This window comes from Pseudocitrobacter cyperus, assembly GCF_039889165.1.
Lineage (GTDB): Bacteria > Pseudomonadota > Gammaproteobacteria > Enterobacterales > Enterobacteriaceae > Pseudocitrobacter > Pseudocitrobacter cyperus.
Window position 1 is genome coordinate 1,603,843 of sequence record NZ_JAYMYY010000001.1, and the last position, 115,343, is coordinate 1,719,185.

Genomic DNA, 115,343 nt, shown 5'->3' on the forward strand with positions numbered 1-115,343 from the left:
ATTTATTCACTGTTCTCTTCCTCTCTTTATTATTTATATCGCACCGGAATCCTTCATGGTGCAACGCGCAGCAGTTATATCAGGACTGCCATGCCCTTACAACAGGAGTTGTACTAACAGTCCTGCAGCGTCCTAAATTAACGAGACAAAAAAAGGCTGGCAAGTCCGTTTTTACCTGCCAGCCCTGTTTTTATTGACGCTCTTTGCGCGAGGTCACTATTTTGCGGTCACAACCTGCATGCCAAACGGTTCATTTTGCAGCGCGAGCGTTAAAACTTCGTCGATGCGTTTGACCGGATGGATGTCCAGATCGGCCAGAACGTTATCAGGAATCTCTTCCAGATCGCGTTTGTTTTCGTCAGGGATCAACACGGTCTTGATTCCACCGCGATGCGCCGCCAGCAGTTTTTCTTTCAAACCACCAATCGGAAGAACCTGACCACGCAGCGTGATTTCACCCGTCATCGCCACATCGGCGCGCACCGGGTTGCCCGTCAGACAGGAAACCAGCGCGGTACACATGGCGATACCTGCACTTGGGCCATCTTTCGGCGTCGCCCCTTCCGGCACGTGAACGTGAATATCGCGTTTTTCGTAGAAATCCGGGTTGATACCCAGTTTTTCTGCGCGCGCACCACGGTCAACGCCGCCTGAATAGACTCCTGCATCACTTCGCCAAGCGATCCGGTATAGGTCAGCTTGCCTTTGCCAGGTACACAGGCGGTTTCAATGGTCAGCAGATCGCCGCCCACCTCCGTCCATGCCAGGCCAGTCACCTGACCGACGCGGTTTTCGTCATCGGCACGACCATAGTCGAAGCGTTGAACGCCCAGGTAATCGTGCAAATTGTCGCCGTTAATTTCGATGTGCTTGAGGGTTTTATCCAACAGCAACTGTTTAACCGCCTTACGGCACAGTTTCGAAATTTCACGCTCAAGGCTACGCACGCCCGCTTCACGGGTGTAGTAACGAATGATGCCGACAATCGCGCTGTCATCCACCGTCAGCTCGCCTTTTTTCAGGGCGTTGCGTTCGATTTGCTTCGGCAACAGATGCTGTTTGGCAATGTTCAGTTTTTCATCTTCGGTATAACCGGAGAGACGAATCACTTCCATACGATCCAGTAACGGCGCCGGAATGTTCATGGAGTTCGAGGTCGCGACAAACATCACGTCGCTGAGATCGTAATCCACTTCCAGGTAGTGATCGCTGAACGCCACGTTCTGTTCTGGATCCAGCACTTCTAACAAGGCAGAAGCGGGATCGCCGCGCATATCGGACGACATTTTGTCGATTTCATCGAGCAGGAACAGCGGGTTTTTAACGCCCACTTTCGCCATTTTCTGGATCAATTTACCCGGCATAGAGCCGATATAGGTACGACGGTGACCACGGATTTCCGCTTCATCACGCACGCCGCCCAGCGCCATACGAATGTACTTACGTCCCGTCGCTTTAGCGATAGATTGACCCAGAGAGGTTTTACCCACCCCCGGCGGCCCTACCAGGCACAGAATCGGGCCCTTGATTTTGTTCACACGGCTTTGAACCGCAAGATACTCAAGGATGCGGTCTTTCACACGTTCAAGGCCGTAATGGTCGGTATCGAGGATTTCCTGCGCCTGACGAAGGTCTTTTTTGACCTTGCTGCGCGCATTCCACGGCACCTGTACCATCCAGTCGATATAACCGCGAACTACGGTCGCTTCGGCTGACATCGGGGACATCATTTTCAGCTTCTGCAGTTCGGCTTCGGTTTTCTCTTTCGCCTCTTTCGGCATTTTCGCCGCGTCGATCTTACGCTTCAGCGCTTCGTTTTCGTCCGGCGCGTCGTCCATCTCGCCCAGTTCTTTCTGAATAGCTTTCATTTGCTCATTCAGATAGTACTCACGCTGAGACTTCTCCATCTGCTTTTTCACACGGCTGCGAATACGTTTCTCAACCTGCAGCAGATCGATTTCCGACTCCATCATCGCCATCAGATATTCGAGGCGTTCGTTGATGTCAGACATTTCGAGCACAGACTGTTTGTCCGCCAGTTTCAGCGGCATGTGCGCAGCAATGGTGTCAGCCAGACGTGCAGGATCGTCGATGCTGTTCAGCGACGTCAGCACTTCTGGCGGGATTTTTTTATTTAGCTTGATGTAGCCTTCGAACTGGCTAATCGCGGTACGCACCAGCACTTCCTGCTCGCGCTCTTCGATATCCGGAGATTCCAGATATTCCGCTTTCGCCGAAAAGTGTTCACCGTTATCCGACAACGTGGTGATACGCGCACGCTGTAAGCCTTCAACCAGCACTTTTACAGTGCCATCTGGCAGCTTCAGCATTTGCAAAATAGAGGCCACGGTCCCGACGGTGAAAAGATCGTTTACACCCGGCTCATCCGTTGATGCTTCTTTCTGCGCAACCAACATGATTTTTTTATCATGATCCATGGCGGCTTCAAGGCAACGGATAGATTTTTCCCGCCCTACAAACAAGGGTATGACCATGTGCGGATAAACCACCACATCGCGCAACGGCAATACGGGGATTTCAATGCGTTCAGAACGCTCAGGATTCATAGAGCTCTCTCTTAGTTTAATGTCCGCCAGGTAATCAGATGACATAAGTGTGCGTCATGTCATCATTAACATGTATGTCAGTATATGGGGATGTATTCCACACATTCAACGGCATGTTTACGGAAAAATAAAAGGGGAGATAAAATCCCCCCTTTTTGATTAACTGATTGTATGAATTGGCGAATTATTCACCAGATGCTTGCTGCGCTTCCGGCTTGCCGTAAATCAGCAGCGGCTTGCTCTGGCCGCCAATCACTGACTCATCGATAACCACTTTTTCGACGTCTTCCATGGAAGGCAGATCGTACATGGTATCGAGCAGCGCAGCTTCGACGATAGAGCGCAGACCACGCGCACCGGTTTTACGAATCATCGCTTTCTTGGCAATCGCGTCCAGCGCTTCATCGCGGAACTCCAGATCGACACCTTCCAGATTGAACAGCGCCTGATACTGTTTAGTCAGGGCGTTTTTCGGCTCTTTCAGGATCTGAATCAGCGCGTCTTCGCTCAGTTCATTCAGCGTCGCAACCACCGGCAGACGACCAATAAATTCCGGGATCAGACCAAACTTGATCAAATCTTCCGGTTCAACCTGCGTCAGCAGTTCACCTTCGCTGGCTTTATCAGTTTTCGATTTCACGGTCGCGCCGAAGCCGATGCCGGAACCGGTTTCTACACGGTTAGCGATAACTTTATCGAGGCCCGCAAACGCGCCGCCGCAGATAAACAGAATCCTGGAGGTATCAACCTGCAAGAACTCCTGCTGCGGATGTTTGCGCCCGCCCTGCGGCGGAACGGCAGCTACAGTGCCTTCAATCAGTTTCAGCAGAGCCTGCTGTACGCCTTCGCCCGACACGTCACGGGTGATGGACGGGTTATCAGATTTGCGTGAAATCTTGTCGATTTCATCGATGTAGACAATGCCGCGCTGGGCTTTCTGGACATCGTAATCGCATTTCTGCAGCAGTTTCTGAATGATGTTCTCAACGTCTTCACCAACGTAACCCGCTTCGGTCAACGTGGTGGCATCGGCCATGGTGAACGGAACGTCCAGCAGGCGCGCCAGCGTTTCCGCCAGCAGCGTTTTACCGGAACCGGTTGGGCCGATCAGCAGAATGTTACTTTTGCCCAGCTCAACACCGTTACTGGTATCGCCGTTGCGCAGACGTTTGTAGTGGTTATAAACCGCTACAGCCAGAACCTTTTTCGCCTGTTCCTGCCCAATGACGTAGTCATCCAGGTGATGGCGAATTTCATGTGGCGTCGGCAATGCACTACGTTCACGATGCGGCGCCACTTCTTTAATCTCTTCGCGAATGATGTCGTTACACAAATCAACACATTCGTCGCAGATATACACTGACGGCCCGGCGATCAGCTTACGCACTTCGTGCTGGCTTTTGCCGCAAAAAGAGCAATACAACAGTTTGCCCGAACCATCTTTGCGTTTATCTGTCATGAGTCAAAACCTCTTTTTAAGTTCTTTGTGCCGCATATGACGACGCAAATGCCATTCTCAAGCGCAAGCCGCTACGCAAGCGTTGTGCCGCCCATACATAGTATAGCGGCACACCCGCGCTCTGGGCATCAATTACGATGGGTCAAAATTGAGTCGACCAGGCCGTACTCTACTGCCTCAGAGGCAGAGAGGAAGCGATCGCGTTCGGTATCACGTTCGATCTGCTCAAGAGATTGACCCGTATGGTGGGCCATAAGTTCATTCATGCGCCCTTTAACTTTCAGGATTTCGCGGGCGTGGATTTCGATATCCGTCGCCTGACCCTGATAGCCACCCAGCGGCTGGTGGATCATCACGCGCGAGTTCGGCAGGCAGAAACGCTTGCCTTTCGCCCCTGCGGTCAGCAGGAAGGCGCCCATGGACGCCGCCTGGCCCATACAAATGGTGCTCACGTCCGGCTTGATGAACTGCATGGTGTCATAAATCGACATCCCGGCAGTGATGACGCCGCCTGGGGAGTTAATGTACAGGTAAATATCTTTTTCCGGGTTTTCCGCTTCCAGAAACAGCATCTGCGCCACGATCAGGTTAGCCATGTGGTCTTCCACCTGGCCGGTCAGAAAGATAACGCGCTCCTTAAGAAGACGGGAGTAGATATCAAAAGAACGTTCACCGCGTGAGGTCTGTTCGATGACCATCGGCACCAGGGCCATATGGGGTGCAAAGTTATCTCGTTCGCCACTGTATGACATTTCCGTCTCCTGGATAAAAAAATGAAACCTGCTGTACTGATTGTACCTTGTTTGCAACCTTGTGGACGGTTTACCAGCCATCGCAGCTAATACTTCCCCTTTTATGGGGACGAACCCACCCTATTTCAAGCATAACAATATTTTGCCGTTACGCTAACACCGAAACTGCGTTTTATCACGCTTACGCTGTCTATCAGTGCGATAAAAAAAACCCGCTGCCGGAAGGCAACGGGTTTTTGCTCAAACTTTAAACGCAGGAAGCGAAATTACGCCTGCTGGTTCATCAGTTCGTTGAAGGAAGTTGCTTTTTCAGACACTTTCGCTTTTTCCAGAACCGCTTCAACAGCTTGTTCTTCCAGAGCGACGCTGCGCATGTTTTCCATCAGTTCTTTGTTTTTGCTGTAGAACTCGATAACTTCTTTCGGATCTTCGTAGGCAGAGGCCATTTCTTCGATCAGCGTCGCTACGCGAGCTTCATCAGCTTTCAGTTCGTTGGTGCGAATCACTTCGCCCAGCAGCAGGCCAACGACTACGCGGCGTTTAGCCTGTTCTTCGAACAGTTCACGCGGCAGTTCCATCGCTTGTTGCTGGTTGCCACCGAAACGCTGAGCAGCCTGACGACGCAGAACGTCGATTTCGCTGTCGATCAGGGCAGCCGGAACGTCGATTTCGTTCGCTTTCACCAGGCCTTCAATCGCCTGAGATTTAACACGGTTACGTACTGCGCCTTTCAGCTCACGTTCCATGTTTTTACGTACTTCTGCACGCAGACCGTCAACGGAACCATCTTCAACGCCGAAACGTTTGATGAACTCAGCAGTCAGTTCCGGCAGTTCACGTTCTTCAACTTTTTTCAGGTTGATAACGAATTTCGCCGCTTTACCTTTCAGGTTTTCAGCGTGGTACTCTTCCGGGAAGGTAACGTCGATGGTGAACTCTTCACCCGCTTTGTGACCTTTGATACCGTCTTCGAAGCCCGGGATCATACGACCCTGGCCCATAGCCAGTACGAAATCAGTCGCTTTGCCGCCTTCGAACTCTTCGCCGTCCACAGAACCGCTGAAGTCAACGGTAACACGGTCTTCAGCATCAACTGCGCCATCTTTGTCTTTCCAGGTCGCCTGTTGTTTACGCAGGGTGTCCAGCATGCCGTCAACGTCAGTTTCGGTCACTTCAACAACCGGTTTTTCAACTTCGATTGCGTCCAGGCCTTTCAGCTCAACTTCCGGATACACTTCGAACTCAACCGCGTAGGTGAAATCTTCGCCCAGTTTGTATTCGCCCGGAACGTAGTTTGGTGCGCCAGCCGGGTTGATTTTTTCTTTGATGATCGCATCAACGAAGTTGCGGCTCATCAGGTCGCCCAGCACGTCCTGGCGAACAGAAGCGCCATAACGCTGAGCAACAACATTCATTGGTACTTTGCCCTTACGGAAGCCGTCAATGCGTACTTTTTTCGCTACGTTGACCAGCTCGCTTTTTACAGCAGTTTCGATGCTGTCAGCAGGGATAGTAATCGTTACGCGGCGGCCAAGGCCCTGAGTGGTTTCAACTGAAACTTGCATCTTGTTACCTCAAAAAAATCACAGTGCTCGGTCAACTCTGAGTTTTGCCTCGCAATACCGGGATGTTCTCTTTAAATCAGATTCACATTCCGTGTCGCCAGAATCATCCCGAAGACATTCCGAAAAATAAGACGCGCATTATAGCGGCATCACTGATATGAGTCGAGAACGGTTGTTATGCCTGGATGCGGCTTTTTTCACAATTCCCGGCTATTTTTTGTCTGAAAATGGTGAAGCACGCCCATTTTTCAGACAAAACAAAACGGCCCGCAGGCCGTTTTCTCATAATTCTGTACGCAACATACTGGAAAAGTTCCGTTCGTTGCAAATGCCTTTTCTACGCCAGGCTTCCCGCGCCGCGACAAGGCGGCGATGCGACGACAGTATCCTGTAACCCCTCCCACTCTTTACGCGTATAGGTGTGCAACGCCAGAGCGTGCACCGTGGAAGCCAGCTCCTCCGTTAAGGTGCCGTAGATCATGCGGTGACGATTAAGAAAACGTTCACCGGTGAAACGATCGCTGACCAGCACTACCTTGAAGTGACTTTCGGAACCCGCCGGTACGTTGTGGCGATAGCTCTCATCCGTCACTTCGAGGAACACAGGTTCAAACGCTGCCCTTAATTTTTCTTCGATTTGTTCACGTATCATCATGAAGTTACTCCTCCGACAACGTTGAGATGCCGTCTATCCCTTTAAATGTTAGCCGCTTTTACCGTTTCCATTACACAAAGACAACAAAAAATTAGCGTTTGTCTGATATAAACGCGCAACCCAATGAAGTTAACTGCGTTCTCTTCTTTTACACACCCTTCGCCGCTGCATAAGGCGATAAAACATACAACACGATGAAATTACATGCATTGCCTACTTCCCCTTGCCGTTGGCGATGTTATGATGGCGGGAATTTTCAGTAAACAATGCGTTTTGAGAGCCTGAACATGTTAAAAAAAATCCTCTTTCCCTTAGTAGCGCTGTTTATGTTGGCAGGATGCGCCACGCCGCCGACCACTATCGACGTGTCACCGAAAATGACGCTGCCGCAGCAGGATCCGAGCCTGATGGGCATTACCGTCAGCATCAATGGCGCCGACCAGCGTCAGGATCAGGCGCTGGCTAAAGTGACCCGCGATAACCAGCAGGTCACTCTGACGGCTTCCCGCGACCTGCGCTTCCTGTTACAAGAAGTGCTGGAAAAACAGATGACCGCGCGCGGCTATATGATTGGGCCTAATGGCGCAGTCGACCTGCAAATCATCGTCAGCAATCTGTATGCCGATGTTTCTCAGGGCAACGTCCGTTATAACATCGCCACCAAGGCTGATATCGCCATCATCGCGACCGCGAAGAATGGCAACAAGATGACCAAAAATTACCGCGCCAGCTACTCCGTAGAAGGGGCGTTCCAGGCATCGAACAAAAATATCGCCAACGCCGTTAACAGCGTACTGACCGATACCATCGCGGATATGTCTCAGGACACCAGCGTCCACGACTTTATCAAGCAAAACGCGCGTTAATCCCACTAAACTGACCCGACTCTACGTCGGGTCAGTACTATAAGAACATGCCCACTCATTATTTACGTATTTTCCAGCAACCGAAATCGGCCATTCTGCTGATTCTTGGTTTCGCCTCCGGTTTACCCCTCGCGCTGACCTCCGGGACGCTGCAGGCATGGATGACCGTAGAAAACATCGATCTGAAAACGATTGGCTTCTTCTCACTTGTCGGTCAGGCCTACGTCTTTAAGTTTCTCTGGTCGCCGGTGATGGATCGTTATACCCCGCCGTTTCTCGGCCGCCGCCGCGGCTGGTTACTGACCACCCAACTTCTGCTGTTGATTGCTATTGCGGCGATGGGCTTTCTTGAGCCCGCTTCGCAACTGCGCTGGATGGCAGCGCTGGCGGTGGTGATTGCCTTCTGTTCCGCTTCGCAGGATATCGTCTTTGACGCCTGGAAAACCGACGTATTGCCCGCGGAAGAGCGTGGCGCGGGCGCCGCCATCAGCGTGCTCGGCTACCGCCTGGGGATGCTGGTTTCCGGCGGCCTTGCGCTGTGGCTGGCCGATAAATGGCTTGGCTGGCAGGGCATGTACTGGCTGATGGCGGCACTGCTGGTGCCCTGTATTATCGCCACCCTGCTTGCACCGGAACCGAGCGATGTTATTCCGGTTCCGCGCAGCCTTGAGCAGGCCGTTGTTGCGCCGTTAAAAGATTTCTTTGGCCGTAACAATGCGTGGCTGATTCTGTTGCTGATTGTGATGTACAAACTTGGCGACGCTTTCGCCATGAGTCTGACCACCACCTTTTTGATTCGCGGCGTCGGTTTTGATGCCGGCGAAGTCGGGATGGTGAACAAAACCCTCGGCTTGTTCGCCACCATTGTCGGCGCGCTTTACGGCGGCGTGTTAATGCAGCGTTTAACGCTGTTCCGCGCGTTGCTGATATTCGGCATCCTGCAGGGGGTGTCAAACGCGGGTTACTGGCTGTTGTCAGTCACAGACAAACATCTGTACTCAATGGGCGCGGCGGTATTCTTCGAAAACCTGTGCGGCGGGATGGGGACTGCGGCGTTTGTCGCGCTGCTGATGACCCTGTGTAACAAATCGTTCTCGGCCACACAGTTCGCTTTGTTATCCGCACTTTCCGCTGTCGGCCGCGTTTACGTCGGGCCTATCGCCGGTTGGTTTGTTGAAGCACACGGCTGGCCAGCCTTCTATCTGTTTTCCGTGGTCGCAGCCGTTCCGGGAATATTGCTGCTGTTAGTCTGCCGCCGGACGCTGGAATACACCCAACAGACGGAGCAATTTATGCCACGCAGCACCTTCAGCGGCGGCTATCGGTTTGCGCTGCGCCTGTTGCTTATCGGCGCTCTGCTGTTGGGCGCATGGCTGGTCATGCTGATCATCGACGCGCTTTCGCTGGCCTCTCTTCCCTTCACCACTACGGTGCTGGAGGCCGGGGCGCTGATCGCCGTAGCAGGTATTTTAGTCGGTTGCCTCCTTGACTACCTGGCGCTACGTAAGACACATCAGATGTAATTCAGCACATTCATGGCGAGTACGTTGTAATCACTATCAGTAATTATTTCGTACTCGCAATGAACCAACTGGATAATTTGTTGATTCGTGCTTTTTAGAATTTTGGAAATTACTGGAATCAATAAAAAGCGCTTTATTTCATTAACCGATTCAGCAGCGTCTTATTATTTTCCTTTTACTGATTTGTCGCCAATTTGATGATTAATTGTTAATTATTTGTATATTATTGACAATGGTTATACCAATTGACATTTCATATCCTCCTTTTATCCCTCCTTCGTTATAACACGCGCCAAATGGGCAATCTGCCTGAAAAATAGACACAATTGCCAACATATGTGACATCAACGGCAGAACCTGGTAACACATAACTGACAGAGAGCTATTCGCATTTACAGTAATGTAACTTTCCCGTAAAATACCCACACGCTTTAAGCGCCACCAACCCCCGTGGAATTGAGGTCGTTACATGAGACTCAGGAAATACAATAAAAGTTTGGGATGGTTGTCATTAATCGCAGGCACCGTTTTACTCAGTGGCTGTGATTCTGCACTTCTTGACCCCAAAGGACAGATTGGACTGGAGCAACGTTCGCTCATACTGACGGCTTTTGGCCTGATGTTGATAGTCGTTATTCCCGCCATCTTGATGGCAGTTGGTTTTGCCTGGAAGTATCGTGCAAGTAATAAAGATGCGAAGTATAGCCCGAACTGGTCACACTCCAATAAAGTGGAAGCTGTGGTCTGGACAGTGCCTATCCTTATCATCATTTTCCTCGCCGTACTGACGTGGAAAACCACCCACGCGCTTGAACCAAGCAAACCGTTAGCCCATGACGAGAAACCAATCACCATTGAAGTGGTCTCTCTGGACTGGAAATGGTTCTTCATCTACCCGGAACAGGGCATTGCTACCGTTAACGAAATCGCCTTCCCGGCAGACGTTCCGGTACAGTTCAAAGTGACCTCGAACTCCGTGATGAACTCCTTCTTTATCCCGCGTCTGGGTAGCCAGATCTACGCGATGGCCGGTATGCAGACCAACCTGCACCTGATCGCGAATGAACCGGGTATCTACGACGGTATTTCCGCCAGCTACAGTGGCCCGGGCTTCTCCGGTATGAAGTTCAAAGCCATTGCGACGCCGGATCGTGCCACGTTCGACCAGTGGGTCGCGAAAGCGAAACAGTCTGCGAACACCATGGATGACATGGCGGCATTCGAGAAAGTGGCTGCACCGAGTGAATACAACAAGGTGGAGTACTTCTCCAGCGTGAAACCGGATTTGTTTAAGGCTATTACGGGCAAATTTATGTCTCACGACACAAACATGAACATGTCCCAACCGGCAGGCGAGCACGCAGCGCATGAAGGTATGGAAGGCATGGACATGAACCACGCCCAAGCCGCTCACTAAGGGGCCGAGGAAGAAAACGATGTTCGGAAAATTGACACTGGATGCAGTGCCGTTCCATGAACCAATTGTCATGGTAACGATAGCTGCAATTATCGTCGGGGGACTGGCGATACTGGCAGCCATCACTTACTTCGGTAAGTGGAGCTACCTATGGAAAGAGTGGCTGACCTCGGTTGACCACAAACGCCTTGGTATTATGTATGTCATCGTCGCTATCGTCATGCTGCTGCGTGGCTTTGCCGACGCCATCATGATGCGTAGCCAGCAGGCGCTGGCTTCCGCGGGCGAGGCGGGCTTCCTGCCACCGCACCACTACGATCAGATCTTCACCGCACACGGTGTTATCATGATCTTCTTCGTGGCAATGCCATTCGTTATCGGTCTGATGAACCTCGTGGTTCCACTGCAGATCGGCGCGCGTGACGTTGCGTATCCGTTCCTGAACAACCTGAGCTTCTGGTTCACGGTTGTCGGTGTGATTCTGGTTAACCTCTCTCTGGGCGTCGGTGAGTTCGCGCAGACCGGTTGGCTGGCGTATCCGCCGCTGTCGGGAATTGAGTACAGCCCTGGGGTCGGGGTCGATTACTGGATATGGGCGTTGCAGCTCTCCGGTGTCGGTACGACGCTGACGGGTATCAACTTCTTCGTCACTATTATCAAGATGCGTGCGCCGGGCATGACCATGTTCAAGATGCCGGTATTTACCTGGGCATCACTGTGCGCCAACATCCTGATTATCGCTTCCTTCCCAATTCTGACGGTTACCGTCGCGTTGCTGACCCTGGATCGCTATCTGGGCACCCATTTCTTCACCAATGATATGGGCGGCAACATGATGATGTACATCAACCTGATTTGGGCCTGGGGCCACCCGGAAGTGTACATCCTGGTTCTGCCGGTGTTCGGTGTCTTCTCCGAAATCGCGGCGACCTTCTCGCGTAAACGCCTGTTTGGCTACACCTCACTGGTGTGGGCGACCGTGTGTATTACCATCCTGTCGTTCATCGTTTGGCTGCACCACTTCTTTACAATGGGTGCCGGTGCGAACGTAAACGCCTTCTTCGGTATTACCACGATGATTATCGCCATCCCGACCGGGGTGAAGATCTTCAACTGGCTGTTCACCATGTACCAGGGCCGTATCGTATTCCACTCCGCGATGCTGTGGACTATCGGCTTTATCGTCACCTTCTCTGTCGGTGGTATGACCGGCGTACTGCTGGCGGTACCGGGCGCAGACTTCGTTCTGCACAACAGTCTGTTCCTGATTGCGCACTTCCATAACGTCATCATCGGCGGCGTGGTCTTTGGGTGCTTCGCAGGCCTGACCTACTGGTGGCCGAAAGCCTTTGGTTTCACGCTGAACGAAACCTGGGGTAAACGCGCATTCTGGCTGTGGATCATCGGCTTCTTCGTGGCGTTCATGCCGCTGTACGTGCTGGGCTTCATGGGTATGACCCGTCGCCTCAGCCAGCAGATTGACCCGCAGTTCCACACCATGCTGGTTGTTGCAGCCTGTGGTGCGGCGCTGATTGCACTGGGTATCCTGTGCCAGTTGATTCAGTTCTACGTCTCTATTCGCGACCGCGATCAGAACCGTGACCTGACCGGTGACCCATGGGGTGGCCGCACGCTGGAGTGGGCAACCTCTTCCCCACCGCCGTTCTATAACTTTGCCATTGTGCCGCAGATCCATGAACGCGATGCATTCTGGGAAATGAAAGAGAAAGGTGAAGCGTACAAACAGCCGACACAGTATGAAGAAATTCATATGCCGAAAAACAGCGGTGCGGGTATCGTCATCGCCGCCTTCGCGACTATCTTCGGTTTTGCCATGATCTGGCATATCTGGTGGATGGCGATTGTTGGCTTCGCAGGCATTGTCATTAGCTGGATTGTGAAAAGCTTCGACGAGGACGTGGATTACTACGTGCCGGTCGCTGAAGTCGAAAAACTGGAAAACCAGCATTTCGATGAGATTTCTAAGGCAGGGCTGAAAAATGGCAACTGATACTCTGGCGCATAACGCCCACGCGCACGAACATGGGCACCACGATGCAGGGCCGAATAAGGTATTCGGTTTCTGGATCTACCTGATGAGCGACTGTATTTTGTTCGCCTGTCTGTTCGCCACCTACGCGGTGCTGGTTAACGGCACTGCGGGCGGCCCGACCGGTAAGGACATCTTCGAACTGCCGTTCGTGCTGGTAGAAACGTTCCTGCTGTTGTTCAGCTCCATTACCTATGGCATGGCGGCTATCGCCATGTACAAAAACAACAAGAGCCAGGTCGTTTCCTGGCTCGCCCTGACCTTCCTCTTCGGGGCAGGGTTCATCGGGATGGAAATCTATGAGTTCCATCACCTGATTGCTGAAGGTATGGGCCCGGATCGCAGTGGCTTCCTGTCCGCGTTCTTCGCGCTGGTAGGTACCCACGGTCTGCACGTCACCTCCGGTCTTATCTGGATGGCTGTGCTGATGATTCAGGTTTCCCGTCGCGGGCTGACCAGCACTAACCGCACCCGTATCATGTGCCTGAGTCTGTTCTGGCACTTCCTGGACGTAGTGTGGATCTGTGTGTTCTCTGTAGTTTATCTGATGGGGGCGATGTAATGAGTCATTCTACCGATCACAATGGCGCATCCCACGGCAGCGTGAAGTCCTATATGACGGGCTTCATCCTGTCCATCATCCTGACGGTTATCCCGTTCTGGATGGTGATGACAGGTTCAGCGTCGCCAGCGGTGATTCTGGGAACCATTCTGGTAACAGCGGTAGTGCAGATTCTGGTGCACCTGGTGTACTTCCTGCACATGAACTCGAAGTCTGACGAAGGCTGGAACCTGACTGCGTTTGTCTTCACCGTGATCATCATTGCCATCGTGGTTGTAGGCTCCATCTGGATTATGTGGAACCTGAACTACAACATGATGGTTCACTAAGAGCGGCGAGTATGATGTTTAAGCAATACCTGCAAGTAACGAAACCAGGCATCATTTTTGGCAACCTGATCTCCGTGATCGGCGGTTTCCTGCTGGCCTCCAAGGGCAGCATCGATTACCCGCTGTTTGTCGCGACGCTGATTGGCGTGTCTCTGGTGGTCGCCTCGGGTTGTGTTTTCAACAACTACATCGATCGTGACATCGACCGTAAGATGGAACGAACGAAAAACCGAGTGCTGGTCAAAGGACTGATGGCGCCTAAAACGTCGCTGGTCTACGCCACCTTGCTGGGTATTGCTGGCTTCATGCTGCTGTGGTTCGGCGCGAACCCGCTGGCCTGCTGGCTGGGCGTGATGGGGTTTGTGGTTTATGTCGGCGTTTACAGCCTGTACATGAAACGCCACTCCGTCTACGGCACGCTGATTGGCTCTCTCTCCGGCGCTGCGCCGCCGGTGATTGGCTACTGCGCGGTATCCGGTACCTTCGACAGTGGCGCGCTGATCCTGCTGGCCATTTTCAGCCTGTGGCAGATGCCCCACTCCTACGCCATCGCGATTTTCCGCTTCAAGGATTATCAGGCGGCAAACATTCCGGTTCTGCCGGTGGTGAAAGGCATTTCAGTAGCGAAGAACCACATCACGCTGTACATCGTGGCGTTTGCTATCGCCACCCTGATGCTGACCCTTGGCGGCTATGCTGGTTATAAATACCTGATTGTCGCTGCGGCGGTAAGCGTATGGTGGCTCGGCATGGCGCTGCGCGGTTATAAAGTGGAAGATGATAAAGTCTGGGCGCGTAAGCTCTTTGGCTTCTCTATCATCGCCATCACCGCGCTCTCTGTGATGATGTCTATCGACTTTATGGTGCCAAATTCCCAGAGCCTGCTGACTTACGTCTGGTAAGGTTTGAAGAATGTGCAAAACCCGTTCTGGCGCTGAGAGAGCCCCACAAACTCAGCGTCAATAAACCCAAAACGGGTAGCGTAAATACTCGCGGAGAATGTCTCTGGATATTCTCCGCTCATATCCCCCTCCCCTGCCTCCCAAAACCCACGCATTCGCTTTTATCGCCCCTGTCGCTCTGCGCTATCAGTACTCTGCGGATGTGACATTTCACAACCCCGCAAAACATCTGCCATAAAAAAACGAACGGGCATGGAAATAGCGATCTCCCTGAGTTGTTAGCACAACCAGCAGGTCACTACTTCCATGCCCGTTCTGTTTTCTCGCGACATTACCGGGAATGTCGCGAGGGGTTTATCACCTTAACTCAGAGATTAAAACGTTTCCCAGTTCGCATCGTCCATGGGCTGCTGTTTTAGCAATGCAGGCTGCGGGCGGAGCTTTTCCTGCACCGACGCCACGCGACGCCCTTCAGCCTGCTGGAGCTGGAACACCGCCACTGCATGGCGTAGCTCGCTTGCCTGATCTTCCAGCGCTGCAGCAGCAGAAGCAGACTCCTCCACCAGCGAGGCATTCTGCTGCGTCACGCTGTCCATCTCGGATACCGCCTGCGCTACCTGCTCGATCCCTTTGCTTTGCTCTTCAGAAGCGGAAGCAATTTCGCCCATGATGTCGGTGACGCGAGTGACCGCCGAAACGATCTCTTTCATGGTTGTACCCGCCTCACGAACCTGGCTTGAGCCGGTATCAATACGCGACACCGAGTTCTCAATCAGCACTTTAATCTCTTTTGCGGCCTGCGCGCTGCGACTTGCCAGCGTTCTCACCTCACCTGCCACCACGGCAAAACCACGGCCCTGTTCACCTGCACGGGCAGCCTCTACCGCGGCGTTAAGCGCCAGAATGTTGGTCTGGAAGGCAATGCTGTCGATGACGCTGGTGATATCGACTATTTTGCCGGAGCTTTCGGCAATCTCGTTCATGGTGTTGACCACGCTCTCCACCACACGTCCGCCTTTCTGCGCAGTTTCGGAGGCATTTTTCGCAAGGCCGGTCGCCTGACGCGCGTTATCGGTATTCTGCTTCACCGTCGCGGTAAGCTGCTCCATGCTGGCCGCCGTTTCTTCCAGCGCAGCCGCCTGCTGCTCAGTACGGGAAGAAAGGTCGCTGCTGCCTGCGGAAATTTCGCTGGCGCCAGCGTAAATGGAGTCGGAATTGTCGCGCACAACCGTAACGGTCTTCGCCAGCGACTGCTGCATGGATTTGAGCCCGGCAGACAGACGGCTCATTTCGCTGCGCCCTTCGGCTTCAATCGTGCGGGTTAAATCGCCTTCAGAGATGGCCTGAATATGCCCCATCACTGATTTCAGCGGCCATAGCAGCACACGCTGCAAACCCAGCCAGATAGCGATAAGCGCCACGATAACAATCAGCAAAATGGTGCCCAGCGTCCAGAGCATCCCCGTATAGCTGCTTTGGTTCTGCTCGCTGGCGGCCTTCAACAGCAGGGTGTTCTGGGCCAGCCACTGGCTGTATACGGCTTTGAAATCGTCCTGCGCCTGCTGGGCATCAAGATTACCGTAGGCCTGGTAGTTATCGGCCTTGAGGAACTGAATAGACTTTTCCATGACGTCATACATCTGCTTAAAGCTGGCGGCCGCTTTGTCGTCAATGACTTTGTCCTGACCCGGTACGTCATCGGAGTTCATGTAGTTGCTGAACTGCTTTTGCGCATCGGCCAACTGTATGCTGGCATTACCCAATAGCGTGTTCATGACTTCCAGCGAAGCCGGGTCGAGCTGATTTTTTAAAATACGAATTGCAACGCGGTTAATAGTGACCCGGGTTTCAACCAGCGTCTGGAAGCTGCCGCCGAGCTGCTGTTGCTGGTAGTTCAGCAGACCGGTATTCCTGAAGTTAAGGCGATCGCTGCTGACGGAGGAGTAGAACAGTGCACCGGTCACCAGCAACAACACGCTGAAGATCCCGAGTGTTGTCACGATGCCGGTAATAACTTTGATATTTTTCATAGCGCCGAACGTTCCTGAGGTAGTGGCCAATATAAGATACATCGGTTCAACACAGATTAACCTGACCACCCTGGCGCGACTTTTTGTTAATTTATTGATATTGCAAAGTAAAAAACTTCTTTACTGCACCAGCGTTAGCCTCCCCGCTTTTAGTACATCGACCTCTTTACCGTTAATTTTCGCCGTCGCATCCGTGATTTCAAAGGTCAGCACGCCGCAAAACGCTTTATCTTCAATATGCAACAATGTGGTATTGCTGAACGAATTGTATTCATACCCCTGCAGGTTACGGTTAAGCGTATTCATGCCAAACGGTGCAAACGACGCATTTTTTTTCAGTACCGCTCCCTCTCGGTTAATGACATTCAGAGCCACGCGCATATTCGCGACTTCACCAATGCGGTTGGTATCGGCTTGCAGATGAAGCTGGCAGGCGTAACTATCGTTTTTACTGCCGTTAAACGTGCCGACATGTTTCAGCGTGAGCGCGGGCAGATCGTTTCCCGCCTTTTCTCGCGCCTGTTTATCTTTCTCGCAGGTAGCTAAAAAGCCCTCGATGCGGCCAACCCGACTCTGCCCTTGATCAAAATAGTCTGCGGCCATTTTGCAGTCGGTCTGCACATATTGCCCGTTGGTATACATCCAGCCCAGATAACGCCACGCCAGGGTACTTCCTTGCTCTTTTGCTCCCTCAAAAAGCTTGAATGCTTTGGCGTAGTCAACATCCACCTGTTCCCCCAGATAATAAAGCTCACCAAGTTGGGTTAATGCATCTTTGTTGCCCTGCTTAGCCGCCAGTTCATACCATTTGAGCGCTTGCTGAATATCCGGTTTAACCCCCTTCTCTCCCGTTGCATATAAAATCCCCAGGATAGTCTGGGCGTCAGACTGGCCCAGTTCCGCCGCCTTGCGATACCACGTCATTTTGATGGCGTCTTTATTGACGACTTTTGCAAACCCCGCCTCATAAAGCTGGCCGACCAGCAAAGTGAGTTCAGGATCGTTATCCTTCGCCCAAAATTCGCTAAGATTTATGATGTCTGATTTAGTGAAGCCAAGACGGCTTATAAGAAGCTCATTTCCCGTATTGGCATAACTCATTAGCATCTGAAGAAAGGCAAGACGCTGCGAGGGTTCTTTCATTGCCGCCGCTTTCGCCGTATAAATTTCATCGACCATTTCATTGAGCGTGGGCGCATCAACATATATACCGTCTTTATTCGCTTTATCAGCCAGCGCCTGGGCGAGTGTTGGATTCTTCTCTACGCCGCTTGCGTATTGATAAAAATAACGGGCGTTGTAACAACCAGAATAGCCGCCAAGATCGCAGGCCTGAGTGTAGTTGTTAATTGCCTTTTCCACATCAACGGGTACTGAAATACCGTATTCGTATACAAACCCCAGTCTTGCAAGGGCTTCTGGATTTTTTGCCATGGCAAGCCCCCGAATCCCGGCCAACGCTTTCATCTCGCCTGTGGCAAGTGTGCGGTAATAGCTCTCGACTTCATCAGCGGCGTGACATGCGGTCGCGATAGATAAACCTAAAACCAGCCCAATTCCTTTGTAATTTAACATTCGATAGTCCTTAAATAACCCTGTTACTGGGTACTTACTGCTCCAGTGTTAAAATATTTTCTTTTATTACACCAACATTTTCTCATTAATCGCCGCGGTTGCTGATTTCAAGAAAAGCGTTACCTCTTTCGAAAGCTTATCAATATATTTCTGCGACATTGATATTTCACAACAATTTAAATCACATAATAAATTCACTACATGAATATATTTAAAGAAATAGCCAATAACACGATAGCGCATTGCTATTTTTATGACTATTTAAATCCGAGCCTCCCTGCCAGATTATTTCACCATTAACTCACCAGCATCTCCCGCGCGCTGTACAGCAAGTCCAGATGGTCACGACACAGCGCGTCAAGAGAAGTACGTGACTGATGGCTGGTTAAACTCAACGCCCCCCAGTAGAGCCCTTCTCTGTCTGCCAGCGGTACGGCGACCACTAGCATACCGATTTCAAACTCCTGCTCGATGGTGGCATACCCCTGCTTGCGCACCAGCGCAATTCGCGCCATCAGTTCATCAATCTCGATAGCGGTATAGGGAGTGCGCCGCTCGCGTTTAATTTGCCGCAGCACCGCTTCACACTCATTTTCCGGCAACGAGGCTAACCACAATCGCCCACCCGCCGTACAGTAAACCGGCACCCGCTCGCCCAGGCGTACCGAGGTGGAGTTAAAGGGCGTATGTTTGCTGCGCGCGATATACACCAGTTCGTTTTCATCAATCACCCCCACCGACGCATGCTCTTCGGTACGACTGGCGATGTACTCAACAATCGGCCGCACCATGCGCGGGAACTGGGCAGAATCGACGTAAGCCTGCCCCAGACGCAGCGCTTTGGGCGTCAGCCAGTAGTAGCGGCCATCCGTGCAGAGATAGCGTTCATGTACCAGCGTCAGGAAGAAACGGCGCGCCGCACTCTGCGTCAGGCCGCTCATTTTCGCCGCCTGCGGCACCGTCAGGCGGGGATGTTCTTTGGAGAAAAGCTGGATAATCGCCAGCCCCTTTTGCAGACCAACGATCAAATCGCGGGAATGAATCTGATTTTGCATAGTCGTTCACACTTTCGCAACAAACAAGCCCATTTACTGCGATTATCGCACTGTTAGTGCGATTAACAACCCACCTGTCCGAATTGTGCGTTGTTGGTCACCGGATCCACTGAAATACTAAATCAACATTTGGTTAACAAGTGAGATGAAAAATGGTCAGTGGATTTACACAAATCGTTGCTGTGCTTGGGCATCCCATTACACAGGTGAAATCACCGGAAAACTTCAACCGCTTCTTTGCCGAAACCGCGATGGACAAGGTGATGATCCCGGTTGATATCGTGCCGGAAGCGATTGCCGATTATCTGAACGCCCTGCGCGGCTGGCACAACATGAGCGGCGTACTGGTCACTGTGCCGCATAAACAACGCGTAGCCGGATTGCTGGACAGCCTGACACCACGCGCCCGCCATCTTAATGCGGTGAACGTGGTGCGCAAACTGCCTGACGGACGCCTGGAAGGTGACATGCTCGACGGCGTCGGTTTCCAGCTTGCCGCCGAAGCGCAGGGTTTTACTGCAGCGGGTAAGCGTGCGCTACTGTCCGGCTGCGGCGGCGTGGGAAGCGCCATCGCCTGGGGATTGTGTGAAGCGGGAATCACTCATCTTGCGCTGTATGACAGAGATGCCGCAACGCGCCAGCGCCTGGAAAATCGTCTTGCGACCCATTTCCCGGAAGTGCATCTCGGGGAATTACCGGCCTCCCTGACGGGCCTCGACCTGCTGGTTAATGGCTCTCCGGCGGGTATGCAGGGTTTTGATCCCCTGCCATTACCCCAGACGCTGCTTGATACGTTGCAAAACACCACGCACGTCGCCGATGTGGTAACGGCTCCGGCGATCACCCCGCTGCTGGCCTTCGCCCAGGCGCGCGGCTGCTCGATCCAGACCGGCCCGGAAATGGCGCTGGCGCAGATGAAGCTGATGGGCCAGTTTATCGGCGCGATTCCCACCGATCACGAGGCTGCCGCATGAAAAGCTGGGATGTGATCGTTATCGGTAGCGGTGCCGCGGGCTTTGCAACCGCAGTGACCGCCTGCTGCAAGGGCCTGTCGGTACTGATGCTGGAGAAAGCGCCGCATTTCGGTGGCACCTCGGCTATTTCCGGCGGCGCAGTATGGATCAATGACACTGACCAGGCTCGCCTGGCGGGAAAAAGCGGATCACCGGAAGCAATAAAAACGTATCTGCGCACCATCATTGGTGACGAAAACTATCGCCCGTCGCTGGTCGATGCCTTTGTCGAATCAGGTCGCGAAGCGCTGGCCTTTCTGGAACAGGAAGGTGCGGTGAAGTATAGCCTGCGACCACTCTCCCCGGACTATTACCCGGATGAAGCCGGGGCGGTCGATGTCGGGCGCGCCCTGGAAGTGGTCGAGTTTGATGGTCGTGAACTGGGCGAGCACTTCAGCACCCTGCGCTCTCCGCCGCCGGGAATGCTGCTGTTTGGCGGCATGATGGTAAATCGCTTCGACATCCAGCACTTTCTTGATATGCGCCGCTCGTGGAGATCGTTTTGCCACTGCGCACGCCTGCTGTTGCGCTATGGCCGCGATCGTCTGCGGCATCACCGCGGTACGCGTCTGGCGATGGGCAACGCGCTGATCGCGCGGATGGCGACGCTGGCGCTGCGCAAGGGATTGGATCTGGCGCTGAACGCCGATGTCACGTCATTAATAGAAGATCATGGCCGCGTCACGGGCGTCACTATCAACCGCGAAGGCAAAGAAGAGCAACTGCACGCGCGCTGTGGCGTGGTGCTGGCGGCAGGCGGTTTTGCCGCCGGACAGATTGCCGCACAGTTCCGCCCGGCGACACACCAGCACTTTACGATGTCACCGGCCACCAACGATGGGGCAGCCTTTGCGCTGGCAGGGCGTGTAGGTGCGCGTGAAGGGGCCGACCTTCCCTCTAACTTTTTCTGGGCTCCAGTGTCAGTTCTGCGCCACCCGGACGGCACGGAAGAGCGTTTCCCGCATCTGGTGACTGACCGCGCCAAACCGGGCGTCATCGCCATTAACCAGCGCGGCGTGCGCTTCGTCAACGAGTCGAACTCCTATCACCATTTTGCCAGCGCGATGCAGCAGCAGCCGGAGAATGCACCCTGCTATCTGATAAGCGACGCCACGGCAATGAAAAACTATGGCCTCGGCCTCGCCCGCCCGGCTCCGGTCAATAACGATGCGCTGGTGAAGGCGGGTTATCTGCACAAAGCCGAGACCCTCGCGGAACTCGCGCTGCAGCTCAACATCGACCCACAAACGCTGGAAGAGACCGTTGCCCGCTACAACCGTGATGCCGCCCGCGGCGAAGACAGCCAATTCCACAAAGGCGGCAACAGCTACAACCGGGTCATGGGCGACCCGGCACACAAGCCTGACTCCTGCAATGCCCCGCTCCGGCAAGCGCCGTTCTACGCCATCACGCTGTATACCGGTGATTTAGGCACCTCACGTGGGCTGGTAACAACCGCCGATGCACAGGTGATTAATCAGCAGGGCAACGCCATAGCAGGGCTTTACGCCGTCGGCAATGACATGGATTCGATAATGGCTGGCACCTATCCCGGCCCTGGCATCACCCTTGGCCCGGCACTCACTTTCGGCTATCTCGCCGCTAAACATATGGTTCAACAACAATCCCTTTAACCAGGAGTACATCATGATCTACGAAAAACGCACCTATACCATCAATCCACTGAAAATGGCCGACTGGCTGGCGCTGTATAAAAGTGATGCCTATGCGGTGCAAACCGAGCATCTCGGCAAGCTGATTGGCTTCTTCTTTACCGAAATAGGCGTGGTGAATCAGGTGGTGCACATCTGGGCTTACGAGAGCCTGGACGATCGCCTGGTACGTCGCGGACGGATGGCGCAGGACGAACGCTGGCTGACTTTCTCGCGCAAAAACCGCGAACTGGCGGCAGTCGAACGCCTGGAGTCGGTACTGATGCGCCCGACTGATTTCTCGCCGCTGCAATAAGGAGCCCAGGATGAGCAGGCAGGTAAAGGTGGATGTTCTGGTTGTCGGTTCCGGGGCGGCCGGATTATCAGCCGCCGTCAGCGCCGCGCTGCATGGTGCGAGTGTGCTGGTCGCCGAAAAAGAGTCGGTCATCGGCGGAACCAGCGCCTGGTCTGGCGGCTGGCTGTGGATCCCACGCAATCCGCTGGCGCGTGAAGAAGGTATCAATGAGGATGAATCCGCCCCGCTGACCTACCTGAACGCGGAGATGGAGGGCCGCCCTGCCGATGCACGTTTGCAGATGTTCCTGCGCTATGGGCCGGAGATGGTCGATTTCTTCCGCAGCAGAACCGCAGTGCAGTTTCTGTCCGGCAGCAAAATGCCGGATTTCCACAACTCGCCCGGCTTTGCGACCGGTGGCCGCTCGGTAACGGCGCAACCATACGATGGACGCGGGCTTGGCAACTGGCTGCACCGTTTACGCGCCCCGCTGGAGACCATCAGTCTGGCGGGGATGGGGATCGCGGGCGGTGCGGATATGGCGCATTTTTTCAACGCGACCCGCTCGCCGCGATCCGCTTTCTACGCCACCCGCCGCCTGCTGCGCCATAACTGGCAACGCCTGCGCTATGGGCGCGGGCAGCATCTGGTGAACGGTAACGCGCTGGTCGCCCGTCTGTTGCGTTCGGCACTGGATGCCGACGTTCAGTTCCGGCTCAATGCGCCAGTCGCGCGATTGCTGAGCCAGGACGGGCACATTCGCGGCGCGGTACTTGATAGCGACGAAGGCGAAATTACGGTCGATGCCGGCGCGGTGGTGCTGGCCTGCGGCGGCTTTCCCCACGACAAAACCCGGCTGGCGCAGGAAATTCCCCATGCGCGTCAGGGCTACGGTCATTTCTCCGCGGCACCGCCAGGAAACCAGGGCGACGGCATCCGGCTGGGGGAATCAGTCGGCGGTCATTTTGAACGCAACCTGAAGCACCCCATGGCCTGGGCACCGGTGTCTCGCGTCACGCTGGCAAGCGGGTTACAACTCGCTTTCCCGCATCTGGTCGAACGCGCCAAGCCCGGGTTTATCGCCGTATTGCCCAACGGCAAACGCTTCACCAACGAAGCCGATTCTTATCATGATTTTATCGCCGCGCTGATCGCCGCCACACCGGAAGGCGAAAAACCGCAGGCGTGGCTACTGGCAGACCAGCGCACTCTACGCCGCTATGGGCTGGGGCACGCACGTCCCACGCCTTTTCATGTCAATGCCTGGCTACGCAATGGCTATCTGCAATCGGGCGATACGCTGGAAGCCCTGGCGAAAAACTGCGGGATTGACGAAGCCACACTGGTTGAAACCGTTGCTCGTTTCAACGGTTTTGCCGAACGCGGCGTCGATGAAGAGTTTCAGCGCGGAGCGTCAGCCTATAACTGCACTCAGGGCGACGCCACTCACCAGCCCAGCCCGACGCTCGGCGCGATAAAACAGGGGCCGTTTTATGCCGTGCGTATTTTACCCGGTTCTCTGGGTTCCTTTAGCGGCCTGTTGACCGATGAACATGCGCAGGTGTTGAACAGCCAACATCGCCCCATCCCCGGCCTGTACGCCGTAGGAAACGATATGTCGAGCGTGATGCAGGGGTTCTACCCCAGCGGCGGCATCACCCTTGGCCCGGCCATGACTTTCGGTTATCTGGTTGGAAAAAAACTCGCTGCAAACATAACAAAAACAACGTAATTCATCGTCTGGCCATGGAAGGCGAAAAAACAAAAACCTTACCTGCAACTGTACTGGAGTCCCTATGAACATGCGTTCTTTGTCTCTCGCTGCCCTGACGATGCTCGACGTACCGCCGCCGGAACAGATCCGGATTGCGGCGCAAACGGGCTTTACCCATGTCGGCCTGCGCTTGCTTCCCGCCACGCCTGACGACCCTGACTACGATATGCTCGGCGACACCGCCATGGTGCGCGAAACGCTGGCTGCGCTACAGGAGACCGGTATTCGCGTTTCGGACGTGGAGATCTTACGATTAACGCCTGATTTTAACCTGCCATCACTGCGCCCGTTTCTGGAAACCGCCGCTCGTTTTGATGCGCAGCAGGTGCTGGTTGCCGGAAACGATGACCATCTCGCACGCTGCGCAGAAAATCTGGCGCAACTGGCGCAGGCAGGAAAAGCGTATGGCCTGACCATGAACCTCGAACCGATGCCGTGGACTGCGCTGAAAACCCTGCGCGACGCGCAAACCCTGATTGCGGCAAGCGGTCAGAGCAACATCGGGATCCTTGTCGATGCTATCCACTTCTGGCGGGCAGGCGAGTCGCTTTCGACGCTTTCCTCTATTCCCGCAGCGCAACTCAACTATATGCAACTTTGCGATGCGCCCGCTAAGTCCCCCGAGACCACTGAAGAGTTGATTTACCAGGCGCGCAGCGCGCGCAAAATACCTGGTGAAGGCGGCCTCGATTTACACGGTTTACTGGCGGCACTCCCCGCCGCGCTCCCCGTGTCGATAGAAGTCCCTCTGGCGGGAAAACAAGGTGCCCTGCCCGCTCAACGTCGCGCTCAGTTGCTGTTTAACGCCGCGCAATCCTTCCTGTGAACAGCTCACCCGAGGTATCGTTATGGCTCAGACTCAACGCCTGGATGTCAGAGAATTAATTAATACCCAACCCCTCAGCCGCTATCAAAAACTGGTGATTTTTCTGGGTTTTGCTGTGATCGCGCTGGACGGTTTCGATATCGCCATCATGGGATTTATCGCCCCGGTACTGAAACAGGAGTGGGGCGTCAGCAACCATGAACTGGGTTTTGTAATAAGCACCGCGCTGATTGGCCTGGCGCTGGGGGCAATGTTCTCCGGCCCACTCGCAGACTGGCTGGGGCGCAAAAAAATCATCATCAACAGCGTCTTTTTCTTCGGTTTCTGGACTGTCGCAACCGCGTTTTCGCAGAACATCGAGCAGATGATCTTCTTCCGCTTTATGACCGGGCTGGGGCTTGGCGCGGCAATGCCGAACATCAGTACTCTGGTCTCAGAGTACGCCCCTGAACGTCAGCGTTCATTTATCATCACCGTGATTTTTTGCGGTTTCACTTTTGGCGCGGCCATTGGCGGCTTTACCGCCTCATGGTTGATCCCGCTATATGGCTGGCATTCCCTGATGGCTCTCGGCGGCATTTTGCCGCTGCTGTTTGTGCCTGTACTGCTGTGGAAACTGCCGGAGTCAGTGCGTTTTCTGGTGATAAAGCGCGCACCAGCCGGACAGATTTGCGCGATCCTCCGGCGGCTCTATCCGGAGCACATCGCTGATAACGTGAGCTTCATCGTGCCAACCCAGCCGGTGAGCGGCAATGCGATGCGTATCGTGCTCTCTCCACAGTATCGCTTCGGCACGCTGATGCTGTGGCTCATCTACTTTATGGGGCTGTTTCTGGTTTACATCCTCGGTAGCTGGCTACCAACGCTGGTAAAAGAGATTGGCCTGACGGTCAGCCAGGCGGCGGTGATGACCGCGATTTATCAGGCGGGCGGTACCGTGGGCTCGCTGTTCGCCGGGTGGTTGATGGATCGCATTAATCCGCATCGGGCGCTGGGGGCAATTTTCGCCGTCGGTGGACTCGTCACCATGGCCATCGGTTTTGCCGCCGCCAGCTTTGCCCTTCTGTGTGTGCTGGCGCTGATAAGCGGAGCCTGTCTTAACGGTGCGAATACGGGCATGAACGCCCTCTCCGCCCGCTTTTACCCCACCCAGGCGCGCGCAACGGGATCAAGCTGGATGCACGGCGTCGGGCGTGTTGGTGCGATCCTCAGCGCGTTTGCCGGAGCCGAGATGCTGGCGATGGATCTGCAATTTGAAACCGTCTTCCTGCTGCTTGGCATTCCAGCGCTGCTCACCGTGCTGGGCGTCGCGGCCAAAGGCTGGTTTGCCTCCGCGCCATCCGAAGCAACATCCCCCGTTTCCACTACGCTCAGGAGCCCATCATGAACCCTGTTAGACTTGCCGTCATTGGCGCTGGCGCTATCGGACGCAAGCATATTGAGGTAATCCAACAATCATCAGAGTCCATACTTGTCGCCCTGGCCGATCCGTCCGAACAGGCGAAAGAGCTGGCGGATGCGCTCGGCGTGGAGTGGTATGCCGACATCAACGACATGCTCGATGAGGTAAAACCGGACGGGGTTATCAATGCCACGCCAAACACGCTGCACGTCCCCTGCGCAATGGCCTGCGTAGCGCGGGCAATTCCGGTGCTGGTAGAGAAACCGGTGGCGGAGTCGCCTGAACGCGCCCGAGAACTGGTTGACGCCGCACGGCGCAATAACGTACCGGTGCTGGTGGGCCATCACCGCCGGCATAATGCATTGACGGCGGCGGCGAAAGCGTTAATCGACGGCGGAAAGCTTGGCAAGATCGTCGCCGTCTCTGCCCACTGGATGCTGCAAAAACCGGATGACTACTTTGATGTGAGCTGGCGGCGCGAACCCGGCGCAGGGCCACTGCTGGTCAATCTGGTGCATGATATCGACCTGATGCGCTATCTGCTGGGCGAAATTGCAGAGGTGCAGGCGATGGCCTCCAGCGAAACGCGCGGCTTTGCCAATGAAGACAGCGCGGTAGTGAACCTGCGCTTTGCATGCGGTACGCTGGGCAGCGCGGTGTTAAGTGATTGCAGCGTCAGCCCATGGAGCTGGGAGATGAACTCGGCTGAGAACCCCATTTATGCCCACACGCCTGAGAACTGCTATCTGATATCCGGCAGCCAGGGAGCGCTGGCGATACCGCAAATGCGCTGGTGGCGCTACGGCGAGAAAACGGGCTGGCACGAGCCCCTCATCAGCGAGACGCTACCGGTTGACGCAATCGACCCGTTTATTCTGCAACTGAACCACTTTATCGCCGTCATTCGCGGCGAGGCGACGCCCATTATCGATGCCGCCGATGCGCTGCGATCGCTGGAAGTGATTGACGAAATCCGTCAGGCAATTTGATCCTCTGGCCGTAGCGCCACACTACGGCCATTTCTATATCGCACAAATAATTCACTAATGTAATATTTGCTCATTAACACTCTGTTTACCCTGCCTGCGCTCCGCACTACACTATGGGGCGATTGATAATGAGGTGGGAATGAACGATTACAAAATGACACCGGGTGAATTGCGCGCCACCTGGGGTTTAGGGGCCGTCTTTTCTTTGCGTATGCTCGGCATGTTTATGGTCCTGCCGGTTCTGACCACTTACGGTATGGCCTTACAGGGCGCAAGTGAAGCGCTGATTGGTCTGGCGATTGGTATTTATGGCCTGGCGCAGGCCGTCTTCCAGATCCCCTTTGGTTTACTCTCCGACCGCATTGGCCGCAAACCGCTGATTATCGGCGGGCTAATTATTTTCGCCGCAGGCAGCGTGATTGCCGCCCTGTCGGACTCCATCTGGGGGATTATTCTCGGCCGCGCGCTGCAAGGTTCCGGCGCCATTGCCGCGGCGGTGATGGCGCTACTTTCTGACCTTACCCGCGAACAGAACCGCACTAAAGCGATGGCATTTATTGGCGTCAGTTTTGGCGTAACCTTCGCAATCGCGATGGTCTTAGGGCCGATTATTACCCACAAATTGGGTCTGCACGCGCTGTTCTGGATGATAGCCATTCTCGCCACGCTGGCGATTCTGCTGACGCTGTGGGTCGTGCCAAACAGCCAAAACCATACGCTCAACCGCGAATCCGGCATGGTGAAGGGCTGCTTTAGTAAAGTCCTGGCTGAACCGAAACTGCTGCGCCTGAATTTCGGCATTATGTGCCTGCATATTCTGCTGATGTCGACCTTCGTCGCCCTGCCGGGACAACTGGAAATGGCGGGATTCCCGGCACAGGAGCACTGGAAAATCTATCTGATCACCATGCTGGTTTCGTTTATCGCCGTGGTGCCTTTTATCATCTATGCAGAAGTGAAACGCAAAATGAAGCGTGTGTTTCTGCTCTGTATTGCCCTGCTTCTGATCGCAGAGATTGTACTGTGGGGTTCCGGTAATGCCTTCTGGGAGCTGGTTGTCGGCGTACAGATTTTCTTCCTCGCCTTTAACCTGATGGAAGCGTTGCTGCCGTCGCTTATCAGCAAAGAGTCTCCGGCAGGCTACAAGGGCACCGCAATGGGTGTTTACTCCACCAGCCAGTTCCTCGGCGTGGCGATTGGCGGCTCGCTGGGCGGCTGGATTGACGGCTCTTTCGATTCGCAAACGGTGTTTCTGGCAGGCGCGTTGCTGGCGACGCTGTGGATGCTGGTCGCCGTCACTATGAGCGAACCGGCTTATGTCAGCAGCTTACGTATCGAGATCCCCGATGGCGTGGAGGTCGATGATGCTCTGAAGGCGCGTCTGCTGGCGAAAGAGGGTATTAAAGATGTACTGCTGGTGGGTGAAGAGCGGTCGGCTTACGTTAAAATCGACAGCAAGGTGACGAACCGCTTTGAGGTGGAGCAAGCTATTATCGCCTGACCCCGTATGGAGGCCGGATAAGGCGCTAACCTCATCCGGCAATACGCTTTAATCGCGGAAGTTTTTGAACTGGAACGGCTGGCCTAAATCGCCGCCACGCACCAGCGCCATCACCGCCTGCAAATCATCACGGGATTTCCCGGTCACGCGGATCTCTTCGCCCTGAATTTGCGTCTGCACTTTCAGCTTGCTGTCTTTGATGAGCTTAACGATTTTCTTCTGAATTGCGCTCTCAATCCCCTGCTTCAACTTCGCTTCGACAAACCAGGTTTTCCCACTGTGCACAAACTCTTCCGGCACATCGAGGGACGTGCCTTCGATGCCGCGCTTAAGCAGTTTAGCGCGCAGAATATCCAGTAACTGATTGACCTGGAAATCAGATTCGCTCAATACCTTGATGGTTTTATTCGCATCGTTGAGCTCAATTTTCGCTTCTACGCCACGAAAATCGAAACGTGACTCAACCTCACGGGCGGCGTTATCCACACCGTTACGTGCTTCCTGAAGATCAACTTCAGAGACAATATCGAAAGATGGCATCTTTTCCTCTCCCTCAGTGACTTTTGCGTTGCATAATACCTGCAACGCGGCATAACTCAACTTGTTATCCCCGAAAGCTTAGCGCCTGAGACTATAATTTGGGTGTCATCGCCGTTCAGGAGGCAGTGTGAAAATTACAGTACTAGGATGTGGCGCGCTGGGTCAGCTCTGGCTCACGGCGTTGTACAAAAAAGGATTTGAAGTTCAGGGCTGGCTACGCGTCCCCCAGCCTTACTGTAGCGTAAATCTGCTCGAGCGGGATGGATCTATCTTTAACCAGTCCGTCACCGCCAACGACCCGGACTTTCTCGCTCACAGCAACCTTCTGCTGGTGACATTAAAAGCCTGGCAGGTTTCTGACGCGGTGAGAACCCTGGCAAAGAAGTTGCCGGAAACGTCCCCTATCCTGCTTATCCATAATGGCATGGGCACCGTCGAAGAGCTCAGCGACGTGAAACAGCCGCTGCTGCTGGGCGCGACCACTCAGGCGGCGCGACGGGACGGTAATATCATCATTCACGTCGCCAACGGCACCACCCACATTGGCCCGGCAAAACAGTACGACCACGATTACAGCAATCTGGCTATCACCTTGCAAAACGTTCTGCCAGATGTCGCCTGGCACGACAACATCTACTCCGCTATGTGGCGTAAGCTTGCGGTCAACTGTGTCATTAACCCATTGACCACGCTGATGAACTGCCCGAATGGCGAGCTCGCGCATCACCTTGCGCAGGTGGAGCTCATCTGCGAAGAAGTGGCGCGCACGATGGCGCGGGAAGGCATTCATACCTCGACGGAAAACCTGCTATTTTATGTTACCCAGGTAATTGAACGCACAGGAGAAAATATCTCCTCCATGCTTCAGGATGTACGGGCGCTGCGCCACACGGAAATCGACTATATCACCGGTTTTCTGCTAAAACGCGCCCGCGCGCACGGCCTCAGCCTGCCGGAAAACACCCGCCTGTATGAACAGATTAAACGTAAGGAGAGTGAATATGAGCGCGTCGGCACTGATCTGCCTCGCACCTGGTAGTGAAGAGACGGAAGCCGTCACCACTATCGATCTGCTGGTTCGTGGCGGTATCAACGTCACTACGGCAAGCGTCGCCAGCGATGGCAACCTGGCTATCGTCTGCTCACGCGGCGTAAAACTTCTGGCTGACGCTCCCCTGGTGGAAGTCGCTGATGGCGATTACGACATCATCATTCTGCCGGGGGGCATTAAAGGCGCGGAATGTTTCCGCGACAGCCCGCTGCTGGTCGAAACCGTGCGTCAGTTTCACCTTTCCGGGCGGATTGTAGCCGCGATTTGCGCTGCTCCCGCCACCGTACTGGTGCCGCATAATCTCTTCCCTGTCGGTAATATGACCGGCTTCCCGTCGCTGAAGGATAAAATCCCGGAAGATCAGTGGATGGACAAACGCGTCGCGTGGGATCCGCGGGTGAATTTACTCACCAGCCAGGGGCCGGGCACGTCGATTGATTTTGGCCTGAAGATTATCGACCTGCTGGTCGGGCGCGAGAAAGCCCATGAAGTCGCCTCACAACTGGTGATAGCGGCGGGGATTTATAACTACTACGAGTAATACCTGGATAAAAAAAACCTCGCAACGCGAGGTTTTTTCTTCAGTAACAACGGCTCGCTTACGGGCGATAAACCTTCACGTTGGCAAAGCCCTGCTCGCGCAGATAGAGCGCCTGCAGGCGGCTCATCACGCCGCGCTCGCACCACAGCAAGTAGTTTTTGCTCTGGTCGAGGTTGCCGAACTGAGTGCTCAGCTTGTAGAACGGCAGTGAAGCAATTTCCACACCTTCCACTTTCAGCGGTTTGTCATCCTGCTCATCAACGGAACGAATATCCAGGATCACATCGTTGGTGCCAAAACCGCTGACGGTTTCCACTTCCACCACCGCCTGCTCGGTTTGCTGGGCGATTTCGCGGATGTCGAGATTGTTGGCATTCGCCACCACGTCATCAAGAATGCTGAAATCAAAGTTTTCTTCTTCCGCTTCGATTTTCGCCTTCACCGCTTTGATGGTCGGGCTTTTCGAGATCACGCCGCAATATTCCGGCATGGTGCGGGCAAAGTCTTCCGTGCCGATTTCACGCGCCAGATTAATGATGTGCTCTTTATCGTGAGAGATTAGCGGGCGCAGGATCAACGTATCGGAGACGTTATCGATCAAACGCAGATTGGTCAGCGTCTGGCTGGAAACCTGGCCCAGCGCTTCACCTGTAACCAACGCCTGCACGCCATAACGCTCTGCGACTTTCGACGCTGCGCGCACCATCATGCGTTTCAGCACCACGCCCATCTGACCATCGTCGATTTTTTCGAGGATTTCGCCAACAACAGGTTCGAAGTTAATGGCAACGAAACGCACGCGGTGAGAACTGCCGAAGCGGTTCCACAGGTAATGCGCCACCTGACGGACGCCGATTTCGTGCGCCGCGCCGCCGAGGTTAAAGAAGCAGTAGTGCACGCGGCATCCGCGACGCATCAGCATATAGCTGGAGACGCCGGAGTCGAACCCGCCGGAAATCAGCGACAGGACATCTTCCTGAGTGCCAATTGGGAAACCGCCGATGCCTTCATAGCGCCCTTTCACCAGCAGCAGGCGATCGTTTTCGATCTCCAGGTTAACGGTGACGTCCGGGTTAGTCAGCTTCACTTTTGCGGATTCAACATGTTGATTCAGACCGCCGCCGACGTAGCGTTCGATCTCAATCGAGGTAAATTCGTGTTTACCACGACGCTTTACGCGCACGCAGAAGGTTTTGCCTTCAATTTGATCGCGGTACTGCACCAGCGCTTTTTCAAAGATGTCGTGCAGCGAGGTGAACGGCACATCTTCCACTTCAAGAATATGGTGGATGCCCGGAATACGGGTCAGGGCGTCACGGATATCCAGGCGCTGATTTTCATCTTTGGCGCGAACTTCGATGTGATCCCAGTGACGAACAACAGCGAGCGTCTCGTCATAATGCTTTAGAACGTTACGAATGTTCCCGGTTAAAATTTTAATAAAGCGCAACCGCACAGATTGGCTTTTGATGGTGATTTCCGGGAACAATTTAATGATAAACTTCATGGCGGCAATGGTTCGTTGGCAAGCCCGATGCGGGCTGTAGGTAAAATTTGTACTGCAGCGCACCGGGGTACCTGCATCCAGGACGCGGAGTATATCATCTTAGTGGTTAAGCTGCGCGCTTTCGCATATACCATTGTGTGTTATTTGATTCAGAGCGCGACTGGGCTACCATAGTCGCCATCGCGATATAAACAGAGCTAATCATTCACTATGCCAAAGAAAAATGAAGCCCCGGCCAGTTTCGAGACTGCACTCAGCGATCTGGAGCAGATCGTCAATCGCCTCGAAAGCGGCGACCTTCCTCTGGAAGAGGCGCTAAACGAGTTCGAGCGCGGCGTACAACTGGCGCGGCAGGGGCAGGCCAAACTGCAACAGGCGGAACAGCGTGTTCAAATACTGCTGGCCGATAACGACGACGCACCGCTTACCCCCTTTACGCCGGACAACGAATAAATGGATTTTTCGCAGCAGCTAAATGCCTGCGTCGAACACGCCAATAGCGCGTTGCGACGCTTTATTGAGCCTCAGCCCTTTCAGAACACTCCGCTGGTTGAAGCGATGCAATATGGCGCATTATTAGGTGGCAAACGCCTGCGTCCTTTTCTGGTGTACGCCACCGGGGAAATGTTTGGCGTCGATAAGCAAACGCTGGATGCCCCCGCTGCCGCCGTCGAGTGCATTCACGCCTATTCGCTAATGCATGATGACCTTCCGGCAATGGACGATGATGACCTGCGTCGCGGTATGCCAACCTGCCACGTTAAATTTGGCGAAGCGAATGCCATTCTGGCGGGTGATGCCCTGCAAACGCTGGCGTTTTCTATACTGAGTGATGCGCCAATGACCAATGTGTCGGACAGCGATCGTCTGGCGATGGTTTCTGAGCTGGCACAGGCCAGCGGCGTCGCCGGAATGTGCGGCGGCCAGGCGCTGGATCTCGATGCAGAAGGTAAACATGTTGATCTGGCAGCGCTTGAGCGTATTCACCGTCATAAAACCGGTGCGTTAATTCGCGCCGCCGTGCGTTTAGGCGCACTGAGCGCGGGCGAGAAAGGCCGCAGCGCCCTGCCACTGCTGGATAAGTACGCGGAATGCATCGGCCTGGCATTCCAGGTTCAGGATGACATTCTGGATGTGGTGGGCGATACTGCGACCCTCGGAAAGCGCCAGGGTGCCGATCAGCAATTAGGCAAGAGCACCTATCCCGCACTGCTGGGTCTTGAGCAAGCCCGCACGAAAGCCCGTGACCTTATTGAAGAGGCCCGTCAGTCGTTAACTGTACTGGCTGAACAGTCACTGGATACTACTGCACTGGAAGCGCTGGCGAACTACATCATCCTGCGCGACAAATAAACAATAAATGAGTCTCTGATGAGTTTTGATATTGCCAAATACCCGACCCTGGCGTTGGTCGATTCCACTCAGGAGTTGCGCCTGCTGCCAAAAGAGAGCCTGCCGAAGCTGTGCGATGAATTGCGTCGTTACCTGCTCGACAGCGTGAGCCGTTCCAGCGGACACTTCGCCTCCGGGCTTGGCACGGTGGAGCTCACCGTGGCGCTGCACTATGTCTACAATACGCCGTTCGATCAGCTAATCTGGGACGTTGGCCACCAGGCCTATCCGCATAAAATCCTGACCGGGCGTCGCGATAAAATTGGCACTATCCGTCAGAAAGGCGGCCTGCATCCATTCCCATGGCGTGGTGAAAGTGAATTTGATGTCTTAAGCGTCGGCCACTCCTCCACCTCCATTTCCGCCGGAATTGGCATTGCCGTGGCGGCCGAGCGCGAAGAGAAGCAGCGCCGCACCGTCTGCGTCATTGGCGATGGCGCAATCACCGCTGGCATGGCGTTTGAAGCGATGAATCACGCGGGCGATATCAAACCGGACATGCTGGTAGTGCTGAATGACAACGAGATGTCCATTTCCGAGAACGTCGGCGCGCTGAATAACCACCTGGCGCAACTGCTTTCCGGCAAGCTTTACTCCTCCCTGCGCGAAGGCGGCAAAAAAGTGTTCTCCGGCGTACCGCCGATTAAAGAACTGCTTAAGCGCACCGAAGAACACATCAAAGGGATGGTGGTGCCGGGTACGCTGTTTGAAGAACTGGGCTTTAACTACATCGGCCCGGTCGACGGCCACGATGTGCTTGGGCTGGTGAATACCCTGAAGAACATGCGCGACCTGAAAGGCCCGCAGTTCCTGCACATCATGACCAAGAAAGGGCGCGGCTATGAGCCCGCCGAAAAAGATCCCATCACTTTCCATGCGGTGCCAAAATTTGACCATACCAGCGGAAAGTTACCGAAAAGCAGCGGCGGCCTGCCCTCTTATTCGAAAATATTCGGCGACTGGCTGTGCGAAACGGCGGCCAGAGACCGCAAGTTAATGGCGGTAACGCCTGCGATGCGCGAAGGCTCCGGTATGGTCGAGTTTTCGAAAAAATTCCCCGACCAGTACTTTGACGTAGCGATTGCCGAACAGCACGCGGTGACTTTCGCCGCGGGGCTGGCGATTGGCGGCAACAAGCCGGTTGTGGCGATTTACTCCACCTTCCTGCAACGCGCCTACGATCAGGTTATCCATGATGTGGCTATCCAGAAACTGCCGGTGATGTTCGCCATCGACCGCGCGGGGATTGTTGGCGCTGACGGGCAGACGCACCAGGGCGCGTTTGATCTCTCGTTCCTGCGCTGCATCCCGGAGATGGTGATCATGACGCCGAGCGACGAAAACGAATGTCGCCAGATGCTGTATACCGGCTATCACTACAACGACGGCCCGAGCGCTGTGCGTTATCCGCGCGGCTGCGGCACCGGCGCTGAACTTCAGCCGCTGGAGAAACTGCCGCTGGGCAAAGGCATAGTGAAACGTCAGGGTGAGAAAATCGCCATTCTGAACTTCGGTACCCTGCTGGCGGACGCGGCGATTGTGGCAGAAAACCTCAACGCGACGCTGGTCGATATGCGCTTTGTGAAACCGCTTGATGAGAGCCTGATTCTGGAGATGGCGGCGCAGCATGACGTGCTGGTGACGCTGGAAGAGAACGCCATTATGGGCGGCGCAGGCAGCGGCGTGAATGAAGTGCTGATGGCGCATCGTAAAGTCGTTCCGGTACTCAACCTTGGCCTGCCGGACTTCTTTATTCCGCAGGGCACTCAGGAAGAGATCCGCGCCGACCTCGGTCTTGACGCGGCAGGTATCGAAGCGAAAATCGCGAGCTGGCTGGCATAACCCTCCTCTCCGCTCCTGCTATGCTTAAAGGTATATCTTAAAGCAGGAGCGGAACCATGCAATACAACCTCTTAGGACACACCGACCTTCGGGTTTCCCGTCTTTGCCTGGGCTGCATGACCTTTGGCGAACCGGATCGGGGCAAACACGCCTGGACCCTACCCGAAGAGAGCAGCCGCCCTATCATCCAGCGCGCCCTTGAAGGCGGCATTAATTTTTTCGACACCGCCAACAGCTATTCCGACGGCAGCAGCGAAGAGATAGTAGGCCGCGCCCTGCGCGATTTCGCCCGCCGTGAAGAGGTCGTGGTCGCCACCAAGGTTTATCATCAGGTCGGCGACCTGGCAGAAGGACTTTCCCGCGCGCAAATTCTGCGCTCCATCGATGACAGCCTGAAACGCCTGGGGATGGAGTACGTCGACCTGCTGCAAATTCACCGCTGGGATTACAGCACGCCGATTGAAGAGACGCTGGAAGCGTTAAACGATGTGGTCAAAGCGGGGAAAGCACGCTATATCGGCGCGTCCTCAATGCACGCCCGTCAGTTTGCCCACGCGCTGGCGCTACAAAAACAGCATGGCTGGGCACCGTTTGTCACCATGCAGGATCACTACAATCTGATTTACCGTGAAGAAGAGAATGAGATGCTGCCGCTGTGCAACCGCGAAGGCGTGGCGGTGATCCCCTGGAGCCCGCTGGCGCGTGGACGCTTAACACGTCCGTGGGGAGAAACCACCGCGCGGCTGGTGTCCGATGAGTTTGGTAACACGCTCTACAGCACTACCGAAGAGAATGATGCGCAAATTGCAGATCGGCTGGCGCACGTAGCGGACGATCTTGGTGCTACCCGCGCCCAAACAGCGCTGGCGTGGCTGTTGAGCAAACCGGGAGTGGCGGCGCCGATTATCGGCACATCGCGGGAAGAGCAACTAGATGAGTTGTTGAATGCGGTAGATTTAACGCTGAAGCCGGAACAGATTGCGGAGCTGGAAACGCCATATCAGCCGCATCCGGTGGTGGGGTTTAAGTAAGGCCCCCCTCACCCTACCCCTCTCCCACAGGGAGAGGGAACAGACCGCAGATTTATTCACGACCTGTTCAGATTTTCACCCTCTCCCTTCGGGAGAGGGCCGGGGTGAGGGCCCCCCCCACGCAACCCTAAATTATCCCAATCGGCCAATGATGCCCGATAAAATACAATATCCCCGCCGAAATCACCCCGGCGACAATGTCATCCACCATAATCCCCATGCCGCCGTGAACGTTGCGGTCGAACCAGCGAATCGGCCAGGGTTTCCACATATCGAGAATACGGAAAATCACAAACCCGGCGGCGACCCACTGCCAGTCCATCGTCGGCAGCGCCATCAACGTAATCCACATGCCGACGAACTCATCCCATACGATGCTGCCGTGGTCATGGACGCCCATGTCTTTTGCCGTCTGGTGACACAAATACACGCCGATACAGATGCTCAGCATCACCACCAGCGAATAGAGCTGCCACGGCAGGAAGGTCATCAGATACCAGAAGGGGATCGCAGCCAGCGAGCCCATTGTCCCCGGCACAATCGGGCTTAAGCCGCTACCGAAACCGACCGCCAGCAGATGCCAGGGGTTGCGTAAATTGAGACGGCTTTTCGCCACGTCTTTGCTAGCCAAAGTGATCGAATCCCTTATAGTCGAACGTCACGACGTCGCCGCCGCGTTGAAAATGCATTCCGTCTACGTCAGCGCTCATCTGGCCGATGCAGGTAAATGGCACACCGAGGTGCCCTAACGCCACGTCCAGCGCGCCACGGTTAAGTTCCGGTACGGTGAAGCACAGCTCGTAATCTTCTCCGCCCGAAAGCGCCCAGCACATCGCCTGTTCGACATCAACGTGGCGTTGCATCGCCTCAGAATAAGGGAGTGCATCAAGGTCGATTCGCGCGCCGCATTCGCTGGCTTTCAGAATATGACCGAGGTCGGAGACCAGCCCATCAGAGAGATCAATCGCCGAACTTGCCAGGTCACGCAACGCCTGCCCTTGTAACACGCGCGGCGTCGGGCGCAGGTGACGTTTAACCAGATACGCGTTATCCGCTTCATCGCCTACCGTCAGGCGGTTTTGTAAAATCGCCAGCCCGGCAGCGCTATCCCCCGGCGTACCGGTGACGTAAATCCAGTCACCCGGTTTGGCGCCCGAGCGCTTCAGCGCCCTGCCGACAGGGACGTAGCCGTGAATACCCAGCGTCATGGAAAGCGGACCCTTAGTGGTGTCGCCGCCAATCAACTGCATATCGTAGTAATCGAGTTGTTCAAACAAGCTATCACTGAACGCCTGAAGCCAGCTTTCATCCACCGACGGCAGCGCCAGCGCCAGGGTCAGCCATGCCGGGTCTGCGCCCATCGCCGCGAGATCGCTCACGTTTACCGCCAGCGCTTTATACGCCAGATCGGTAGGATCGATATCAGGGAGAAAGTGAATGCCGGACACTAGAGTGTCGGTACTGATTGCCAGTGTCTGTTTTTCGGGAATATTGAGCAACGCGCAGTCGTCGCCGATTCCGGTTTCAACATCAAAGCGGGCGCTTCTTACGCGGTCAAAATAACGGGCAATCAGGGAAAATTCGCCGCATGCCATACGTTATGCCTCTGCAGGAGAATAAAACAAGGCCGGGGAACGCGGTAAAAACCGCACTCGCACCGGCCTGCAGATTACTTTTTCTTGGGGCGGATTGCAGGAGCTGCTTTATCCAGTACGCCGTTGACAAACTTGTGGCTGTCTTCAGCGCCAAAGGTTTTCGCCAGTTCGATAGCTTCGTTGATGGCCACTTTATAAGGCACATCATCACGCTTAGAGAGTTCGAACAGGGCGATACGCAGCACCGCTTTTTCTACCTGACCCAGCTCATCAAGCAGACGAGACAGATAAGGTTTCATCAATCCATCGAGGTACGCGCTGTTAGTCGCCACCCCGGACAGCAGTTCACGGAAGTACATTACGTCTACATCTTTGACGTCCTGTTCCGCCAGGAACTGGTATTCAACATCGGCGATGTCGTTCTGGGACAACTGCCAGGAGTATAGTGCCTGAACGGCACACTCACGGGCGCGGCGACGAGCAGCAGGTTTCACGGAATTCCCCTTACAAAAAAATCAGGCCTTAATGGCTTTCAATACGTTGATCATTTCAAGCGCGGTCAGTGCAGCTTCTGCACCTTTGTTACCGGCTTTGGTGCCAGCGCGTTCGATGGCTTGTTCAATACTTTCAGTGGTGAGAACACCAAAGGCTACCGGGATTTCGCTGTCCTGAGCGACGTGCGCCAGGCCATTGCTTGCCCCGCCAGCGACATATTCGAAGTGTGCAGTACCGCCACGGATAACCGTACCCAGCGCAATCACCGCGTCGTATTTACCGGTTTTTGCCAGCGCGCCAGCCGCCAGTGGCAGTTCATAAGCGCCAGGCACCCAAACAACGGTAATGTTTTCATCTTTGACCTGACCGATGCGTTTCAGGGCGTCAATCGCACCTTCCAGCAGGCTGTCGTTGATAAAGTTGTTGAAACGCGCAATGGTGATGGCGACGCGAGCGTCCGGGGTAGCAACGTTAGCTTCAATAATGTTCATACTCTTCCTTTGGGTTCATTTGCCCCGCAGGGGGGCGGATTTTATCATAATATTCTGTGCGCTGCTTCCCTTTTCAGGAGGCATCACGCATTCGTCAAATGCAGGCAAATATCCGGGCCTACATGGCGTATCTCGTTGAATTTGAAATGGGGGGCGTCGGCCAGTTTCTCAAGCCCCGGCAGAACACATAATCCACGCGCGTCGCTGCCTAATAGTTTAGGTGCTACGTAAACAATAAGCTCGTCAACTAAACCGGCCTGAATCAGCGCGCCGGCAAGGTTCGGCCCGGCTTCCACCCAGATGCTGTTAATTTGCTGTTTGCCAAGCTGCATCATCAATAATACCAGGTCGACATGGCCATTGTGCTCCGGGAGCATGATAGATTTCACGCCCTCCGGCCAGTGACGCTCATCGCCATTCGTGCGGGCAAACCAGGTTTCGCCCGGCTGCCGGACGATGCGGTGCTCCGGCGTGACGCGGTTCTGGCTATCCACCACAATGCGCACTGGCTGGCGCAGATTTTCCTGCGGATAAAGCGCCTGGGCGTCGGCATTGAGTTCTTCCCAGCGCACGGTTAGCGCCGGGTCATCGGCCAGCACCGTGGCGCTGCTGGTAAGAATGGCATGGCTTTCAGCGCGCAGACGCTGCACGTCGCGGCGCGCCTGAGGAGAGGTTATCCACTGGCTTTCGCCGCTCGCCATCGCGGTGCGTCCGTCAAGCGATGCGCCAAGCTTAAGCTGAACATACGGGAAACCGGTGCGCATACGTTTCAGGAAACCTTTATTCAGCGCCTCCGCCTCACTCATCATCAGGCCGTGGCTGACGTCAATACCCGCCTGTTGCAGGCGATAAAGCCCGCGCCCGGCCACCTGCGGATTGGGATCCTGCATGGCGGCGACCACACGGGAAACGCCTGCAGCTATCAGCGCATCGCAGCACGGCGGCGTGCGCCCATGATGGCTACAGGGTTCAAGCGTCACGTACGCCGTCGCACCTTTGGCTTTCTCGCCCGCCATGCGCAGCGCATGCACTTCCGCATGGGGCTCACCCGCACGGTAGTGAAAACCTTCGCCAACGATTTCGCCCTGATTGACTATCACGCACCCTACGCGAGGGTTCGGGTGGGTGGTGAAACGACCGCGCGCCGCAAGTTTCAGCGCGCGCGCCATGTACAGTTCGTCCTGCATGATTTAGTCCTGTAGGCGGGCGATCTCTTCGCCGAACTCTTTGATATCTTCGAAACTACGATATACCGATGCGAAACGGATGTAGGCGACTTTATCGAGCTTTTTCAACTGCTCCATCACCAGATTGCCCAGCAGCTTGCTCGGCACTTCACGTTCTCCGGTGGCGCGCAGGTGTGATTTTATATGATTAATCGCCATTTCAACGTCATCGGCGCTGACCGGGCGCTTCTCCAGCGCTCGTAGCATGCCGCTACGCAGTTTGTCTTCATTGAACGGTTCGCGTACATCATTGCTTTTCACCACGCGGGGCATAACCAGTTCAGCCACTTCGAAGGTGGTGAAACGTTCGTTGCAAACCAGGCATTGCCGACGGCGGCGAACGGAAGAACCCTCGCCAACCAGACGAGAGTCGATCACTTTAGTATCTACGGCGAGACAGAATGGGCAGTGCATACATCGTCCTGACTATGAGGTGGTTACAGAGACCTATTTTACCCTGATATGGGCCGACAACAAAGGAAGAGCGTTTTTGAGACAATGGATCGATGCCAGAATCCCATTTGCGATCTACCATTACGCGATCCCGACCATAAGGAAACAGACATAATGACAAGACGTTACCTAAGAATTGCCGTACTGGGAAGCCTCTTTAGCCTGACTGCCTGCGCACAGCAAGCCGAGGTCAACCAGATGCATGAAAGCATCAGTACGCTGAATCAGGAGATGAATAAGCTGAACAAGGAGACGGTAAAAATCACCCAGCAGAACGCATTAAATGCGAAATCTGCCAGCGGGGTTTATATCATTCCAGGTTCCAACACGCCTGCCCTGCTGAAGAGTCAGATTGGTACGCTGCGCATGTCGTTACGCAACATCGCGCCAAATGCACAGGGCACCGCGGTAACGCTGCGTATTCAGGGCGAATCAAATGATGCGCTGCCTGCGTTTAGCGGTACCGTAGAGTACGGTCAGATTCAGGGAACGACGGACAGCTTCCAGGAAGTTAACGTACAGAATCAGTTGATCAATGCGCCGGCCAGCATTCTTGCGCCCAGCGATGTCGACATTCCGTTGCAGCTAAACGGTATCTCGCCGGATCAACTGGGCTTCGTGCGCATTCACGATATTCAGCCAGTCACTGCGCAATAAAGTCACTCATCTGCGCCAGCAGCCCCCTTGCGCTGGCGCCTGACATCTCGCTTACCCTCCCCCCAATTCATATTTTACCAATTTAAGATTGCCAATTGTTGCTATACCAGCGAGAATCGCCGCCGTTTAATCTACGCAAACGTGAACGCAATCGATTACGCATATGAAAAATGTGTGACCTGTAACTGATAATTGTGAGCAATGATTCTTATAATAGGCACGCAGAGATACGAAACATTTTGAAAAGCTTCGACGCTTACTTTCATTCCCGTTAGGGATTTTTTATCAGTGGCAAAATTATGAAAAAAACATTATTAGCAGCCAGTGCCTTCGTTGCACTCTCCGCGTCTTTCACTGCCGGTGCAGCAGAAAACGACAAACCGCAATATCTGTCCGACTGGTGGCATCAAAGCGTTAACGTAGTGGGTAGCTATCACACCCGCTTCGGGCCTACGCTTCGCAACGACACCTATCTGGAATATGAAGCCTTCGCTAAAAAAGATTGGTTCGATTTCTACGGTTACGTTGATGCGCCGCGTTTCTTTGGTGGCGACAGCAACTCCCGCGGTATCTGGAACCACGGTTCTCCGCTGTTTATGGAAATCGAGCCGCGTTTCTCTATCGATAAACTGACCAATACCGATCTGAGCTTTGGCCCGTTCAAAGAGTGGTACTTCGCTAACAACTATATCTACGATATGGGCCGTAACAGCGAAGGCCGCCAGAGCACCTGGTATATGGGTCTGGGTACCGATATCGATACCGGCCTGCCGATGGGGCTGTCTCTGAACGTCTATGCCAAATACCAGTGGCAGAACTATGGCGCATCCAACGAGAATGAGTGGGATGGCTACCGTTTCAAAATTAAATACTTCGTACCGATTACTGATCTGTGGGGCGGTAAGCTGAGCTACATCGGCTTCACCAACTTTGACTGGGGTTCAGACCTGGGCGACGACCAGTACCGTACCAGCAACTCCATCGCCTCCAGTCACATTCTGGCGCTGAATTACGATCACTGGCACTACTCTGTGGTTGCGCGTTACTTCCACAACGGTGGTCAGTGGAAAGATGGCGACGAGCCGGTATGGCAGGCTGAGCCGATTAAATCCAACGGCTTCGGCTGGTACTTCGTGGCAGGTTACAACTTCTGATTTAGCTGTTTGCCGGATGGCGGTACAGCCGCCATTCAGCCCAAAAAAAGCACCGAACGTTCTCCACGTCGGTGCTTTTTTCTTACTTCTTCTTGTCCATCATTGCCTTCAAATCGGCAAAGGGATTGTACTTCGCCTCGCCCACGTCTTTCTGCGCGTCTTCCCCGGCGATCACCGTCGAACCGTATTGATCCGCTTCAGTGTATTTTGAATGCTCGTGATCGTGGCAGAACAGACACAGCAACTCCCAGTTGCTGCCATCCTCCGGGTTATTAGTGTGGTCGTGATCCATGTGGTGAACCGTTAACTCACGCAGGTTCGAGTAAACAAACTCGCGCGAGCAACGCCCGCAGACCCACGGAAACAGTTTCAGGGCTTTTTCACGGTAGCCGTTTTCCAGCCGTGCGTAGTTTTTAGGGATGATAGCCATAATTACCTGGTCATAAAATTAAAGATTATTGTCAGTTTATCACTCTGTACACACCAACGCTCGCGTTGGGTCGAGTAGCCAGGGGCGCAGATATCCCACCGTATTCGAGAAAGGCAGTACCTCGTCCGGCAGGCCGATACCTAAATGCTCTTTGATGTAATGGCGACGCATTAACACGCGGTTCCACAATTCGGGATAAGCCTGTGCGAGTTCATCACGCAGCGCTTTATCCGCCAGCGCGACGGTGTCTTCAATACTCGCCCCGGCATAACCCGCACGGGAAGGGATAATATCAATCTGCAAGAGCATGCCGCTGCGCAGCGGTGCGGTAGAGTCCGGGCCAATCGGCGAGCACAGCCACTCTTCATCCGCCACCAGATGGCCGGGATTAAGATGCCAGTGATACTCCGCTTTCGGCAGTACCTGTTCAATCAGCGCATACATCTCGCCCCCCAACATGCCTGGGTGGATATGAGTAAGCCAGGTCACAACGGCGCGATAGTAAGGTTTCGCCACAACATCGAGATAATCCGCCACTTCAGGTGCCAGTTCGCGTTCATCTGCCACCACATACGCCGCGCGGCTGCTTAAGCCGCCTTTGTAGCTGGTGGTGAGCGAGAATTTATCGCCGCGCTGAATGCGTTTGTCACCCGGATAGAGATTGGCATACGCAAAGCGATCGCCCGTCGCAGCGATCATCACCACGTTATTCGGCTGCCCCTGGGCTGCCAGCAGCGCGCCTATTTGCTTTTCGGTTTTCCCTGGCGCGATTGCATTCAGGGCGTCAAGAATCGCCGTCGAGGCCAGGTTTGCGCCAAATTCATAGTGCGCCAGTTCATTGGCGTTATTGACCGTTCGCGCGCCATGCTCTGGCGAGATGAAAATACCGGTGGCGTTACACAGCGTGGCATCTGGCCCTGCCGCCTGACGGACAGCCTCAACGATAAAAGACGGGAGGTCGAACATCTTCCAGGACTCATCATGCGCACCTGTAAACAGTTTCCAACCCACCAGCCCAATCTGTTTTCCGGCAATAATTCCGGCGCTTTTCAGCACATCCGGCAGCGATTGTTGAGACTCCATTGGCTGGTTGGGCAGCGAAAACCACGGAGCGTGCACCACGCGGTTTTGCAGCCGTGCATGAGCGGCCAGTTTCAGGTTTTCATTACCGAGCACCAGCACGGCATCACCGTCGCTGTGCAATACCAGCAGCGCCTCTTCAAAGCGCGGAATAAACCCGGTGAGATACTCAAAATTGCCGCCGTGCTCCTTGTCGGCATAAATCACCAGCGTATCCAGCCCCCGGGATTGCATTCCGGCCAGGATTTTAGCTTTGCGCTCGTGCAGCGTGTCATCGCTCAGGGGGACGGAGGGAAGTTGATGCCAGACGGCGGGTTGCGGGACAGTTTGCAGATCAAGATTAAAAGTCACTGGCATTACTCCATGTCAAAAGCCATCCACGGAGAGTAACCAATATTGGCGAGGCTGTAATAAAAAAATCCCGGCCTTGCGACCGGGATTCCGATTCTGACGGGAAAGTCGTTTTACGGCAGAATTGACGGTTGATCCGCCCCTTCTTTTTCGACTTTCTGCTGCAGCATGTGCTCGCGCTTCATACCCAGTTTCAGCGCCAGTGCAGACGCAACGTAGATGGATGAAGCCGTACCGATAGAGACACCAATCAGCATGGTCAGTGAGAAGCCTTCCAGTACCGGCCCACCGAAGAGGTACAGCATCAGAATAACTACTAACGTCGTACCGGAGGTAATCAACGTACGGTGCAGCGTCTGGGTCAGTGACACGTTAAAGATTTCGTAAGGCGTCCCGCGACGAATTTTGCGGAAGTTTTCACGAATACGGTCAGAGACCACGATGCTGTCGTTCAGTGAGTAACCGATAACGGACATCAGCGACGCCACGATAGTCAGGTCAATCTCAATATGGAACAGCGACAGCACGCCCAGGGTGATAACCACGTCGTGCGCCAGCGCGATAACCACACCCGCAGCCAGTCTCCACTCAAAGCGGAAACCGACGTAAACGAGGATAGAAATCAGCGCCACAATCAGCGCCATCGCACCGGTTTGCGCAAGGTCAGCCCCCACGCTTGGCCCAACGAACTCGATACGTTTCACCGCCGCGTTCTGATCGGTAGATTCGTTAATCACCTTCAGAACCTGGCTACCCAGCACCTGGCCGCCATTTTCGCCTTCAGTCGGCGGCATGCGAACCATGATGTCGTGGCTGCTGCCAAAGTTCTGCAACTGCGGCTCTTCAAAGCCCGCCTTCTGCAGCGCTTCGCGCATCACATCAATTTCAGCCGGTTTTTCCAGCGTGATTTCGATAACCGTACCGCCGGTGAAATCGAGCCCCCAGTTAAAGCCGCGCACACCCATAATCACAATGGCGGCGACCAACAGCAGGCCAGAGATACCGAAAGCCCAGTAGTCCCAGCGCATAAAGTCCCAGACTTTACGGCCATGGTTCAATTGTTCAACACTATATTCCTGTGCCACAACGCACTCCTCAGATTGACAGCTTGTTGATGCGTTTGCCGCCATACAACAGGTTTACGATGGCACGCGTACCGACGATTGCGGTAAACATCGACGTCGCAACACCAATACCGGTGGTGATAGCGAAGCCTTTGATTGCCCCGGTGCCGACTGCATACAGGATCAGAACTTTAATCAGCGTGGTAATGTTCGCATCGAAGATGGAACTGAATGCCCCCGCATAACCTTCGTTAATCGCCTGCTGCACTGAACGCCCGTTGCTCAACTCTTCTTTGATACGTTCGTTGATCAGTACGTTGGCGTCGACTGCCACCGCAAGGGTTAGCACGATCCCCGCAATACCCGGCATACTCAGCGTAGCCCCCGGCAGCAGCGACATGATACCGACGATCAGTACCAGGTTCGCAATCAGCGCGCTGGTGGCGATCAGACCAAATTTCTTGTAGAAGAAAATCATGAACAGGATAGAAACTGCCAGACCCGCCAGACACGCTTCCAGGCCCTGTTTGATGTTCTGCATACCCAAAGTTGGGCCGATAGTACGTTCTTCAACAATCTGAATCGGCGCAATCAGCGCACCGGCACGCAGCAGCAGAGAGAGCTGACGCGCTTCGTTCGGGTTGTTGATACCGGTGATACGGAAGCTGTTACCCAGGCGAGACTGGATGTTGGCGATGTTAATCACCTCTTCCTGTTTCACCAGCACGGAACGGCCGTTGGCATCTTTCTTACCGCTGTCTTTGTACTCCACGAACAGGGTCGCCATCGGTTTACCGATGTTGTCCTTGGTGAAGTTAGACATGGTGTTACCACCTGCGCTATCCAGCGAGATGTTAACCTGCGGCTGGTTGTATTCGTCCTGGCTGGAAGTGGAGTCGGTGATATGGTCACCGGTCAGGATCACGCGTTTATACAGCACAACCGGCTGTCCTTCGCGAGTCTGTTTCACTTCGGAGTCGCCCGGAACGCGGCCAGAAGAGGCAGCGGACTGGTCAACGTTAGTATTCACCAGACGGAACTCCAGCGTCGCGGTCGCGCCCAGAATCTCTTTCGCACGCGCGGTGTCCTGAATACCCGGCAGTTCGACGACGATGCGGTCTGCACCCTGACGTTGTACTACAGGCTCAGCCACACCCAGTTGGTTAACACGGTTACGCAGGATGTTGATGTTCTGCTGTACCGCATATTCGCGCGCTTCGCTCAGGCGAGCATCCGTCATGACCGCGCGCAACTGGTTGTTGCCCTGATTAGTGATAACCAGGTCGCGGTGACGAGAGGCAAGCCAGGTATTGGCCTGATCGCGCGCCGCGCTATCGCGGAACTGGATAGTCAGACCATAGTTCTCTGACTTACGGATATTGGAATACGGGATATTTTTTTCGCGCAGATCGCTGCGCAGGCTGTCGATATTTTGTTCCTGCAGTTTGCCCAGCGCAGTGTCCATATCCACTTCCATCAGGAAGTGAACACCGCCACGCAGGTCAAGACCCAGTTTCATCGGCTCGGCTTTGATAGCCGCCAGCCAACGCGGGGTCGCAGGAGCAAGGTTCAGCGCCACGACGTATTTGTCACCCAGTACGCTCACCAGCGCTTCACGCGCGCGCAACTGGATGTCGGTGGAGTCGAAGCGCGCAAGAATAGCGCCCTCTTCCAGTGCCACAGACTTCGCGGTGATTTTTTCTTGTTGTAAAGTATTCTGGACCTGGATCAGCGTTTGCTCACTGGCGGCGACACCGCGCGCGCCAGTGATTTGAACAGCCGGATCCTCACCATACAGGTTGGGAAGTGCGTAAAGCAGGCCGACGATAATCACGACGACCAGCATGATGTACTTCCACAAAGGATAACGGTTTAACACGGCAGTTCCCTTTGGGAAAACAGTAAATTACAGCGCCTTCATCGTGCCTTTCGGCAGAACGGCAGCTACGAAGTCACGTTTGATAACCACTTCAGTGGTGTCGTTCAGCGCGATAGCAATGTAGCCAGTTTCCGCTACTTTGGTTACGCGACCGACCAGGCCACCGTTTGTCAGCACTTCATCGCCTTTAGCAATGGAGTTCATCAGGTTTTTGTGCTCTTTGGTACGTTTCTGCTGTGGGCGCAGGATCATGAAGTAGAAAATCAGACCAAACACCACCAGCATCAGAATCAGAGACATCGGGCTGCCCTGTGCTGCGCCACCCGGTGCTGCTATCGCATCAGAAATAAAAAAGCTCATTAAAATTCCCTCAATTATTAATATTAATCAACGTTCAAAGCTGGAACATCTCGCCCCTGACGTTGGTAAAAATCAGTTACGAAGCTCTCTAATTTACCCTCTTCGATAGCCTTGCGTAAACCAGCCATTAAACGCTGGTAATAGCGGAGGTTATGAATGGTGTTGAGACGTGCGCCCAATATTTCGTTGCAACGGTCTAAATGATGCAAGTACGCACGTGAATAATTGCGACACGTGTAGCAATCACACTCAGCGTCGAGTGGGCTGGTATCGCTCTTATGCTTCGCATTTCTGATTTTCACCACGCCATCGGTCACGAAAAGGTGACCATTGCGCGCGTTACGCGTTGGCATAACACAGTCAAACATATCGATACCGCGACGAACACCTTCAACCAGATCCTCTGGTTTACCGACACCCATCAGGTAACGCGGTTTATCCGCAGGGATCTGCGGGCAGACGTGCTCCAGGATACGGTGCATATCTGCTTTCGGTTCACCCACAGCCAAACCGCCGACAGCGTAGCCATCAAAACCTATCTCTACCAGACCTTTAACAGAGATATCTCGTAAATCTTCGTAAACGCTGCCCTGAATGATGCCAAAAAGCGCATTTTTGTTGCCCAGGCCGTCAAAACGCTCACGGCTACGCTTCGCCCAACGCAGTGACATCTCCATCGAACGTTTCGCATAATCCCAGTCTGCAGGATACGGGGTGCATTCATCGAAGATCATCACGATATCGGAGCCGAGATCGTACTGAATCTCCATCGATTTTTCCGGATCGAGGAAGATTGGATCGCCGTTGATCGGGTTACGGAAGTGTACGCCCTGTTCCGTAATCTTACGAATATCGCCCAGGCTGAAGACCTGGAAGCCGCCGGAATCGGTGAGAATTGGGCCTTTCCACTGCATAAAGTCGTGCAGGTCGCCGTGCAGCTTCATGATCTCCTGGCCGGGACGCAGCCACAGATGGAAAGTATTGCCAAGAATGATTTGTGCGCCGGTGGCTTCAACTTCTTCCGGCGTCATGCCTTTTACGGTGCCATAGGTACCGACGGGCATAAAAGCAGGCGTTTCCACTACGCCACGATCGAAGACCAGGCGGCCGCGGCGAGCGCGTCCGTCGGTGGTGTCCAGTTCAAATTTCACGCTATTCTCCTGCATCAGAGAGACAGTCTGATGGTTAATGTTGCGGAGTGAGGTTCACCCTCACCCCGGCCCTCACCCTGAGGGAGAGGGGGAAAAACACGCCCCAATCAGGGACGTTCGTTAATGGCCTGCGGATTGTACGTGATAAACATCGCATCACCGTAACTAAAAAAGCGATATTCCGCTTTTACCGCTTCGTGATAGGCATGCAGGGTGTTTTTATAACCCGCAAATGCGGAAACCAGCATAATCAACGTCGATTCCGGCAGGTGGAAGTTAGTCACCAGCGCATCAATCACTTTGTACTGATAACCCGGGTAGATAAAGATTTGCGTATCGCCGAAGAACGGTTCGATAAGGTCATTTTTCGCCGCCTGCGCTGCGCTTTCCAGCGAACGCACAGAGGTGGTACCGACCGCGATCACGCGATTGCCGCGCGCTTTCGCCGCCAGTACAGCGTCTACCACGTCCTGCGGAACTTCCGCATACTCAGAGTGCATGGTGTGCTCTTCAATGCTCTCAACGCGGACTGGCTGGAAGGTGCCTGCGCCTACGTGCAGCGTCACAAAGGCCATATCGATGCCTTTCTCACGCAGCTTCGCCAGCAGGGGTTCATCAAAGTGCAGGCCAGCAGTTGGCGCCGCGACAGCGCCCGGGCGGCTGCTGTAAACGGTTTGGTAAAGTTCGCGGTCGGCGTCTTCATCCGGGCGGTCGATATACGGCGGCAGCGGCATATGGCCGATGCTGTTGAGGATCTCCAGAACCGGGCGCTCATCGTTGAACTGCACTTCAAACAGTGCGTCGTGACGTGCGACCATGGTCGCATTAATGCTTTCGTCATCGCCCAACAGGAGCTCCGCACCCGGCTTCGGCGCTTTAGAGGCGCGAATATGTGCCAGAATACGATTATCATCGAGCATGCGCTCAACCAGCACTTCAATCTTGCCGCCGCTGGCTTTACGACCAAACAGTCGCGCCGGGATCACGCGGGTATTATTAAAGACCAGAAGATCGCCAGGGTTGAGCTTATCGAGCAGATCGGTGAAAGTACCGTGCGTCAGCGCGCCTGTCGGCCCGTCCAGCGACAGCAAGCGGCAACCGCTGCGCTCAGGCTGTGGATAGTGGGCAATCAGGGATTCAGGTAATTCAAAGGAAAAATCGGCAAGGCGCATGACTCTAAGACTCTGGACTTAATAATGAGGCGGGTAGTCTAGTGCCGGGGCGTTCTCCCTGCAACCCTATCCCCCTCTGGATAGATAATAATCGATGAATTTTTTAGCTCACCTGCATCTCGCGTACCTCGCCGACAGCTCGTTGTCCGGCAATCTGCTGGCCGATTTTGTGCGCGGCAACCCGGACAACAGCTATCCGGCGGATGTGGTCGACGGAATTTATATGCATCGGCGTATCGACGTACTGACTGATAATCTGCCCGAGGTAAAGGAAGCCCTTGAGTGGTTCCGCCCACAGACGCGGCGCGTCGCGCCTATTACGCTCGATGTAATGTGGGATCATTTCCTTTCGCGCCACTGGGCGCAGCTTTCGCCGCAGATGCCGCTGCCGGAGTTTGTCGAATACGCCCATGAGCAGGTGGCGCTGATTCTCCCCGACTCTCCGCCGCGCTTCGTGAATCTGAATGATTACCTTTGGTCAGAGCGCTGGCTGGAGCGCTACCGCGAAATGGAATTTATCCAGCGCGTACTCAACGGTATGGCCAGCAGACGGCCGAAACTGGATGCCCTGCGCGACTCCTGGCACGATTTAGACCAGCACTACGGGCAACTGGAAAAACAGTTCTGGCAATTTTATCCGCAGATGATGGCGCAGGCCAAAGCGCGCGAGCTTTAACCTGAGCCTGTCAATATTTCTGCTATTAATAGCCAAAACCTTAATCATCGATTGCCACAGCCTCTTTGAGCAATTGCTGTTCACTGTCTATACTGGCCGCGTTGCGTACTACTTACTTTTTAAAACTCAAAGGAGAACCCATGGTTCTGGTTACTCGTCAGGCGCCTGACTTTACCGCTGCGGCAGTGCTCGGTAACGGCGAAATCGTTGAAAACTTTAACTTCAAACAGCACACCAACGGCAAAGCCACCGTGCTGTTCTTCTGGCCAATGGACTTCACCTTTGTCTGCCCGTCTGAGCTGATCGCCTTCGACAAACGCTACGAAGAGTTCCAGAAACGCGGTGTGGAAGTGGTTGGCGTCTCCTTTGACTCCGAATTTGTTCACAACGCATGGCGTAACACCCCGGTCGACAAAGGCGGCATCGGTGCGGTGAAATACGCAATGGTTGCTGACATCAAACGCGAAATTCAGAAAGCCTACGGCATCGAACACCCGGACGCGGGCGTGGCGCTGCGCGGTTCTTTCCTGATCGACGCTAACGGTATCGTTCGTCACCAGGTTGTGAACGACCTGCCGCTGGGCCGTAACATCGACGAAATGCTGCGCATGGTTGACGCGCTGCAGTTCCACGAAGAGCACGGCGAAGTGTGCCCGGCGCAGTGGGAAAAAGGGAAAGAAGGTATGGCGGCGTCCCCGGACGGCGTTGCAAAATACCTGACTGAAAACGTCTCCAGCCTGTAATTGGCGGATGATTGAGAAAAGGCTCGCAATTGCGAGCCTTTTTGTTTTTAGTGCCTAAGTCGCAGGCACAATATCAGAACGCGAAGCAGGAACAGCCCAGTACGCCCCAGAATGCCTGTTCATCGGAAACCGGAATCGACGACTTACGCGCAATATCGTGCTGATGACCGTGTACGCCACAACTGCCGCAGCACTGGTGCATCTGTACGACCGCGCCCACTTTTGCCGCCGCAGGCGGTGCCGAGCGGTAGTGACCCGGAACTTTCACAACCGGCGACCAGTCCGGAACAACCGGGATTGCAGGCGGTGCCAGCGGCGTGAAGTGCCCCGCGGCATAAACCACTTTACCATCCACAATCGTCATCACGGATTCGATGCCTTTGATCTCTTCTTCCGGCACGCTGAAGTAGTCTTTCGACAGCACCACCAGATCGGCAAGCTGATCTTTCTCGATACGCCCTTTTTTGCCCTGCTCGCTGGAGAACCAGGCGCTGCCCGCCGTCCACAGTTCCAGCGCCACATCGCGCGGCAAACGGTTGTTATCGTCGTACATCGCCATGCCGCCGACCGTGCGGCCAGAGACCAGCCAGTAGAGCGCCGTCCACGGGTTGTAGCTCGCCACACGGGTGGCATCGGTACCTAAACCGACCGGCACTTCCGCTGCCAGCATTTTGGCAACCGGCGGCGTATGTTTCACGGCTTCTTTACCGTAGCGCTCAATGAAGTATTCGCCCTGGAAAGCCATACGGTGCTGTACCGCAATCCCGCCGCCCAGCGCTTTCACACGCTCAATATTACGCTCAGTGATGGTTTCTGCATGGTCAAAGAACCAGTGCAGGCCATTGAACGGAATATCACGGTTCACTTTCTCGAACACATCCAGCATGCGGCTGATCGATTCGTCATAGGTGGCGTGCAGGCGGAACGGCCAGCGGTGTTCAACCAGATGGCGAACCACACGCTCCAGCTCATCTTCCATCCCTTCCGGCAAGTCCGGGCGCGGCTGGAGGAAATCTTCGAAATCCGCCGCCGAGAAGACCAGCATTTCACCCGCGCCGTTAGCACGGTAGAAATCAGTACCCTGCCCCGGTTTAAGCATATCAGTCCAGCGCTCGAAATCTTCCAGTTCTTGTTTCGGACGCTGAGTAAAGAGGTTGTAGGCGATACGTATCGTCATCTGCTCTTTCGCATGCAGTTGTTCGATAATTTCGTAATCTTCCGGGTAGTTCTGGAAACCGCCGCCGGCGTCAATAGCGCTGGTAAGCCCCAGACGATTCAGCTCGCGCATAAACTGGCGAGTGGAGTTAACCAGCATTTCCAGCGGCAATTTAGGGCCTTTCGCCAGCGTCGAGTAGAGGATCATCGCATTGGGCTTCGCGATCAGCATCCCGGTTGGGTTGCCGTTGTTATCGCGCACGATTTCGCCACCTGCCGGGTTTGGCGTCTCTTTGGTGTAACCCACGGCTTTCAGCGCCGCACGGTTGAGCAAGGCGCGATCGTACAGATGCAGCACAAATACCGGGGTATCCGGTGCCGCTTCATTCAGCTCTTCAATCGTTGGCATCCGGCGTTCAGCGAACTGAAACTCGCTCCAGCCTCCGACCACGCGCACCCACTGGGGAGACGGTGTGCGATCGGCCTGATCTTTTAACATTCTCAACGCATCGGCAAGCGACGGAACTCCTTCCCAGCGCAGTTCAAGGTTGTAGTTCAGACCACCGCGGATCAGGTGCAGGTGCGAGTCGTTCAGGCCAGGGATCACCGTATGCCCTTTCAGATCGACAATCTGCGTACCTTCGCCCGCGTAGGACATAATTTGATCGTTGCTGCCTGTTGCCAGAATTTTACCGTTGGCAATTGCCACCGCTTCCGCCAGCGGCTGCTGGCTGACAAGCGTGTGAATACGACCCTGAGTCAGGATCAGTGTGGCTTTTTGTGACATGTCACTCTCCTCAAACCGGATCAGGCTTTTTTAAGCCATCCGGCGAATAGTCGGGTCACGATGGGCATCCAGAGCCAGACAACCAGCGCAACCACACAGGCATCGTTAATGAAATGAAGCAGCAAGGAGCCCTGCAGGGCGGGGAACATCGCGCCAGTTACCCACGGCACCAGGTTGGTGCTGGGAAAGATCACCAGCAGCGTGATGAGAAATTGTTTCCACTGTTTTGGCTGACGCACGTGCGGAGTCGGTGGCGTAAACCAGAACGCCGCTTCGGTACGGACTTCCGTGTGATCGCCTTCGGCCAACAACGGCGCGATTTCATCGACCAGTTGTTTGCGCGTTTCGGACTGCGTCCAGGCGTAGAGATGCTCCAGGGTATCGAAACGAATGATGATATTCCAGGCACCCTGCCCATCCGTTGGGCGGATGACGTTAGCGCCCAGATGGCCGGGATACTCTGCCGCGACGGGCATAATTTTGCCAAGCCAGGCTTCATACTGGCTCGCATCTTCCGGGCGCAGCGCATGCGTGATCACCAGCGTTACATGTTTTTGCGTCATGACGGTTTTCCTTGCTATCGCATTCAGACAGGGAGCGTATCGCTCCCTGTCATCGTCATTACGCTTTGCGTTCCGGCGCGCCGTGAACCAGGGTGTAAGCATAATCCACGCCCATACCATAGGCGCCGCTGTGCTCACGAACCAGATCCATCACCGCGTCATAGGTTTCTTTGCGTGACCAGTCGCGTTGGTACTCCAGCAGCACCTGCTGCCAGGTGACTGGTACCGCGCCTGCCTGAACCATACGATCGATGGAACGTTCGTGCGCGTCAACGGAAGTACCGCCAGAGGTATCGGTAACGACATAAACTTCAAAACCTTCTTCCAGCGCCATTAATGCCGGGAAGGTCAGACAAACCTCAGTCCACAGGGCAGAAATAATCAGTTTTTTACGTCCGGTGGCTTTTACTGCTTTGACGAAAGCTTCGTCTTCCCAGGAGTTCATAGAGGTACGTTCAATCGGTTTAATTTCCGGGTGAACGGCCAGCAGTTCCGGCCAGATATAACCACTAAAGCTTTTGGTTTCGACTGAGGTATAAATAGTCGGAACTTTAAAAATCTTACCGGCTTTTGCCAGTGCAACGGTGTTGTTTTTCAAGGTCTGGCGATCAATATTCGCCACGCCGAAGGACATTTGCGGCTGGTGGTCGATAAAAATCAGGGTGGAGTTAGATGGATTAATCAGTTCCCGAATAGACATAAAAACACCTTCTTAAGCAATAGGTTAAGTGGAAATCTAAGGTCTAAATGACGAGGTGGATACTGAATGAGTTTGCAGGTTGAGTATAGCGGGAAATTTTTAACGAGTTATTAAAGAAAATTTATGTTTTGGTTACGGTAAATATTGTGTCATAAAATGAATGGGTTATCAAAAATTAATACGCAACCTATTGATTTCAGAAAATTCATAACTGGCGTGAGCACCATAAATTTTGTTACAACAGGTAAGATTTTATTCGGGAAATAATTAACGTTATGCGTATTAATCTGGACGTTTTACAAATCCTTGACGCGATCGACCGACACGGAAGTTTTGCCGCAGCGGCAGAGTCGCTCTATAAAACCCCTGCCGCACTGAGTTATATGGTGCAAAAACTGGAAAGTGATCTTGATATAAAACTTCTCGACCGTTCAGGACACCGCGCCAAATTTACTGATACAGGAAGAATGATACTGGAAAAAGGTCGCGTACTGCTCAGCGCTGCGCGTGACCTGGAAAAGCAGGCTGTGCAGGTAGATTCTGGCTGGGAAAAGGAGCTTATCATCGCGCTGGACGACTCCTTTCCCTTTGCCGCTCTGCTGCCCATCATTGATAAATTCTATACGTTGAATCAGCAAACCCGGCTTAACTTCAGCCACCACACCCTGGCCGGGGCATGGGAGGAGCTGACGCACAACGGTGCGGATATTATTCTGGGAGCGATTAACGATCCCCCAACTTCCGCGGCCTGGTCATGGCAAATGCTTGGCATGCTCGACAATGCTTTTGTCGTCTCGCCTCAACATCCGCTGGCGGCAGAACCTGAGCCTATCACCGTCGAACAGATGATCAAGTATCGCGCCGTCGTGGTCAGCGATAGCGCGCGTCTGTGTCGCCCGCTCAGTTCCAATCTTATTGAAGAACAGGCACAAATTCGCGTTGATGATTTTCAGTCGAAGGTCACGCTGCTGTGCGCCGGGCTGGGATGCGGATTTTTGCCGCGCCATATCGCCCATCCGTGGATAGAAACGGGCGAACTGGTCGAAAAATCGGTGGTCTCCTGTCGACAAAAAGACGTGGCCTATATCGCCTGGCGCAACGGCCATGACGGGCTGGCGCAACAGTGGTGGCGGGAAGCGGTCATTAACCATAACCGGAGCACCCCGCTTTACCCCTGAGTTACTCGCCAGACCAGACCGTGGCTGACAATGCTGGCAGCGTGAGTACACCATCCTGATTTCCGCCGCTACCTTCCCTCTGGATGAGCGAACTAAAACTCAGTAGCGGCGTATCTTCCAGAACCACTTCACATGCCGCGCCGCGGTTGATAGCAATCACTACCCGCTCCCGTTTCAGTACACGGACAAAAATAACCACGTTATCTTCAGCGTACAGCACCTGACAGCCGCCGCGACGCAGCGCTTCGCTCTTTTTGCGCAGCTTCGCCATCCGCTGATAGAGCGCCAGCAACTCGCCATCCTGCTGGCTTTTATCCCACGGGAATGGTTTACGGCACAGCGGGTCATTCGCACCATCCACCCCCACTTCGTCTCCATAATAGATGCAGGGCGCGCCAGGCCAGGTAAACAGCCATACCACGCCCAGCCCCAGACGTCCGATATCTTTACCCAGCAGGGTTTTAAACCGCGCGGTATCGTGGCTGTCGAGCTGGTTAAACATTCGCAGTTGCTGCTGATGTGACAAGCCCGCACGGTAATCCTCCATCCAGGCCATACAGGTTTGCGCATCGATTTTTTGCGGATCGTAAGAGAGATCGGTATTCGCCAGGAACGCCCAAACCGGCAGCGTAAAACCGCGATAGTTCATCGCCGCGTCTTCCGCATCCGCCTGCAGCCACTGGCGCGCATCACCGAAATGCTCACCAAACACATAGGATTGAGAATTTGTTTCTTTTGCCGCCTGCGTGATCCCGGCAACGTGCTTCAGGTTATTACGCGCGCCGCCGCCCTCGCCGAGCATATGCACCACGTCCAGCCGCCAGCCGTCCATACTCCATGGCGATTTCAGCCAGTGGCGGACAATGCTCTCCTCGCCGCGATAAATCTCATTTACCAGTGACTCCGACTGATAATCAAGTTTCGGCAGGCTCGGATAGCCCAGCCAGTCCAGCGCCCGGCCTTCCGGCGAGAAGCTGTACCAGTCGCGCCACGGGGAATTGGCATGGTGACAAGCGCCGCTACTGCCATGATCCTGCCTGTCGAACCAGGCGTGAGTATCGCCGCTGTGGTTGAATACGCCGTCAAGGATCAGGCGCATACCTTCACGCAGGGTATTTTCGCGCAGACGTAGCAACGCCGCATTTCCGCCGAACTGAGGATCGACCTCACGATAATTTTCCGTGTCATATTTATGTACGCTCGGCGCGGTAAACACCGGGTTGAGGTAGAGACCGGTGACACCGAGTTTCTTCAGATAAGGCAGCTTCTCGCTGATGCCATCCAGATCGCCGCCGTAAAACGTTGAGCCGCCAGCCTCTGCATTCAGGGGGGCATCCCAGTCACGTAGCACAATGTCATGCCCGGCGGCGTGATGGTAATAAATCTTGTCCTGCTCCGGGGTGCGCGTTTCGCTACGGGCAAAACGATCCGGAAAGATCTGATAAAAAATCTGGTCAGCCACCCACTGCGGGCCGCTGTCGGGCAGATCGATAGCAAACAGTTCCAGTTTTGCAGGCGGAATGCGGCTAAACCCTTTTGGCGCAAACCACAACTGGCGGTCAGCCCATAGCAATTTGAATGCATAGCGCCGACGCGGTTGTCCACTATCGAGCGGGATCTCACCGCGCCAGGCTGTCACGCCCGGTACAGGTGGTTTGCTCAGGCGTTTCATCGACAACACACACTCTTCATTGTCGATTTCCACCCGCATCGTCACGCGCTGCGGCAGATCGTTTCCGCGTAGCCACAACGTCACCGACAGATGACCACTCTGCGACTTAATAAAGGGTGCGACAGGCAGATGCCAGGCATTCAACATCGTTAATTCCCCTCAGTTAAAAGTGAGCCCACCTTGCCATAAGCTTTTTGGCGTCTACTCCTCTTTTCGTACTTTTTAGGGGGCGGAGATTGGGGGCGTAAAAAAACCCGGTAACGGATGTTAACCGGGTTTTCAATCAGGCCTGTAAATCTTGTCCGCCAGGTGAGCGCAAAGCCACCCAACAGCCGTATTAGCCGCGGCTACGGCGAGATTTAATAACCCAGCCAATCAGCAGCAGTACAATCCACGCGAAGCCAACGTACAGAGAAATACGCGTGTCCGGGTGATAGCCGATCAAGCCGATGATGAAGACAAGGAAAATCAGACCAATAATTGTCGTCGTGACACCGCCCGGCACTTTAAATTTCAGCGCTTTCACCTCATCCGGCGACAGACGGCGGCGGAAGGCAACCTGCGAAAGCAGGATCATAATCCACACCCATACGGTAGCGAAGGTCGCCAGCGAAGCAATCACCAGGAAGACGTTTTCCGGCATGATGTAGTTGAGATAAACAGCAAACAGCAGCGCGATGGTCATCACCATCACCGTCACCCACGGAATACCGCGACGTGAGGTTTTGGCGAACACTTTCGGCGCACTCCCCTGCTCGGCCATGCCGTGCAGCATACGACCGACGCCAAAAACATCGCTGTTAATGGCGGAAAGCGAAGCGGTCAGCACCACAAAGTTAAGGATACTGGCGGCAAAAGTGATGCCCATATGCTGGAAGGTCAACACAAACGGGCTACCGTCGGTACCCACCTGGTTCCAGGGGTAGATAGACATAATGACAAACAGCGTCCCCACATAGAACACCAGAATACGCATCGGCACCGAGTTAATGGCGCGCGGAATGGATTTCTCCGGGTCTTTCGCTTCACCGGCGGTGATACCGATAATTTCGATCCCGCCATAGGCAAACATCACCATTTGCAGCGACATCACCATGCCGAGCCAGCCGTTACTGAAGAAACCGCCGTTGCTCCAGAGGTTATGGATCCCCGTCGGTTGCCCGCCGTTGCCAATCCCCCAGATAATGATGCCAAAACCTGCGGCAATCATGATGATAATGGTGGCAACTTTGAAGAAGGAGAACCAGAACTCCAGCTCACCAAAGACTTTTACGCTCATCAGGTTGATGGCGCAAATGATCATCACCACGCTGAGCACCCAGATCCAGTGCGGCACGTCGGGGAACCAGACGCCCATATAGATGCCAAATGCGGTCACGTCGGCGATAGCGACAATCAGAATTTCGAAGCAGTATGTCCAGCCGGTGATATAACCAGCGAGCGGGCCGAGGTTTTCCTGCGCATAGCGCGAGAAGGAACTGGCTGCCGGGTTGTGTACCGACATTTCGCCCAACGCGCGCATAATAATATATGCCGCCACGCCACCGATAATATAGGCCAGCAGTACGCTCGGCCCGGCCATCTTGATTGCGTCAGCAGAACCATAAAACAGCCCGGTACCAATTGCCGACCCTAGCGCCATGAAGCGAATATGCCGGGTACTTAGCCCGCGCTTCAGCTTATTGTTTTCCATCGTTTCCAATGCCATTTCTTACCAAAAAACAAAAAACCACGGGACGTGAGTCCCGTGGTTGAACAGTATGTTGTCGCGCGTGAATTAATGCGCGTTAGACGTCACCTGTCGGCCTGCCGCGCGATCCCAGATAATCGCCAGAACCACCATCACCACCGTCGGCAGCAGCCAGGCAAGACCCTGTTCCGCCATCGGCAGACGCGCCGTCCAGCCAGGCAACACATCAGCGAAGGCCGATGCTTTGATGCCGTCAAGGATACCAAACATCAGGCTAATAAACATCGCCGGGGCAATCACGCGGGTCGAATTATGCCACCAACCGCGGGTAAAGCTTAGTACAACCAGTGCGATACATGGCGGATAAATCAGCGTCAGCACCGGTATGGAGATCTGAATCAGGTGGCTCAGCCCCAGATTGGAGACCGCCATCGAGAAGATCCCCAGAATAAAGACCAGAGAACGATAAGAGAGAGGCAGATACTGTGCAAAGAACTCAGCACACGCACAGGTCAGGCCCACCGCCGTCACCAGACAGGCGATGAAGATCAGAGCTGCCAGCAGGAAACTGCCCGCGCCGCCAAAGGTGTGCTGTACATATGCATGCAGGATAGCCGCGCCATTCGCGCTTTTATCTACCAGCAGCGCGCTGTCTGAGCCCAGACGGAACAGTGCCAGATACAGCAGCGTCAGACCTACGCCCGCCATCAGACCCGCCCAAATGGTATAACGCGTCAACAGACGCGCTTCGGTTACGCCACGAGAACGCGCCGCGTTAACGATAACAATACCGAATACCATCGCGCCCAGGGTATCCATGGTCAGATAACCATTAACGAAACCGTTAGAGAATGGCGCGGTTTGATAAGCTTCCAGCGCATTGCTGATAGGGCCGGCAGGCCACATTACAGCGGCGATGGAGAGAACCAGCAGCGCCAGGATTTTCAACGGAGCCAGGAAATTGCCGACGGTATCCAGCAGTTTTCCCGGGTAGAGGGAAACCAGAATCACCAGCGCAAAATAGACCAGGCTGTAGATGAACAGCGGCATCGCGCCATCCCCGGTCAGGGGGGCAATACCGATTTCAAAAGAGACGGTTGCTGTACGCGGAGTGGCAAACAGCGGCCCTACGGCCAGATAGCAGACGGTCGCCAACAGGAGACCCGCCACTTTACCAATTGGCGTGCTGAGGCTATCAACGCCGCCGCCGACTTTTGCCAGCGCAACGACGGTCAACACAGGCAGACCAACCGCAGTAATTAAAAAGCCGATTGCCGCGATCCAGACATTCGGCCCCGCCTGCAAACCAACCATTGGAGGGAAAATGATGTTGCCTGCGCCAACAAACAGCGCAAAGGTCATAAAGCCCAGAGCGATGATATCGCGAGATTTTAACTGATGGGTCATAGGTAACTACTGCCTGTGGATGTGGTGTTGTACAAATAAAAACTTTTGCGCCCGCGCCTGTGGAATCTTTCAGAGGAAACAAGCAACAAACTCAGCGGGATATGCTCCCTTCGTAGCGTGAGGAAGAATAGTTTTTTGATTTGCTACGCAAACACAGTCATAACACGACTGTATAAGGCGCAATTTAAACGCTTATAACGTTTTAAAGCAATATGGGATCGCAAAACCAGACGATTATGCCAATACTAAATTCAAACCTGGCACGAATAACCAGATATAGGAAAAACACATGGCTGATCGTGCGAACAAAAAAACGTCAGTTGTTCATTAATTGTTCGCCAGATAATTGACTGCAAAGCAAACAGACCAGCCGAGGCTGGTCTGTGGCAACTCTTCATGACACCGTGCAAATTAATCATTCGCTTTGGCGATCAACCTTTCTGGCAACAGAAAACTGAAACGTGACCCTTTACCCAGCTCACTCTCGATTTCCAACCGGCTATCATGATGATTTAGCGCATGTTTCACTATCGCCAGCCCCAGGCCACTCCCACCGGTCTGACGCGAGCGCGCTTTATCAACGCGATAAAAACGCTCGGTTAAGCGGGGAATATGCTCTGGCGCAATACCCGGCCCAGTGTCCTCCACGCTGAACAGTACGCCATGGGGCGCACGTTGCCAGCGCACGGTGATGGACGTTCCTGCTGGCGTATGATTCACGGCGTTATAGACCAGGTTCGATACCGCACTGCGCAGTTGATCTTCATTGCCCAGCACTTTCAGGGTCTCATCGACCTCAAAGTGTAATTCATGATGCTGCTGGCTCAGGGTCTGCGCTTCACGCTCAGCTACCCGCAACATCATCGGCACATCCACCGTCTCATTGAGCGCCAGCGTCGGGGCAGCTTCTATTTTTGACAGGGTCAAAAGCTGTTTGACCAGCCCCTCCATACGCTGCGTTTGCTCACGCATGGTGTGCAAGGCTTTTTCCCGCGTAGCCCCTTCCAGTACCTTCTCCTGAAGCATCTCCAGATACCCCTGCAACACCGTCAGCGGTGTGCGCAATTCGTGGCTCACGTTGGCAAAGAAATTGCGTCGCGCGCCTTCCAGTTGGTGCATTTGTGTCACATCACGCGCGACCATCAACAACTGGCGATCCGTATAGGGCATGATACGAATTTCCAGATGACGCCCGTAATTAAGAACCAGATGCAGCGGTTTCAGGAAATCACGCTGCTTGAGATGCTGTGTAAATTCCGGATAGCGCAGCAGGTTAAGAATATTTTGCCCGCTATCGTCCGGCCAGCGCAGGCCAAGTAGTTGTTGTGCCAGGCCGTTACACCAGAAAATCGCCCCTTCTTCAGTGGTCAGCACCACCGCATCAGGTAGAGATTCCGCGCCGCTGCGAAAGCGTTTAATCAGATTCCCCAGTTCACGACGGCGTTTTTTATTCCGCAACTGCATCTGGTTGAGGCCATATAACAGCGGCTCCCAACTTCCGCGACCCGGCGGGGGCGTCATACTACGGTCAACCCATAGCCACCACGAAAGACGCAGAAGATTCCAGAAATGCCAAATCAACAACCCGGTCACGGCAACCAGCAGAAACCAGGGAAGATGGCCAAAGACCAGCCCAAGAAACAGGGCCGGGAGACAACAGAGGAAAAGCTCTAAGGCGAGTCTTTTCCATGACAGCCGTTCCAGCACGCGTCACACTCCTGTTAACAATCAGAATCGGGCAGAGAAGCGATAGCCCGTGCCGCGAACGGTTTGCACCATACGGTCGTGGCCGCTGTGTTCCAGCGCTTTACGCAGGCGGCGGATATGCACATCCACCGTGCGGTCTTCCACATACACGTTGGTGCCCCAGACATGGTTTAGCAGTTGCTCACGGCTGTAGACGCGTTCAGGATGCGTCATAAAGAAGTGCAGCAGTTTAAATTCGGTCGGGCCCATATCGAGCGGGTTTTCCCCGGTCATCACGCGGTGCGAAGTTGGGTCAAGGCTTAATCCCTGCATCTCGATCACCTCTTCCACTGCCATCGGTGAAATGCGACGCATGACGGCTTTAATGCGCGCCACCAGCTCTTTCGGCGAGAAGGGTTTCGTAATGTAGTCATCCGCGCCGGTTTCCAGACCGCGCACGCGATCCTCTTCTTCACCGCGCGCCGTCAGCATCATTACCGGAATATCACGAGTCAGCGCTTCGCGCTTGAGATGTTTGATGAACTGTAGCCCTGAGCCGCCCGGTAGCATCCAGTCGAGCAGGATAAGATCGGGCCAGGGTTCATTGAGCTGATTCACCGCGCTGTCATAATCTTCCGCCTCAATCGGCTGGAAACCATTTTGTTCCAGCACGAAACAGACCATTTCGCGGATGGGTGCTTCATCTTCAACGACCAGAATGCGTCTCGCCATTTTATGCCCTGTTTTTTTAGCCATCAGTATACATTCGGCGTCATTATGCGTCAGATTTATGACAGTTTTATGAAAAACATGACCGTAAAATGATGGCGCTTTACGAAATATGACACTACCGGAATACACCCGTCGATCCCGCGGCCGGGGAATGTATAATCCCGGCTATGCTTTTTTCCCCACTGGGACGACGATGCAAATTCTTCATACTTCAGACTGGCACTTAGGCCAGAATTTTTACAGTAAAAGCCGTGCCGCAGAACATGAAGCATTTCTGAACTGGCTGCTGGAGACCGCGCAACGCGAACAGATAGACGCCATTATTGTGGCGGGCGATATCTTTGATACCGGCTCGCCGCCAAGCTATGCGCGTGAACTCTACAACCGCTTTGTGGTGAATCTGCAACAAACTGGCTGTCATCTGGTGGTGCTTGCAGGCAATCATGACTCCGTCGCCACGCTAAATGAATCACGCGATATTTTGTCGTTTCTGAATACCACGGTGATCGCCAGCGCCGGACACACGCCTTTTATCCTCAATCGCCGCGACGGCACGCCTGGCGCCGTGTTCTGCCCGGTGCCGTTTCTGCGCCCGCGCGATATCGTCGTCAGCCAGGCGGGGCTTTCTGGCGCTGAAAAACAGCAGCATTTACTGGAAACGATTACTGACTACTATCAGAAACAATACCAGCAGGCCTGCGAATTGCGCGGAGATCGCCCATTGCCGATTATCGCCAGCGGCCACCTGACCACCGTCGGCGCCAGTAAAAGCGATGCCGTGCGTGACATCTATATTGGCACACTGGATGCGTTTCCGGCGCAAAACTTCCCGCCTGCCGATTACATCGCGCTGGGGCATATTCACCGCGCGCAGAAAATTGGCGGCAGCGAGCATATCCGCTACAGCGGTTCACCCATTCCGCTCAGCTTTGATGAAACCGGCAAAAGTAAAAGTGTGAATCTGGTGACTTTTATTGATGGCAAGCTTCAGGATGTCACACCACTGGAAGTCCCCGCGACCCAGCCGCTGGCGGTGATTAAAGGCGATTTTGATAGCATCAGCCATCAACTGGCGCAGTATCGCAACGCCCCGACAGAGCCGCCGGTGTGGCTGGATATCGAAATTACCAGCGATGAGTATCTTCATGATATTCAGCGTAAAATTCAGGTCATTACCGACGATCTCCCGGTCGACGTACTGCTGGTCAGGCGCAGCCGAGAACAGCGTCAACGCATTCTTGATAATAGCCTGCGAGAAACCCTGAGCGAACTGGAAGTGGAAGACGTTTTTCAGCGTCGTCTGGCGCTGGAAACGCTGGAAGAGGCGCAACAGGAGCGCCTGAAAACACTGTTTAATCTCGCCGTTCACTCACTGGATGAGGAACCACAGCCATGAAAATCCTCAGCCTGCGCCTGAAAAACCTCAACTCGTTGAAAGGCGAATGGAAAATCGATTTTACCGCCGAGCCGTTCGCCAGTAACGGCCTGTTTGCCATTACCGGCCCTACCGGGGCGGGGAAAACCACCCTGCTGGACGCCATTTGTCTCGCGCTGTATCACGAAACACCGCGCCTCAATACCGTTTCGCAATCGCAAAACGACCTGATGACCCGCGACACTGCCGAATGTCTGGCGGAAGTGGAGTTTGAAGTTCAGGGCGTCGCTTACCGCGCTTTCTGGAGCCAGAACCGCGCCCGCAATCAGCCGGATGGCAATCTTCAGGCGCCACGCGTCGAACTGGCGCGCCGCGATGACGGCAAAATCCTTGCCGACAAAGTGAAGGATAAGCTCGAACTTATCGCCTCCCTGAGCGGCCTCGACTATGGCCGTTTTACCCGTTCAATGCTGCTGTCGCAGGGGCAATTCGCTGCATTTCTGAATGCGCGCCCCAAGGAGCGCGCGGAGCTACTGGAAGAACTTACCGGCACGGAAATCTACGGGCGAATTTCTGCGCAGGTGTTTGAAAAACATAAACAGGCGCGAACCGAGCTTGAAAAGCTTCAGGCGCAATCCTCCGGGATGGTGCTACTCAGTGAAGAGCAGCAACAATCGCTGTTGGGAAGTTTGCAGGCGCTTACTCTTGAAGAGAAAAGCACGCTGGAGCAACAGGTTATCGCGCAAAACCAGCAGCAGTGGCTGCTACGCCAGCACGAACTCGCCCGTGAATTGCAAAATGCCCGGGAGGCTCTGAGCGATGCGGAACAGGTGCTGGCGACCGCCCAGCCACAACTGGAAGCGCTCAGCCGCGCGCAACCGGCTGAACTGCTACGCCCGCGCTGGACGCTACTTCAGGAGCAGGCTGCGACCCTCGCCAGAACCCAGCAGCAAACTCTGCAAGTGAATACTCGCTTACAGGAGGCAACCCTCCGGCGTAATCGCATCCGGGCGACGGCAATGAAGCAGGTTCGCGAGTTGCAACTGACTCGCAGCCAGCTCGAACAGTGGCTCACGCAGCACGAGCGTTACAAACACTGGAGTAGCGAGCTCACCGGCTGGCGCGCCGCATTCCAGTTGCAGGCACGAGAAAACAGCCAGCTACAGACCTATCAACAGCGCCTGCGCGAACTGGAAAAACAGGCCGCGCAACTCCCTGTTTCAACGCTCACGCAGGATCTCGCCCAGGTCACTGCGGCAATCGCTGCGCACAGCGCGGCGCGGCCCCTTCGCCAGCAACTCACCTCGCTACACGCTCGCTTCCTGCCATTACAAAAGCGGCGTCTACAGCTCAGTGAGGCGCAGCAGCAACGCCGGGGGCAACTGGAAAAAATGACGCTTGCGCTCACCGACCGCCGCCAGCGTTATAAAGATAAAAACCAGCAGTTAAGCGATGTACGCGCTATTTGCGATCTGGAAAGCACGATTGTGCGGCTGGAAGCCGAACGCGCGCGTCTGCAACCCGGTTGCCCCTGCCCGCTGTGCGGTGCAACCGCGCACCCGGCGATTGCCGAATATCAGGCTCTGACGCCCGGCGTAAATCAGGCGCGCCGCGATGCGCTGGAGCGAGAAGTCAAACAACTGGCCGAAGAAGGCGCAACCCTGCGCGGCCAGCAGGATGCCCTACTGAAGCAGCAGCAGGCTGAAGAAAACGAGCTGGAATCACTTTCTCAGCAAGAGCAAGCACTTACCTCTCAATGGCAGGAAACGACAGCCGCTTTGGGTGTCACTTTACGTGCTGACGAAGAGATAGCCGACTGGCTGAGCGCTCAGGAAGAGTATGAGCAGCAGCTTTACCAGCACAGCCAGCGGCTGAATTTACAGCAGCAAATAAACGACCTTCAGCAACAGATAAATCAGACGCAGAACGATCTCACGCAACGCAATGAAGCGCTGCATACGCAACTGACCGGGTTGACTCTCACCCCGCCGGCAGCCGGGGAAGAGAATATCTGGCTGGCGGCACGTGAAGAGGAGAGCCGCGCCTGGCAGGATAAACAGACGCAACACAGCGACACGCAGCAAAAACTGGCACAGCTTCAGCCGCTGCTGGAAACCCTGCCGGAATGTGACATTGAAGACGAGTCGCCCGTCGCGCTGGAGGGCTGGCAACAGCTTCATAACGATTGCATTTCGCTTGCCAGCAAGTGGCAAACCCTGTCACAGCAGGAAACACTCGAAAGCGAACGTCTGCAACAGGCCGAACGTGAGTTCGATAGTGCGCTGGCGGCATCACAGTTCAGCGATCGCCCAACCTTCCTGGCTGCCCTGCTGGAACAGAGCGAACGCCTGCGGCTGGAGCAGTTAAAACAGACGCTGGAAAGCAAACTTCAGCAGTGTCGCACGCTGGACACCCAGGCGCAGGAAGCGCAACAACGCCACCAGACGCTGCGCCCGGCGACGCTCAGCGACGACATCGCCCTCGAACAGATACAGGCGCAACTGCTGCTTATCGCCCGGCAGTTACGGGAGAACAGCGCGCGTCAGGGGGAATTGCGTCAACAACTGAAGCAGGATGAAGATAATCGCCGCCACCAGCAGCAACTGTTGCAGGAGATCGAGAAAGCCAGCGCGCAGGTGGAAGACTGGGCGCATCTGAATACGCTGATTGGTTCCAGAGAAGGGGATAAATTCCGCAAGTTTGCCCAGGGGCTGACGCTGGATAATCTGGTGTGGCTGGCTAACGACCAGCTTAGCCGTCTGCACGGGCGCTATCTGCTCCAGCGCAAAGCCAGCGAAGCGCTGGAACTGGAAGTGGTCGACACCTGGCAGGCGGATGCGGTGCGTGACACGCGCACACTCTCCGGCGGCGAAAGTTTTCTTGTTAGCCTGGCCCTCGCGCTGGCGCTTTCCGATCTGGTGAGCCATAAAACACGCATTGACTCCCTGTTCCTTGATGAAGGCTTCGGCACGCTGGACAGTGAAACCCTCGACACCGCCCTTGACGCGCTGGACGCGCTCAACGCCAGCGGCAAAATTATCGGCGTGATTAGCCACGTCGAGGCGATGAAAGAGCGCATCCCGGTGCAGATAAAGGTGAAGAAAATTAACGGGCTGGGGTATAGCAGGCTGGATAAGACGTTTGCGGTGGAGTGAAAGGGAAATGTGCGCCCTAATGCCCTCACCCCGGCCCTCTCCCACAGGGAGAGGGAGAAAACCAGCGCAGAACTTAACAACTATGCACAATCCATCCCCTCGCCCCTTTGGGGAGAGGGTTAGGGTGAGGGGGAAATGTACGCACCGATGCCCTCACCCCGGCCCTCTCCCACAGGGAGAGGGAGAAAACCGGTGCAGAACTTAAACAACTGTGCACAATCCGTCCCCTCGCCCACAGGGAGAGGGAGAAAACCGGCGCAGAACTTAACAACTATGCACAATCCATCCCCTCGCCCCTTCGGGGAGAGGGTTAGGGTGAGGGGGAAATGGCCGCACAACTCCCCGAACGCATCACCTACAACGGCCACAGCCACGCTGCACCGCGCACACCGCTGGAATCACCGTGTAGTGCCTTACGAACCGGCGTTTCACACTCGCCGCCAAACACCCACGCTTTCAGCAGCTCCGGCACCGAGCGGTACAAGCGGTCGACATTGCTCATGCCACCGCCCAGCACAATCACATCCGGGTCGAGAATATTCACGACGTTCGCCAGAGATTTCGCCAGCCGCTGCTCATAGCGGCAGAGCGCCTGTTCCGCCAGTGCGTCGCCCTCTTCCACCAGATGCATAATTTCGTTTCCCTTCAGCGCGTGACCGCTTAAACGCTGGTAGTCCGTCGCAAACCCGGTACCAGAGATAAAGGTTTCAATACAGCCCTGTTTCCCGCAGTAACACGGCACTTCCGCACGGTAGCGCAGTTCGTCGCTATCCATCCACGGCAGCGAGTTATGTCCCCACTCACCTGCCGTGCCGTTGCCACCGATATGCGAACGCCCGTTAATCGCCACACCTGCGCCGCAGCCGGTACCGATAATCACCGCGAAAACTGTTTGCGCCCCCGCAGCCGCCCCATCGACAGCTTCGGACACCGCCAGGCAGTTGGCATCATTCGCCAGACGGACTTCCCGGTTCAGGCGTTTGCTGAGATCCTTATCAAACGGCTGACCGTTTAGCCACGTAGAGTTGGCATTTTTCACCAACCCGGTATAGGTCGAAATCGAGCCGGGAATGCCGATCCCTACCGTGCCCGTTTGCCCGGTCGACTCTTCGGCCATTGCGACTAAATGGGCAATATTTTCAATTGTTTTTTGATAGTCGCGCGGTGTGGGTAAACGATGCCTGAACAGCTCCTTTCCCTTGTCACTTAACGAGATGACTTCTGTTTTTGTACCGCCCAGATCAATACCAATACGCACAGAACGCTCCTCTGAAATTCCCCGATTAACAATGCAAGCATAGAGACAATTCGTTATTATGCCCGCTGAATTTAACGATAAAGCCGTGGGAAATATTATGCTGTGGTTCAAAAATTTAATGGTTTATCGTCTCAGCCGCGACATTTCTTTGCGCGCCGAAGAGATGGAAAAACAGCTCGCTGAATGGACTTTCACCCCGTGCGGAAGCCAGGACATGGCGAAAACCGGTTGGGTTCCGCCGATGGGATCGTCGCAGAGCGATGCGCTAACCCACACGGCCAACGGTCAGATTATTATTTGCGCCCGTAAAGAGGAGAAGATCCTGCCTTCTCCCGTCGTCAAACAGGCACTGGAAGCGAAGATCCACAAGCTGGAGGCCGATCAGGGCCGCAAGCTGAAAAAAACCGAAAAAGATTCGCTGAAAGATGAGGTGTTGCATTCCCTTCTGCCGCGCGCCTTCAGCCGCTTCAGCCAGACGATGATGTGGATAGACACCGTCAACGATTTGATTATGGTCGACTGCGCCAGCGCCAAAAAAGCGGAAGATACTCTCGCCCTGTTGCGTAAAAGCCTGGGTTCGCTACCGGTAGTCCCTCTGACAATGGAAAACCCGATCGAACTGACGCTGACCGAATGGGTGCGCTCTGGATCAGCGGCGCAAAGCTTCCAGCTCCTCGACGAAGCAGAATTGAAAGCGATCCTTGAAGATGGCGGCGTGATCCGCGCGAAGAAACAGGATCTGGTCTGCGATGAAATCGCCGTGCATATTGAAGCCGGTAAGCTGGTGACTAAACTGGCGCTCGACTGGCAGCAACGCATTCAGTTCATGATGTGCGATGATGGCTCCATCAAGCGCCTGAAATTCAGCGATGAACTGCGCGACCAAAACGAAGATATCGATAGAGAAGACTACGCCGCGCGTTTTGATGCAGACTTTATCCTGATGACCGGCGAACTGGCTGCTCTGATTAAGAGCCTGGTGGAAGGGCTTGGCGGGGAAGCGCAGCGTTAATGCTTCACATCTCCTTCCTGCCGCAGCAGGAAGGAGACACACTTACAGATAACGGCAAAGATAAGACGTCGGTTCCGCAACTTCCAGATGGAACTCGCTGTTGCCGGGCACGTTGAACACTTCACCAGCGGTATACACCTGCCACTCAGTTGCACCAGGTAGCAATACATTCAGCGCACCACTCACCACCGTCATCTCTTCCGGTTGCGCCGTGCCGAAGGTGTACTCTCCCTCAGCCATCACGCCGACGCTGGCGCGCCCGGTGCCGCTGCTGGTAAAACCAATGGATTTCACTTTTCCGTCGAAGTATTCATTGCTTTGAAGCATAAACAGGCCCTTATTGTCTTGTGTTGAAGGACTCAATATAGGGGGGCGAACAGAAGCCTGTCACGCGATTTATATTGTTAAACTAATAATTCTGCCGCCAGCCTGGCGACCAGAACATTTGACAATAAAACAGGAACATCCAGCGTTTTTTGTAACAAGTCTCGGTGGTGCTGATGGAAGCCTAAGCAGTCCATTACCAGCACATCGGCGCCCCGCGCAATCAGTTTTTCCCCGGCGGCGATCAGCTCTGGATCGGTGCCGTGGATCGGGTTTGCCAGTTCATAATAGGGTTCAGAGGGCAGAACCTGCCACTTCTCCTGCTGCGCACGAAGGAGTTCCTCAATCGGAATAATCACACCAACCTGATGGCCTTCCACAATGGATGCCACCAGCGGCGGGATAATCCGCTGAGGCTCAATCAGCATCGCGTTGCGCGCCACCAGATGCCGCAGATTGAACGTGTTCATCAATAAAATGACGTCATACTGTTGGTTATCAAGTACTTCAATAATGGCTTGTAGATCACGCTCAATCTTAGAACGCGAGACCTCCACCAGTTGATTATCATTCAGCAACGCCAGTATTGTCTCCTCGCCTGGCCGTGCGCCATACTCTTCCATAACGTCTTTCCGACTCATATTACCCAGTAAACTCTTATGGGTAATCTGCTCTTCCCTGATATGTTCAGTGAGAAGTGGCAACACTTCTTTGACGGGTACAACCCCTACCGTCAGAATCGCCATCGTCGTATTCATGTTATGTACCTTCTCTACAACCACTGCCTTTACACGGCTTTTTTACCACTTAGCCACCTGGATGGATGAAAAACACCGTTCAGAAGCGTAGCAGCTCATTTATCCGGCGGAATGTAAAGGTTCGGGCCGGATCGGACAAGCTACCGATATAACTTAACTTTAACCTTTATGTAACAGTTATGATAAGTAAAAAGTGTGATTAAGGCCCGATATAACCACTTTTAATATAGGGCCTTATGGCGAGGAGTTAGGTTTTGGAAGGGTCTTCGTAGCGCTGCTTAGCGTCCAGCGCATCCTGCATGGTGGTATGTTCGCTTATCAGCGTATTGGGGGTTGGATGGTCGGCACGTAATTGATACCAGGTGACAGTCTGCCCCGGCTGCCCTTTCTCGACAACGTCAATACGCGCCTCGCGTGGATACGGGGGATTAGTCGGCATCGCTCCTCCTTGTGTGGATTGTCAGAGCGTTAAGTATAGCCAATGGTAAAATCAGGAAGCGCGGGCCAGTCGTAGTTCGGTCAAAATTTGCGCGACGACGTCATCCGGAGATGCGGATGCATCGACAATATGGTGCGCCGTCTGGCGATAGAGTTCATCGCGCTGGGCAAGGATATCAGCCACTTCTTCAGTGATAGGTTTACCGGTTAGCGTAGGGCGCTGCGAGGCTTCAGGGAAGGCTTCAAGCCGACCAGCCAGCACCGACACCGGAGCATTAAGATAAATGACGATACCGTTCTGGCGCATAAAATCACGGTTGATGGACGAGAGAATAATGCCCCCGCCCGTGGCGATCACCGTGGCGGGCTGGGTTACAGATTGCAGGGTTTGCGTCTCACGGGCACGAAATCCTGACCACCCTTCTCTCACCACAATATCGGCAACCGTCATCCCGGCACGTTGTTGCAACACCTGGTCGGTATCCACAAAATGAAAATTACAGGCATGGGTAAGCCGTTGACCTATAGTTGTTTTTCCACAACCACGCGCGCCAATCAAAAATATGGGCTGAGTCATTACCTGGAGTTCTCCCTGGGACCGCGGGGTTGCGGGATGTCTATCTGAAATAAAAATGATATCACCAAACTAGTACACAAGTAAGTGTAAATGTATAGTTACAATACAAACGAAAGCATGCCCAGAATAAGCGATTGCAGCCTATAAAATAGCACGTCAGAGCGTAAAGAAAAGATGTCACGTAATGTTTAGATAAATGTACATGAAAGCACGGTTTGTTGACAAGCCGACATCCAATGCAAACGGTAACACATTTTCGTGACGGAGTTCACGTTAAGCACGTTTCGCTGCCAGTAACCATTTATCAAGTTCTGCGGCAAATTGCTGCCTGTCGCGCTGATTCAAGGTTGCCGGCCCACCCGTTTGCACACCGCTTGCGCGCATCGTTTCCATAAAATCGCGCATGGTTAAACGCTCGCGAATCGTCGCTTCACTGTAGCGTTCGCCGCGTGGATTTAGCGCTGCGGCGCCTTTTTCCAGCACTTCAGCCGCCAGTGGAATATCGGCGGTAATCACCAGATCGCCCGGTTCGCACAGGCGCACAATTTCATTGTCAGCCACGTCGAACCCTTTCGGCACCACCATCGCACGAATAAACCGCGAAGGAGGCACACGCAGATACTGATTCGCCACCAGCGTTACCTGCATTTGCGTGCGGTCTGCCGCGCGAAACAGCACTTCTTTAATTACGTTCGGACAGGCGTCCGCATCAACCCAAATCGTCATCACATCTCCTGACTCAGCAAAACAGAACGCAATGATGACACGCCAGGCGTGCGCTGTCGCGTAATGATAAGGTTACTCAACGCTGCCTATACAGGTACACTAATAAAAAACACACAATGGGAGAGATCATGGACAAAAAGATTGGCTTCATCGGCTGCGGCAATATGGGTAAAGCGATTCTTGGCGGTCTGATTGCCAGCGGGCAGGTACTGCCAGGCCAGATTTGGGTCTATACCCCATCGCCGGATAAAGTCGCCGCCCTGCACGACAAGTTCGGTATTAACGCCGCTGAAAGCGCGCAGGAAGTCGCCCAGGTGGCGGATATCGTCTTCGGTGCCGTGAAACCTGGCATCATGATTAAAGTTCTCGGCGATGTGGCTTCCAGCTTCAACAAAGACTCACTGGTTGTTTCTATCGCAGCCGGTATCACGCTCGACCAACTGGCACGCGCGCTGGGTCACGACCGAAAAATCATTCGTGCGATGCCGAATACGCCATCGCTGGTCAACGCCGGAATGACTTCTGTTACGCCAAATGCGCTGGTAACGCCAGAAGATACCGCCGATGTGCTGAATATCTTCCGCTGCTTTGGCGAAGCTGAAATTATCGCCGAACAGATGATCCACCCGGTAGTTGGCGTAAGCGGTTCCGCTCCGGCCTACGTCTTTATGTTTATCGAAGCAATGGCCGACGCCGCCGTGCTTGGCGGTATGCCGCGCGCGCAGGCTTATAAATTTGCCGCACAGGCAGTAATGGGCTCGGCAAAAATGGTGCTGGAGACCGGTAAGCATCCGGGCGAACTGAAAGATATGGTCTGCTCGCCGGGCGGCACCACTATTGAAGCCGTTCGCGTACTGGAAGAGAAAGGTTTCCGCTCCGCCGTTATTGAAGCCATGGCGAAGTGCATGGAAAAATCGGAAAAAATGAGTAAAGCCTGAATCTCTTAAATCATTACGCCCGGCTAATTTCTGCCGGGCGTATTTCTTGCCATAAAAGTTGATTACGTTTTAAGCCGATTTTTTCAGGCAGGCGCTCATAAATTTCTTACGATCGTCACCTTTTAATGACTGCTCTGTGGCTTTCGCATTACATTCACGCATTTTCTGCTGCTGAGGCGTAACGCCTTTTTCTTTCGCCGCATCCTGCCCTTTCAGGCATGCGCTCATATAGGTTTTGCGCTCATCGCCTTTGATTGTTTTCGCCGTTGCCTGCGCATTACAGTCACGCATACGCTGCTGCTGCGGCGTTAATGTCTGATCTGCCGCGCCAGCGGTGGAGACAAAACAGAGACCAAAAACAAAAGCACCTAATATTGCGAGTTTCATTGCACCATCCTTATATAAGATAATCCTTACAATTCTGAACGCTGGCGGAAATAAAACAAGCTCACAATATCAATTACAGGCCAAGTGCAGACTTCATGGTGTAATAGAGATCGGTCTGATCGGTCAGGCCAACCACATTTGCCGCATGCGGGCCGTAGGCTGCAATACGTACCTGAGTGCCGGTATGTTCCATCGACTCCTCTTCAGAGTTGCCGTAGCTTATCACCATCACCGCGCCATCTTTGGTGTTCAGCGCCTGAGTCAAACCTGGCGCTTTAGTATCTGGCGCCACAATCTGGCTGGCGTGGGCGTGGTCGGCAGTCACCACCACCAGGGTATTACCGTCTTTTTTGGCGAACTCCAGCGCCTTCTGTACAGCCTCGTCCAGATCTACCGTTTCGCCAATTTGGCCACAGGGATTCGCTGCGTGATCCTGCTTATCAATCGACGCGCCCTCAACCTGCAGGAAGAAGCCTTTTTCGTTCGCACTCAGCAGCGTAATTGCCTTTTCGGTCATCTGCGCCAGCGTCGGCACGCTGTCATTGCGCTTTGGATTTGGCGTACAGGTAACGACCGGTTTATCAATATTCCCGTGATAAGACGCTTTCGGCCCTTCCCAGCGCACAGGCATATTGCCGTCAGAGAACAAGCCCAGCAGCGGTTTATCCTGATTCGCTGCTGTGATGGCTGCCAGCCCATTTGCATCGCCGACCAGTTGATAACCGCGCGCCTGCGCCTGTTCACGCAGGGTTTTCCCCTGCCACTCGCCTGCCGTCGCCGTTTCAGCGAAGGTTTTCGCACCGCCGCCTAAAGTGACGTCAGCGCGGGCGTTCAGCAGTTGTTCCGTAATGGAGCCTTTCCCGCCTTTTTCCAGCGCGTTAGTCGGGCATTTTTCCGTGGTCACGCTCGGGCCGTAGCATTTACGCGACGTCACGTGAGAAATCTGTGCCGCTGGAGTCGCATCCTGCAGTTCTGCGGTCGAGACATTCCCGGTCGCCAGTCCTGCCGATTTCGCCAGCTCAAGAATAGTCTGGTGCGCTTTTTCGTGGATATCCACGCCCAGCGCGCCGTTGTAAGTTTTGACTCCGGTACTCCATGCCGTGGCAGAGGCTGCAGAGTCAGTAACGTAATCCGGTTTGCCGGTTTTCTTATCCAGCGCATAGTGGGTGTACTGGCCGGTCAGCGGCAGCGCATCGATCCCCTTAAAAAAACCACCCGCGCCCAGCGCATAGTTGCGCGCAGCGGTAATTTCCGAATCACCCATGCCATCGCCAATCAGCAGAATGATATTTTTCGCCGGTTTATCGATAATTGACGCCCGCAGCGCCGCTGACTGGTCGCCGTTTAAGCGACGCGCCCCGCCGGGCGTGGTGATATCGCCCTGCGCCGCACGGCTGTCGAGAGCCGGTGCGGAAGGCGTTTCTGCGTGAATAAAGGGGGTGCCCAGCAAAGGTAATAAAGCAATAAAGAGTGCGCTGTACTTCATTATTATCATCTCCATGAAAATGCTAAATAAAATCGAAGCGACTGTATAAAAGCGAGATGACAGTGAGATGACACTATTTTTACATTTTATCATAATTGCGTTGCCCTGCTGCGCAACGGCAAAACGTGAGTTGCGATGGAAAATGAAAGATATTCTGACCGACAATGAAATAATTAGCGCCGTTCGCACTGTCATTAAAATGAAATAAACCATCAGGATCACACTTTTGGTGAATATTTTTATACGCGTCACATTTTTCCCGGTTTTCTGTCCTCTTGCCGTCACCCGGTATCAAGCCGCACTATATAAAACGATGTTTTATTCTATTTCAGAGCAGGAGTCTCGTTATGCGATATCGTACCAGGGCACTGAGTCTGGCTATTTTATTCTCGCTTTCACATACCGTCGCAGCGGAAGAGCTGAATGTGTGGATTCGTGCCAGCAATGATTCAAAAGTCATTTATCAAAAACTGGCGGATACTTTTGAACAGCAAACCGGAATTTCGATTAAATATTTCAATGCGGTCACCGATTTTGACCAGCGACTGGCGCGCGCAGCCACCGGAAATGCATTACCGGATGTTGTATTTAACGACGCCATCATTGTCGGGCAAATGGTGCAATTGGGTATTGTTGACGAAATCGACCCAACAAAACTGAAACACGGCGCGGATGTCTACGAGGCCGCATGGAAATCAACACAGTTGCCTGACGGTAAATACTACGGCGTGCCCACCTCCGCGCATACCTATGCGCTGTTTATCCGCCAGGACTGGTTGGATAAACTCGGCATGAAAGCCCCGACCACCTGGGATGAACTGAAAAAAGTCGCGCACGCGTTTACTTTCAACGACCCCGATGGCAACGGGAAAAACGACACCTACGGCTTTGTGATGCCGCTCGCCACCACGCGCGGCTACGCCAGTTCGTTCTCCTCATCTTACCTCTGGCAGGCAGGCGGCAATTATCTGGTGGCGACACAGCCCGGTAAATTTAAGGGCGCGCTCGACAGTAAAGAAGCCGCTACGGCGATGACATTTATGCGCGGTATAGTTTGTGACGGCGTATCGCAACCGGGTGCAATCAATCAGACCACCGCCGACGCGAATACCTCTTATCGCTCGGGTCAGAGCGGGATGTACTCCTCCGGCCCGTATCACATCGCCCTGTTTGATAAAGATCCGGGCAAAGCGACCTACACGGTTGTGCCTCCGCCTGCCGGGCCTGGCGGCACGACATCAATGGCGGAAGGCACCACCGCGTTCCTGATGAAAACCAGCCAGCACAAAGCGGCGGCAATGAAATTTCTTGAATTTATGATCTCCCCGGAAGGCCAGGAGATCGGCATGGCGACGCAAAGTGCCTCCATGCCAGTGGTTCGCCTGCCGGTGAATAATAAACTGGCAATTGCCGATTATCACCCCGATCCCAAATGGGCGGTATTTGCGCAAACCTATGCGAAAGACGGGCGTTATATGCCGCAGATCCCGAACTGGATCCCGGTGCGCCAGATAACCGCAGATGGGTTTAATAAAATTTACGCCGACTGTAATAGCGATATTCCGGGATTATTGAAGGAGATTAACGGCAAGGTCAATGAGGAACTGAAGCGCCAGAATGCGTGGGCGGAATAGCAGTTTTACAGGCGACGGAGGCCATCACAGCGTATCGCCGTAATAAATCTGATAGCCTACATTCACGCTTTCCGGCACATCTTTACCCGCCAGTCGTTTAAGCAGCAATTCGCTGGCCACCTGGCCAATCTCGAAGCGCGGCGTGACCACGCTGGCAACTTTTTGCAGGCGCGCGCGCCCTATTTCCAGCCCGTGAAAACCGGCGATCGCCAGCTTGCCCGGCACGCTGATATTCTGCGCCTGGCACTCCAGCAGCACGCCGACCGCCAGGTCATCATTGGTGCAGAATACCGCGTCAATATCCGGGCGCTGCTGGCGCATTTGCTGAAACATTTGACGCCCCAGTGAAACCGAAGAGATGGTTTTCGGTGCCAGGTGGTACGGCTCCAGGCCGTGTGCCGCCAGCGCATTTTGCGTGCCGCGATATCGACTGAGATCGCGCGGGTCATCCATTGAGCCAAAGAAGGCGATCTGTCGCTTACCGCTGTCGAGAAACGCGGTGGTCATCTCCCAGGCGGCTTTTTCGTTATCAAAGCCGACCTGAATATCGAGCGGTTGCCCGGAAACGTCCATTAACTCCGCCACCGGAATACCGCTGGCGCGCAGGTACTGCACCATTCTGTCCGTATGCTGGCGGCCCGTGAGGATCAGGCCATCGATGTTATACGAAAGCAGATTCAGCACTTCCCGCTCTTCACGACAGGGATCGTATTCGTAGTTGGCGATCAGCGTTTGGTATTGATGCGCGGAGGTCACGGACTCGATCCCCGCCAGTACGTCGGCGAAGATCTGATTGCGAAACGAAGGGATCAAAACGCCGATCGTTTTACTGCGCGCGTTGAGCAAAATTTCCGGCGCGCGATTGGGAATGTAGTTGTTCTCTTCCATGATTTTCGAAATCAATTCACGGCTACGCGCAGACACCTGATTAGGGTCGCGCAGATAACGGCTGACCGTCATCTTATTAAGCCCCGCCAGGTTAGCGATATCCTGCAATGTCATCCGATTGTTTTTCATGAGGTTCTCTGCGACAAAATGTCTGTTTTGCTCGCAGAGAACCTTATCACAGCCGGGCAGGATCTGCATCCAGCCCGTTTAGCTGGCGGCCTTATTCGTTTGCAGCGCGCCGTGCGTCGTTTCGCCAGGCGCGCGCACGCAGTACATCAACACTACGGACGCAAACAGCGCGGTCGCCATAAAGGTGTAAGACGCGCCAGGCCCGCCGGTGATGCCGTTGAGATAACCCACCAGCCACGCACCAATAAAAGCGCCTAGCGCGCCGAAGCTGTTGATTAACCCCATCGACACGCCCGAGACGTTGCGTGGCAGCAGTTCTGGTATCAACGCGAAGAACGGCCCGTAAGGCGCGTACATACAGGCTGCAGCAATTACCAGCAATGCGTAGGAGAGCCAGAACGCCTGCGTGCCCAACATCCACGACCCGAAGAACGCGACGCCCGCAATCAGCAGCAGAGGCCAGATAAACAGCTTACGGTTTTGCAGTTTATCGGAGAGCCACGAGACCACCAGCATCAGGCAAATTGCCGCCAGATAAGGCACTGCGGCCAGCCAGCCGACGGAGACAATGTCCATTTGCGCCGCATTTTTCAGAATCGACGGCATCCACATCATGAAGCCGTAGACGCCGATACTCCACAGCGCATGCACGGCACACAGCATAATCACGTTACGCGAACGCATTGCTTCACCGTAGTTACGCACGGGCTTGATGGCGGTTTGTTCGCTGTCCATTGCCTGCTGAAGCGCTTGTTTTTCTTCTTCACTGAGCCAGGTGGCCTCTTGCGGTTTATCGCGCACCAGCGCCCACCAGCAGAAAGCCCATAACACGGCTGGAATGCCTTCGATAATAAACATTTCACGCCAGCCCCAGGCCTGAATCAGATAGCCAGAGACAATCGACATCCACAGCACCGTCACCGGGTTACCGAGAATCAGGAAAGTATTGGCGCGTGAACGCTCGCTTTTGGTAAACCAGTTGCTGATGTAGATAAGCATGGCGGGCATAACGGCCGCTTCGACAATACCCAGGGTAAAGCGAATCGCCATCAATGTCGGAATATTACTGACGAAGCCGGTAGCTGCCGCGCAGAACCCCCATAGTATCAGGCTGAAAAAAATCATTTTCCGCACGCTGCGTTTTACCGCATACATTGCACCCGGTACCTGGAAAAAGAAATAACCGAGGAAGAAAAGTGCGCCAATTAACGACGCAGTCCCTTTGGTGATCCCTAAATCATTTTCAATTCCGGCTGCGGCGGCAAAACCATAATTCGCGCGATCGAGATACGCCAGGCTGTAGGTAATAAAAATAATCGGCATTAAATACCACCAGCGGCGTACTGGCAGTTTGCTAAGTGTTTTCATACTCAATCCTCAGACGATGAGCATCATCTATCATTATTTTATGTAATTACACAGCGGCTAACATTCCGCCATCGACAAACAGAATATGACCATTCACAAAATTAGAGGCAGGAGCCGCGAGATAAACTGCCGCGCCAATCAGTTCCTCTGGTTTTCCCCAGCGGGCAGCAGGGGTACGCTGGTAGAGCCAGGCGGAAAAGGCTTCGTCGTTAACCAGCGTAGCGGTCATATCGGTAGCAAAATATCCTGGCGCAATACCGTTAACCTGAATATTGTATTCCGCCAGCTCGACACACATCCCACGGGTTAACATTTTGACCGCACCTTTTGAGGCGGCGTAAGGCGTAATCGTTTTGCGGCCTAATTCGCTTTGCATCGAGCAGATATTAATTATTTTCCCCTGCCGACGTGGCATCATATATTTCGCCACCTGCTGGGAAACCAAAAACACGGATTTTTGGTTAACGTCGATCACTTTATCCCATTCGGCTTCCGGAAATTCAGTGAAAGGATAACGTCGCTGAATACCGGCGTTATTAATCAGAATATCAATTGCACCCACCTCCTGTTCGATGTTGTCGATAGCTTTGGCGACCTCCTGCGCATGAGTGACATCAAAACCGTAACCCACTGCGCGGAATCCCTCAGCCGTCAGGGCATCCGCCGCCTGTGTGGCGCGTTGCTGGGTGATGTCATTAATCACCACCTCCGCGCCGTGCTCCGCCAGGCCGCGAGCCAGCAGCAAGCCAATCCCCTGCGCTGAACCGGTTACCAGCGCACGTTTACCCGATAAATCAAACAAATTCCCCATAAAAACCTCTTGAACATGAACTGTTACGCGTAACTGTATGCGCGTAACAGTTGTTTTGAGAAGATGGTTAGTGGGGTAAATGATCGTTTTGTGATCGGTAGAACATTTGTGTGAAATGAGGGTGAGGGAATCGCATTTCCCCCTCTCCCTCAAGGGAGAGGGAACTGGCCGTGCCCAGGCTTACATATGACGCTGTTTTTCACCCTCTCCCTCAGGGAGAGGGCCGGGGTGAGGGTTGCCTTTACTGCGCCGCAGCATCACCACCAGTTGCCAGATATTGATAAGCACAATCACCGCCGTCGCCACAAATACCCAGCGGAACCCTGCCATGGCGGAAACAGAAGCACCAATCAGCGGCCCGGCAACGTTACCCAGATACATAAACGATTGGTTATAGCCGAAGATACGCCCGGTGACGCGCTCGCTGATATATTTGAGCAACAGCGTCTGAACCGCAGGCAGCATCGCGCCGTCGGCAAAACCGAGCAGAAAACGCAGCACGCCAAGCTGGAACGGTGTGGTCACAAACGACATAGCGAAGAAAAGCACCACGGCAAAACAGAGCGTTGCCAGCAAAATGCGTTCGGTTCCGATTCGGTCTCCCAGCTTTCCGAGTCTGGGTGCGGAGATCAGCGCCGAGACGCCGGGCACGGCGGCAATCATCCCACTCAGAAACGCGATATTGTTACTGTCCGGCACCATCGATTTGATAAACAGCGCCAGTATCGGGCCAATCGAACCATTACACATTTGAATCACCATAGTGGTGACAAACAGGCTGATAATCAGGCCTGGGTAGGGTAATGAGGCAAAAACAGCCTTCCCGCTCAGGCGTTCCGATTTACTGATCTGCGGCCGCACTCCCTCTTTGATCAGGAATAGCGTCACCAGGAAGCTTATCATCAGCAACAGCGCGGTAATGTAAAAGACCATCCTCAGGCCGACGTGATCTGCCAGGAAACCGCCAAGCAGTGGGCCGCCGATCACACCGCTAATCTGTGCCGTGGAAAGCGTACTTAACGCCCAGCCGCTACGCTCTCGCGGCACCTGCGAGGCCACCAGCGCCATTGCGTTCGGGATGTAACCCGATGTTAGCCCCATGATCCCGCGCAGAATAAGCAACTGCCAGACGTTGGTCGCAAAGGCCTGCAACAAAATGGCAATCGCCATACCGAGTGAGGCGCGCAGTAGCATCAACTTGCGCCCTTTTCGATCCGCCAGGCTGCCCCACATGGGTGAAACAATTGCTGAAACCAGGAAGGTGATACTGAACGTCAGCCCTGACCACATAGAGAGGGATTCATGAGATGTGACGCCCAGTTGCGCCACATAAAGCGGCAAAAAAGGCAGAATTTGGCTGATGGCCAGACCGGTAAAAAAGCAGCCAAACCAGACAGAGATGAGATTAACCTTCCAGGATTCCATGCTACGCGTATTCGTTCATTTATGCGGAAAGCGCACAGAGTAGCAAGATGTATGGCAGTTGATGTTGTCCGGGATGCGCTGATGATAAGTTCAGGTTTTTATCATTAGTTTGCTAATTTTAGTGAACGATCTTACGTTTTAAATTCCATCAGATAGAGAGTTATGCTTAGCGGCAGAGGCCATAACCGCGCATACCCAGGTGAAAATGGTTTGCATGAGCCGCGTTATAATCCGGCCCCAGTCCGTTTCCGTAGTACTGGCAGCTCTTTTCCAGCAACGCTTTCAGAAAAGGCTGAGTTTGCGGCTGCTGCCAGCCCTTCAGCACGCTGATATGCTGCCCATTGGCGAGTCGAAAACCGCTGATGTCCAGCGCACTGGCCGTCGCGTGTTCGCTTAGCGGGCCATCGGCGCGATGGTAGATATTACGGCAGGCGAAGCTCCCCAGATGATCGATACGCGTCACTTCACTGTGCCACATTTGGCGTGAGAGCGGCTTCACCTGTTGCTCAACAAAAAGCGCGCTGCCAAGCGCCAGGCGACAACTGGCCAGGAAGCGATTACTCAGTTTTACCGCGCCAAAATCACTCACCTGCACAACGTCTGTTAACGGGCATGCGCCGCCGCCCGGCGCCACACTCCGCGTGCTGATAAGCTTCTGTTGATTTGCCTCAGCCAGCAATGCCTGGCACTGCTCGTCAGTGATCGCTTTAAGCTTCCAGCGGGTTATTAATCCCGGAGGATCGTTAAGCATCAACGGCGTAAATGGATTGTACCAGGCGGGAAGCATCCGATAGCCACCATAGCCAGCAGCAATAACCCCTGCCAATACCAGCCAGCGCGTGATTTTCATCGGCTCTCCTTGCATACAATAAAGTTAAAGATTATGGCAGATAGCCCGGAAATCACGTGGTATGTTATGTGCTTTGCGTTTTGGAACGGATGGAATTGAAGATGGCGAAGTTGCGGGTTGGGATTGTTTTCGGCGGGAAATCAGCGGAGCACGAAGTGTCGCTGCAGTCGGCAAAGAATATCGTTGAAGCAATTGATAAATCGCGTTTTGATGTCGTGCTGTTGGGCATTGATAAGCAGGGCCAGTGGCACATTAACGATGCGCAGAACTATTTGCTGAATGCGCAGGATCCGGCAAAAATCGCCCTTCGCCACTCAGATGTGACGTTGGCGCAAATTCCCGGCAAAACATCACAGCAGTTGATCAACGCTGAGAGCGGCCAGCCTCTGGGCGCCATCGATGTGATTTTCCCAATCGTTCACGGTACCCTGGGTGAAGATGGTTCCCTGCAGGGAATGCTGCGCGTCGCAAACCTTCCCTTCGTCGGCTCTGACGTTTTAAGCTCCGCCGCCTGCATGGACAAAGACGTTACCAAGCGCCTGTTGCGCGACGCCGGGCTTGCCATCGCACCGTTCATCACCCTGACGCGCAGTAATCGCAGCCGTATCTCTTTTGCTGAAGTGGAAGCAAAACTCGGTCTGCCGCTGTTTGTGAAACCAGCAAACCAGGGCTCGTCCGTTGGCGTAAGTAAAGTGAATAACGAAGCCCAATACCAGCAGGCGGTCGCGCTGGCATTCGAGTTTGACCACAAAGTGGTGGTCGAACAGGGCATTAAAGGCCGTGAAATTGAGTGCGCGGTGCTCGGCAATGATGAGCCGCAAGCCAGCACCTGCGGCGAGATCGTACTGAACAGCGAATTTTACGCTTACGACACCAAGTATATTGACGATAATGGCGCGAAAGTCGTTGTCCCTGCCGCTATTCCGGCAGAGATTAACGATAAAATTCGCGATGTTGCAGTACAAGCTTACCAGACGTTGGGTTGCAGCGGCATGGCGCGCGTTGACGTTTTCCTGACGGCGGAAAATGAGGTGATTATCAATGAAATCAACACGCTGCCTGGTTTTACCAATATCAGTATGTACCCTAAACTGTGGCAGGCCAGCGGGCTGGATTATACCTCGCTGATCACCCGGTTAATCGAGCTGGCGTTAGCGCGCCATCAGGCTGATAGCGCCCTAAAAACCACCATGTAATCAGGCTTAGTTAGCGCTCTCTTCCGCGCCGTCGTCCTCCGGGCGGCGGCGAATAATCAACCCTGCCAGCCAGAAACAAACCACCCACGTCACCAGCCCTACGGCATAGGTTTGCCAGCCTTTTGCCTCGAAACCGAGTAAACCTATCACGCCGTTGAGAATAAAAATCAGACCAATTGCGAACGCATAGTAGTGCCAGTCACGGCGAATTTTTGCAGGCAGCTTCATAACGGCTCCGGAAGTAAAAAAAGCATCATGGCATAAAGGGCCGGGCAGGTCTGTGGTGTAATCAACAATTATTGAATGTTAAAAAAATGGGGGAGTTTACTGATATGTGATCGCCCTACAATTCACTGAAATCCAGGACGATTCCTTAACCGAAATTACCATAATTCTTATACAGCCTCCGAGCATCACCTGTCACACTCATCGCAGTGTCACGGTCATGTAATGAAGTCCGGGAGGTCTTTATGACAGATTTTGCCTTGTCAAAACTGATCCTGAATGGGAAAAAGGGCGCATCTTCCGCGCCGGGTAATGTCGCCTATGCGGTATTCGTGCTGCTCTGTTTTTGGGCTGGCGCACAGTTACTGAACCTGCTGGTGCATGCGCCGGGGGTCTATGAACATTTAATGCAAATGCAGGATACCGGCCGCCCACGCGTCGAAATGGGGCTGGCGGTAGGCACTCTGTTTGGCCTGGTGCCATTCCTTGGCGGATGCGCGATTTTAGGTATAGTGGCGCTGGTGATGCGCTGGCGTCGACGCCACTAACCCCGACACTCAGTTAGCCATACATTTCGCCCGACGATCGTCGACGCGTTTCGCAAACCACGCCGTGGTGAGATTGCGCGTAATCTTCGGGCTCTCCAGTTGTATTCCCGGCAGCATCTCTTTTACCAGCGTCTTCCCGGTTTTCTGCTGTGCGATCCGATAAACGCCCTTATAGAGATCGGTCTCTTCAAACGCAAGACTATCGCCCTTCTTCAACTGGCGATGGATCTCATCATCACTCAGTGAAAGCTTACCCGCCAGCTTGCGTACAGCCAGCTCCGTTTTGCCTGCGTCATCGCTGTCGTAACGAATTAAATCGCCGTCCAGCGCCAGTTTGACGCCAGTCGCTTTACTGACCGCGTACTGGAACGCCGCGTTACGGCTGGCGTACCAGCCAGCGTTAAAATCAGCAAAGCGGTAAATAGAGGCGCTGTAGTTGGCGGGATAGTTCAGCAAGTGATAAGTCCCGAACCACAGCCCGCCGCGCAGGCTGAAGACCTCCTGGCGTACCGTACCGTCCATTTTCCACGGATAACCACGGGTGTGCGCTTCGGCAAAGGCGATGCTCACCTGCATCGGGCCACCGGTATGTACCGGGTTCAGCGAACCAAACAGCGTCTGCCCCATCGGCACAATATTAATAAAATCGTCAAAAATCGCGCTCAACTGTTTTTCCGTTTTCACGTTATCCAGCCGCTCGCTGTAACTTTTGCCGTTCGGGGAGGTGATTTTAAGGGCGGTATGCACCAGAAACAGTGGAATGTGCAGACGCTCGGCGCGGCGATCTATCTCCTGCCAGGCAATTTTGCTTAACCCCGGAACGGCTGGGTCAGCCTGATAGTTCGATTCCTGCTGCGCCACCGCCAGCACCGAACAGATATTCTCTTTCGTTGGCGCCAGTTTCTGGCTTTCGAAGGTTTTCGCCAGCGCCTGAGCCCAGGCTTCCCGGTCTTTCACGCTGGCGGGTATTTTTTGGCGCACGACGGACGCCACGTCAACGGGTTTCTCACCTTTCTTTAGCGTCGGCGCAGGCTTGCTGGTACAGGCGCTTAATACCAGCCCCGCCAGCAACGTTAACGGGAGTGAGACATAACGTGATACTGGCGTCATCGTGCTTCCTTGTAAAAATTAACCAAATGTGTGGGTCACTTCCTGGAGATCTTTGTTATCCAGCTCATGCTCAAAGCTGCGTAGACGTTTGTAGATGGACATCAATTCCACAAGCGTCGTCCAGGAGTTTATCAAATACTGGAACGAGGTGCGCACCTGACCAAATACGTTGAGGATCTGCTGCATCAGGCCCAGCGTGATTGCACCAGCGGCAATCGACGGGAACAACAGGAATAAACCGAAAACGTTATCCACCTGAAGATACAGGATACGGGCGATGTTGAAATACATATAGTGGAAATAGAGTCGGAAATAGTTCTGACGCACGGCGCTGAACAGTTCACGCACGGTAGGCGGCGTGGCGCGGCTTTCATCATCTTCACCGTAAACCAGCTCTTTACGGTAAGCCGCTTCCACACGCTGGTTTTTAAACTCCAGCCCCGGGAGCTTGATACCGACAATAGCCAGAAGCCCGGTTCCCATCAGTGACCAGATGATTGCCGCGATCACCAGGCCATAAGGAATGCTACCCAGAATTGGCAGCGTCGGCACGTGAGCCGAGAGCGTCACCAGCACGGGCAGGAAAGCGATTAGCGTCATGATGGCATGGATAAAGCTGGTACCCATATCTTCAAGCGTCGAAGCAAAGCGCATGGTGTCTTCCTGCACACGCTGTGCAGCGCCTTCGATATGACGCAGGTAGTCCCAGTGCGCGGTGTAGTGTTCGTTCATCGCGGTACGCCAGCGGAAGACGTAGTGGCTGACGAAGAAGTTGTTGAGCACGCCCACGGTCACGGCAATCAGAGCGATACCGAGGAAGACGCTAACTTCCTGGTAAAGCTGGTTGATGGAGACTTTATTCGGCGAGGTGAGCGCTTGTTGGATGAGATCCCAGAACGGGGCATACCAGGCGTTGACCGCCACGCCCACTTCGACCAAAAACCAGGTAACGAAGATAATCAGCGCAGTGCCCAGAACAGACCAGTACTGCCAGCGATGCGGGCTGCGGACAAACCAGTACAGGGCAAACAGCCCCACGCAAACGGCGTAAAAGGCGTAGAAAACCAGATAATTCAGCGACCAGAATCGTGCCGCGCTGATCGGCACCTCTTTCGAGGCGTGAACCAGGTTCAGCAACCAGTTCCCACCGCCTGCTTGCCAGAAAATGACGGCAATAAGCGCCCAAATAAATGCCGAGAGAAAAAATGGCCCCGGCTTCGGGAAAAAAGACTTGAACATAGTGCACTCCTGCTAACATCTTATGGTTCTGGCGTTTGCTGTGTACAACAAATTCCTGCCGCAACGAAGGCGACGATAAAGGGATATCACGTAAAAACGGAAGATAACCGCACAATGAGACCGATAAACAGAGGCTTAGTTCGTCGGTAAAGGATGCAAAATACGCGAAACAGTTACATTTTACAGGCGCTCGTCATGAGATTCAGATTCTTGCTCTAACCGTATCCCGCTACGCAAATGAGAAATTCATGCTATCTATCATACGCGACGGATCACAAAAATGTGTATTCAGTACAAAGTTTCATAACCACGGTTACTCACCGTTACGTTTTTCCCGCTATGATAGCGTTTAACGGCATTTTCCCAGGTGCTGATTCATCGTGTTAGTAGTATAAATACGCACTATCCTCCCATTTCAATTCATGGATGCCTTCGTTGAAACGTAGTCTGCTTTTTTCTGCCGCGCTTTGTGTGGCGTCATTGACCTCGGCCCGGGCGGCTCAGCCGATTACCGACCCCGTTTTTGCTTCCGATATCGTAGACCGTTACGCTAATCATATCTTTTATGGCAGCGGCGCCACGGGTATGGCATTAGTGGTTATCGACGGCAATCAGCGAGTATTCCGCAGTTTCGGCGAAACCCGTCCCGGTAACAATGTGCATCCACAGTTAGATTCAGTGATTCGTATCGCGTCGCTGACGAAACTGATGACCAGCGAGATGCTGGTGAAACTGCTCGATCAGGGCGTGGTGAAACTGGATGATCCACTGAGTAAATTCGCCCCACCCGGCGCGCATGTCCCAACGTACCAGGGGTCGCCGATTCGGCTGGTGAACCTGGCGACGCATACCAGTTCGCTTCCGCGTGAACAACCCGGCGGCGCGGCGCATCGCCCGGTCTTTGTCTGGCCAACTCAGTCACAGCGCTGGGCATATCTGAATAATGCAACGCTAAAATCCGCGCCGGGTACCCAGGCCAGCTACTCCAATCTGGCCTTCGATCTGCTGGCCGATGCGCTGGGCAACGCCGCAGGCAAGCCATACTCGCAACTGTTTGAAGAACAAATCACTCGTCCGCTGGGGATGAAAGATACGACCTTTACGCCATCGCCCGATCAGTGCCGTCGTCTGATGGTCGCAGAGAAAGGAGCCAGCCCGTGCAACAATACGCTGGCCGCGGTGGGCAGCGGCGGGGTCTACTCTACCCCTGGTGATATGATGCGCTGGATGCAACAGTATCTTTCTTCTGATTTCTACCATCGCAGCAATCAGGCTGACCGGATGCAGACGCTGATTTATCAACGCAGTCAGCTTACCCGCGTTGTGGGGATGGATGTTCCAGGTAAAGCCGATGCGCTGGGTCTGGGATGGGTCTATATGTCACCGAAAAATGGCCGCCCGGGGATTATCCAGAAAACTGGCGGCGGCGGTGGTTTCATTACTTATATGGCGATGATCCCGCAGGAAAATGTGGGAGCCTTTGTCGTTGTCACCCGCTCGCCGTTGACGCGCTTCGTGAATATGAGTGACGGTATCAATAATCTGGTTACCGAACTGAGCGGCAACCAGCCGCAGGCGATTCCGGGATCTTAATAGTCGTATGGCAAACGCGTGATACTAACGAGTTTGCCCTTTTCCATTTGAATGTAATTGCCCTTTCTCAAAGCTGAGAGCACTTCGGCAATAACCGAACGTGAGATATTCGTTCTTTGCTGGATAAATTTCATCACCCCAACTCTGGCGCGCAGATTGTCATTCCACTTCGCCATCACCAGTAGCGTACTGCGGATCTGATGGTAATTACTGGCACCAATAAGCTGCGCGTCGCGCACTTCCAGCATACGGTGCTGCCAGGTGACCCAATAGAATGCTTCTCGCCAAAGCTGATAGCGTGTCAGACAGTGCAGCGTGTCCTGTACGGGGAGGTAATATCCACGACAGTCGCTTTCCGTGGTAAGCGTATAATCCTGCTGAATTTTCATGACGGCTCCCGCCAGGCCGAAAATCGCCGGGCTTTGCCCCATGCCAAACAGAATATCGCCAGGGTTTCGTCTGACGGAAATAGCCCCTTGTGAGAGTACGACAGTGTAGTTTTCTGTTTTTTTATCTTCTGGCAACACCTGTGAGCCAGCCGACAAATCAAAATGGATACCGCGAGGAGATAAGTGCTTATCAAGAGTAACAAATTCGCTCAGTGGTTTACTCAATGCAGGCATTTTCTACCATCCATGTAAAAATGCCCGCCATATGATGACGGGCATGAGTAACGTTTCAGTTAAACAGGGAAGTCGCCTTCCCTGACTACCGGAGAGCCATTACCAGGTGTATTTAACACCTGCGTTTGCGCCCCAATCCTGATCAACATCGCCGCCGCCGAGGTAGTTAACACCGGTGTAAGCGCTGAAGTTCTTAGTGAAGCTGAACTGGCTGCCCACGCCTACGCGTACTGCGGAACCTTCAACACCGTTGTCAATGCTGTCGCCGTTGACGTCGGTATGGTTGTTGGAATCATCATATACGTAAGCCAGTTTGAAGTAAGGCGTCAGAGCCTGGTCACCGTAGTTGAAGGTGTAACCAGCATCAACACCCAGTTCATAACGCAGGCTGTCGTAGTCCTGACCACCGACTTCCATGTTGTTGCTCAGGCTATAGCTGTCGCCAGACTGGAACAGACCAGAGATGCTGCCGTACGGAGTTACGTAGCCAGCGTCGTTGATTTTCCAGTCATAGCCCAGTTTCAGGCCAAAGCCCCATGCGCTGGTGTTCGTGTCGCCATCGACATATTCACCGTTGCTCATGGTTGCGCTCAGGTCGTTGCTGAAGCGGCTGTAGCTCAGGTTGCCATCAACAAAGATGTTGTTCGGGAAGCGAGCAGAAGAGTAGACATAGGCAGACTGGCTGTCCTGATCCACCTGACCGGTACGGTCGCTGATGTCGCCTTTCGCAAAGGCAGCCGCAGCACCGACGATCCATTTCGCATTGTTACCGTCGATTTTGCTATCAACACCGACCATGATGCCGTTGACGTCCTGGTCATAGTTGATGGTGCCGTTATCGCCGTTGAAGTTACCACCGAAGTAGCTCACCCATGCGCCACCGTTGTCGTCAAAGCCATGACGAGAGGTGTTCAGGCGGTTGTTCAGGGTATCCTGCTGCATATTCCAGACGTTGGTGTTTGCAGACGGGATGCTCAGCGCCATGTTTGCGTAGTCGGTCAGCTCAGTCTGCTGCAGAACAACGGTGTTACCCACTTGCTGCGCCTGATAGGTGTATGCACCCAGGTCAGCTTTGTTGGCTGCAGAGAAGGTCGCGTCGCTCTTCTTATCGTTAACGTAGATCAGCTCGTTACCGTTGTAGTCAGCGATTGAACCTTTACCAGTTGCGTTATCGATACGCACTTTGTAGTTACCGGTTGCAGCAGCTACGTGGTCGCCAGTGTTATCAACTTCGTTCTGACCCGCTTCTACAGATGCAGTATTGTCGTTGTCGCCATTGCCATTGATAGTCAGGTGACCATCAGAGTTCATAGCGATAACACCGTAACCATAGTTAGACTTTGAGGTGTCGTTGGTGCGGTCGTTGACCAGGTCGGTATCCATTACATAATCGCTGCTATGGATATCGAATACGCCTGCATGGATATGACCAGCGGTATCGGTCGTGCTGGTCAGGTTCAGGGTATCAGTCTGGAACGGGTTAGCATCAAACTGATCAACGTTCACATCCAACAGACCGCCGTTAGTCACGGTGATGGTGTTCGCGTACAGCGCTGCATCGGTAACGCCCCAGCCCGCAGAAACGTCATCAGACATTTTAACGGTACTGTTGTCGATGGTCAGCGTATCAGTAGCAACGTGGCCGTCTTCACCGATGTTCAGGTAAGAACCACCAGTCAGGGAAATGGTGTCAGAGATCAAACGAGAGTCTGCAACGTTAACCTGAGAACCGCTATTGATACTTAAGGTATCAATCAGAGAGGTTTTAGTTGTATCCCACTCTGAAGCACCATTCAGGGTCACAGTGAACAAACCGCTCTGGTAAACTTCGTTGCCAACGATGTGATCATATTCATCATAAGCAGTGTTGGAATCATCAATACCAACAGTTGACGCTGGCCACAGGCTGTTAGCCGCGATGTCGATCAAGGTTGCAGTGGCTTCGGTGCCAGACGCATATCCGTCATAAATACCATCAAGAGGGCTATTTTCATCAATTTTACCGTCGCCATTAACATCCGAACCCAGATCAACCTGATGCACAGACATTGCAGCACCGACCCACTTACTACCGTTGTTCAGAGTCACATCCATACGGTCTGTGCCATCCCAACCATTAGTATCTACGTCAGCATTAGTGTCGCGATAGCTATCAGCACCATTCGGGAAGAAGTTTTCATCAAAGTTACTTGAGAAAACAACGTCACCCATCAGGGTTGAATTATCGAAAGTTGCCGTTGTCTGCATCGCGTTGTCTGCATACGGGTTCGCAATTGCAGCAATTGCAACATCGTCAGCGGTCAGCGTATTGCTGTAATCACCTGCATTTCCGGTATGACCAAACCAGCCATTAGTTCCTTCATCACTCCAGGAGCCAGAAGTCACGGTGGAGTCTTTCACAGTGATAGTGTTGTTAAACACTTCGCTGCTGTTAACGCCAGTGCTTACGGTATTATCGTCGATATCTTCCCACTCGTAACCCTGAGTCAGGGTAATACCCGCGACATGAGAGTTGTTGGTAATGGACAGATCAACTTCCTGATCCAGAGTGATTGCGGTGCCCATGCCGAAGACATTAACAACGTGTGTATCAGCGGCGTTGTTATAGGTACCGTTGTAGGTATAGTGCTCGTAGTTGTCGTCGATGGTAGAGTTATCAACGGTCAGCGCCAGACGGTCATAGATATAACCGGTAGCACGATCGCCAGCACATTCTTTCGTCATGCACTCAGAGGTGATCATGCCGTGGATTGTACTGTTTTTAATTGTCAGACTATTGTTGTTGGTATTCGTGGAAATACCGTCATCCAGATAGTACGTAGAGATAACACTGTTAACGGTAGCGTTGTTAATTACCGGGTAGATGTCACCGTTATAGTAGCTATCGGTAGCATAGTTGTTCCAGCCTACATAGCCATCATAGTAAACGTCATCAACATGAGAGGCGTCGTTGTAGTGATGAAAAGTATTGTAGGTGGTGCCAGAAATGTCGTTGGTTGACGCTGCATTTGCCTGAGAGGCGATCGCCAAAGTGCAAGCCAATGCTAATTGTGATACTACAAGTTTCTTTTTCCAGGAGTGCATTTGTCATCCCTCCTCAGGGACGTAATATACGTTGGTCCATCAATTAACAATGCAATATGAATATTGTTGCGGATGTAATTATGCGATGCGCGGGATAAAAGGTTCAATTAATCTTTACTTAATGTCTGAATCCGGACAACTTAACCAACAAATGACTCACCATAAAAGAAAAAGCAAAAACCAAGTAATATCAACCAGTAATAGATGCAATCATGACAATCCACGCCATTTACCACGGAATTAAAAAAACAAATCATTCACCATCATAATTTGAAAAACAAATTCATTAAAACTATAAAAACAGAATGAACATTCAATATCATAAAAAATAAAATCGGCGCCTATAACTTACACAGGGATAAAAGAAACCTTATATATATAATTCATTTTAAAATAACAACACTCATCATTTAAAATAATTTAAGAAATTCCTAACCCTCTCCGTCATCCCGTATCCCCTCTCATATCTCCCCCTTTATAAGCACAACTTTAGTAAAACATCACAGTGATGATTCGGTTACAATGGGGGTCTGTTCCACAAACATCAGGCAAATCATGACCGATTTAATCACTCGCCCACGCCGTCTGCGCCGTTCACCTGCGCTGCGGGCTATGTTTGAAGAGACAACACTGAGCTTAAACGACCTGGTGTTGCCGATCTTTGTTGAAGAAGAGATCAACGACTACAAAGCCATCGACGCCATGCCTGGCGTGATGCGCATTCCTGAGAAGCATCTTGCCCGTGAAATCGAGCGCATCGCTAATGCGGGCATTCGCTCTGTAATGACTTTCGGTATCTCGCACCACACAGACGCCACCGGCAGCGACGCCATGAAGGAAGATGGCCTCGTCGCGCGGATGTCGCGTATCTGTAAGGATGCCGTGCCGGAAATGGTCGTCATGTCAGATACCTGCTTCTGTGAATACACTTCTCACGGCCACTGCGGTGTGTTGTGCGATCACGGTGTCGATAACGACCAAACGCTGGTAAACCTCGGGAAACAAGCGGTTATCGCCGCCGCCGCTGGCGCTGATTTTATCGCCCCATCGGCAGCAATGGATGGACAGGTGCAGGCAATTCGTCAGGCGCTGGATGCCGCCGGCTTTACCGATACCGCTATTATGTCCTACTCCACGAAATTCGCCTCGTCGTTCTATGGCCCGTTCCGTGAAGCGGCGGGAACAGCGCTGAAGGGCGACCGTAAAACCTATCAGATGAACCCGATGAACCGCCGCGAAGCGATTCGTGAATCTCTGCTCGATGAAGCACAGGGAGCGGATTGCCTGATGGTAAAACCAGCAGGCCCGTATCTGGATATCCTGCGCGATATCCGCGAACGCACTGAACTGCCAATTGGTGCCTATCAGGTGAGCGGTGAGTACGCGATGATTAAGTTCGCCGCGCAGGCGGGTGCCATTGATGAAGAGAAAGTCGTGCTGGAAAGCCTTGGTGCGATTAAGCGCGCGGGCGCGGATCTAATCTTTAGCTACTTTGCGCTGGATTTGGCTGAGAAGAAGATTCTGCGGTAGGGGTTTTCCCCTCACCCTAACCCTCTCCCCAAAGGGGCGAGGGGATGGATTGTGCACTGTTGTTAAGTTCTGCACTGGTTTTCTCCCTCTCCCTGTGGGAGAGGGCCGGGGTGAGGGCATCGGTGCGGCCATTTCCCCCTCACCCTAACCCTCTCCCTCAAAGGAGAGGGGACGGATTGTGCACAGTTGTTTAAGTTCTGCGCCGGTTTTCTCCCTCTCCCTGTGGGAGAGGGCGAGGGGACGGATTGTGCACAATTGCTAAGTTCTGCGCGGTTTTCTCCCTCTCCCTGTGGGAGAGGGCCGGGGTGAGGGCATCAGACCGCACATTCACTCACGCCCGATAAAAAGGCTTGTCCCCCAGAATCGTCGCCCGGTGCATAATCCGGCGCTGCGGCAAATAATCGGCATTAGCATAGTGCTGCGTTACGCGGTTATCCCAAATGGCCACATCGTTCGGCTGCCAGCGCCAGCGCACCTGAAACTCAGGTTTCGTGACGTGCGCAAACAGAAAACCCAGTAGCGCTTCACTCTCTTTTTCCGTCACATCAACAATACGCGTGGTGAACCCTTCGTTGACGAACAGCGCCTGCTTGCCCGTCACGGGATGGGTGCGCACAACCGGATGCAGCAGTGGCGGATTCTTCGCAACAGCCTCCAGCCAGCGCTGGTGCTCGTCTTCCGTTTTACGGTACTTATATTCCGGGAACGACTTCTTAAAATCGTGCTCCGCCCGCAGGCCACTCAGTAAATTACGAAATGGCTCAGAAAGCGCTTCCCACGCCGCAATTCCACTGCTCCATAACGTATCGCCTCCGCTTGCCGGAAGTTCTTTAGAGGCCAGAATCGCCCCCGCTGGCGGTGTTTCAATAAAGGTTACGTCGGTGTGCCAGTTATCGTTATCCGGCGGGTTATCGTTATGCGTGTCCAGCACGATAATCTCCTCCACGCCCTGGGCATGAGGATAAACCGGGTGAATATGCAGATCGCCGAAGCGCAACGCCAGATCGCGCTGCAATGTCGGGTTAATCACCTGATTACGCAGGAAAATTACCTGATGACGCAGCATGGCGTGATACAACTGCTCAAACTGGTTATCGTTCAACGGGCGGGTTAAATCAACGCCGCTGATTTCAGCACCAATATACGGCCCCAGCGGGGTAATGGTTAAACGTTCACTCATTGCACTTCTCCATGCCAGGGCGTCAGACGACGCTGCAACGCGCGCAGCCCCAGTTCTAAAACAAACGCGATAACCGCTATCACCGCAATGCCTGCCAGCACGACGTCGGTCGCTAAAAACTCGCCAGCAGATTGCACCATAAAACCCAACCCTCGCGTGGCGGCGATAAGCTCAGCCGCAACCAGCGTCGACCACCCCACGCCAAGGCCGATACGTAATCCGGTCAGGATTTCCGGCAGCGCACCGGGCAAAATCACATACCACAGCACTTGCAGGCGACTGGCGCCGAGCGACTGCGCAGCGCGTATCCGAACCTGTTGCGCGCTTTTCACCCCCGCCAGCGCCGACATCGCAACAGGCGCGAAAATCGCCAGGTAGATCAACAGGATCTTCGATGTTTCCCCAATACCGAACCAGATAACCATCAGCGGCAGATAAGCCAGCGGCGGCACCGGGCGATAAAGCTCAATAATCGGATCAAGAATGCCGCGCACGGTTGCGTTCAAACCCATCGCAATCCCCACCGGGACACCTATCAACACCGCCGCCAGCAGCGCGACGAGTATTCGCGCCAGGCTTGCCGACAAATGCTGCCACAAGGTGGCATCCATAAAGCCCTGCGGCCCGGCGATAGTGACCAGTTTTTGCAATACCTGCCCCGGCGGCGGCAGAAACAGCGGGCTGATGAGTTGCAGTGCAGCCACGCCCCACCACACCGTTAACAGCACCAGCAGCGTCGCCAGGCTCAGGGTTATCTGGCGGGAAAGCGGCCAGCGCCACTTCACGCTTTTCAGGCGCGGTTTATCATTGGCAACAACGCTCATGAGAAGGCCTCCCGTTGTTCAAAGACGCGGCTCAGGACATACTCGCGCATGGCGATAAACTGCGGGTCAGATTTAATACTGCGGCAGGGCTCCCCGGCCACATAGCGGCGAGCAAACTCCAGCGGTAACCGTTCCATTACCCGACCAGGCCCCGGCGAGAGCAACACCAGTTCGGTAGCTAAAAAGACGGCTTCTTCAATATCATGCGTAATCAACAGTACCTGTTTGCCCGTCTCACTCCACAGATTCAGTAGCAGGGTTTGCATCTGTTCACGGGTAAAGGCATCCAGCGCGCCGAAGGGCTCATCCAGTAACAGCAACTGCGGGTTCGCCGCCAGCGCGCGGGCAATGCCGACGCGCTGACGCTGCCCACCGGACAACTGCCAGATAAAGCGTTTCTCCGCCCCTTCCAGGCCCACTTTCTTCAGCATTTCACGGGCGATTTCCAGCCGCTGCGCTTTCGCCATGCCGCTAAGCTGAAGGCCCAGCGCAATGTTGTCCTGCACGTTGCGCCACGGCAGCAGCCCTTCATTTTGAAAGACCACGCCACGTTCCGCCCCCGGCCCAACGACACGCTCTCCCCCCAACATGATGCTGCCCTGCTGATACGGCACAAATCCGGCTATCAGGTTCAGCAGCGTGGTTTTGCCACAGCCGGAGGGGCCGAGCACTACCAGCAGTTCACCGCTATCCAGCGTGAGGTTGATATCCTCCAGCGCGGGTTTTCCGCCGTAATCAGCATAAAGATGAGAAAGTTGCAGCATCACAGACTCCTTATTTCACAAAGCGATCGGTCACGTACTGGCTGTAGTCCGTTGCCGCTGCGGGCACTCGCCCTTGCGCTTTGAGGAACCCGGCGGTATCGATAATCGCCTTGTTAACCGGGCCGTTGAGTGCAGCAACCTGTTGCTCAGCGGTCAGATAGGTATTGCCCTTCACCAGCCCCGGCACATCCGCTTCCGGAACACCGCTCAGGCGGGCCAGTTTGCTAATGTTGTCTGGCTGTTTCAGCCACGCTTCCGGGTTATCGATGTAACCACGCTGGGCGTCAATGGCGCTTTTGGCGAAAGCGCGCACCACATCAGGGTGCTTCTCGGCAAAATCCTTACGCACCACCCACACATCCAGCGTCGGTGCGCCCCACTCCCCCACTTTTTCGGAGTCAGTCAGCACGTTGCCCTCTTTCTCCAGCTCATTGACCGCCGGAGCCCAGACATAGGCGCCATCAATGTCACCACGCTGCCAGGCGGCAATAATCGCCGGCGGCTGGAGGTTTATAATCTGTACCTGACCCGGCTTGATTCCCCAGTGTTTAAGTGCAGCCAGCAGGCTGTAGTGGGTGGTGGAGATAAACGGCACCGCAATGCGTTTGCCGATTAAATCTTCCGGTTTGGTGATGCTTTTCTTCACCACCAGCGCTTCAGAATTACCAAGCTGCGAGGCGAGCAGGAATACCTCAATCGGCACCTGCTGGCTGGCGGCAACGGCCAGCGGGCTGGAGCCGAGGTTGCCAATTTGTACATCGCCAGACGCCAGCGCACGCACGATGCTCGCGCCGCTGTCAAACTTGCGCCAGTCCGGTTTTGCACCGCTCAATTTGCTGAAAGTATCATCCGCCTGCGCCACCTTGGCGGGCTCTGCGGAGGTCTGATATGCGATGGTAACGTCCACTGCCTGCGCCTGAAATGCCATCAGTGCCGCCGCAGCGAAAAGTGAAATACGCGATGAAATTGCCATTGTCTGCTCCCTCTGTGTCTTGTTATGGGAGCAGTATTTCCGGGCAGCGTAGTTTGATAAAGGAATTAAAAGGTCTTGTTAATGCTTTTTCGTTTTTAGAAAAAAAACGGGATTAGATAGTTAAAAAGTGGCGATCCCTCTTCCGGCGGAAGAGGGAAGAAATCACCCTGCCAGCGCCGCAATATCCGCAGGCGTTGTCCGGCAGCAACCGCCGACAAGCTTCGTCCCGACGGCCAGCCACTCCGGCAGATGATGGGCTAAGGTGTCGCACGCTTCACCGTGATGGTGCCAGGTTTTGCTCACCGCGTCGTAGTGCTCGCCTGAGTTTGGATAAACCACCAGCGGCAGCGCGGTCAGGCTGTGCAGATGCCGCAGCGCTTCGGTGGTTTTCTCCAGCGCAATACAGTTGATCCCCACTGCCACCACCTGCGGATATCGGGCCAGCATCGCCACAACATCACAAAGGGGAGTGCCATCGCTGAGATGTTGCGCATCACGTAGCGTAAAGGAGAACCAGGCGCGAGCCGCCGGATATTCCGTCAGCAATTCCGCGAGCGCTGAAATTTCGCTAAACGACGGCTGCGTTTCGCAGGCCAGCAGGTCGGCTCCCGCTTCCAGCAAGGCTTCAACGCGGGGGCGATGGAACGCCTTAAACGCTTCCGCACTACGTTGATAATCGCCACGATACTCGGAGCCATCGGCCAGATACGCCCCATAGGGGCCGACCGAGCCGGCAACCAGCAACGCGCCCGCCTGCGGATTTTCCGCCAGATACACCGTGCGCGCTTCCTGCGCCAGCGCCACGCTACGGGCAATCAACAGGCGGGATTGCGCCTCATCCAGCCCACGCGCGGCAAATCCTGCGGGCGTCGCCTGATAGCTGGCGGTGATTGCCACCCGCGCCCCGGCACGAAAATAATCAAGATGCACATCGCGAATCAGGGTCGGGTTTTCCATCAATACTTTCGCCGACCACAGGCTATCCGCGAGGTTACAGCCGCGCCCTTCCAGTTCGGTTGCCATCGCACCGTCCAGCAGAACGAAAGGTTCGCGCTCAAGAATGGCGGTTAAAGGGTTACTCTGCGACATGTTGGATCTCCTGAACAGGCTGACGGGAACGCGTCAAATAATAAGCGCCATAACAAAGCGCGACAAACGGCAGCCCGCAATAAAGCGCAATGCGCTGACTCGGGTCAAACGCCAGGCCGATACAGGCGACCAGACAAAGAATAAAGCCGAGCACCGGCACCAGCGGATACCACGGCGCACGGTACTGTAACTCGCTCAGCGCCCTGCCCTGTTGCAGGTGACGACGACGAAAAACAAAATGCGAGGCGCAAATGCTAAGCCACACCGCCACCACGGCAAAACCGGAAATGGCCGACAGAGCGACAAACACCGTATCAGGCGCGACAATACTGGAAAAAAGCGCCAGCACACCGCCCAGCATACTGACCGACAGCGCCACCAGCGGCACGCCATTTTTGCTAACGCGGGCAAAACAGTGCGGTAATGTGCGTTCGTTTGAGAGCGACCATAGCATGCGCCCGGACGCATAAAGCCCCGAGTTCGCCGCCGAGAGGATCGCGGTCAGAATCACAAAGTTAAAAATATCCGCGGCGTAAGGAATACCGACTTTTTCGAATACCAGCACAAACGGGCTCTTCTCCACCCCGGCCTGCTGCATCGGGATCAGCGCTGCCAGCACAAACACGGTGCCAATAAAGAAGATGATCAGCCGGGCAATCGTCGTGCGAATGGCAACAGGAATGACTTTATGCGGGTTTTCCGTTTCCCCGGCGGCGATGCCGATAAGTTCGGTACCGGAAAAGGCGAAATTCACCGCCACCATGGTCATCAGGATAGGCAACCCACCATGCGGGAACCAGCCTTCCGCCGTGAGATTATGCAGACCCGGCGCCGGGGAGCCATCCTGCATGGGAATGAAGCCGAAGATCGCCGCGCCGCCAAGAATAATAAAGGCAATAATGGTGATGACCTTAACCAACGAGAACCAGAACTCCCCTTCGGCAAAGAAGCGCGTTGAAATAACGTTCAGGGAATAAATCAGCACGCAGAATACCAGACACCATGCCCAAATAGGCACCTGCGGGAACCAGTACTGCATGCAGAATCCAGCGGCGGTAAAGCTGGAACCCAGCGCCACCGTCCAGGTGAGCCAGTAAAGCCAGGCGACGGTATAGCCAGTCGCCGGGCCGAGATAGCGGGAGGCGTAGAGGTGGAATGCCCCGGTTTCCGGCATCGCCACGGAGAGTTCGCCGAGACACTGCATCACCAGCCAGACCACCAGCGCGCCAATCAGATACGCCAGCAGCGTACCTGCTGCACCGGTTGTGGAGATGATATAGCCTGTGTTGAAAAATAGCCCTGTACCAATAACGCCACCCAGCGACAGCATGATCAGGTGGCGGGTCTTCATGGTGCGCTTAAGTTGCCCACCTTGTTGTTGTGTTTGCATTATGACCTTCTAAACGTATGGACATCTAAACATCCAGGTGAAGGTAGTGTTATACCGCGTATGTTAGGGAAATGCAAAATGGGGGAAATGTGCGCGCTGATGCCCTCACCCCAGCCCTCTCCCACAGGGAGAGGGAGAAAACCAGTGCAGAACTTAACAACTGTGCACAATCCGTCCCCTCTCCCTTGAGGGAGAGGGTTAGGGTGAGGGGGAAATGTGCGCACCGATGCCCTCATCCCGGCCCTCTCCCACAGGGAGAGGGAGAAAACCGGCGCGGAACTTAGCAACTGTGCACAATCAGTCCCCTCTCCCTTGAGGGAGAGGGTTAGGGTGAGTGGGAAAAGGCGCCTTACTCGTCGAAGAACCAATACCCCTGGTTAATCAACGCCGTCAGCTCCTGGGCAAATACCGGGCTATTCAATGCATCGCCCAGCTCCGCTTTACCCAGCGTCGTATAGCGGGAAAGCGCGTCTGCCGCCTGCGCGTCGGTGACATCCAGCGGTTCGCTGTTCACAAACACGCTGCCACTGACATTCAACACGCGCAGCCCGTTCAGACGCACCAGCGACTCGCCGTCAAGCAGCGCCTCAATGACTTCCTGCGGCTCATAAGGCGGTTCTGCCGGGGCAATGTCCAGCTCGTGGCGCGGCGTGGTAACAAAGCTGCCGAACCACTGTTTAAAATCTTCCGGCTGATTGATCATCGCCGCCATCATGCCGCGCAGGCGCTCCAGTTCATACTCTTCCACCCGGCCGGCGTGATCGCGCACGGTGAGATCCGGATCGCTGTAGTGCTCGCTACCGAGATCGTTTTCCAGCGCATAGTCGGCGAAGCTGCTGATCAGATCGCGACCGTTCGGCCCACGAAAACCGACGGAGTAATTCAGCGCCGTTTCATGAGTAAAGCCGTCATGCGGGAATCCCGGCGGGATATAGAGGATATCGCCCGGTTCGAGATCTTCGTCGATGATAGGCTCAAACGGATCGACATGCAGCAAGGCCGGATGCGGGCAGAACTGACGCATCGGCAGTTTGTCGCCCACGCGCCAGCGGCGGCTACCCATGCCCTGAATAATAAACACGTCATATTGATCGATATGCGGCCCCACGCCGCCACCCGGCACGGAGAAGGAGATCATTAAATCATCCAGACGCCAGTCCGGCAGCACGCGGAACGGACGCACCAGTTCGGCCGACGGTTCATGCCAGTGGTTCACCGCCTGCGCCAGCAGCGACCAGCCCGTTTCGCCAAGGTCATCAAAATGTTCGAACGGGCCGTTGCTCGCCTGCCATTTACCATTGAAATGGCTTACCAGTCGGCTGTCGACTTCCGGCTCCATCGCCAGCCCGGCCAGTTCATCCGGCGTAATCGGATCAACAAAATTAGCGAACGCCTTTTTCAGTACAACAGGTTTTTTTTGCCAGTATTTCTCAAGAAATTCCGGCCAGTTAAGGTTCAGTTGATAAGCCATTTTTTCATACCATCAGTAAGCAAACAGGCCCGATTATACGGAGCAGGCGAAACGCGGCGCTTTGTCATGGGTCAAGCGCGCGTGATATGTCTTCTACTCTGCCCTGCTTTATGGCTGCTTCCGACAGGGCTCAGAGAACAGGCGAACAGAACTCAGCTAAACAAGCGGCCGCACCGTTAGCGCGTTGCGCAGATCTGCGGATGTTCGCTGGCTACCGCCATACGTAACAGCAGCCGATGACCAATATCATTCTGCCAGTTGAAACTATTTTGCAGCACCACGATGGCGTTACCGTGTTGTTTATCCAGGCCGATATAGCTGCTGTAGCCGCCAATAAAACCGGATTGATAAAGTAGAGTCTGGCCATAAGCTGAATACCCCAGCCAGCCCAGAGCCGCCGCATCCTTACCGCTCTGGAAATAGCGGATGGTCATCGCATCAGTGAAAGCGCGGTCAAGCAGCGGGTTTCCCGAACCGGAGAGGTGTGCCTGTAAGTAGCGCAGCAGGTCGTTGCCCGTCGACCACATCGATGCCGCGCCCACCATATTGTGGCTGAAGCGCCATTCCGGGATGACCTCGCCGCGCGCCACAAATTTGGGTTGATCGCCCGCCTGCCCTCGCGCCCGTAGCAGATAGCCGGGTAATTTATCCGGCTGATAGCCCGTATGCGCCATCTTCAGTGGGGTGAAGATCATCTGTTGCGCCATCCGCGGAATGGTGTTCGATGCGGTCTGCTCCAGCGCATCATCTAAAATGGCATACCCCAGATTGGAGTAATTCACCGCCACCGCTTCTGGCGCACGGAAGGTGCGAAGATAGTGCTGAAAATCGCCGCGATCCAGATCGTCATAGAACTGTTTACCGGTAAAGACGTAGCGCACCAGTTTGCCGAGCATCGGTAAATCGAACACCTGTCTTGGCAGGCCTGCGGTGTGGCTGGCAAGCTGTTCGACGGTAATCTTTTGCGCATCCGGGCTGAGCGTTTCCCCATTCGGCAACAGTTCTCCGAGGGTCGAGCGCCATGTCAGCGCCCGGTTTTGCACCTGCACGGCGGCAATTTCCGCCGTCACGCCTTTAGTGACAGAACCGACGGCAAACAGGGTGTCACCCGTTACCGGAATACGTTTGTCCGAATCAGTAAAACCGTAGCTAAATATTTGCGGGGGCTGGCCCTGAGAAATAATACCGATCACCAGGGCGGTGGAGCGATGACGCGCAAAATGGCGGTCAGCGAGCTGCTCAATCTGCGCGGCTAATGGCACATGGCAGAGTGTTTGCAGCGAGGTATTGCTGTCCAGCGTATCAACGGGATTACTGGAAAGCGAGGAGTGACAGCCCGTCAGGAAAATTCCCGTGCTTAGGAGTAGCGGTAATTTAAGGGGACGTAGCAAAATCTCACTCTTTCCTGGCGCAGGATTATTTTTAGACGCGCAATAATATCGAAACGGTGGGAATAAGGACAGAGTGATTAAAAAGTACGCCGGGTAAGCGCAACGCCACCCGGCAGTACAAAGGCATAGAGGGTATGATATTTACGCCAGCCTGCGGCTGGCGTTTGGCGCATCAGAACTGGTAAACAGCGCCGATACCCACCTGGTTGTCCGTGTTCAGACCCAGTGTGCGCACTTCGTCTTTATCGCTGTCGAGCAGGTTAATTTTATAATCTGCGTAGACGGCCATATTTTTGTTGAAGTAGTAGTTAGCGCCGACGGAGATGTATTTCACAACATCCGCTTCGCTAAAGCCGTCTTTGCTGGCACGAGACTGCAGGTACGCCAGGGACGGACGCAGACCGAAATCGAACTGATACTGTGCAACCAGCTCAATGTTTTTGGTTTTGTCGAAGACCACGGTGCCGACATCATAGGTGCCGCCAGTCATGTTACGGGTTTCTGCGTAGGTTGCCGCCAGATAAAGGCTGTTCGCGTCATACTTCAGGCCGCCCGCCCAGGCTTCGGCATTCTCTGCGGTGTTGTTGGTCTGCGTCTGCTGTTCAGCAGTACGTTTAGAACCGGAGTAAGCCGCGGTTGCCGCGAAGCCTTCCGCAAATTCGTAAGAGACGGAACCACCCCAGCCTTCGCCGTTCTGTTTCAGAACATTTGCACGACCGTTGGTGTTCTCACCTTCACCGCCGTTTTTACCCTGGTACTGCACGGCGAAATTCAGACCGTCAACCAGGCCGAAGAAGCCGTTGTTACGATAGGTCGCCAGGCCATTGGCGCGACCGGTCATAAAGCCATCGGTTGCGGTGTAAGAGTCGCCACCGAATACCGGCAGCATATCGGTCCAGGCTTCAACGTCGTAGATAACGCCATAGTTACGGCCGTAATCGAAGCTGCCGTATTCACCGACGTTCAGGCCGGCAAACGCCAGACGGGTTGCGGTGTCCGCGCCATCTTCGGTTTTGTTGCCCTGAATGTTGTATTCCCACTGACCATAACCGCTTAACTGGTCATTGATCTGCGTTTCCCCTTTGAAGCCCAAACGAACATAGGTGTTATCGCCATCAGCACCTTTGTTGTCAGAGAAAATATGACGAGCATCAACCTTGCCATATAAATCGAGTTTGTTTCCGTCTTTGTTATAGATTTCTGCTGCGTGTGCTGCGCCTGCGGCCAGAATGGCAGGAATAACGACTGCGAGAATTTTTTTCATATTAAGCCACCATCATTATATTTAGTTTTAAGAGTATGAAGTGCTAAAAAAGCGTATTCATACGAGCTTCTTTGTGAAGCGCTTTATACGTTATGGAAATACTCAGAAATAAATAGCCGCAACATGTAACAAAATGTAAAAACAGGATCAAGTTGGCTTATTTAGATAATTAATTCGAAATTAGACAATCCTGATAAAACATTTTATTAACGAGATATGATCATGCAATAAAATAGTAAACAAACGATAAACATGACTATTTAGGTAATATAATCCCGGAGGTTATTATCAGGTTAAAAACAAATAGCAAGGGAATTAATGAGAAGGGGTAGAGGGAGTGAGTGGGGTTTGTGAGCATTTTCCCCCTCACCCCGGCCCTCTCCCACAGGGAGAGGGAGAAAACCGGCGCGGAACTTAGCAACTGTGCACAATCCGTCCCCTCGCCCCTTTGGGGAGAGGGTTAGGGTGAGGGGGAAATGTGCGCACCGATGCCCTCACCCCGGCCCTCTCCCACAGGGAGAGGGAGAAAACCGGCGCAGAACTTAGCAACTGTGCACAATCCGTCCCCTCGCCCCTTTGGGGAGAGGGTTAGGGTGAGGGTGCCCCTCACCGCTCCCGCAACGCCTCCTGCACTTTATTAAACGGCTTAATCAGATAATCGAGCACCGTTTTACTACCGGTACGAATATCGACTGTGGCAATCATTCCCGGGAAAATCGGTGATTTGTGGCCGCTTTTATTCTCAACAAAGTTGTGGTCGGTACGAATATATACCCGGTAATAATAAACATCGCGCTTAACATCATCCTGAATAGTATCGGGAGAAATCATAACGACCTCACCTTTCAGGCCGCCATATATCGAATAGTCATAGGCGGTGATTTTAACCAGCGCATCCTGACCGGGATGGATAAATGCCACATCACGCGGCGAAATATGCGCCTCAACCAGCATTTGATCATCAAGCGGCACCATACTCATCAGTTTGCCGTTGGGTGGAATGACGCCGCCGACGGTGGTCACTTCAATATCTTTCACAATCCCGGTGACTGGCGCGGTAAACTCCAGGCGGTCAAGGGAATCTGTACGCCCGCGAATAACGGAACGTTGAGCGGCAATTTCCTCTTCGGCCTTCGATAACTCCTCTCGCGCCCGTACATAATACTGGGTGTTCATTTCGGTGATGCGGCTATTGAGATCGTTCTTCTGCCGTTGCAGACGCAGCACTTCAACGTCGCTGGCCGCCCCCTTACGCACCAGCGGTTGGGTCATCGCCAGTTCGCGATCCACCAGCACAATGCCATCCCGCAGGCCTTTAATCCCCTCGACCAGGCTACTGCGGCGCGATTCATACAGGCGCGTTTCCTGGGTGATCAGCGACGGATATTGTGTCAGTTCCTCCGGGAATGTCAGCGGCGTATCATTCACCTCTGCGTTTAAACGCGCAGCGCGCGCCAGCGCGGCATTGTAACGCGAGAGACTCTCCTGCACGCCGGACTCTGTCTTGGTGCGGTCGAGCTGTGCCAGCACCTGCCCACGTTCAACGATATCGCCCTCTTTCACACTCAGGCGGTACAAAATCCCGCCCTCCAGCGACTGGATTATCTGTTCCCGCGATGACGGCACGACCGTACCGCTACCGGTTGTCACTTCGTCGAGTTCGAAAAACCATGCCCAGACCACAAACAACCCCAACAGCAGAGCCAGTACCCAGGCGACGATGGTCGAACGCGGCAGAGGCGGTTCATTAAAGTGTCCATCATAAAGATCTTCGCGTCTCATACGGTCTCCTCCTTGCTGCCGTCTGCCGCTGCGCGTGATAACGTCGCACGCCGGGCAGTCGCCGCCGGTTTCGCGGCTTCACCCGGTCGCTGCTGCTTCAGGATCGCATCGCGCGGGCCATCCATCACCACCTTGCCTTTTTCCAGTACGATAATACGATCAACCAGATGGAGGATCGCCAATCGATGGGTGGCGATCACCAGCGTGCGACGGCCGATCCACTGCTCCAGATGGCCAATCAGCCGCTGTTCGCTGATCTCGTCAAGCCAGGCCGTCGGCTCATCCATCAGCACAATATTCGGCTGGGTGATCAGCATGCGCGCCAGCAATAGCGCCTGACGCTGCCCGCCGGAAAGGCCAAAACCGCCTTCCAGAATTTGATAGTTCAGGCCATTTTTCTGCTGGCGGACGAACTCCAGCGCCCCGCTCATGGTCAGTGCGCGATGAATATCGTCATCAGAGGCCAGTGGCTTGCCCATGGTGATATTTTCCCGCACCGAGCCAAAAAAGAGCCGTGAGTTCTGGCTGAGAAAAGCCATATCGCGACGCACATCGGCAACATCCAGCAGCGGCAGGCTGATATCATCGAGCGATACTGTTCCGGCCTGAGGATCCTGCATGCCCGCCAGTAGCTGTAATAATGTGCTTTTCCCCGATCCGTTGCGGCCAAGTATCGCCACCTTCTCACCGGCTTTAATTTCCAGCTTCGCAATGGTCAGGACATTCACCTTTTCCTCTTCGTCGTAGTAAAAACCGACGTTATCCAGCAGGTAGTTGCCGTTAAGATTGGTGCGATGCACGCGTTCGCGCGGCTCAGGCTGATCAACGGGGCGCTTCATCAGTTCATCAAGACTTTTGCGCGCCACTTTCGCCGCCTGCCAGCGCGACAGGACGCCGGAAATCTGCGCCAGCGGCGCAATGGTGCGCGAGGCCAGAATGGACGTCCCCACCAGCGCCCCGGTGGTCATATCGCCAGACATCACCAGATAACACCCCACCAGCAACACCACCGCGTAAACAATCGACTGCACCTCCTGGGTCCAGGTCATCAGTAACCCCGTCAACCAGCGCTGTTTCATGCTTATCGAGGCCGCAACGTCATTACTGTTGTTCCACTGATTCTGGAAACGGCGCTCGGCGCGCAGCAGTTTGATATCCTCAATACCCTGTACCGCCTCAACAAGCGTGGCATTGCGGATTGCACTTTCACGCATACCGTCGTTGGCCAGCTTCGAGAGCGGTTTTTGGATTAACATGCCGGGGATCAGCAGCAGCGGGATCGCCAGCAGCACCACAAACACCAGCGGGCCGCCAATCATCCACAGAATAAAGACGAACAGCAGGAAGAACGGGATATCACTCACCGTGCTGATGGTGGTGGAGGTGATCAGTTCACGGACGGACTCCAGCTCCCGCAACTGGGAAATAAAGGTTCCGGTCGATTTTGAACGCGCGTTATTCTTCAGACGCAACGCACGCGCGAACACGCGGTCAGAGATACGCAAATCGGCGCGTTTGCCGACCACGTCTGAAATATGCACGCGGATCATACGCATGGTAAATTCAAACGCGATAGCGAGCATGACGCCGCCGAACAGCACCCACAGCGTCGCTTCCGACTGGGAAGGCACCACGCGGTCATACACCTGCATGGAGAAAATCATCCCGCTCAGCGCCAGCACGTTAGCCACCAGCGCCGCCAGCATAATGTCGCTGTAGCGTCGCCAGTCTTTTAGCGCCAGTTGCCAGAACCAGTTCTTTTTATAGGGTTTGATGTATTCATCGACGCGCACGTCGGGAATGGTATCCTGCGGCCTGGCAACCGCCAGTGCAGTCAGCCTTGACGCCAGCTCATCACGGCTCACCACCGTTTGCTGTTCGCCATCGCCGCTCATCAGCAGGATAAAATTCCCTTCGCCATCCATGCGCGAAATAACCGCGACAGCCTCGCTGTCGAGCACCGCAATAAGCGGCAGTCGCCAGGGGTCGATAAGCGAGAGATCAGGTGGCGTAAAGCGTAGCCCCAGCCCCAGTTGGCGGGCGATATCTTCCTGAATTTCACGGGCGGAGTAATTGGTGCCCTGATTCACCGCAACGCGCACGTTCTCTTCGGAAAAATCGAGGCGGTAGTGGCGGGCGACGCTCAGCAGCGCCAACAGCCAGGGTTCATGTTGCGTTGGTGTTCTCATTATTATCACTTCCTGTGGTAGCCTGGCGGGATAAGCCAGCGGTTTGTCCGGATAAACCGTTCACCATTATCCCGCCCGGGCGGTAAAGATATGAAAGCGCCTGACAGGATTTCTCCGTCAGGCTAAAAGAACTGCAAAGACCCGCCGCCCACGGCGGACGGGTCTGTTAAGGGTTAACCCACGATTAACTGATGGTTTGCCAGCAGCGTGGCAAGGTCGGTCTGGACGCCGTTCAACGTTACCAGGGTGGTGAAATCACCGCCCTGCCCGGTCAGGTCAACCTGAATCAGCGTGTTGCTGCCGTCTGTTGTCACCTTCAGATAGTTCAGCAGTTCACTGTCCGGGTCGTCCATCTGGGCGATACCGTTAATGTAGTGGGCGCTTTCATTGGCCGTGTAGCCGCTGCCCTGCAACAGTTCGCTTAGGTCGATACGGTCGGAATCCGCCGTGCCTTCCCAGGTGCCGAGCGTGAAGCCTTTCACCACATCGCTACCGTTGCCGCCGGTGGCATCACTTTCATTGAGCAGCTTGTACAGCAGGGTGTCCTGACCGCCGTTGCCGATGTTGAAGGTGTCGTCACCGCCACGGCCTTCGAAGATGTTGTCCCCGATGCTACCGGTAAACACATCGTTGCCGCCGCCGCCCGCCACGCCTTCGATATTGACGAATGTCGCTTTGCCAAAGCCAGTTTCCTGCGCGTTGGCATTACTCAGGTCAACCTTCAGCGCCGTATCGCCCGCCAGTTTGTAGTCCACAATGTCCATCCCGCCCGTCGAACTCCAGACGTTCTCATCGGAGACCACCACACTACCGCCCGCGCCGTTATAGACATGCGTGCCCGCGGTGGCATACAGGGTGTCGTTGTAGCCCGTTCCCAGAATACCGGTGGCGTTGTTGGCATCATCCGCAGCCAGCGCGCTGTCGGCGGCGTTGCTGCCGCTCTCTGCCGTCAGAACGTAAGCATGGTTTTTCTCCACCGCCTTCAGCCCGGCCCAGCTACTGTTGACGTTAGTCACTGTGGTGCGCGTACCGGAGTCATCAAAGGCGAATGAATCCACGCCGCCGTAGTGATTGCCGTTCGCCAGCAGTACCGCGCTGTACGACTTGCTGGCATCCAGCCCGTAGAAGTAAACCAGCGCCGTCGAGTCGTTCATGTTGACGCCGCCCTGCGGGTTGATGATTTGCGAGCTGACCACTTTGCCCGTAGCCTCATCCACCAGCAGCACCGTGTTGCCGTAGAAGACGTTGATGCCGTTGGCGTCGGTCAGGCGCAGGATCATGCTGGTACCGTCTTTGATGACGCTCTTGTTTTCGACGTAGGCGGTTGCCCCGCCCTGCGCCCTGAATACCACCAGGTCGCGGTCGCCGTCGTAATCAAGGTCGATTGCCAGCCCGCCAGTCGTTTCTTTCCCGACCAGGTTTGCCCCTTGCAGCAGCGTCGTCGGCAGGCTCCAGTTCACCTGCCCGGTCGTCTGGTTGGTGCCCTGGTTCGTCCACAGTGCGACAATGTTGTTGGCATCCGTTGCGGAATAACTGGTTGCCGCTTGTCCGGCGATTTCGATGACGTCCATCTTGCCGTCGCCGTTCCAGTCCACAGCGATGGAGGTCATACTGTTGATGGAATCCCCCATATTCTGAACGCTGTAACCCGCGCCCACACCGGTGGCCGCCTGCGTCAGGTTCCCCTTACCATCGTTATAGAACACCGCGCTATTCGCGCCATACGTTCCGCCCTGTCCGCTCAGGCCGCTGATAAACAGATCCATAAAGCCATCGCCGTTCAGATCGGCCCACATCATGGTGGTAAAGCGGTTAGTGGTTGTCCCGGTATTGCCGTAGAACACGTCAGTCACAACCTGAGTATTCGTCAGCGTCATATTCCCGGAATCATTTACACCGTTGCTGACAATTACCAGACGTTTATCCGACGAGCTTGAGCCCCCTTTCGACGTCACGTTACTACCGCCGGTACCGTGGTAGGCGAGGTCGACATAACCATCGTTATTCAGGTCGACGCCCGACAATTCACGGCTTGGCTGGGCGTTGTTGTTGTTGGTTGAGGCCACACCATCCTGAGTTGTGGAGGTGTAAACATAGGCTCCGGTTTTATCAAACCCAAGGATGGTGCCATCGGTATTCATCACCAACTGGGAATCATAGCCACCACGCGCCTCAGAGTCGTTTGGTGTGCCATCGCCATAAGCGACATCAACGTAACCATCACCATCAAAGTCGATACCAACAACGCCTGCCCACCATGAATAGGTATTGGCGTTACCATCGTTGGTTTGCCCATTCACGCCGTAAGACCCCACCTGGAAAGTGGTATAGGAACCGTCGCTGTTGTACTTAAACGACTGCTGTCCATTAGCGTAATCCGTATCCGCCCCCAGCAAATCCATCAGACCATCGCGATCGAAGTCGATAAACGATGAGGACTGCTGGCGGTCGGTGCCGTTTAACGACACCGAGGCAAACGATCCCAGCGTCGACGAGGAGGTGCCATTCTGGGTAAAGATGGTGGAGTTACTCAGGATCCGCCACGTACCGTCTTCCCCGATGGTCATCGCGGTACCACTATCAGATGTCGTTGCCGCCGTTGAGCTGAAACTGATCACCGGCGCGGCGGCGACCGTCAGTTCACTGCCGGTTTTATCCCGGCTGATCTCCTGACCATCTTTGTTGTACAACACCGCAGCAACGTCATACGTTCCCACTGCCAGCGCATGCGAATCCTGCAACTGCACGTACCAGCTATTTTTGTTCGGCTCGATAACCACATCCCCGGTGCGCGAACTGTAAGTGGTTCCGTTAATGGTGACTTCCAGGTATTCGTCCGCATAGCGGGCAAAATTCAGCGTGCCGCTAATGATAGGCGTCGCATCCAGCGTATCCTGGTCATTGATGGTGACGGGCAGCTCGACCGTGAAATTCATCACATCGGAGAGCGTGCCTTCGTTACCTGCCGCATCGACAACCGCCGCCTGGTAGCCATAAGTCTGTCCATCGCGCAGCGGTTCCGTCAGCGCAAACGTCCACTCCATTCCCGTTACGCTGGCGCGTCCCAGGTAGTCGCCGTTGCTGTCATACACCCGGACGAACTCCCCGGTTTTCAACGCTTCCAGCAGCGTACCGCGCAGAACCGGTAAGCGCTCATCCGTGGTGGTATTTGCGCCGAAGTTCCCGGTATCCGACCCGGTGTTATCGATATAGCCCACCACTTTGGTGACGCCGCCCGGTGCCTGGGTATCGACCGTGACGATTTGCTCGGTGGTCTGCCCAACGTTCCCGGCGTTATCAACGACGCGTAACTGATAGAGGTTTTCACCATCCTCCAGCAGGCGGGTGTCGGTGTAGCGCCAGTTGGTGCCGTTGACCACCACATCCACCCAGGTCTTGCCGCCGTCGAGGCTAATCTGCGCGTGTTCATCCCCCTTCAGCAACGCGCCCAGCGTTCCGTAGAGCGTGATCGTGTTGTCATTGGTCAGGAAGTCACTGTCGCTGTAGCCCGTGTCATCAGAGATGCTGTCCACGGTTATGGTCGTGGCGTCGTCCGGTTTCACGGTGTCGATAGTCACCGTTGCGCTGTCTGTCGCCCCCACGTTGCCCGCGGAATCGACCACACGCACCCAGTAGTCATGCGCGCCATCGTCCAGCACCTGCGTATCGTTATAGTACCAGGTGGTGCCGATAGCGACGGCGTTCACCCAGGTGAGGCCGCCATCCATACTGATCTGGACGTACTCGCCCGGCTGGAGCGTGCTGACCAGCGAGCCGTGGATCGTCAGCGTCTTATCGTTGGTGATAAAGTCGCTGTCGCTCAGGCCGCTGTCGTCCGAGATATGGGTGATGGTAATCAGGTTCGCCGCATCCGGGCGTACCGTATCAACGATCACGGTCTGGCTGGCGGTCTGGCCGACGTTGCCCGCATCATCAATAACGCGCAATTGATAGGCATAAGTCCCGTCGTCCAGCGGCGTGCCGTTGGCGTAGACCCAACCGGTGCCGTTAACCTCCAGTTCTATCCATGCGCCACCGTTAATGCGGATTTGCAGATGCTCACCCGCTTTCAGCGCTGCCCCCAGATGACCTTCCAGCGCGTAATCCTTACTGGCGGTAATAAAGTCATCGTCAGCAATCCCTGTATCGCTGGAGATGCGGTCGATAACGATGCTCTGGCTGGCGTCCGGCGCGACGCGATCGAGCACCACGTTCTGGCTGTCGGTTGCGCCCACGTTGCCCGCCTGATCCACAACGCGCACCTGATAATTGTGGGTGCCATCTTCCAGCGCGCGGCCGTCGGCGTAGCTCCACTGCATACCGTTTACCAGCAGATCAATCCAGCTCACGCCGCCGTCCAGGCTTATCTGCGCTTTGTCACCGGCTTCCAGCGCCGCGCTGAGTTTGCCGTTCAGCACCACATTGCCGACGTTGGTGATGAAGTCGTTTGCGACTAACCCGCTATCGCTGGTCAGACTATCAATCGAGATAGTCATCTGCGGCGGCGTCAGGTCAACGCTGATGCCATGCACGCTTTCGCCGCTGTTGCCAATGGTATTGGTAACGCTGGCTTTCACCTCATAAGCGTTACCGTCAGTTAACGCCATCAGCGCCACGGCGCCAACCAGCACCGACCAGATCCCGCCCGCCTGAACGGTGGTTTCATAGGTCGTGTTGTTGAGCGTCACCACGACTTTCTGCCCCTGCGGTGCCGTGGTGGTGCCGGAGATCGTCAGGCTCTGCCCGCGTTCAGCAGCGTTGATCACGTCATCCTGCGCAATGGTGTTGATAGCAATGACCGGTTTTTCCCCGCTCAGCGTCACCACATGAGTGCCGCTGCCCGTGTTGCCTGCCGCATCCTTCACGGTGGCGGTAATGGTGTATTTGCCATCCACCAGGCCGACAAAATCCAGTGCCGGTACGGTCACTTCCCAGCTTTCATCCGCCGCCACTTTCGCCGTATAGGTTCGTCCGGCGAGTTCAACGGTGATGGTCTGCCCGGCTGCGCCTTCCGCTTTACCGCTCACCTTCTGCGCCACCAGTTGTTCCGGTGAGTTCACCAGGTCATCCCCGGCAACCACATTGATGGTGACGACAGGCGCAACGGTATCCACCACAAAGGTCTCGCTGTTGCTGCCGAGGTTGCCGGAAGCATCGCTGACCATCGCATCTACCTGCACCGTGCCATTGCCCATCAGCGCCACATCCGCTTTCGGCACCGTGGTCTGCCAGCTACCATCGCTGTTCACCGTGGCGTTGTAACTCTTACCGTTAACGGTCAGCGTCAGGGTGCGCCCGGCTTCTGCCGTCGTGGAGCCGCTAATCACCAGCGCCTGTCCCTGTTCGATGGCATTAAGCATGCCGTCGCCCGAAACCGGCGAAATGATGATTTCCGGCGGCGTGGTATCAACCAGCAACGATTGCCCCGCCTGGCCGATATTCCCGGCGCTATCTTTCGCACTGACCGAAATGGTGTAACGCTGACCATCGCTCAGCAGCGCCAGGTCGGCTTTCGGGATGGTGGTCGTCCAGCGATCGCCCGCCACATACGCGGTGTAGCTCTGGCCATTCAGGGTGATCGTCACTTCGCTACCTTCCGGCAGGCCACTGCTCGATCCGCTCAGGGTCAACGCTTTATTCTGCTCGCTGGCGTTCAGCACGCCATCCACCGCCGGGGTGTCCAGAGTCAACAGGATATTCGAGGTATTCACTGTCACCACTTTGCCCTGCGTGGTGGCGTTACCCGCGCTATCAGTCACCTTCGCGGTAATGTCGACCGTGCCGTTGTTCAGCTCAGAAACAATATCCGCCGGGACACCAACGCTCCATTTGCCGTTAGCATCAACGACAGTACTGAACTCGTGGCCGCCGAAGATAACCGTGACGGTATTCCCCGCCACGGTTCCCACCGTCGTACCGCTCACCACCAGCGCCTGGCCGTGCTCTTCCAGGTTAATGATGTCGTCGCCCGCCGTGGTATTAAAGCTGACACCCGGCGGCGTGATATCCACCGCAACCGTCTGGCTGACGCTCGTTGGGTTCCCCGCCGCATCGGCGATAGTTACCGTACAGCTATACTGCCCGGACGCCAGGGTCGCCAGCGCCTGTGGCGACAAATCAACCTGCCAGACGCCATTAGCCAGCACGCTGCCGCTGTACTCGACGCCGTTCAGGGTTAATGTCACCGGTGTGCCCTCCGGCGCATTGGTGGTACCCGTGACGGCAACGCCCGCTGCCGCTTCGGCAATGTTAATCACGTTATCGGCAGTCACCGGATCCAGCGTGACGTGCGGCGGCGTAGTATCCACCTGGTACTCATGGCTGGCGCTCGCCGGATTACCCACTTTATTCGTTACCGACACCGAGAACTGCGCCGTGCCATCGCGCAGTGCCGACAGCGCGGCCGACGGGATCACCTGACTCCAGGTTCCATCCGCAGCGACGATAGCGCTGTAGACATTGCCGCCAAAGGTAATGGTAACGGTCTGCCCCTGCTCCACGCCTGTCGTGCTGCCGCTCAGGGTCAGATTCTGCGTCATCTCCTGGGCATTCAGTACGTTATCAGCGGTGATGTCATTGACAGAGATGGATACCGGCGACAGATCGACGGTGATTTCATGCTCAATCACCACCGGATTATTCGCCGGGCTGGTGGCGCTAACGCTCATCACCAGCTTGCCTTCACCCCACAATTTCACCTGTGCGGCGTCAATGCCGACCGACCAGCTACCGTCTGCCGCCACCAGGCCGCTGTAGCTGACCCCGTTGGCGACCAGCGTCACCTTCGTGCCCGCAGGCAGATCGTCGCTGGTGCCTTTCACCACCAGAGCCTGTTGATGCTCGCTGAGGTTCACCACGTCATCGCCCGCGACGACGTCAAAACGCAGTCCCGGTTCGCGGTAGTCGGCCATAAAGTCATGCTGTACGCTGCCAGAGTTGCCATGGCTATTCGTCACGCTGGCAGTCACCGTCAGCTCACCGTTGCCAACATCGCTCAGCGCGCCCGCCGGAACGGTAGCCTGCCAGTTGAGGCTGGCATCGACTTTCGCTTCATAGGTTTTCCCGGCCAGCAGCACGTAAACCGTGTCGTTTGGCGCCGCGCCCGAAACCGTTCCGCTGATGATCAGTT

General features: G+C 54.5%; 96 protein-coding genes and 1 pseudogene (2 of these 97 only partly in view). 35 read left to right on the forward strand and 62 right to left on the reverse strand.

Features of this window, described 5'->3' with window-relative positions; genetic code table 11:
* From hupB to bolA, 6 genes and pseudogenes are all read right to left on the reverse strand, one after another.
* Positions 1–10, reverse strand: the beginning of a protein-coding gene (gene hupB / locus VSR74_RS07820; RefSeq protein WP_015965566.1) for a nucleoid-associated protein HU-beta. The gene continues 263 nt to the left of window position 1, outside the view; only the first 10 of its 273 coding nucleotides appear in the window; the start codon lies at positions 8–10; the stop codon falls past the left edge of the window.
* A gap of 206 nt (positions 11–216) precedes the next feature.
* Positions 217–2,612: pseudogene (gene lon, locus VSR74_RS07825) on the reverse strand (endopeptidase La).
* 139 nt (positions 2,613–2,751) lie between these two features.
* Positions 2,752–4,026 carry an ATP-dependent protease ATP-binding subunit ClpX gene (gene clpX, locus VSR74_RS07830; protein ID WP_347794141.1) on the reverse strand — a complete coding sequence of 425 codons (1,275 nt, stop codon included), beginning with the start codon at positions 4,024–4,026 and terminating at the stop codon, positions 2,752–2,754.
* 128 nt (positions 4,027–4,154) lie between these two features.
* On the reverse strand, positions 4,155–4,778 hold the full coding sequence (gene clpP / locus VSR74_RS07835; RefSeq protein ID WP_003021624.1) for an ATP-dependent Clp endopeptidase proteolytic subunit ClpP: 624 nt from the start codon (positions 4,776–4,778) through the stop codon (positions 4,155–4,157).
* Between the two features lie 266 nt (positions 4,779–5,044).
* Positions 5,045–6,343, reverse strand: a complete 1,299-nt coding sequence (gene tig / locus VSR74_RS07840; RefSeq protein WP_347794142.1) for a trigger factor — start codon at positions 6,341–6,343, stop codon at positions 5,045–5,047.
* A gap of 337 nt (positions 6,344–6,680) precedes the next feature.
* Positions 6,681–6,998 carry a transcriptional regulator BolA gene (bolA, locus tag VSR74_RS07845; RefSeq protein WP_347794143.1) on the reverse strand — a complete coding sequence of 106 codons (318 nt, stop codon included), beginning with the start codon at positions 6,996–6,998 and terminating at the stop codon, positions 6,681–6,683.
* Positions 6,999–7,285: 287 nt separating this feature from the next.
* Here bolA and VSR74_RS07850 point away from each other — a divergent pair, with 287 nt between their 5' ends.
* From VSR74_RS07850 to cyoE, 7 genes are all read left to right on the forward strand, one after another.
* A complete protein-coding gene (locus VSR74_RS07850) occupies positions 7,286–7,864 on the forward strand; it encodes a lipoprotein (RefSeq protein WP_347794144.1) in 579 nt (192 codons plus the stop codon).
* A 47-nt stretch (positions 7,865–7,911) separates the two neighbouring features.
* Complete coding sequence (ampG, locus tag VSR74_RS07855) at positions 7,912–9,387, forward strand: muropeptide MFS transporter AmpG (protein ID WP_347794145.1); 1,476 nt, start codon at positions 7,912–7,914, stop codon at positions 9,385–9,387.
* Positions 9,388–9,856: 469 nt separating this feature from the next.
* Positions 9,857–10,804 (forward strand): cytochrome o ubiquinol oxidase subunit II, encoded by a 948-nt coding sequence (gene cyoA, locus VSR74_RS07860; protein ID WP_347794146.1) that lies wholly within the window; start codon positions 9,857–9,859, stop codon positions 10,802–10,804.
* A 19-nt stretch (positions 10,805–10,823) separates the two neighbouring features.
* Positions 10,824–12,815, forward strand: coding sequence for a cytochrome o ubiquinol oxidase subunit I (gene cyoB, locus VSR74_RS07865; RefSeq protein ID WP_015965575.1), 1,992 nt, complete (start codon positions 10,824–10,826; stop codon positions 12,813–12,815).
* Positions 12,805–13,416, forward strand: a complete 612-nt coding sequence (locus tag VSR74_RS07870; protein ID WP_108474837.1) for a cytochrome o ubiquinol oxidase subunit III — start codon at positions 12,805–12,807, stop codon at positions 13,414–13,416. Before cyoB ends, VSR74_RS07870 begins: the two co-directional genes overlap by 11 nt.
* Positions 13,416–13,745: a cytochrome o ubiquinol oxidase subunit IV gene (locus VSR74_RS07875; protein WP_015965577.1), complete on the forward strand. Its 330-nt coding sequence runs from the start codon at positions 13,416–13,418 to the stop codon at positions 13,743–13,745. Before VSR74_RS07870 ends, VSR74_RS07875 begins: the two co-directional genes overlap by 1 nt.
* A gap of 11 nt (positions 13,746–13,756) precedes the next feature.
* Positions 13,757–14,647: a heme o synthase gene (cyoE, locus tag VSR74_RS07880; RefSeq protein ID WP_149462128.1), complete on the forward strand. Its 891-nt coding sequence runs from the start codon at positions 13,757–13,759 to the stop codon at positions 14,645–14,647.
* Between the two features lie 374 nt (positions 14,648–15,021).
* Here the strand turns inward: cyoE and tcp are convergent, their stop codons facing one another.
* The 3 genes from tcp to VSR74_RS07895 all read right to left on the reverse strand — a co-directional run bounded on the left by tcp (position 15,022) and on the right by VSR74_RS07895 (position 19,307).
* Positions 15,022–16,677: a methyl-accepting chemotaxis citrate transducer gene (gene tcp / locus VSR74_RS07885; protein ID WP_347794147.1), complete on the reverse strand. Its 1,656-nt coding sequence runs from the start codon at positions 16,675–16,677 to the stop codon at positions 15,022–15,024.
* Between the two features lie 120 nt (positions 16,678–16,797).
* The gene (locus VSR74_RS07890; RefSeq protein WP_347794148.1) at positions 16,798–18,252 is read right to left on the reverse strand and encodes an SEL1-like repeat protein; all 1,455 of its coding nucleotides are present in this window, start codon (positions 18,250–18,252) and stop codon (positions 16,798–16,800) included.
* Positions 18,253–18,548: 296 nt separating this feature from the next.
* Positions 18,549–19,307 (reverse strand): IclR family transcriptional regulator domain-containing protein, encoded by a 759-nt coding sequence (locus VSR74_RS07895; protein ID WP_347794149.1) that lies wholly within the window; start codon positions 19,305–19,307, stop codon positions 18,549–18,551.
* A gap of 152 nt (positions 19,308–19,459) precedes the next feature.
* Between VSR74_RS07895 and VSR74_RS07900 the strand changes: the two genes are divergently transcribed.
* The 8 genes from VSR74_RS07900 (at position 19,460) to VSR74_RS07935 (ending at position 28,759) form a co-directional block, all read left to right on the forward strand.
* The gene (locus VSR74_RS07900) at positions 19,460–20,281 is read left to right on the forward strand and encodes a shikimate dehydrogenase family protein (RefSeq protein ID WP_347794150.1); all 822 of its coding nucleotides are present in this window, start codon (positions 19,460–19,462) and stop codon (positions 20,279–20,281) included.
* A complete protein-coding gene (locus VSR74_RS07905) occupies positions 20,278–21,954 on the forward strand; it encodes an FAD-dependent oxidoreductase (protein WP_347794151.1) in 1,677 nt (558 codons plus the stop codon). Before VSR74_RS07900 ends, VSR74_RS07905 begins: the two co-directional genes overlap by 4 nt.
* Positions 21,955–21,967: 13 nt before the next feature.
* Positions 21,968–22,288, forward strand: a complete 321-nt coding sequence (locus tag VSR74_RS07910) for an NIPSNAP family protein (protein WP_015965584.1) — start codon at positions 21,968–21,970, stop codon at positions 22,286–22,288.
* A 10-nt stretch (positions 22,289–22,298) separates the two neighbouring features.
* The gene (locus tag VSR74_RS07915; RefSeq protein ID WP_347794152.1) at positions 22,299–23,999 is read left to right on the forward strand and encodes an FAD-dependent oxidoreductase; all 1,701 of its coding nucleotides are present in this window, start codon (positions 22,299–22,301) and stop codon (positions 23,997–23,999) included.
* Positions 24,000–24,063: 64 nt separating this feature from the next.
* Entirely contained in the window at positions 24,064–24,867 is an 804-nt protein-coding gene (locus tag VSR74_RS07920) for a sugar phosphate isomerase/epimerase family protein (protein ID WP_347794153.1), read from the forward strand.
* A gap of 22 nt (positions 24,868–24,889) precedes the next feature.
* On the forward strand, positions 24,890–26,254 hold the full coding sequence (locus VSR74_RS07925; RefSeq protein WP_347794154.1) for an MFS transporter: 1,365 nt from the start codon (positions 24,890–24,892) through the stop codon (positions 26,252–26,254).
* Positions 26,251–27,258 carry a Gfo/Idh/MocA family protein gene (locus tag VSR74_RS07930; protein WP_347794155.1) on the forward strand — a complete coding sequence of 336 codons (1,008 nt, stop codon included), beginning with the start codon at positions 26,251–26,253 and terminating at the stop codon, positions 27,256–27,258. The genes VSR74_RS07925 and VSR74_RS07930 overlap by 4 nt, the downstream gene beginning before the upstream one ends.
* Positions 27,259–27,397: 139 nt before the next feature.
* Positions 27,398–28,759: an MFS transporter gene (locus tag VSR74_RS07935; protein WP_347794156.1), complete on the forward strand. Its 1,362-nt coding sequence runs from the start codon at positions 27,398–27,400 to the stop codon at positions 28,757–28,759.
* Between the two features lie 48 nt (positions 28,760–28,807).
* Here the strand turns inward: VSR74_RS07935 and VSR74_RS07940 are convergent, their stop codons facing one another.
* A complete protein-coding gene (locus tag VSR74_RS07940; RefSeq protein ID WP_015965590.1) occupies positions 28,808–29,299 on the reverse strand; it encodes a YajQ family cyclic di-GMP-binding protein in 492 nt (163 codons plus the stop codon).
* Positions 29,300–29,426: 127 nt separating this feature from the next.
* On the opposite strand from VSR74_RS07940, the gene panE reads away from it, so the two are divergent.
* Both panE and yajL read left to right on the forward strand, forming a co-directional pair.
* Positions 29,427–30,338, forward strand: a complete 912-nt coding sequence (panE, locus tag VSR74_RS07945; protein WP_347794157.1) for a 2-dehydropantoate 2-reductase — start codon at positions 29,427–29,429, stop codon at positions 30,336–30,338.
* Positions 30,301–30,891, forward strand: a complete 591-nt coding sequence (gene yajL, locus VSR74_RS07950; protein WP_347794158.1) for a protein deglycase YajL — start codon at positions 30,301–30,303, stop codon at positions 30,889–30,891. Before panE ends, yajL begins: the two co-directional genes overlap by 38 nt.
* Positions 30,892–30,949: 58 nt before the next feature.
* Here yajL and thiI read toward each other — a convergent pair whose 3' ends face one another.
* Positions 30,950–32,398: a tRNA uracil 4-sulfurtransferase ThiI gene (gene thiI / locus VSR74_RS07955; RefSeq protein WP_347794159.1), complete on the reverse strand. Its 1,449-nt coding sequence runs from the start codon at positions 32,396–32,398 to the stop codon at positions 30,950–30,952.
* 210 nt (positions 32,399–32,608) lie between these two features.
* Between thiI and xseB the strand changes: the two genes are divergently transcribed.
* The 4 genes from xseB to VSR74_RS07975 are packed head-to-tail and all read left to right on the forward strand — an operon-like array spanning position 32,609 to position 36,663.
* A complete protein-coding gene (gene xseB, locus VSR74_RS07960) occupies positions 32,609–32,851 on the forward strand; it encodes an exodeoxyribonuclease VII small subunit (RefSeq protein ID WP_347794160.1) in 243 nt (80 codons plus the stop codon).
* The gene (gene ispA / locus VSR74_RS07965; protein ID WP_347794161.1) at positions 32,852–33,751 is read left to right on the forward strand and encodes a (2E,6E)-farnesyl diphosphate synthase; all 900 of its coding nucleotides are present in this window, start codon (positions 32,852–32,854) and stop codon (positions 33,749–33,751) included.
* Positions 33,752–33,769: 18 nt separating this feature from the next.
* Positions 33,770–35,632: a 1-deoxy-D-xylulose-5-phosphate synthase gene (dxs, locus tag VSR74_RS07970; RefSeq protein WP_347794162.1), complete on the forward strand. Its 1,863-nt coding sequence runs from the start codon at positions 33,770–33,772 to the stop codon at positions 35,630–35,632.
* Positions 35,633–35,688: 56 nt separating this feature from the next.
* Positions 35,689–36,663 (forward strand): aldo/keto reductase, encoded by a 975-nt coding sequence (locus VSR74_RS07975; protein ID WP_347794163.1) that lies wholly within the window; start codon positions 35,689–35,691, stop codon positions 36,661–36,663.
* Positions 36,664–36,790: 127 nt separating this feature from the next.
* Here VSR74_RS07975 and pgpA read toward each other — a convergent pair whose 3' ends face one another.
* The 6 genes from pgpA to nrdR form a co-directional block, all read right to left on the reverse strand.
* Positions 36,791–37,294, reverse strand: a complete 504-nt coding sequence (pgpA, locus tag VSR74_RS07980; RefSeq protein WP_233503880.1) for a phosphatidylglycerophosphatase A — start codon at positions 37,292–37,294, stop codon at positions 36,791–36,793.
* Positions 37,287–38,258, reverse strand: coding sequence for a thiamine-phosphate kinase (thiL, locus tag VSR74_RS07985; RefSeq protein WP_347794164.1), 972 nt, complete (start codon positions 38,256–38,258; stop codon positions 37,287–37,289). Before thiL ends, pgpA begins: the two co-directional genes overlap by 8 nt.
* A gap of 74 nt (positions 38,259–38,332) precedes the next feature.
* Positions 38,333–38,752: a transcription antitermination factor NusB gene (nusB, locus tag VSR74_RS07990; protein WP_108474816.1), complete on the reverse strand. Its 420-nt coding sequence runs from the start codon at positions 38,750–38,752 to the stop codon at positions 38,333–38,335.
* A 21-nt stretch (positions 38,753–38,773) separates the two neighbouring features.
* On the reverse strand, positions 38,774–39,244 hold the full coding sequence (gene ribH, locus VSR74_RS07995; protein ID WP_001021161.1) for a 6,7-dimethyl-8-ribityllumazine synthase: 471 nt from the start codon (positions 39,242–39,244) through the stop codon (positions 38,774–38,776).
* An 83-nt stretch (positions 39,245–39,327) separates the two neighbouring features.
* Positions 39,328–40,431 (reverse strand): bifunctional diaminohydroxyphosphoribosylaminopyrimidine deaminase/5-amino-6-(5-phosphoribosylamino)uracil reductase RibD, encoded by a 1,104-nt coding sequence (gene ribD, locus VSR74_RS08000; RefSeq protein ID WP_347794165.1) that lies wholly within the window; start codon positions 40,429–40,431, stop codon positions 39,328–39,330.
* A 3-nt stretch (positions 40,432–40,434) separates the two neighbouring features.
* Positions 40,435–40,884, reverse strand: a complete 450-nt coding sequence (gene nrdR, locus VSR74_RS08005) for a transcriptional regulator NrdR (RefSeq protein WP_015965607.1) — start codon at positions 40,882–40,884, stop codon at positions 40,435–40,437.
* Between the two features lie 153 nt (positions 40,885–41,037).
* On the opposite strand from nrdR, the gene VSR74_RS08010 reads away from it, so the two are divergent.
* Both VSR74_RS08010 and VSR74_RS08015 read left to right on the forward strand, forming a co-directional pair.
* Entirely contained in the window at positions 41,038–41,580 is a 543-nt protein-coding gene (locus tag VSR74_RS08010) for a SadB/YajI family lipoprotein (RefSeq protein WP_347794166.1), read from the forward strand.
* Positions 41,581–41,879: 299 nt separating this feature from the next.
* Complete coding sequence (locus VSR74_RS08015; protein WP_347794167.1) at positions 41,880–42,734, forward strand: nucleoside-specific channel-forming protein Tsx; 855 nt, start codon at positions 41,880–41,882, stop codon at positions 42,732–42,734.
* A gap of 82 nt (positions 42,735–42,816) precedes the next feature.
* On the opposite strand, the gene yajD is transcribed toward VSR74_RS08015, so the two are convergent.
* From yajD to queA, 7 genes are all read right to left on the reverse strand, one after another.
* Positions 42,817–43,164: an HNH nuclease YajD gene (gene yajD / locus VSR74_RS08020; protein WP_347794168.1), complete on the reverse strand. Its 348-nt coding sequence runs from the start codon at positions 43,162–43,164 to the stop codon at positions 42,817–42,819.
* Between the two features lie 39 nt (positions 43,165–43,203).
* Positions 43,204–44,601: a M24 family metallopeptidase gene (locus tag VSR74_RS08025; protein ID WP_347794169.1), complete on the reverse strand. Its 1,398-nt coding sequence runs from the start codon at positions 44,599–44,601 to the stop codon at positions 43,204–43,206.
* Between the two features lie 107 nt (positions 44,602–44,708).
* Positions 44,709–45,680 carry a protein translocase subunit SecF gene (gene secF, locus VSR74_RS08030; protein WP_347794170.1) on the reverse strand — a complete coding sequence of 324 codons (972 nt, stop codon included), beginning with the start codon at positions 45,678–45,680 and terminating at the stop codon, positions 44,709–44,711.
* Positions 45,681–45,690: 10 nt separating this feature from the next.
* A complete protein-coding gene (gene secD, locus VSR74_RS08035) occupies positions 45,691–47,538 on the reverse strand; it encodes a protein translocase subunit SecD (RefSeq protein ID WP_347794171.1) in 1,848 nt (615 codons plus the stop codon).
* A 27-nt stretch (positions 47,539–47,565) separates the two neighbouring features.
* Entirely contained in the window at positions 47,566–47,898 is a 333-nt protein-coding gene (yajC, locus tag VSR74_RS08040; RefSeq protein WP_347794172.1) for a preprotein translocase subunit YajC, read from the reverse strand.
* 23 nt (positions 47,899–47,921) lie between these two features.
* Entirely contained in the window at positions 47,922–49,049 is a 1,128-nt protein-coding gene (gene tgt, locus VSR74_RS08045) for a tRNA guanosine(34) transglycosylase Tgt (RefSeq protein ID WP_347794173.1), read from the reverse strand.
* Positions 49,050–49,156: 107 nt separating this feature from the next.
* Positions 49,157–50,221: a tRNA preQ1(34) S-adenosylmethionine ribosyltransferase-isomerase QueA gene (queA, locus tag VSR74_RS08050; protein WP_347794174.1), complete on the reverse strand. Its 1,065-nt coding sequence runs from the start codon at positions 50,219–50,221 to the stop codon at positions 49,157–49,159.
* Positions 50,222–50,315: 94 nt separating this feature from the next.
* Here queA and acpH point away from each other — a divergent pair, with 94 nt between their 5' ends.
* Positions 50,316–50,897 (forward strand): ACP phosphodiesterase, encoded by a 582-nt coding sequence (gene acpH, locus VSR74_RS08055; protein WP_347794175.1) that lies wholly within the window; start codon positions 50,316–50,318, stop codon positions 50,895–50,897.
* Positions 50,898–51,037: 140 nt separating this feature from the next.
* A complete protein-coding gene (locus tag VSR74_RS08060) occupies positions 51,038–51,640 on the forward strand; it encodes a peroxiredoxin (protein ID WP_347794176.1) in 603 nt (200 codons plus the stop codon).
* A 73-nt stretch (positions 51,641–51,713) separates the two neighbouring features.
* Here the strand turns inward: VSR74_RS08060 and VSR74_RS08065 are convergent, their stop codons facing one another.
* The 3 genes from VSR74_RS08065 to VSR74_RS08075 are packed head-to-tail and all read right to left on the reverse strand — an operon-like array spanning position 51,714 to position 54,845.
* Positions 51,714–53,582 (reverse strand): amidohydrolase, encoded by a 1,869-nt coding sequence (locus VSR74_RS08065; protein ID WP_347794177.1) that lies wholly within the window; start codon positions 53,580–53,582, stop codon positions 51,714–51,716.
* A gap of 20 nt (positions 53,583–53,602) precedes the next feature.
* Positions 53,603–54,145, reverse strand: coding sequence for an antibiotic biosynthesis monooxygenase (locus VSR74_RS08070; protein ID WP_347794178.1), 543 nt, complete (start codon positions 54,143–54,145; stop codon positions 53,603–53,605).
* A gap of 58 nt (positions 54,146–54,203) precedes the next feature.
* Entirely contained in the window at positions 54,204–54,845 is a 642-nt protein-coding gene (locus VSR74_RS08075; RefSeq protein WP_347794179.1) for a hydrolase, read from the reverse strand.
* A gap of 275 nt (positions 54,846–55,120) precedes the next feature.
* Between VSR74_RS08075 and VSR74_RS08080 the strand changes: the two genes are divergently transcribed.
* On the forward strand, positions 55,121–56,023 hold the full coding sequence (locus VSR74_RS08080; RefSeq protein ID WP_347794180.1) for a LysR family transcriptional regulator: 903 nt from the start codon (positions 55,121–55,123) through the stop codon (positions 56,021–56,023).
* A gap of 1 nt (position 56,024) precedes the next feature.
* Here the strand turns inward: VSR74_RS08080 and malZ are convergent, their stop codons facing one another.
* The 5 genes from malZ to phoB form a co-directional block, all read right to left on the reverse strand.
* Positions 56,025–57,842: a maltodextrin glucosidase gene (gene malZ, locus VSR74_RS08085; protein WP_347794181.1), complete on the reverse strand. Its 1,818-nt coding sequence runs from the start codon at positions 57,840–57,842 to the stop codon at positions 56,025–56,027.
* A 190-nt stretch (positions 57,843–58,032) separates the two neighbouring features.
* On the reverse strand, positions 58,033–59,388 hold the full coding sequence (proY, locus tag VSR74_RS08090; RefSeq protein WP_347794182.1) for a proline-specific permease ProY: 1,356 nt from the start codon (positions 59,386–59,388) through the stop codon (positions 58,033–58,035).
* Between the two features lie 84 nt (positions 59,389–59,472).
* Positions 59,473–60,792: a branched-chain amino acid transporter carrier protein BrnQ gene (gene brnQ / locus VSR74_RS08095; RefSeq protein WP_347794183.1), complete on the reverse strand. Its 1,320-nt coding sequence runs from the start codon at positions 60,790–60,792 to the stop codon at positions 59,473–59,475.
* 411 nt (positions 60,793–61,203) lie between these two features.
* Positions 61,204–62,499 carry a phosphate regulon sensor histidine kinase PhoR gene (gene phoR / locus VSR74_RS08100; protein WP_347794184.1) on the reverse strand — a complete coding sequence of 432 codons (1,296 nt, stop codon included), beginning with the start codon at positions 62,497–62,499 and terminating at the stop codon, positions 61,204–61,206.
* Between the two features lie 21 nt (positions 62,500–62,520).
* A complete protein-coding gene (gene phoB, locus VSR74_RS08105) occupies positions 62,521–63,210 on the reverse strand; it encodes a phosphate response regulator transcription factor PhoB (RefSeq protein WP_015965629.1) in 690 nt (229 codons plus the stop codon).
* 193 nt (positions 63,211–63,403) lie between these two features.
* Between phoB and sbcD the strand changes: the two genes are divergently transcribed.
* On the forward strand, positions 63,404–64,606 hold the full coding sequence (gene sbcD / locus VSR74_RS08110) for an exonuclease subunit SbcD (protein ID WP_347794185.1): 1,203 nt from the start codon (positions 63,404–63,406) through the stop codon (positions 64,604–64,606).
* Positions 64,603–67,740: an exonuclease subunit SbcC gene (gene sbcC / locus VSR74_RS08115; protein WP_347794186.1), complete on the forward strand. Its 3,138-nt coding sequence runs from the start codon at positions 64,603–64,605 to the stop codon at positions 67,738–67,740. The genes sbcD and sbcC overlap by 4 nt, the downstream gene beginning before the upstream one ends.
* 355 nt (positions 67,741–68,095) lie before the next feature.
* Here the strand turns inward: sbcC and mak are convergent, their stop codons facing one another.
* Positions 68,096–68,998: a fructokinase gene (gene mak, locus VSR74_RS08120; RefSeq protein WP_347794187.1), complete on the reverse strand. Its 903-nt coding sequence runs from the start codon at positions 68,996–68,998 to the stop codon at positions 68,096–68,098.
* 97 nt (positions 68,999–69,095) lie between these two features.
* Between mak and rdgC the strand changes: the two genes are divergently transcribed.
* Entirely contained in the window at positions 69,096–70,010 is a 915-nt protein-coding gene (gene rdgC / locus VSR74_RS08125; protein WP_347794188.1) for a recombination-associated protein RdgC, read from the forward strand.
* A gap of 42 nt (positions 70,011–70,052) precedes the next feature.
* Here rdgC and ppnP read toward each other — a convergent pair whose 3' ends face one another.
* The 5 genes from ppnP to VSR74_RS08150 form a co-directional block, all read right to left on the reverse strand.
* Complete coding sequence (gene ppnP / locus VSR74_RS08130) at positions 70,053–70,337, reverse strand: pyrimidine/purine nucleoside phosphorylase (protein ID WP_347794189.1); 285 nt, start codon at positions 70,335–70,337, stop codon at positions 70,053–70,055.
* 77 nt (positions 70,338–70,414) lie between these two features.
* Positions 70,415–71,092, reverse strand: coding sequence for an AroM family protein (locus tag VSR74_RS08135; protein ID WP_347794190.1), 678 nt, complete (start codon positions 71,090–71,092; stop codon positions 70,415–70,417).
* Positions 71,093–71,339: 247 nt separating this feature from the next.
* Positions 71,340–71,531: a YaiA family protein gene (locus tag VSR74_RS08140; RefSeq protein ID WP_347794191.1), complete on the reverse strand. Its 192-nt coding sequence runs from the start codon at positions 71,529–71,531 to the stop codon at positions 71,340–71,342.
* A 51-nt stretch (positions 71,532–71,582) separates the two neighbouring features.
* Positions 71,583–72,107 carry a shikimate kinase AroL gene (gene aroL / locus VSR74_RS08145; RefSeq protein WP_347794192.1) on the reverse strand — a complete coding sequence of 175 codons (525 nt, stop codon included), beginning with the start codon at positions 72,105–72,107 and terminating at the stop codon, positions 71,583–71,585.
* Positions 72,108–72,380: 273 nt separating this feature from the next.
* Positions 72,381–72,833 carry a YaiI/YqxD family protein gene (locus VSR74_RS08150; protein ID WP_347794193.1) on the reverse strand — a complete coding sequence of 151 codons (453 nt, stop codon included), beginning with the start codon at positions 72,831–72,833 and terminating at the stop codon, positions 72,381–72,383.
* A gap of 128 nt (positions 72,834–72,961) precedes the next feature.
* On the opposite strand from VSR74_RS08150, the gene proC reads away from it, so the two are divergent.
* Complete coding sequence (gene proC / locus VSR74_RS08155) at positions 72,962–73,771, forward strand: pyrroline-5-carboxylate reductase (protein ID WP_347794194.1); 810 nt, start codon at positions 72,962–72,964, stop codon at positions 73,769–73,771.
* A 69-nt stretch (positions 73,772–73,840) separates the two neighbouring features.
* On the opposite strand, the gene VSR74_RS08160 is transcribed toward proC, so the two are convergent.
* Complete coding sequence (locus VSR74_RS08160; RefSeq protein ID WP_015965640.1) at positions 73,841–74,158, reverse strand: PsiF family protein; 318 nt, start codon at positions 74,156–74,158, stop codon at positions 73,841–73,843.
* A 73-nt stretch (positions 74,159–74,231) separates the two neighbouring features.
* Complete coding sequence (gene phoA / locus VSR74_RS08165) at positions 74,232–75,659, reverse strand: alkaline phosphatase (protein ID WP_347794195.1); 1,428 nt, start codon at positions 75,657–75,659, stop codon at positions 74,232–74,234.
* Positions 75,660–75,991: 332 nt separating this feature from the next.
* Between phoA and VSR74_RS08170 the strand changes: the two genes are divergently transcribed.
* Positions 75,992–77,278, forward strand: coding sequence for an ABC transporter substrate-binding protein (locus VSR74_RS08170; RefSeq protein ID WP_347794196.1), 1,287 nt, complete (start codon positions 75,992–75,994; stop codon positions 77,276–77,278).
* 24 nt (positions 77,279–77,302) lie between these two features.
* Here the strand turns inward: VSR74_RS08170 and idnR are convergent, their stop codons facing one another.
* From idnR to VSR74_RS08195, 5 genes are all read right to left on the reverse strand, one after another.
* Entirely contained in the window at positions 77,303–78,295 is a 993-nt protein-coding gene (idnR, locus tag VSR74_RS08175; protein WP_347794197.1) for a DNA-binding transcriptional regulator IdnR, read from the reverse strand.
* Positions 78,296–78,373: 78 nt separating this feature from the next.
* Positions 78,374–79,663, reverse strand: coding sequence for an MFS transporter (locus tag VSR74_RS08180; RefSeq protein ID WP_347794198.1), 1,290 nt, complete (start codon positions 79,661–79,663; stop codon positions 78,374–78,376).
* Positions 79,664–79,709: 46 nt separating this feature from the next.
* Positions 79,710–80,474 carry a gluconate 5-dehydrogenase gene (idnO, locus tag VSR74_RS08185; RefSeq protein WP_347794199.1) on the reverse strand — a complete coding sequence of 255 codons (765 nt, stop codon included), beginning with the start codon at positions 80,472–80,474 and terminating at the stop codon, positions 79,710–79,712.
* Positions 80,475–80,654: 180 nt separating this feature from the next.
* Positions 80,655–81,899, reverse strand: a complete 1,245-nt coding sequence (locus tag VSR74_RS08190) for a multidrug efflux MFS transporter (RefSeq protein ID WP_347794200.1) — start codon at positions 81,897–81,899, stop codon at positions 80,655–80,657.
* Positions 81,900–82,065: 166 nt separating this feature from the next.
* Positions 82,066–82,749, reverse strand: a complete 684-nt coding sequence (locus VSR74_RS08195; protein ID WP_347794201.1) for an extensin-like domain-containing protein — start codon at positions 82,747–82,749, stop codon at positions 82,066–82,068.
* 101 nt (positions 82,750–82,850) lie between these two features.
* Between VSR74_RS08195 and ddlA the strand changes: the two genes are divergently transcribed.
* Entirely contained in the window at positions 82,851–83,945 is a 1,095-nt protein-coding gene (gene ddlA / locus VSR74_RS08200) for a D-alanine--D-alanine ligase (RefSeq protein ID WP_347794202.1), read from the forward strand.
* Between the two features lie 6 nt (positions 83,946–83,951).
* Here the strand turns inward: ddlA and VSR74_RS08205 are convergent, their stop codons facing one another.
* On the reverse strand, positions 83,952–84,173 hold the full coding sequence (locus VSR74_RS08205; protein ID WP_347794203.1) for a DUF2754 domain-containing protein: 222 nt from the start codon (positions 84,171–84,173) through the stop codon (positions 83,952–83,954).
* A 242-nt stretch (positions 84,174–84,415) separates the two neighbouring features.
* Here VSR74_RS08205 and VSR74_RS08210 point away from each other — a divergent pair, with 242 nt between their 5' ends.
* Positions 84,416–84,718, forward strand: coding sequence for a DUF2755 family protein (locus VSR74_RS08210; RefSeq protein WP_347794204.1), 303 nt, complete (start codon positions 84,416–84,418; stop codon positions 84,716–84,718).
* 9 nt (positions 84,719–84,727) lie between these two features.
* On the opposite strand, the gene VSR74_RS08215 is transcribed toward VSR74_RS08210, so the two are convergent.
* Both VSR74_RS08215 and sbmA read right to left on the reverse strand, forming a co-directional pair.
* Positions 84,728–85,828 carry a DUF1615 domain-containing protein gene (locus VSR74_RS08215; protein WP_347794205.1) on the reverse strand — a complete coding sequence of 367 codons (1,101 nt, stop codon included), beginning with the start codon at positions 85,826–85,828 and terminating at the stop codon, positions 84,728–84,730.
* 18 nt (positions 85,829–85,846) lie between these two features.
* Positions 85,847–87,067 carry a peptide antibiotic transporter SbmA gene (gene sbmA, locus VSR74_RS08220; RefSeq protein ID WP_347794206.1) on the reverse strand — a complete coding sequence of 407 codons (1,221 nt, stop codon included), beginning with the start codon at positions 87,065–87,067 and terminating at the stop codon, positions 85,847–85,849.
* 435 nt (positions 87,068–87,502) lie between these two features.
* Between sbmA and ampH the strand changes: the two genes are divergently transcribed.
* Complete coding sequence (gene ampH, locus VSR74_RS08225; protein WP_347794207.1) at positions 87,503–88,660, forward strand: D-alanyl-D-alanine-carboxypeptidase/endopeptidase AmpH; 1,158 nt, start codon at positions 87,503–87,505, stop codon at positions 88,658–88,660.
* Here the strand turns inward: ampH and VSR74_RS08230 are convergent.
* Positions 88,657–89,283 (reverse strand): helix-turn-helix domain-containing protein, encoded by a 627-nt coding sequence (locus tag VSR74_RS08230; protein ID WP_347794208.1) that lies wholly within the window; start codon positions 89,281–89,283, stop codon positions 88,657–88,659. The two genes, ampH and VSR74_RS08230, sit on opposite strands and share 4 nt — an antisense overlap.
* A gap of 99 nt (positions 89,284–89,382) precedes the next feature.
* Positions 89,383–92,367: an autotransporter adhesin EhaB gene (gene ehaB, locus VSR74_RS08235; protein WP_347794209.1), complete on the reverse strand. Its 2,985-nt coding sequence runs from the start codon at positions 92,365–92,367 to the stop codon at positions 89,383–89,385.
* Positions 92,368–92,922: 555 nt separating this feature from the next.
* Between ehaB and hemB the strand changes: the two genes are divergently transcribed.
* Positions 92,923–93,897, forward strand: coding sequence for a porphobilinogen synthase (hemB, locus tag VSR74_RS08240; RefSeq protein ID WP_347794210.1), 975 nt, complete (start codon positions 92,923–92,925; stop codon positions 93,895–93,897).
* Between the two features lie 331 nt (positions 93,898–94,228).
* On the opposite strand, the gene tauD is transcribed toward hemB, so the two are convergent.
* The 12 genes from tauD to VSR74_RS08300 form a co-directional block, all read right to left on the reverse strand.
* Complete coding sequence (tauD, locus tag VSR74_RS08245) at positions 94,229–95,077, reverse strand: taurine dioxygenase (protein WP_347794211.1); 849 nt, start codon at positions 95,075–95,077, stop codon at positions 94,229–94,231.
* Positions 95,074–95,901, reverse strand: coding sequence for a taurine ABC transporter permease TauC (tauC, locus tag VSR74_RS08250; RefSeq protein ID WP_347794212.1), 828 nt, complete (start codon positions 95,899–95,901; stop codon positions 95,074–95,076). Before tauC ends, tauD begins: the two co-directional genes overlap by 4 nt.
* Positions 95,898–96,665, reverse strand: a complete 768-nt coding sequence (gene tauB / locus VSR74_RS08255) for a taurine ABC transporter ATP-binding subunit (protein ID WP_347794213.1) — start codon at positions 96,663–96,665, stop codon at positions 95,898–95,900. Before tauB ends, tauC begins: the two co-directional genes overlap by 4 nt.
* 10 nt (positions 96,666–96,675) lie before the next feature.
* A complete protein-coding gene (gene tauA, locus VSR74_RS08260) occupies positions 96,676–97,638 on the reverse strand; it encodes a taurine ABC transporter substrate-binding protein (RefSeq protein WP_347794214.1) in 963 nt (320 codons plus the stop codon).
* Between the two features lie 162 nt (positions 97,639–97,800).
* Positions 97,801–98,727 (reverse strand): homocysteine S-methyltransferase, encoded by a 927-nt coding sequence (gene mmuM, locus VSR74_RS08265; RefSeq protein WP_347794215.1) that lies wholly within the window; start codon positions 98,725–98,727, stop codon positions 97,801–97,803.
* Positions 98,714–100,117: an S-methylmethionine permease gene (mmuP, locus tag VSR74_RS08270; RefSeq protein ID WP_347794216.1), complete on the reverse strand. Its 1,404-nt coding sequence runs from the start codon at positions 100,115–100,117 to the stop codon at positions 98,714–98,716. Before mmuP ends, mmuM begins: the two co-directional genes overlap by 14 nt.
* Positions 100,118–100,466: 349 nt before the next feature.
* Complete coding sequence (locus tag VSR74_RS08275; protein WP_347794217.1) at positions 100,467–101,588, reverse strand: ribosomal protein uL16 3-hydroxylase; 1,122 nt, start codon at positions 101,586–101,588, stop codon at positions 100,467–100,469.
* Positions 101,589–101,764: 176 nt separating this feature from the next.
* The gene (locus tag VSR74_RS08280; protein ID WP_347794218.1) at positions 101,765–102,979 is read right to left on the reverse strand and encodes a serine hydrolase domain-containing protein; all 1,215 of its coding nucleotides are present in this window, start codon (positions 102,977–102,979) and stop codon (positions 101,765–101,767) included.
* A gap of 172 nt (positions 102,980–103,151) precedes the next feature.
* Positions 103,152–104,243, reverse strand: a complete 1,092-nt coding sequence (ompC, locus tag VSR74_RS08285; protein WP_347794219.1) for a porin OmpC — start codon at positions 104,241–104,243, stop codon at positions 103,152–103,154.
* Positions 104,244–104,849: 606 nt separating this feature from the next.
* Positions 104,850–106,025: an HlyD family efflux transporter periplasmic adaptor subunit gene (locus VSR74_RS08290; protein WP_347794220.1), complete on the reverse strand. Its 1,176-nt coding sequence runs from the start codon at positions 106,023–106,025 to the stop codon at positions 104,850–104,852.
* Entirely contained in the window at positions 106,022–108,214 is a 2,193-nt protein-coding gene (locus tag VSR74_RS08295) for a type I secretion system permease/ATPase (protein ID WP_347794221.1), read from the reverse strand. Before VSR74_RS08295 ends, VSR74_RS08290 begins: the two co-directional genes overlap by 4 nt.
* A 173-nt stretch (positions 108,215–108,387) precedes the next feature.
* Positions 108,388–115,343, reverse strand: the 3' portion of a protein-coding gene (locus VSR74_RS08300; RefSeq protein WP_347794222.1) for an Ig-like domain-containing protein. Its footprint extends 18,334 nt past the window's final position; 6,956 of the gene's 25,290 nt are visible here — the last part of the coding sequence; the start codon falls outside the window, past its right edge — the gene reads right to left on this strand; it ends in the stop codon at positions 108,388–108,390.

Excerpts from the sequence above, each read along its gene's own strand:
- VSR74_RS08195 (WP_347794201.1), bottom strand. The coding sequence starts at position 82,749 with ATGAAAATCACGCGCTGGCTGGTATTGGCAGGGGTTATTGCTGCTGGC.
- VSR74_RS07925 (WP_347794154.1), top strand. The coding sequence starts at position 24,890 with ATGGCTCAGACTCAACGCCTGGATGTCAGAGAATTAATTAATACCCAA.
- VSR74_RS08290 (WP_347794220.1), bottom strand. The coding sequence starts at position 106,025 with ATGAGACGCGAAGATCTTTATGATGGACACTTTAATGAACCGCCTCTG.
- VSR74_RS07900 (WP_347794150.1), top strand. The coding sequence starts at position 19,460 with ATGGTCAGTGGATTTACACAAATCGTTGCTGTGCTTGGGCATCCCATT.
- queA (WP_347794174.1), bottom strand. The coding sequence starts at position 50,221 with ATGCGCCTTGCCGATTTTTCCTTTGAATTACCTGAATCCCTGATTGCC.
- VSR74_RS08025 (WP_347794169.1), bottom strand. The coding sequence starts at position 44,601 with ATGCCAGTGACTTTTAATCTTGATCTGCAAACTGTCCCGCAACCCGCC.
- VSR74_RS07935 (WP_347794156.1), top strand. The coding sequence starts at position 27,398 with ATGAACGATTACAAAATGACACCGGGTGAATTGCGCGCCACCTGGGGT.
- phoA (WP_347794195.1), bottom strand. The coding sequence starts at position 75,659 with ATGGAGATGATAATAATGAAGTACAGCGCACTCTTTATTGCTTTATTA.
- nrdR (WP_015965607.1), bottom strand. The coding sequence starts at position 40,884 with ATGCACTGCCCATTCTGTCTCGCCGTAGATACTAAAGTGATCGACTCT.
- clpX (WP_347794141.1), bottom strand. The coding sequence starts at position 4,026 with ATGACAGATAAACGCAAAGATGGTTCGGGCAAACTGTTGTATTGCTCT.
- mmuP (WP_347794216.1), bottom strand. The coding sequence starts at position 100,117 with ATGCAAACACAACAACAAGGTGGGCAACTTAAGCGCACCATGAAGACC.
- VSR74_RS07895 (WP_347794149.1), bottom strand. The coding sequence starts at position 19,307 with ATGCAAAATCAGATTCATTCCCGCGATTTGATCGTTGGTCTGCAAAAG.
- acpH (WP_347794175.1), top strand. The coding sequence starts at position 50,316 with ATGAATTTTTTAGCTCACCTGCATCTCGCGTACCTCGCCGACAGCTCG.
- VSR74_RS08140 (WP_347794191.1), bottom strand. The coding sequence starts at position 71,531 with ATGCCGACTAATCCCCCGTATCCACGCGAGGCGCGTATTGACGTTGTC.
- yajL (WP_347794158.1), top strand. The coding sequence starts at position 30,301 with ATGAGCGCGTCGGCACTGATCTGCCTCGCACCTGGTAGTGAAGAGACG.
- mmuM (WP_347794215.1), bottom strand. The coding sequence starts at position 98,727 with ATGTCGCAGAGTAACCCTTTAACCGCCATTCTTGAGCGCGAACCTTTC.
- phoB (WP_015965629.1), bottom strand. The coding sequence starts at position 63,210 with ATGGCGAGACGCATTCTGGTCGTTGAAGATGAAGCACCCATCCGCGAA.
- tauB (WP_347794213.1), bottom strand. The coding sequence starts at position 96,665 with ATGCTGCAACTTTCTCATCTTTATGCTGATTACGGCGGAAAACCCGCG.
- VSR74_RS08070 (WP_347794178.1), bottom strand. The coding sequence starts at position 54,145 with ATGACGCAAAAACATGTAACGCTGGTGATCACGCATGCGCTGCGCCCG.
- VSR74_RS08190 (WP_347794200.1), bottom strand. The coding sequence starts at position 81,899 with ATGGAATCCTGGAAGGTTAATCTCATCTCTGTCTGGTTTGGCTGCTTT.
- ribD (WP_347794165.1), bottom strand. The coding sequence starts at position 40,431 with ATGCAGGACGAACTGTACATGGCGCGCGCGCTGAAACTTGCGGCGCGC.
- VSR74_RS07890 (WP_347794148.1), bottom strand. The coding sequence starts at position 18,252 with ATGTTAAATTACAAAGGAATTGGGCTGGTTTTAGGTTTATCTATCGCG.
- VSR74_RS08295 (WP_347794221.1), bottom strand. The coding sequence starts at position 108,214 with ATGAGAACACCAACGCAACATGAACCCTGGCTGTTGGCGCTGCTGAGC.
- ompC (WP_347794219.1), bottom strand. The coding sequence starts at position 104,243 with ATGAAAAAAATTCTCGCAGTCGTTATTCCTGCCATTCTGGCCGCAGGC.
- ribH (WP_001021161.1), bottom strand. The coding sequence starts at position 39,244 with ATGAACATTATTGAAGCTAACGTTGCTACCCCGGACGCTCGCGTCGCC.
- VSR74_RS08015 (WP_347794167.1), top strand. The coding sequence starts at position 41,880 with ATGAAAAAAACATTATTAGCAGCCAGTGCCTTCGTTGCACTCTCCGCG.
- tauD (WP_347794211.1), bottom strand. The coding sequence starts at position 95,077 with ATGAGTGAACGTTTAACCATTACCCCGCTGGGGCCGTATATTGGTGCT.
- idnO (WP_347794199.1), bottom strand. The coding sequence starts at position 80,474 with ATGGGGAATTTGTTTGATTTATCGGGTAAACGTGCGCTGGTAACCGGT.
- idnR (WP_347794197.1), bottom strand. The coding sequence starts at position 78,295 with ATGAAAAACAATCGGATGACATTGCAGGATATCGCTAACCTGGCGGGG.
- VSR74_RS07905 (WP_347794151.1), top strand. The coding sequence starts at position 20,278 with ATGAAAAGCTGGGATGTGATCGTTATCGGTAGCGGTGCCGCGGGCTTT.
- VSR74_RS07930 (WP_347794155.1), top strand. The coding sequence starts at position 26,251 with ATGAACCCTGTTAGACTTGCCGTCATTGGCGCTGGCGCTATCGGACGC.
- sbcD (WP_347794185.1), top strand. The coding sequence starts at position 63,404 with ATGCAAATTCTTCATACTTCAGACTGGCACTTAGGCCAGAATTTTTAC.
- proY (WP_347794182.1), bottom strand. The coding sequence starts at position 59,388 with ATGGAAAACAATAAGCTGAAGCGCGGGCTAAGTACCCGGCATATTCGC.
- VSR74_RS08160 (WP_015965640.1), bottom strand. The coding sequence starts at position 74,158 with ATGAAACTCGCAATATTAGGTGCTTTTGTTTTTGGTCTCTGTTTTGTC.
- VSR74_RS08180 (WP_347794198.1), bottom strand. The coding sequence starts at position 79,663 with ATGAAAACACTTAGCAAACTGCCAGTACGCCGCTGGTGGTATTTAATG.
- bolA (WP_347794143.1), bottom strand. The coding sequence starts at position 6,998 with ATGATGATACGTGAACAAATCGAAGAAAAATTAAGGGCAGCGTTTGAA.
- brnQ (WP_347794183.1), bottom strand. The coding sequence starts at position 60,792 with ATGACCCATCAGTTAAAATCTCGCGATATCATCGCTCTGGGCTTTATG.
- cyoE (WP_149462128.1), top strand. The coding sequence starts at position 13,757 with ATGATGTTTAAGCAATACCTGCAAGTAACGAAACCAGGCATCATTTTT.
- tcp (WP_347794147.1), bottom strand. The coding sequence starts at position 16,677 with ATGAAAAATATCAAAGTTATTACCGGCATCGTGACAACACTCGGGATC.
- VSR74_RS08060 (WP_347794176.1), top strand. The coding sequence starts at position 51,038 with ATGGTTCTGGTTACTCGTCAGGCGCCTGACTTTACCGCTGCGGCAGTG.
- VSR74_RS08150 (WP_347794193.1), bottom strand. The coding sequence starts at position 72,833 with ATGACGATTTGGGTTGATGCGGACGCCTGTCCGAACGTAATTAAAGAA.
- dxs (WP_347794162.1), top strand. The coding sequence starts at position 33,770 with ATGAGTTTTGATATTGCCAAATACCCGACCCTGGCGTTGGTCGATTCC.
- VSR74_RS08135 (WP_347794190.1), bottom strand. The coding sequence starts at position 71,092 with ATGAATACGACGATGGCGATTCTGACGGTAGGGGTTGTACCCGTCAAA.
- cyoB (WP_015965575.1), top strand. The coding sequence starts at position 10,824 with ATGTTCGGAAAATTGACACTGGATGCAGTGCCGTTCCATGAACCAATT.
- yajD (WP_347794168.1), bottom strand. The coding sequence starts at position 43,164 with ATGGCTATCATCCCTAAAAACTACGCACGGCTGGAAAACGGCTACCGT.
- rdgC (WP_347794188.1), top strand. The coding sequence starts at position 69,096 with ATGCTGTGGTTCAAAAATTTAATGGTTTATCGTCTCAGCCGCGACATT.
- clpP (WP_003021624.1), bottom strand. The coding sequence starts at position 4,778 with ATGTCATACAGTGGCGAACGAGATAACTTTGCACCCCATATGGCCCTG.
- tauA (WP_347794214.1), bottom strand. The coding sequence starts at position 97,638 with ATGGCAATTTCATCGCGTATTTCACTTTTCGCTGCGGCGGCACTGATG.
- VSR74_RS08075 (WP_347794179.1), bottom strand. The coding sequence starts at position 54,845 with ATGTCTATTCGGGAACTGATTAATCCATCTAACTCCACCCTGATTTTT.
- ddlA (WP_347794202.1), top strand. The coding sequence starts at position 82,851 with ATGGCGAAGTTGCGGGTTGGGATTGTTTTCGGCGGGAAATCAGCGGAG.
- tauC (WP_347794212.1), bottom strand. The coding sequence starts at position 95,901 with ATGAGCGTTGTTGCCAATGATAAACCGCGCCTGAAAAGCGTGAAGTGG.
- cyoA (WP_347794146.1), top strand. The coding sequence starts at position 9,857 with ATGAGACTCAGGAAATACAATAAAAGTTTGGGATGGTTGTCATTAATC.
- VSR74_RS07870 (WP_108474837.1), top strand. The coding sequence starts at position 12,805 with ATGGCAACTGATACTCTGGCGCATAACGCCCACGCGCACGAACATGGG.
- xseB (WP_347794160.1), top strand. The coding sequence starts at position 32,609 with ATGCCAAAGAAAAATGAAGCCCCGGCCAGTTTCGAGACTGCACTCAGC.
- VSR74_RS07910 (WP_015965584.1), top strand. The coding sequence starts at position 21,968 with ATGATCTACGAAAAACGCACCTATACCATCAATCCACTGAAAATGGCC.
- VSR74_RS08210 (WP_347794204.1), top strand. The coding sequence starts at position 84,416 with ATGACAGATTTTGCCTTGTCAAAACTGATCCTGAATGGGAAAAAGGGC.
- ehaB (WP_347794209.1), bottom strand. The coding sequence starts at position 92,367 with ATGCACTCCTGGAAAAAGAAACTTGTAGTATCACAATTAGCATTGGCT.
- hemB (WP_347794210.1), top strand. The coding sequence starts at position 92,923 with ATGACCGATTTAATCACTCGCCCACGCCGTCTGCGCCGTTCACCTGCG.
- sbmA (WP_347794206.1), bottom strand. The coding sequence starts at position 87,067 with ATGTTCAAGTCTTTTTTCCCGAAGCCGGGGCCATTTTTTCTCTCGGCA.
- VSR74_RS08170 (WP_347794196.1), top strand. The coding sequence starts at position 75,992 with ATGCGATATCGTACCAGGGCACTGAGTCTGGCTATTTTATTCTCGCTT.
- VSR74_RS08275 (WP_347794217.1), bottom strand. The coding sequence starts at position 101,588 with ATGGCTTATCAACTGAACCTTAACTGGCCGGAATTTCTTGAGAAATAC.
- thiL (WP_347794164.1), bottom strand. The coding sequence starts at position 38,258 with ATGGCATGCGGCGAATTTTCCCTGATTGCCCGTTATTTTGACCGCGTA.
- yajC (WP_347794172.1), bottom strand. The coding sequence starts at position 47,898 with ATGAGCTTTTTTATTTCTGATGCGATAGCAGCACCGGGTGGCGCAGCA.
- tig (WP_347794142.1), bottom strand. The coding sequence starts at position 6,343 with ATGCAAGTTTCAGTTGAAACCACTCAGGGCCTTGGCCGCCGCGTAACG.
- ppnP (WP_347794189.1), bottom strand. The coding sequence starts at position 70,337 with ATGCTTCAAAGCAATGAATACTTCGACGGAAAAGTGAAATCCATTGGT.
- VSR74_RS07850 (WP_347794144.1), top strand. The coding sequence starts at position 7,286 with ATGTTAAAAAAAATCCTCTTTCCCTTAGTAGCGCTGTTTATGTTGGCA.
- VSR74_RS07920 (WP_347794153.1), top strand. The coding sequence starts at position 24,064 with ATGAACATGCGTTCTTTGTCTCTCGCTGCCCTGACGATGCTCGACGTA.
- VSR74_RS07875 (WP_015965577.1), top strand. The coding sequence starts at position 13,416 with ATGAGTCATTCTACCGATCACAATGGCGCATCCCACGGCAGCGTGAAG.
- VSR74_RS07940 (WP_015965590.1), bottom strand. The coding sequence starts at position 29,299 with ATGCCATCTTTCGATATTGTCTCTGAAGTTGATCTTCAGGAAGCACGT.
- VSR74_RS08010 (WP_347794166.1), top strand. The coding sequence starts at position 41,038 with ATGACAAGACGTTACCTAAGAATTGCCGTACTGGGAAGCCTCTTTAGC.
- proC (WP_347794194.1), top strand. The coding sequence starts at position 72,962 with ATGGACAAAAAGATTGGCTTCATCGGCTGCGGCAATATGGGTAAAGCG.
- VSR74_RS08230 (WP_347794208.1), bottom strand. The coding sequence starts at position 89,283 with ATGCCTGCATTGAGTAAACCACTGAGCGAATTTGTTACTCTTGATAAG.
- aroL (WP_347794192.1), bottom strand. The coding sequence starts at position 72,107 with ATGACTCAGCCCATATTTTTGATTGGCGCGCGTGGTTGTGGAAAAACA.
- VSR74_RS07975 (WP_347794163.1), top strand. The coding sequence starts at position 35,689 with ATGCAATACAACCTCTTAGGACACACCGACCTTCGGGTTTCCCGTCTT.
- VSR74_RS08080 (WP_347794180.1), top strand. The coding sequence starts at position 55,121 with ATGCGTATTAATCTGGACGTTTTACAAATCCTTGACGCGATCGACCGA.
- sbcC (WP_347794186.1), top strand. The coding sequence starts at position 64,603 with ATGAAAATCCTCAGCCTGCGCCTGAAAAACCTCAACTCGTTGAAAGGC.
- malZ (WP_347794181.1), bottom strand. The coding sequence starts at position 57,842 with ATGTTGAATGCCTGGCATCTGCCTGTCGCACCCTTTATTAAGTCGCAG.
- VSR74_RS08215 (WP_347794205.1), bottom strand. The coding sequence starts at position 85,828 with ATGACGCCAGTATCACGTTATGTCTCACTCCCGTTAACGTTGCTGGCG.
- ispA (WP_347794161.1), top strand. The coding sequence starts at position 32,852 with ATGGATTTTTCGCAGCAGCTAAATGCCTGCGTCGAACACGCCAATAGC.
- VSR74_RS08065 (WP_347794177.1), bottom strand. The coding sequence starts at position 53,582 with ATGTCACAAAAAGCCACACTGATCCTGACTCAGGGTCGTATTCACACG.
- ampG (WP_347794145.1), top strand. The coding sequence starts at position 7,912 with ATGCCCACTCATTATTTACGTATTTTCCAGCAACCGAAATCGGCCATT.
- VSR74_RS08205 (WP_347794203.1), bottom strand. The coding sequence starts at position 84,173 with ATGAAGCTGCCTGCAAAAATTCGCCGTGACTGGCACTACTATGCGTTC.
- thiI (WP_347794159.1), bottom strand. The coding sequence starts at position 32,398 with ATGAAGTTTATCATTAAATTGTTCCCGGAAATCACCATCAAAAGCCAA.
- VSR74_RS07915 (WP_347794152.1), top strand. The coding sequence starts at position 22,299 with ATGAGCAGGCAGGTAAAGGTGGATGTTCTGGTTGTCGGTTCCGGGGCG.